The organism is Streptomyces sp. NPDC091272 (assembly GCF_044757485.1).
Taxonomy (GTDB): Bacteria; Actinomycetota; Actinomycetes; order Streptomycetales; family Streptomycetaceae; genus Streptomyces.
Genome location: NZ_JBIVVC010000001.1, coordinates 1,035,685 through 1,149,498, shown reverse-complemented (window position 1 = coordinate 1,149,498; position 113,814 = coordinate 1,035,685). Strand labels below are relative to the sequence as shown.

The 113,814-nt window shown below is 70.3% G+C and carries 103 protein-coding genes and 4 pseudogenes (2 of these 107 cut by a window edge); 47 read left to right on the top strand and 60 right to left on the bottom strand.

All coding sequences use genetic code 11. The features are described from left to right. Positions 1 to 960: the 3' portion of an NUDIX domain-containing protein gene (locus ACIQM4_RS04765; RefSeq protein ID WP_401585923.1), read on the top strand. Its footprint begins 516 nt before the window's first position; 960 of the gene's 1,476 nt are visible here — the last part of the coding sequence; its start codon lies off the left edge, out of view; the stop codon is at positions 958 to 960. Positions 961 to 1,083: 123 nt separating this feature from the next. On the opposite strand, the gene ACIQM4_RS04760 is transcribed toward ACIQM4_RS04765, so the two are convergent. From ACIQM4_RS04760 to ACIQM4_RS04710, 11 genes and pseudogenes are all read right to left on the bottom strand, one after another. Continuing rightward, entirely contained in the window at positions 1,084 to 1,584 is a 501-nt protein-coding gene (locus ACIQM4_RS04760) for a DUF2867 domain-containing protein (RefSeq protein WP_401585920.1), read from the bottom strand. A gap of 1,407 nt (positions 1,585 to 2,991) precedes the next feature. Next, positions 2,992 to 4,641: a flavin-containing monooxygenase gene (locus ACIQM4_RS04755; RefSeq protein WP_401585917.1), complete on the bottom strand. Its 1,650-nt coding sequence runs from the start codon at positions 4,639 to 4,641 to the stop codon at positions 2,992 to 2,994. Between the two features lie 75 nt (positions 4,642 to 4,716). Continuing rightward, positions 4,717 to 6,060 (bottom strand): MFS transporter, encoded by a 1,344-nt coding sequence (locus tag ACIQM4_RS04750; protein WP_401585915.1) that lies wholly within the window; start codon positions 6,058 to 6,060, stop codon positions 4,717 to 4,719. A gap of 5 nt (positions 6,061 to 6,065) precedes the next feature. Then, positions 6,066 to 6,605, bottom strand: a complete 540-nt coding sequence (locus tag ACIQM4_RS04745) for a hypothetical protein (RefSeq protein ID WP_401585912.1) — start codon at positions 6,603 to 6,605, stop codon at positions 6,066 to 6,068. A gap of 181 nt (positions 6,606 to 6,786) precedes the next feature. Next, positions 6,787 to 8,013: a hypothetical protein gene (locus ACIQM4_RS04740; protein WP_401585909.1), complete on the bottom strand. Its 1,227-nt coding sequence runs from the start codon at positions 8,011 to 8,013 to the stop codon at positions 6,787 to 6,789. A gap of 106 nt (positions 8,014 to 8,119) precedes the next feature. Beyond that, a complete protein-coding gene (locus tag ACIQM4_RS04735; RefSeq protein WP_401585906.1) occupies positions 8,120 to 8,272 on the bottom strand; it encodes a hypothetical protein in 153 nt (50 codons plus the stop codon). A gap of 517 nt (positions 8,273 to 8,789) precedes the next feature. Beyond that, positions 8,790 to 9,560, bottom strand: a complete 771-nt coding sequence (locus tag ACIQM4_RS04730; RefSeq protein ID WP_401585903.1) for a transposase family protein — start codon at positions 9,558 to 9,560, stop codon at positions 8,790 to 8,792. 40 nt (positions 9,561 to 9,600) lie between these two features. Further along, complete coding sequence (locus ACIQM4_RS04725) at positions 9,601 to 10,065, bottom strand: hypothetical protein (RefSeq protein ID WP_401586156.1); 465 nt, start codon at positions 10,063 to 10,065, stop codon at positions 9,601 to 9,603. A 102-nt stretch (positions 10,066 to 10,167) separates the two neighbouring features. After that, a pseudogene (locus ACIQM4_RS04720) lies at positions 10,168 to 10,335 on the bottom strand (winged helix-turn-helix domain-containing protein); the annotation flags it as partial. A gap of 317 nt (positions 10,336 to 10,652) precedes the next feature. Continuing rightward, positions 10,653 to 11,228: a class F sortase gene (locus ACIQM4_RS04715; RefSeq protein WP_401585901.1), complete on the bottom strand. Its 576-nt coding sequence runs from the start codon at positions 11,226 to 11,228 to the stop codon at positions 10,653 to 10,655. Positions 11,229 to 11,292: 64 nt separating this feature from the next. Beyond that, entirely contained in the window at positions 11,293 to 12,423 is a 1,131-nt protein-coding gene (locus ACIQM4_RS04710; RefSeq protein ID WP_401585895.1) for a hypothetical protein, read from the bottom strand. Positions 12,424 to 12,738: 315 nt separating this feature from the next. Here ACIQM4_RS04710 and ACIQM4_RS04705 point away from each other — a divergent pair, with 315 nt between their 5' ends. Next, entirely contained in the window at positions 12,739 to 13,353 is a 615-nt protein-coding gene (locus ACIQM4_RS04705; RefSeq protein ID WP_401585893.1) for a DUF6629 family protein, read from the top strand. Between the two features lie 256 nt (positions 13,354 to 13,609). Continuing rightward, positions 13,610 to 14,248, top strand: coding sequence for a LysE family translocator (locus ACIQM4_RS04700; RefSeq protein ID WP_401585891.1), 639 nt, complete (start codon positions 13,610 to 13,612; stop codon positions 14,246 to 14,248). 249 nt (positions 14,249 to 14,497) lie between these two features. Here ACIQM4_RS04700 and ACIQM4_RS04695 read toward each other — a convergent pair whose 3' ends face one another. Next, on the bottom strand, positions 14,498 to 14,767 hold the full coding sequence (locus ACIQM4_RS04695; RefSeq protein WP_401585887.1) for a hypothetical protein: 270 nt from the start codon (positions 14,765 to 14,767) through the stop codon (positions 14,498 to 14,500). 19 nt (positions 14,768 to 14,786) lie between these two features. Between ACIQM4_RS04695 and ACIQM4_RS04690 the strand changes: the two genes are divergently transcribed. Then, positions 14,787 to 15,341 (top strand): pentapeptide repeat-containing protein, encoded by a 555-nt coding sequence (locus ACIQM4_RS04690; RefSeq protein ID WP_401586149.1) that lies wholly within the window; start codon positions 14,787 to 14,789, stop codon positions 15,339 to 15,341. On the opposite strand, the gene ACIQM4_RS04685 is transcribed toward ACIQM4_RS04690, so the two are convergent. Further along, a complete protein-coding gene (locus ACIQM4_RS04685; RefSeq protein ID WP_401585884.1) occupies positions 15,301 to 15,942 on the bottom strand; it encodes a TMEM175 family protein in 642 nt (213 codons plus the stop codon). The genes ACIQM4_RS04690 and ACIQM4_RS04685 overlap by 41 nt on opposite strands. Before the next feature lie 341 nt (positions 15,943 to 16,283). Between ACIQM4_RS04685 and ACIQM4_RS04680 the strand changes: the two genes are divergently transcribed. Then, entirely contained in the window at positions 16,284 to 17,828 is a 1,545-nt protein-coding gene (locus tag ACIQM4_RS04680; protein ID WP_401586147.1) for a hypothetical protein, read from the top strand. A gap of 286 nt (positions 17,829 to 18,114) precedes the next feature. Here the strand turns inward: ACIQM4_RS04680 and ACIQM4_RS04675 are convergent, their stop codons facing one another. Both ACIQM4_RS04675 and ACIQM4_RS04670 read right to left on the bottom strand, forming a co-directional pair. Beyond that, complete coding sequence (locus tag ACIQM4_RS04675) at positions 18,115 to 19,296, bottom strand: ABC transporter permease (RefSeq protein ID WP_401585881.1); 1,182 nt, start codon at positions 19,294 to 19,296, stop codon at positions 18,115 to 18,117. 270 nt (positions 19,297 to 19,566) lie between these two features. Continuing rightward, positions 19,567 to 20,217, bottom strand: a complete 651-nt coding sequence (locus ACIQM4_RS04670; RefSeq protein ID WP_401585879.1) for a TetR/AcrR family transcriptional regulator — start codon at positions 20,215 to 20,217, stop codon at positions 19,567 to 19,569. A gap of 142 nt (positions 20,218 to 20,359) precedes the next feature. On the opposite strand from ACIQM4_RS04670, the gene ACIQM4_RS04665 reads away from it, so the two are divergent. From ACIQM4_RS04665 to ACIQM4_RS04640, 6 genes are all read left to right on the top strand, one after another. Next, the gene (locus ACIQM4_RS04665; protein WP_401585876.1) at positions 20,360 to 21,982 is read left to right on the top strand and encodes a flavin-containing monooxygenase; all 1,623 of its coding nucleotides are present in this window, start codon (positions 20,360 to 20,362) and stop codon (positions 21,980 to 21,982) included. After that, positions 21,979 to 22,890 (top strand): alpha/beta hydrolase, encoded by a 912-nt coding sequence (locus tag ACIQM4_RS04660; RefSeq protein ID WP_401585874.1) that lies wholly within the window; start codon positions 21,979 to 21,981, stop codon positions 22,888 to 22,890. The genes ACIQM4_RS04665 and ACIQM4_RS04660 overlap by 4 nt, the downstream gene beginning before the upstream one ends. Before the next feature lie 280 nt (positions 22,891 to 23,170). After that, positions 23,171 to 24,172: an amidohydrolase family protein gene (locus ACIQM4_RS04655; RefSeq protein ID WP_401585871.1), complete on the top strand. Its 1,002-nt coding sequence runs from the start codon at positions 23,171 to 23,173 to the stop codon at positions 24,170 to 24,172. 55 nt (positions 24,173 to 24,227) lie between these two features. Then, positions 24,228 to 24,860 (top strand): TetR/AcrR family transcriptional regulator, encoded by a 633-nt coding sequence (locus ACIQM4_RS04650; protein WP_401585869.1) that lies wholly within the window; start codon positions 24,228 to 24,230, stop codon positions 24,858 to 24,860. A gap of 433 nt (positions 24,861 to 25,293) precedes the next feature. Then, positions 25,294 to 25,566, top strand: a complete 273-nt coding sequence (locus ACIQM4_RS04645; protein ID WP_401585867.1) for a hypothetical protein — start codon at positions 25,294 to 25,296, stop codon at positions 25,564 to 25,566. A 188-nt stretch (positions 25,567 to 25,754) separates the two neighbouring features. Beyond that, on the top strand, positions 25,755 to 26,861 hold the full coding sequence (locus ACIQM4_RS04640) for a DUF5954 family protein (RefSeq protein WP_401585865.1): 1,107 nt from the start codon (positions 25,755 to 25,757) through the stop codon (positions 26,859 to 26,861). 613 nt (positions 26,862 to 27,474) lie between these two features. Here the strand turns inward: ACIQM4_RS04640 and ACIQM4_RS04635 are convergent. Further along, positions 27,475 to 28,050 (bottom strand): TetR/AcrR family transcriptional regulator, encoded by a 576-nt coding sequence (locus ACIQM4_RS04635; RefSeq protein ID WP_401585862.1) that lies wholly within the window; start codon positions 28,048 to 28,050, stop codon positions 27,475 to 27,477. 69 nt (positions 28,051 to 28,119) lie between these two features. Between ACIQM4_RS04635 and ACIQM4_RS04630 the strand changes: the two genes are divergently transcribed. After that, on the top strand, positions 28,120 to 29,013 hold the full coding sequence (locus ACIQM4_RS04630; RefSeq protein ID WP_401585859.1) for an NADP-dependent oxidoreductase: 894 nt from the start codon (positions 28,120 to 28,122) through the stop codon (positions 29,011 to 29,013). A 22-nt stretch (positions 29,014 to 29,035) separates the two neighbouring features. After that, positions 29,036 to 29,344, top strand: a pseudogene (locus tag ACIQM4_RS04625) (transposase); the annotation flags it as partial. A gap of 356 nt (positions 29,345 to 29,700) precedes the next feature. Here the strand turns inward: ACIQM4_RS04625 and ACIQM4_RS04620 are convergent. The 5 genes from ACIQM4_RS04620 to ACIQM4_RS04600 form a co-directional block, all read right to left on the bottom strand. Beyond that, on the bottom strand, positions 29,701 to 31,029 hold the full coding sequence (locus tag ACIQM4_RS04620; RefSeq protein WP_401585857.1) for an ABC transporter ATP-binding protein: 1,329 nt from the start codon (positions 31,027 to 31,029) through the stop codon (positions 29,701 to 29,703). A gap of 302 nt (positions 31,030 to 31,331) precedes the next feature. Further along, entirely contained in the window at positions 31,332 to 33,758 is a 2,427-nt protein-coding gene (locus tag ACIQM4_RS04615; protein WP_401585855.1) for a beta-glucosidase, read from the bottom strand. Positions 33,759 to 33,925: 167 nt separating this feature from the next. Further along, positions 33,926 to 35,020: a DUF1996 domain-containing protein gene (locus ACIQM4_RS04610; protein WP_401585853.1), complete on the bottom strand. Its 1,095-nt coding sequence runs from the start codon at positions 35,018 to 35,020 to the stop codon at positions 33,926 to 33,928. 180 nt (positions 35,021 to 35,200) lie between these two features. Further along, on the bottom strand, positions 35,201 to 37,330 hold the full coding sequence (locus ACIQM4_RS04605) for a discoidin domain-containing protein (protein ID WP_401585850.1): 2,130 nt from the start codon (positions 37,328 to 37,330) through the stop codon (positions 35,201 to 35,203). A gap of 263 nt (positions 37,331 to 37,593) precedes the next feature. Beyond that, positions 37,594 to 39,771: a discoidin domain-containing protein gene (locus tag ACIQM4_RS04600; protein ID WP_401586145.1), complete on the bottom strand. Its 2,178-nt coding sequence runs from the start codon at positions 39,769 to 39,771 to the stop codon at positions 37,594 to 37,596. 414 nt (positions 39,772 to 40,185) lie between these two features. On the opposite strand from ACIQM4_RS04600, the gene ACIQM4_RS04595 reads away from it, so the two are divergent. From ACIQM4_RS04595 to rfbA, 12 genes are all read left to right on the top strand, one after another. Continuing rightward, on the top strand, positions 40,186 to 41,376 hold the full coding sequence (locus tag ACIQM4_RS04595; protein WP_401585848.1) for a radical SAM protein: 1,191 nt from the start codon (positions 40,186 to 40,188) through the stop codon (positions 41,374 to 41,376). Positions 41,377 to 41,393: 17 nt separating this feature from the next. After that, positions 41,394 to 41,771, top strand: coding sequence for an acyl carrier protein (locus tag ACIQM4_RS04590; RefSeq protein ID WP_401585845.1), 378 nt, complete (start codon positions 41,394 to 41,396; stop codon positions 41,769 to 41,771). After that, the gene (locus ACIQM4_RS04585) at positions 41,689 to 43,047 is read left to right on the top strand and encodes a hypothetical protein (protein ID WP_401585842.1); all 1,359 of its coding nucleotides are present in this window, start codon (positions 41,689 to 41,691) and stop codon (positions 43,045 to 43,047) included. The genes ACIQM4_RS04590 and ACIQM4_RS04585 overlap by 83 nt, the downstream gene beginning before the upstream one ends. Then, positions 43,044 to 44,048, top strand: a complete 1,005-nt coding sequence (locus ACIQM4_RS04580) for a Gfo/Idh/MocA family protein (protein WP_401585839.1) — start codon at positions 43,044 to 43,046, stop codon at positions 44,046 to 44,048. The genes ACIQM4_RS04585 and ACIQM4_RS04580 overlap by 4 nt, the downstream gene beginning before the upstream one ends. Beyond that, positions 44,045 to 45,169 (top strand): hypothetical protein, encoded by a 1,125-nt coding sequence (locus ACIQM4_RS04575; protein WP_401585836.1) that lies wholly within the window; start codon positions 44,045 to 44,047, stop codon positions 45,167 to 45,169. The genes ACIQM4_RS04580 and ACIQM4_RS04575 overlap by 4 nt, the downstream gene beginning before the upstream one ends. Positions 45,170 to 45,296: 127 nt before the next feature. Then, a complete protein-coding gene (locus ACIQM4_RS04570) occupies positions 45,297 to 46,739 on the top strand; it encodes a condensation domain-containing protein (protein WP_401585834.1) in 1,443 nt (480 codons plus the stop codon). After that, entirely contained in the window at positions 46,736 to 47,674 is a 939-nt protein-coding gene (locus tag ACIQM4_RS04565; protein ID WP_401585830.1) for an ABC transporter ATP-binding protein, read from the top strand. The genes ACIQM4_RS04570 and ACIQM4_RS04565 overlap by 4 nt, the downstream gene beginning before the upstream one ends. A 9-nt stretch (positions 47,675 to 47,683) precedes the next feature. Further along, positions 47,684 to 48,454, top strand: a complete 771-nt coding sequence (locus tag ACIQM4_RS04560; RefSeq protein ID WP_401585827.1) for an ABC transporter permease — start codon at positions 47,684 to 47,686, stop codon at positions 48,452 to 48,454. A 42-nt stretch (positions 48,455 to 48,496) separates the two neighbouring features. Next, positions 48,497 to 49,321 (top strand): ABC transporter permease, encoded by an 825-nt coding sequence (locus tag ACIQM4_RS04555; protein WP_401585824.1) that lies wholly within the window; start codon positions 48,497 to 48,499, stop codon positions 49,319 to 49,321. A gap of 53 nt (positions 49,322 to 49,374) precedes the next feature. After that, entirely contained in the window at positions 49,375 to 50,559 is a 1,185-nt protein-coding gene (locus ACIQM4_RS04550; RefSeq protein WP_401585821.1) for an FAD-dependent oxidoreductase, read from the top strand. A gap of 16 nt (positions 50,560 to 50,575) precedes the next feature. Beyond that, positions 50,576 to 51,697: a phosphotransferase family protein gene (locus tag ACIQM4_RS04545; protein WP_401585818.1), complete on the top strand. Its 1,122-nt coding sequence runs from the start codon at positions 50,576 to 50,578 to the stop codon at positions 51,695 to 51,697. Beyond that, entirely contained in the window at positions 51,694 to 52,575 is an 882-nt protein-coding gene (gene rfbA / locus ACIQM4_RS04540; RefSeq protein WP_401585815.1) for a glucose-1-phosphate thymidylyltransferase RfbA, read from the top strand. The genes ACIQM4_RS04545 and rfbA overlap by 4 nt, the downstream gene beginning before the upstream one ends. A 12-nt stretch (positions 52,576 to 52,587) precedes the next feature. On the opposite strand, the gene ACIQM4_RS04535 is transcribed toward rfbA, so the two are convergent. The 9 genes from ACIQM4_RS04535 to ACIQM4_RS04495 form a co-directional block, all read right to left on the bottom strand. Then, positions 52,588 to 53,628: a LacI family DNA-binding transcriptional regulator gene (locus tag ACIQM4_RS04535; RefSeq protein ID WP_401585813.1), complete on the bottom strand. Its 1,041-nt coding sequence runs from the start codon at positions 53,626 to 53,628 to the stop codon at positions 52,588 to 52,590. An 85-nt stretch (positions 53,629 to 53,713) separates the two neighbouring features. Continuing rightward, positions 53,714 to 54,511 (bottom strand): inositol monophosphatase family protein, encoded by a 798-nt coding sequence (locus tag ACIQM4_RS04530; RefSeq protein ID WP_401585811.1) that lies wholly within the window; start codon positions 54,509 to 54,511, stop codon positions 53,714 to 53,716. Between the two features lie 104 nt (positions 54,512 to 54,615). Continuing rightward, positions 54,616 to 54,897, bottom strand: a complete 282-nt coding sequence (locus tag ACIQM4_RS04525) for a WhiB family transcriptional regulator (protein WP_401585809.1) — start codon at positions 54,895 to 54,897, stop codon at positions 54,616 to 54,618. 255 nt (positions 54,898 to 55,152) lie between these two features. Next, on the bottom strand, positions 55,153 to 56,148 hold the full coding sequence (locus tag ACIQM4_RS04520; RefSeq protein ID WP_401585806.1) for an ABC transporter substrate-binding protein: 996 nt from the start codon (positions 56,146 to 56,148) through the stop codon (positions 55,153 to 55,155). Positions 56,149 to 56,196: 48 nt separating this feature from the next. Then, the gene (locus ACIQM4_RS04515) at positions 56,197 to 56,970 is read right to left on the bottom strand and encodes an ABC transporter ATP-binding protein (RefSeq protein ID WP_401585803.1); all 774 of its coding nucleotides are present in this window, start codon (positions 56,968 to 56,970) and stop codon (positions 56,197 to 56,199) included. Between the two features lies 1 nt (position 56,971). Further along, on the bottom strand, positions 56,972 to 57,994 hold the full coding sequence (locus ACIQM4_RS04510; protein WP_401586143.1) for a FecCD family ABC transporter permease: 1,023 nt from the start codon (positions 57,992 to 57,994) through the stop codon (positions 56,972 to 56,974). A 71-nt stretch (positions 57,995 to 58,065) separates the two neighbouring features. Next, positions 58,066 to 59,328, bottom strand: coding sequence for an MFS transporter (locus tag ACIQM4_RS04505; RefSeq protein WP_401585801.1), 1,263 nt, complete (start codon positions 59,326 to 59,328; stop codon positions 58,066 to 58,068). Continuing rightward, on the bottom strand, positions 59,325 to 60,158 hold the full coding sequence (locus ACIQM4_RS04500; protein ID WP_401585799.1) for a Rossmann-like domain-containing protein: 834 nt from the start codon (positions 60,156 to 60,158) through the stop codon (positions 59,325 to 59,327). The genes ACIQM4_RS04505 and ACIQM4_RS04500 overlap by 4 nt, the downstream gene beginning before the upstream one ends. A 97-nt stretch (positions 60,159 to 60,255) precedes the next feature. Beyond that, a complete protein-coding gene (locus ACIQM4_RS04495) occupies positions 60,256 to 61,248 on the bottom strand; it encodes a pyridoxal-phosphate dependent enzyme (protein WP_401585797.1) in 993 nt (330 codons plus the stop codon). A gap of 284 nt (positions 61,249 to 61,532) precedes the next feature. Between ACIQM4_RS04495 and ACIQM4_RS04490 the strand changes: the two genes are divergently transcribed. Then, positions 61,533 to 62,495, top strand: coding sequence for a kinase (locus tag ACIQM4_RS04490; protein WP_401585794.1), 963 nt, complete (start codon positions 61,533 to 61,535; stop codon positions 62,493 to 62,495). A 192-nt stretch (positions 62,496 to 62,687) separates the two neighbouring features. Here ACIQM4_RS04490 and ACIQM4_RS04485 read toward each other — a convergent pair whose 3' ends face one another. The 3 genes from ACIQM4_RS04485 to ACIQM4_RS04475 all read right to left on the bottom strand — a co-directional run bounded on the left by ACIQM4_RS04485 (position 62,688) and on the right by ACIQM4_RS04475 (position 66,234). Then, positions 62,688 to 64,199: a cryptochrome/photolyase family protein gene (locus ACIQM4_RS04485; RefSeq protein ID WP_401585791.1), complete on the bottom strand. Its 1,512-nt coding sequence runs from the start codon at positions 64,197 to 64,199 to the stop codon at positions 62,688 to 62,690. 87 nt (positions 64,200 to 64,286) lie between these two features. After that, entirely contained in the window at positions 64,287 to 64,703 is a 417-nt protein-coding gene (locus ACIQM4_RS04480) for an SRPBCC family protein (protein ID WP_401585788.1), read from the bottom strand. Positions 64,704 to 65,208: 505 nt separating this feature from the next. Then, a complete protein-coding gene (locus tag ACIQM4_RS04475; RefSeq protein ID WP_401585785.1) occupies positions 65,209 to 66,234 on the bottom strand; it encodes an SDR family NAD(P)-dependent oxidoreductase in 1,026 nt (341 codons plus the stop codon). Between the two features lie 559 nt (positions 66,235 to 66,793). On the opposite strand from ACIQM4_RS04475, the gene ACIQM4_RS04470 reads away from it, so the two are divergent. After that, the gene (locus tag ACIQM4_RS04470) at positions 66,794 to 67,513 is read left to right on the top strand and encodes a heparin lyase I family protein (RefSeq protein WP_401585783.1); all 720 of its coding nucleotides are present in this window, start codon (positions 66,794 to 66,796) and stop codon (positions 67,511 to 67,513) included. Between the two features lie 88 nt (positions 67,514 to 67,601). Here the strand turns inward: ACIQM4_RS04470 and ACIQM4_RS04465 are convergent, their stop codons facing one another. Continuing rightward, positions 67,602 to 68,567 carry a zinc-binding dehydrogenase gene (locus tag ACIQM4_RS04465; protein ID WP_401585781.1) on the bottom strand — a complete coding sequence of 322 codons (966 nt, stop codon included), beginning with the start codon at positions 68,565 to 68,567 and terminating at the stop codon, positions 67,602 to 67,604. 601 nt (positions 68,568 to 69,168) lie between these two features. Here ACIQM4_RS04465 and ACIQM4_RS04460 point away from each other — a divergent pair. Next, positions 69,169 to 69,492: a hypothetical protein gene (locus tag ACIQM4_RS04460; protein WP_401585778.1), complete on the top strand. Its 324-nt coding sequence runs from the start codon at positions 69,169 to 69,171 to the stop codon at positions 69,490 to 69,492. Between the two features lie 485 nt (positions 69,493 to 69,977). Continuing rightward, the gene (locus tag ACIQM4_RS04455; protein WP_401585775.1) at positions 69,978 to 70,217 is read left to right on the top strand and encodes a transposase; all 240 of its coding nucleotides are present in this window, start codon (positions 69,978 to 69,980) and stop codon (positions 70,215 to 70,217) included. Between the two features lie 23 nt (positions 70,218 to 70,240). On the opposite strand, the gene ACIQM4_RS04450 is transcribed toward ACIQM4_RS04455, so the two are convergent. Then, the gene (locus ACIQM4_RS04450; RefSeq protein WP_401585772.1) at positions 70,241 to 70,846 is read right to left on the bottom strand and encodes a TetR/AcrR family transcriptional regulator; all 606 of its coding nucleotides are present in this window, start codon (positions 70,844 to 70,846) and stop codon (positions 70,241 to 70,243) included. Between the two features lie 177 nt (positions 70,847 to 71,023). Here ACIQM4_RS04450 and ACIQM4_RS04445 point away from each other — a divergent pair, with 177 nt between their 5' ends. Continuing rightward, positions 71,024 to 71,743 (top strand): SDR family NAD(P)-dependent oxidoreductase, encoded by a 720-nt coding sequence (locus ACIQM4_RS04445; RefSeq protein WP_401585769.1) that lies wholly within the window; start codon positions 71,024 to 71,026, stop codon positions 71,741 to 71,743. A gap of 471 nt (positions 71,744 to 72,214) precedes the next feature. On the opposite strand, the gene ACIQM4_RS04440 is transcribed toward ACIQM4_RS04445, so the two are convergent. The 3 genes from ACIQM4_RS04440 to ACIQM4_RS04430 form a co-directional block, all read right to left on the bottom strand. Continuing rightward, positions 72,215 to 72,451 carry a hypothetical protein gene (locus tag ACIQM4_RS04440; protein WP_401585767.1) on the bottom strand — a complete coding sequence of 79 codons (237 nt, stop codon included), beginning with the start codon at positions 72,449 to 72,451 and terminating at the stop codon, positions 72,215 to 72,217. Positions 72,452 to 72,462: 11 nt separating this feature from the next. Further along, on the bottom strand, positions 72,463 to 73,329 hold the full coding sequence (locus ACIQM4_RS04435; protein ID WP_401585765.1) for an oxaloacetate decarboxylase: 867 nt from the start codon (positions 73,327 to 73,329) through the stop codon (positions 72,463 to 72,465). A 205-nt stretch (positions 73,330 to 73,534) separates the two neighbouring features. Then, positions 73,535 to 74,158 (bottom strand): TetR/AcrR family transcriptional regulator, encoded by a 624-nt coding sequence (locus tag ACIQM4_RS04430; RefSeq protein WP_401585762.1) that lies wholly within the window; start codon positions 74,156 to 74,158, stop codon positions 73,535 to 73,537. Between the two features lie 127 nt (positions 74,159 to 74,285). Between ACIQM4_RS04430 and ACIQM4_RS04425 the strand changes: the two genes are divergently transcribed. Then, positions 74,286 to 75,212, top strand: a complete 927-nt coding sequence (locus tag ACIQM4_RS04425; RefSeq protein WP_401585761.1) for an aldo/keto reductase — start codon at positions 74,286 to 74,288, stop codon at positions 75,210 to 75,212. 39 nt (positions 75,213 to 75,251) lie between these two features. After that, positions 75,252 to 75,575 carry a DUF2316 family protein gene (locus tag ACIQM4_RS04420; RefSeq protein ID WP_401585758.1) on the top strand — a complete coding sequence of 108 codons (324 nt, stop codon included), beginning with the start codon at positions 75,252 to 75,254 and terminating at the stop codon, positions 75,573 to 75,575. Between the two features lie 71 nt (positions 75,576 to 75,646). Here ACIQM4_RS04420 and ACIQM4_RS04415 read toward each other — a convergent pair whose 3' ends face one another. Then, positions 75,647 to 76,552 carry an NADP-dependent oxidoreductase gene (locus ACIQM4_RS04415; protein ID WP_401586141.1) on the bottom strand — a complete coding sequence of 302 codons (906 nt, stop codon included), beginning with the start codon at positions 76,550 to 76,552 and terminating at the stop codon, positions 75,647 to 75,649. Between the two features lie 152 nt (positions 76,553 to 76,704). Between ACIQM4_RS04415 and ACIQM4_RS04410 the strand changes: the two genes are divergently transcribed. After that, entirely contained in the window at positions 76,705 to 77,085 is a 381-nt protein-coding gene (locus ACIQM4_RS04410) for a winged helix-turn-helix transcriptional regulator (RefSeq protein WP_401585756.1), read from the top strand. Between the two features lie 161 nt (positions 77,086 to 77,246). On the opposite strand, the gene ACIQM4_RS04405 is transcribed toward ACIQM4_RS04410, so the two are convergent. Continuing rightward, a complete protein-coding gene (locus tag ACIQM4_RS04405; RefSeq protein WP_401585753.1) occupies positions 77,247 to 78,251 on the bottom strand; it encodes a 4,5-dihydroxyphthalate decarboxylase in 1,005 nt (334 codons plus the stop codon). 107 nt (positions 78,252 to 78,358) lie between these two features. On the opposite strand from ACIQM4_RS04405, the gene ACIQM4_RS04400 reads away from it, so the two are divergent. Continuing rightward, positions 78,359 to 79,234 carry a LysR family transcriptional regulator gene (locus ACIQM4_RS04400; RefSeq protein ID WP_401585750.1) on the top strand — a complete coding sequence of 292 codons (876 nt, stop codon included), beginning with the start codon at positions 78,359 to 78,361 and terminating at the stop codon, positions 79,232 to 79,234. 60 nt (positions 79,235 to 79,294) lie between these two features. Here the strand turns inward: ACIQM4_RS04400 and ACIQM4_RS04395 are convergent, their stop codons facing one another. Further along, positions 79,295 to 79,921 carry a TetR/AcrR family transcriptional regulator gene (locus ACIQM4_RS04395; protein ID WP_401585747.1) on the bottom strand — a complete coding sequence of 209 codons (627 nt, stop codon included), beginning with the start codon at positions 79,919 to 79,921 and terminating at the stop codon, positions 79,295 to 79,297. A gap of 93 nt (positions 79,922 to 80,014) precedes the next feature. Here ACIQM4_RS04395 and ACIQM4_RS04390 point away from each other — a divergent pair, with 93 nt between their 5' ends. Next, entirely contained in the window at positions 80,015 to 80,887 is an 873-nt protein-coding gene (locus ACIQM4_RS04390; protein ID WP_401585745.1) for an SDR family NAD(P)-dependent oxidoreductase, read from the top strand. A 66-nt stretch (positions 80,888 to 80,953) separates the two neighbouring features. Here the strand turns inward: ACIQM4_RS04390 and ACIQM4_RS04385 are convergent, their stop codons facing one another. Together ACIQM4_RS04385 and ACIQM4_RS04380 are read right to left on the bottom strand one after the other, a co-directional pair. Further along, the gene (locus ACIQM4_RS04385; protein WP_401585742.1) at positions 80,954 to 81,931 is read right to left on the bottom strand and encodes a teichoic acid biosynthesis protein C; all 978 of its coding nucleotides are present in this window, start codon (positions 81,929 to 81,931) and stop codon (positions 80,954 to 80,956) included. Positions 81,932 to 82,115: 184 nt separating this feature from the next. After that, the gene (locus ACIQM4_RS04380) at positions 82,116 to 82,955 is read right to left on the bottom strand and encodes a glycosyltransferase family 2 protein (protein WP_401586138.1); all 840 of its coding nucleotides are present in this window, start codon (positions 82,953 to 82,955) and stop codon (positions 82,116 to 82,118) included. Between the two features lie 419 nt (positions 82,956 to 83,374). Between ACIQM4_RS04380 and ACIQM4_RS04375 the strand changes: the two genes are divergently transcribed. After that, a complete protein-coding gene (locus ACIQM4_RS04375) occupies positions 83,375 to 85,795 on the top strand; it encodes a ricin-type beta-trefoil lectin domain protein (RefSeq protein WP_401585740.1) in 2,421 nt (806 codons plus the stop codon). Between the two features lie 58 nt (positions 85,796 to 85,853). On the opposite strand, the gene ACIQM4_RS04370 is transcribed toward ACIQM4_RS04375, so the two are convergent. The 4 genes from ACIQM4_RS04370 to ACIQM4_RS04355 all read right to left on the bottom strand — a co-directional run bounded on the left by ACIQM4_RS04370 (position 85,854) and on the right by ACIQM4_RS04355 (position 90,438). After that, on the bottom strand, positions 85,854 to 87,494 hold the full coding sequence (locus ACIQM4_RS04370) for a pyruvate, phosphate dikinase (RefSeq protein ID WP_401585737.1): 1,641 nt from the start codon (positions 87,492 to 87,494) through the stop codon (positions 85,854 to 85,856). A 118-nt stretch (positions 87,495 to 87,612) separates the two neighbouring features. Next, entirely contained in the window at positions 87,613 to 88,245 is a 633-nt protein-coding gene (locus tag ACIQM4_RS04365) for a transcriptional regulator (RefSeq protein ID WP_401585734.1), read from the bottom strand. After that, the gene (locus ACIQM4_RS04360; RefSeq protein ID WP_401585732.1) at positions 88,242 to 89,423 is read right to left on the bottom strand and encodes a helix-turn-helix domain-containing protein; all 1,182 of its coding nucleotides are present in this window, start codon (positions 89,421 to 89,423) and stop codon (positions 88,242 to 88,244) included. Before ACIQM4_RS04360 ends, ACIQM4_RS04365 begins: the two co-directional genes overlap by 4 nt. A 139-nt stretch (positions 89,424 to 89,562) precedes the next feature. Next, positions 89,563 to 90,438: an SGNH/GDSL hydrolase family protein gene (locus tag ACIQM4_RS04355; protein WP_401585729.1), complete on the bottom strand. Its 876-nt coding sequence runs from the start codon at positions 90,436 to 90,438 to the stop codon at positions 89,563 to 89,565. Positions 90,439 to 90,669: 231 nt separating this feature from the next. On the opposite strand from ACIQM4_RS04355, the gene ACIQM4_RS04350 reads away from it, so the two are divergent. After that, on the top strand, positions 90,670 to 91,560 hold the full coding sequence (locus tag ACIQM4_RS04350) for a DUF998 domain-containing protein (RefSeq protein WP_401585727.1): 891 nt from the start codon (positions 90,670 to 90,672) through the stop codon (positions 91,558 to 91,560). After that, complete coding sequence (locus ACIQM4_RS04345) at positions 91,557 to 92,435, top strand: DMT family transporter (RefSeq protein ID WP_401585724.1); 879 nt, start codon at positions 91,557 to 91,559, stop codon at positions 92,433 to 92,435. Before ACIQM4_RS04350 ends, ACIQM4_RS04345 begins: the two co-directional genes overlap by 4 nt. 28 nt (positions 92,436 to 92,463) lie before the next feature. Here ACIQM4_RS04345 and ACIQM4_RS04340 read toward each other — a convergent pair whose 3' ends face one another. Next, positions 92,464 to 92,985, bottom strand: a complete 522-nt coding sequence (locus ACIQM4_RS04340; RefSeq protein ID WP_401585722.1) for a hypothetical protein — start codon at positions 92,983 to 92,985, stop codon at positions 92,464 to 92,466. Beyond that, positions 92,982 to 93,848, bottom strand: a complete 867-nt coding sequence (locus tag ACIQM4_RS04335; RefSeq protein WP_401585719.1) for an alpha/beta fold hydrolase — start codon at positions 93,846 to 93,848, stop codon at positions 92,982 to 92,984. Before ACIQM4_RS04335 ends, ACIQM4_RS04340 begins: the two co-directional genes overlap by 4 nt. Before the next feature lie 152 nt (positions 93,849 to 94,000). On the opposite strand from ACIQM4_RS04335, the gene ACIQM4_RS04330 reads away from it, so the two are divergent. The 4 genes and pseudogenes from ACIQM4_RS04330 to ACIQM4_RS04315 form a co-directional block, all read left to right on the top strand. After that, positions 94,001 to 94,735, top strand: a complete 735-nt coding sequence (locus tag ACIQM4_RS04330; RefSeq protein WP_401585717.1) for a peptidoglycan recognition protein — start codon at positions 94,001 to 94,003, stop codon at positions 94,733 to 94,735. A 113-nt stretch (positions 94,736 to 94,848) separates the two neighbouring features. After that, positions 94,849 to 95,304 carry a hemerythrin domain-containing protein gene (locus ACIQM4_RS04325; protein WP_401585714.1) on the top strand — a complete coding sequence of 152 codons (456 nt, stop codon included), beginning with the start codon at positions 94,849 to 94,851 and terminating at the stop codon, positions 95,302 to 95,304. 181 nt (positions 95,305 to 95,485) lie between these two features. Beyond that, positions 95,486 to 95,956 (top strand): PPOX class F420-dependent oxidoreductase, encoded by a 471-nt coding sequence (locus ACIQM4_RS04320; protein ID WP_401585712.1) that lies wholly within the window; start codon positions 95,486 to 95,488, stop codon positions 95,954 to 95,956. Between the two features lie 346 nt (positions 95,957 to 96,302). Continuing rightward, a pseudogene (locus tag ACIQM4_RS04315) lies at positions 96,303 to 97,268 on the top strand (chitinase); the annotation flags it as partial. 148 nt (positions 97,269 to 97,416) lie between these two features. On the opposite strand, the gene ACIQM4_RS04310 reads toward ACIQM4_RS04315, so the two are convergent. The 5 genes from ACIQM4_RS04310 to ACIQM4_RS04290 all read right to left on the bottom strand — a co-directional run bounded on the left by ACIQM4_RS04310 (position 97,417) and on the right by ACIQM4_RS04290 (position 102,230). Next, positions 97,417 to 97,638 (bottom strand): hypothetical protein, encoded by a 222-nt coding sequence (locus tag ACIQM4_RS04310; protein ID WP_401585709.1) that lies wholly within the window; start codon positions 97,636 to 97,638, stop codon positions 97,417 to 97,419. A gap of 142 nt (positions 97,639 to 97,780) precedes the next feature. Continuing rightward, a complete protein-coding gene (locus ACIQM4_RS04305) occupies positions 97,781 to 98,458 on the bottom strand; it encodes a class F sortase (RefSeq protein ID WP_401585707.1) in 678 nt (225 codons plus the stop codon). A gap of 93 nt (positions 98,459 to 98,551) precedes the next feature. After that, the gene (locus tag ACIQM4_RS04300) at positions 98,552 to 99,040 is read right to left on the bottom strand and encodes a hypothetical protein (RefSeq protein ID WP_401586136.1); all 489 of its coding nucleotides are present in this window, start codon (positions 99,038 to 99,040) and stop codon (positions 98,552 to 98,554) included. Between the two features lie 135 nt (positions 99,041 to 99,175). Continuing rightward, positions 99,176 to 101,326 carry an ATP-binding protein gene (locus ACIQM4_RS04295; RefSeq protein ID WP_401586133.1) on the bottom strand — a complete coding sequence of 717 codons (2,151 nt, stop codon included), beginning with the start codon at positions 101,324 to 101,326 and terminating at the stop codon, positions 99,176 to 99,178. A gap of 178 nt (positions 101,327 to 101,504) precedes the next feature. Further along, positions 101,505 to 102,230 (bottom strand): response regulator transcription factor, encoded by a 726-nt coding sequence (locus ACIQM4_RS04290; RefSeq protein WP_401585704.1) that lies wholly within the window; start codon positions 102,228 to 102,230, stop codon positions 101,505 to 101,507. Between the two features lie 172 nt (positions 102,231 to 102,402). Between ACIQM4_RS04290 and ACIQM4_RS04285 the strand changes: the two genes are divergently transcribed. The 5 genes and pseudogenes from ACIQM4_RS04285 (at position 102,403) to ACIQM4_RS04265 (ending at position 107,596) form a co-directional block, all read left to right on the top strand. Next, positions 102,403 to 103,209, top strand: coding sequence for a hypothetical protein (locus ACIQM4_RS04285; protein WP_401585702.1), 807 nt, complete (start codon positions 102,403 to 102,405; stop codon positions 103,207 to 103,209). Positions 103,210 to 103,448: 239 nt separating this feature from the next. Beyond that, on the top strand, positions 103,449 to 104,609 hold the full coding sequence (locus ACIQM4_RS04280) for a Ku protein (RefSeq protein WP_401585700.1): 1,161 nt from the start codon (positions 103,449 to 103,451) through the stop codon (positions 104,607 to 104,609). 163 nt (positions 104,610 to 104,772) lie between these two features. Continuing rightward, a complete protein-coding gene (locus ACIQM4_RS04275; RefSeq protein ID WP_401585697.1) occupies positions 104,773 to 106,413 on the top strand; it encodes a GMC oxidoreductase in 1,641 nt (546 codons plus the stop codon). 294 nt (positions 106,414 to 106,707) lie between these two features. Further along, a pseudogene (locus ACIQM4_RS04270) lies at positions 106,708 to 106,878 on the top strand (sugar O-acetyltransferase); the annotation flags it as partial. A gap of 61 nt (positions 106,879 to 106,939) precedes the next feature. Next, positions 106,940 to 107,596, top strand: coding sequence for a maleylpyruvate isomerase N-terminal domain-containing protein (locus ACIQM4_RS04265; RefSeq protein ID WP_401585694.1), 657 nt, complete (start codon positions 106,940 to 106,942; stop codon positions 107,594 to 107,596). Between the two features lie 71 nt (positions 107,597 to 107,667). Here ACIQM4_RS04265 and ACIQM4_RS04260 read toward each other — a convergent pair whose 3' ends face one another. The 6 genes from ACIQM4_RS04260 to ACIQM4_RS04235 form a co-directional block, all read right to left on the bottom strand. Next, positions 107,668 to 108,264 (bottom strand): FABP family protein, encoded by a 597-nt coding sequence (locus ACIQM4_RS04260; RefSeq protein ID WP_401585691.1) that lies wholly within the window; start codon positions 108,262 to 108,264, stop codon positions 107,668 to 107,670. 173 nt (positions 108,265 to 108,437) lie between these two features. Continuing rightward, on the bottom strand, positions 108,438 to 110,309 hold the full coding sequence (locus tag ACIQM4_RS04255; RefSeq protein ID WP_401585688.1) for a phytoene desaturase family protein: 1,872 nt from the start codon (positions 110,307 to 110,309) through the stop codon (positions 108,438 to 108,440). A gap of 130 nt (positions 110,310 to 110,439) precedes the next feature. After that, a complete protein-coding gene (fabG, locus tag ACIQM4_RS04250) occupies positions 110,440 to 111,183 on the bottom strand; it encodes a 3-oxoacyl-ACP reductase FabG (protein WP_401586131.1) in 744 nt (247 codons plus the stop codon). Positions 111,184 to 111,245: 62 nt separating this feature from the next. Next, on the bottom strand, positions 111,246 to 112,307 hold the full coding sequence (locus tag ACIQM4_RS04245) for a beta-ketoacyl synthase N-terminal-like domain-containing protein (RefSeq protein WP_401585686.1): 1,062 nt from the start codon (positions 112,305 to 112,307) through the stop codon (positions 111,246 to 111,248). Continuing rightward, complete coding sequence (locus ACIQM4_RS04240) at positions 112,304 to 113,623, bottom strand: beta-ketoacyl-[acyl-carrier-protein] synthase family protein (protein ID WP_401586128.1); 1,320 nt, start codon at positions 113,621 to 113,623, stop codon at positions 112,304 to 112,306. Before ACIQM4_RS04240 ends, ACIQM4_RS04245 begins: the two co-directional genes overlap by 4 nt. 98 nt (positions 113,624 to 113,721) lie before the next feature. After that, a protein-coding gene (locus ACIQM4_RS04235) for an acyl carrier protein (RefSeq protein WP_401585684.1) crosses the window boundary here: on the bottom strand, positions 113,722 to 113,814 show its 3' portion. Its footprint extends 156 nt past the window's final position; 93 of the gene's 249 nt are visible here — the last part of the coding sequence; its start codon lies off the right edge, out of view — the gene reads right to left on this strand; it ends in the stop codon at positions 113,722 to 113,724.

The following is a 113,814-nucleotide window of genomic DNA, read 5'->3' as shown; positions in this document are numbered from 1 at the left end:
CCTTCCCTCTCCCTGCGCGAGAAGCTCCTCAAGCTCACGCCGGAGGCCGATCCGGAGAGAGCCAACGCCTCCGCCCTGATCTACAACGACCGCGGTGAGTACCTGCTCCACCTGCGTGACTACTTCCCCGGCCGGATCTGGGAGCCGGGCATGTGGTCCCTGCTGGGCGGCGGCCGAGAGCGCCAGGACGCCACCCTGGAAGACACCGTGCGGCGCGAACTGGCCGAGGAGGCCGGCCTCGACCTCGTCGACCTGACCCCGTTCGGCACCGAGTACGCCTCCGACGATGCGGGCGCGAGCGTGCCCATCGTCATCTATGCCGGCCGCTGGAACGGCGATCCCCGCGAACTCCGCCTGACAGAGGGGGTGATGCTCGCCTGGTTCGCCCCCGAAGACCTCCACCGCCTGCGCATCACAGACACCACTGCCGACCTCGTACGGCGCCACGCCGCCAGCCTGCCGACGACGCAGAGCGGGCCCGGACCCGAGGAGGAGAGTCCGGCCTCACCGCACGACACGGTCCCCAACATCATCGGCGTCCACCTCTACCTGGAGCGGCCCGACGGAACCGTGCTGCTCGGACTGCGCCACCCCAACTCCGCATTCGCGCCGTCCACCTGGCACGTCCTGGCCGGCCACCTCGCACAGGAAAACGCCATCGCCTGCCTGATCAGGGAGGCACACGAGGAAGCCGGCTTGCACATCGAGCGCAAGGACGTCGAACTCATCCACGTCGTCCACCACATCGGCAAGCCCAGGAACCCGCCCCGCCTGGGCCTGTTCTTCCGCGCCCGCGCCTGGAGCGGCGAGCCGGAACTGCGGGAGCCGGACAAGTGCACCCAGTGGAAATTCTGGGACCCCACCGCCCTTCCCGACAATCTCGTCCCCTACACCCGACTGGCTATCGCGAAGATCCGGAGTGGGGAGCTGTACAGCGAGACGGGCTGGGGCGAGCAATGAGCACTATGGACACCTGTTCCGCCGCCGTGACCAGACACCGGAACAGAGCGTCGGCGCCGTCGGCGGTGCCACGCCGACAGATGCGGAAGTGGACCCGGCCGCAGGCTGCCTTGGGACGGCCAGTTACGAATGTGCCTCTGGGGGTGATCCTCCGCTGCTCGCTACCTCCGGTGCGCTGATCGCGCATTCGGTTCGGCGCGGTCGGCTGGACGCCGCCCGGCGGAGCATGTGAGGGGCGAAACTGCGGTGGATCGGACCTCCAAAGACCCACGCGAAGCGCCCCAGACGGTTCTCGAAACGCACGAGCGTGGTGAGAGCGGCCCGCTCGTTGTCTTCGTCGAGGGTGACGACGATGTGGAAGGTGACGCGTGCGCTTCTGCCTTCAAGGACACAGCGGTCCGCGGTGCTGTCCAGAACCGGGAGCCCGAATACGTTGTCAGGGGAAAGGTGTCGGCGAAGGCCGAGCGCGACGCGCCAGCCGATGGGGATGATGAAACGCATGGGCTGCGGGGCCTGCTCGGTGATCGCGCGCATCCATTGCGCGGGAGAGCGTCTGTCACCGGCTCGGATGCCAGTGATGAAGTCGTCCCGGTAATCATGATCTGTGAGGGGCGCTGGGGCCATGACCCGAGTCTCACACAGATGTCGATGAGACACGGTCGGACCGGCCGCGTTCAGGATGGCCTGCTCTGTACGGACCTGAGTCACGGACCGATGGTGGTGCCCCCAGCTGTGGTGGCTACTCTCGTCTCTTCATCGATCTTGACCAGCAGGGGGAGCAGACTGTGCGCGGCGTCGGCCGTAACGCCCGAGGGTGATCAGAACCGCTGGGTTGAGCTGCCAGGGCAGAAGCCGGCCGAGAACAGGATTGATCAGGCCGCGTACGAGGCGGTGGAGGGTAACGTGCCGGTGCTCGCGCGGGCTCCTTGTGCGTGACGACGAAGGAGTGGGCCCGTGCGGCCCTGTCCCATCCAGCCTTCTCGGGCGTTTCCCGCGCGCATCTCGGCATTTTGAGCGAGGAGTTGGCCGGTTCGTGGGCAGCGCAGTGTGAGTTTGCGCTGCACGTGCGGCGCGACGGGAACCGCAGGCAGCATCCAGGTGCGGGGCCCAAGCACGATCCGGTCTCCGCCGACCGGGTACTGGTCACCCCGGTCCACCTACGACATCAACGCTAAACGCCGAGGGACCGGGCGGCGGAGTCGGTTGGCGTCCGGTGTTGCCTGATGCAACGGAGAGCGGGCGGCACGGAGCACGCTGTTCCGGGCTGCTACTCAGGAGGGCCAGGTACTCGCGCTCAGGCGGAAGGCGGTCCCCGCTGCCTAGCATCCCGATCATGAGTTCCGATGAACAGATGGCAGGACCGGGTGAACAGGCGACGGCACGGACGCAGTCGCGGGGCACGGCGGCGCTCGCACTGGGTGTCCTCGCCGTCTTGATGATCTTCTTCCCCTTGCTCACCCCGTTCCCGGTGGGGGTGCGCCTTCTCCTCTGGTGCTCCACCGTCCCTCTGGGGATCTCCGCGGTCGTCGCAGGCGCCGTCGCTCTCGGCAGAATGCGGGGGGGAGCGCGCCGATCGCTTCCGGGCGCGGGCGGGGGTAGTGCTCGGCACCACGGCCGCCGTGATTCCGCTGGGCGTGAGCATCTGGGCGATCTGGGCGCTGAAGCAGGCCTACCCGTAGAAAGCGACGATCGGACCTTTCTGTCCCCGTGGCCAGCAATGCTCAGGACTTGTGGGTCTGCTTCTCCGGAAGACGCGCGAAGTACGTACCTTCCCGAGTGAGTGGTCCTCAAGTCACCGAGTGGGCCCGCGCTGCGAACGGGGGTCGGTAGGGCAGGCGGTCAATGCCTCGCTCACCCCTTCGGCACGGAGGCCACGGGGATCCGTTCGCACCCCAGCTTTCTGTGGCGCTCGTTCCACGAGACTGGGGGCGCCGGTAGGCGGATCGTGCTCTCGGAGTGAGCGGGGGTGGTCCCGGTCGCGTCACGTCGGCGGCTGTCCGCTCAGCGTCCTCCGGTCCGTCGCGCCCCGGGTCACGCCCCCGTCGTCGGGGTCAGGGTGAAGCCGCGGCAACCGTCCAGGGCGGCGGCGGCGCACAGGGCCCGGTAGCGGTCCAGGCCTCCGGTGTAGGCGAGGAACACCCGGGGCTTACCCGGCACGTTCGCCCCGGTGTACCAGGAGGCTACTGCCGGGTACAGCGTCAGGTCGGCGAGCTCGGCGACGTGGGCGCACCACTGTGCCTCGGCGTCCGCGGTCGCGTCGATCTCGGTCAGTCGGTGCTCCCGCAGATGCGCGATGCAGTCGGTGATCCACTCCACGTGCTGTTCGATCGCCACCACCGCGTTGCTGAGCACGGACGGGCTCAGCGGGCCGATCACGGTGAAGAGGTTGGGGAAGCCGGACGACAGGAGGCCAAGGTGGTTGCGAGGGCCGTGGGCCCACTTCTTCCGCAGTGTCGTGCCGCCTTTGCCGACGATGTCGATGGCGACCTGTGACCCCGTCATGGCGTCGAAGCCGGTGGCGAAGACGATCACATCGAAGGCGTGCTCCCGCTCCGAGGTCTCGATACCGCGCGGTGTGAGCCGCACGATCGGCGTCCTGGTGAGGTCCACCAGGCTGACATGGGGTTTGTTGTACGTGGCGTAGTAACCGGTGTCCAGGCAGGGGCGTTTGGTGCCGTAGGGGAGGCCGCGCGGAGAAAGCGTCTCGGCCGTGCCGGGGTCGTTGACGATCGAACGGATCTTGGCGCGGACGAACTCGGCGACGGTCTCGTTGGCGGCCGGGTCGACGAGGATGTCGTTGTACGTCCGCAGCAGGCCGCTGAGCAGGCCGGACTCCCAGGCTGCCGCGTAGGTGGCGGTGCGCTCGGCGTCGTCGCTCTCCAGGGCGGACCGGGTGGGCGGTTCGAAGACGGTGCCGCCCCTGGACTGTCGCTGCGCGACTCTGAACTGTGGGTAGCGCGCCTTGAGTTCGGCGTACTCCCCGCTGGGCAGCGCACTGTTGTGGGCGGGGTGCGCGTATACCGGGGTGCGTTGGAAGACGGTGAGGGCGGCTGCCTGTTCGGCGAGGATCGGAACGGCCTGGACACCTGAGCAGCCGGTGCCGATCACCGCGACCCGTCGGCCGGTGACGTCGACGCCTTCGTGCGGCCAGTCGGCGGTGTGCAGGGCCCGGCCCTCGAAGGCCGCGGCACCGGGAATGTCGAGGTCCTTGACGGCTGACATGCAGCCGGTGGCGAGGACCACGAACCGGGTGGTGAGCGTCTCCCCGGTGTCAGTGGTGACCTGCCAGAGATGGTCGCGCTCGTCGTACACCGCTCGGGTCACCCGCGTGCGGAGCGAGATGTCCGCGCGTAAGGCGAAGCGGTCCGCGACGTGGTGGAGGTAGCGCAGGATCTCCGGTTGCGTCGCGTACCGCTCGCTCCACTCCCACTCCTGGTCCAGTTCGGGAGAGAAGGAGTAGGAGTACGAGGTGCTTTCGATGTCGCAGCGTGCGCCGGGGTAGCGGTTGCGGTGCCACGTCCCGCCGATGTCGTCACAGGCCTCCAGGGCCCGTACCGTCAGGCCCAGTTCGCGCAGACGGTACAGCTGGTACAGGCCGGCGAAGCCTGCCCCGACCACCACCACGTCGAGGTTCGGGGTGGTACGCGGGGAGGGGTGCGGGAGCGGGCGAACGCTGGGCATGCCTGTTCTCCTGAAAGGTCGCTGGGCGCACGTCCTGGGTGCCGGGGTGTGTCGGCGCGCCGTCGAAGTGGTGTCTCAATTCACGGGGTTCACGGGGTTCACGGGATTCTCGGGTTTCTCGTGACTCACGGGATTCACGGGATTCACGGGATTCACGGGATTCTCGGGCGGGCGTGGGGCATTGGGTCGATGGTGGGCGGCGCGGGCCGTGAGCGGTATCACCGTGAGCGCGAGTACTCCCCCGCAGACGGCGAGCAGCGGGTAGCCGGCGCCTGCCACGACCAGCCCGGAGGCCAGGCCTCCGGTGGCGCCGGCGACGGACATCCCCACGTCGGCCAGTCCTTGCGCGGAGGCGCCGGCCTCGGCCGGTGCGGCCTGTGCCACCATCGCGGTGCCGCTGACGAGCGCCATGTTCCAGCCGATGCCGAGCAGCACCAGCGCGGTGGCGAGGGCGAAGATTCCGGCGGCCCCGGTGGGTGGTGCGAGGGCGGCCAACAGGCTGGCGGCGAGCAGTACACCGCCGGAGGAGGCGGCCACGGGCAGGCTCCCGAGCCGGTCGACGAGCAGCCCGGTCAGCGCAGAGGGCAGGAACATGGCCCCCACGTGCACGCCAATCACGACCCCGGCCGCCTGGGTGCTGTGTCCGTGCTGGGTGAGGTGCACCGGGGTCATCGTCATGACGGCGATCATGACGAGCTGTCCGCAAATCATCACGGCCGCTCCGGTGACGACGCCGGTTTCGAAGCGGCGGCCGCGCTGCCCTCCGGCCTGCGGCCCGGCGGCGTGCCGGCGGAGTTCCCGGGCGAGCAGGAGAGGGTCGGGGCGTAGCCAGAGGGCGATGACGAGTGCGGCGGCCGAGTAGGCCACGGCGGCCAGCAGGAAAGGGCCGGTGAGCCGGGGCAGGCCGAGCGCGGCGGCCAGGGTTCCGGTGGGGCCGACCAGGGCCGGCCCGGCCACCGCGCCGAACGTGGTGGCGAGGAGCACGGTCCCGGCGGCGCGACCGCGCTTCTCGGGCGACGCGAGGTCGGTTCCGGCGTACCGGGCGAGCAGGCCGGTGACCGTGCCGGCGCCGTACACGAAGAGAGCGACCAGGAGCAGGGGTACGGTACGGGCCCAGGCCGCGACGATCACGCCGATGCTGCCCAGGGCGGCGATCGAGTGCCCGAGGGCGAGTCCGGGACGGCGTCCCCACTGCTCGGAGATCCGGCCGATGAGCAGGACGCCGAGCGCGGCCCCCGCGGTGAACAGGGCCACAGGCAGTCCGGCCAGGCCGGTGGAGCCGAGGAGATCTTGTGCGAGCAGCGCGCCGACGGTGATGCCTGCCGCCATTCCGGCGCCGCCGAGTGCCTGCGAGGCGACGAGCACGGTCAGGACGCGGCGTTGCGTCTTCGGGCCGGCACGCTGGGGGGTACCGGGCACCGATGTCACGCGGACCCGTCGGAGGTTGCCGGGGCGGCAGGTTCCAGGGCGGAGATGTCGGCCAGGCTCATACCCATCTCCCGATGGAGGAAGCGCACGATGGTCCAGTGCGGGAGCGCGTCCGCGTCGAACGGGCCGAACGCGGCGGTGTAGAGCGGAATCCAGCGCAGGGCCTCCTCTGCGGCGACCCGGCGTCCCGTGTCGGCCCGGTCGCCGTCCTGGTAGTCGGTGTAGGCGATGCTGCGGTGGTGGATGAAGTGCCCGCCCGGCAGGCGTGTCTCGCACAGCTCGCGGTATTCGCGGGTCTGCAGGATGAGGAAGTGCCAGATCTCGTCGATCTCCTGTTCCACCGGCAGGAACAGCCCGCCGAGCCGGTCGGGATGCCGGGAGAGCAGGTACAGGTAGCGCAGGCACTCGCGCACCTGGTGCTCGACCTGGGCGCGTGGGTGTTCCGTCTTCGCGGCGAAGTGCCCGACGACCTCGCCGTGCAGCGCGTTGCCCAGGAGGTCTGTGGCGGTGGGGGCGGGAACTGCTGAAGTGGTCACGGGCGGGGTCCTGTTCGGGCTGGGGGGCGGGGCTGGCCGATCGGCAGTGAAAACGTAGGGGGCGCTGTCGCGGGGGTCATGCCGTCCGAAGCGGGAATCCGCGCCGTCCGGTACAGGGAGGGGGCCGCGCCGCCTCGGCCGGTACGACGCGGGTCGGGCCCCGGCCGGGCGTGCACGTGGGTCAGGAGGGGCGCGCCAGCCAGGCGTACTTGCCGGAGCGGCCGATCGGCAGGTCGGCCCGGTGCTCCATGGTGCAGGGATGTCCGGTGAGTGCACCGACACGCCCTTCGAGGTGCCGGGCCCGCGCCGCGTCCAGCGGGGCGCCGTCGAACGTCGTGTAGTGCAGGGCGGCGCGGCGGGACGTCTCGGACAGACGGAGCTGGGCGAGGAAGAGGCGGTCGGAGGCTTCGTTGACGATGGCGTCGAGGTCGGCCTGTGCGACAGGTCCGTCCGGGGCGTCGAGCAGTTCTTTCTCCCGGCCGCAGAAGGCCGCGATGCGCTCGGGGTCGGCGGAACCGTCGAGGGTGCGCACGCAGTCGCCTGATCGGTAGCGCACCAGCGGCATGAAGGGGTTGCGCAAGCTGGTGACGATGAGGCAGTGGATGCCGCTGCCGGCGGCGACGGGGAGTAGCTCGACGCTCATGTCGTCGAGGTGCGGCCGGTATCGCCCGGTGCGCGGGTCACTGGAGTAGAGGTAGCCCAGCTCGGTGCTGCCGAAGAGGTCCACGACGGGGCAGTCGAAGTGCCGGTGGAGCAGGGCGCGTACGTTCAGCGGGGTGTACTCGTAGGCGTGGACGATGCTGCCTGGCCTCGGGAACTCGTCCCACAGGCCCCAGGCATCCACCTTCTGTACGAGGTGGGCCAGGTGGTAGCCCGAGCAGTCCAGGTGGTAGGCGCCGGTGGGGTGGGCGTCGCTGACCGCGCGGATCTCGGCGAGCATGCGTCGCACCTCTGCCCGGCCCCAGTCGGCCGGGTCGAGGGTGCGGTTGAGATAGAGCGTACGGTCGTCGAGCCAGCGTTCTCCCGGGGTCGCGCCCGGCTTCTTGGCGTTGACGCGGGCGACGTGCTCGGTGGCGAGCACGGTGGTCAGGGAGATGCGCTTGGCGCCTGCTTCCCAGGTGCCGCGCAGGTCGGGGTGTTCGCTCCACAGTCGGTAGTAGGAGCGGAGCAGGAAGTACGGCGGCCGGATCAGCTGCATCCGGGCGTGGTTGGTGCCGGTCGAGAGGACGTACTCCGCCTCGCCCGCCTCCAGCGCCGCGGCGAGACCGGGGGTCATCCAGTTGTCCGGGAAGCCACGCGCGATCTCGGCCTTCTCCAGGATCGGGAAGTCGCCCCGGGCGACGGACGCGCGGTAGACCGGGATGTCGCGGACCCGGTCGACGACATGCGGGCTGGGCAGCGGACTCATGTGTGCTCCGTGGGGTGACGGTACGGGGCCGCCCGAAACGAACTCCGGCGGCCCCGTCATGGGTGGGCGTGAGCCATCCGGCGGCCCCGTCATGGGTGGGCGTGAGTCAGGAGATGCAGCCGCTCTTGCCGGCGACGCTGATGCACCCGGCCTTCGGGGTGGCGCTGATGCATCCGTCCTTGGCACCCTGCGCCGAGTTGGCGGCCACCCACTTCGACCAGTTGCTGTCCTGGGTCAGCTGCCTGATGAGCTTGTCCATGGCGAACCTCCACGAGTGTCTGGGGAATGCGGCACGGATGACTGATCGGTCCTTCGTCGATCCGCCGACCGAAGGTAAATGCTTGGTCAATTACCTGTCAATGGATGGTCAAGACGCCTGGCTCGAATTGGCTACTCGGTCCGCTCGGCCGGACGCGGTCAGGCCCAAGCAGCGCGCCTGGCACGGGAGTTAAGCCACGGGCAGGCCGTCGTGGAGGCGATGGAACTCCTTGGCCTGGATCGACCTGAGGAAACCCCGCCGGGCCCATACGTACCCAGCTCGCCATCAAGCACGAGGTGACTGTCCTGATCGCAGCCGTCAACGACCGGCTGCGAACAGCAGCCCACGCTCATCCTGGTGACCTTCACTGGCCTTCACTGGCCTTCACTGGCCTTCACTGGCCTTCAGCGTCGAGTGCCCGAGCGACGGCGACAAGGTCCTCTTTCGGAATACGTCCTAAAAGTTGTTGCACAAGGGTGGGTGCGGGCAGGCCGGTGGGCGGCTCTGGCCTGCGGATTCATCCGGCGAGGGCAAGGTTGTGCATGGTGGCGACGGCCTGGACGGCGTGGTGGAGGCCGGGTCCTTTCTGGCGGCAGTCGCGGAGGATCTTCCAGTTCTTCATCCGGGCGAAGGTGTGCTCGACCCGGGCCCGGACCTTGCGGTGTGCGGCGTTGTCCTCCTCCTGGCCGCGCAGCAGCGGGCGGTTGGCCCGTTTGCGGTGCGGGACCACCAGGCCGGTGCCCCAGTACGCGCCGTCCGCCAACACCGTGACGCCCGCACTTTTCGCGGGCAGGCCGGACTCGCGCCAGGCGTGGGCGTCGGCCTTGTTGCCCGGCACCGGGCGGGCGGTAGCAATCACCAGACGGGTATCGGCGTCGATGATGACCTGCACGTTCGCCGAGAACCGGTAGTTACGCGACGAGGCGCCCACGCCCCGGTCGCGGACCGGGATCAAGGTGCCGTCCACGATCCACAGCCGGTCGGTGTCGGCGAGTGGCCGCGGGGCCGACTCCAGCGCCAGCAGCGGGCGCAGCCGGTGAATGACCCGGCAGACGGTCGCCGGGCAGACCCCGAAGAGCGGAGCGAGCTGGCGCATCGTGAGGTTGGTCCGGTAATAGACGGCCACCAACAGCACCCGCTCGGCCAACGGCAGCGCCCACGGCCGGCCTCCGCCGGGACCGTTGCCACCACGTTCACGCACCACCTTCACCAGCTTCACGAACCGGTCCATCCGCAGCCCGGTGAAGGTCTCCACCCACAACGCCTCAGCCCGCAACACCCCACGCATACAAAGGAGATGCCCACCACAAGAGCTTGTGCAACAACTTTTAGGGGTGGGCGGAGGGTGACTCGTAGACCAGCGTGCTGCGGTTGAGGTCGCACCGCAGGTCTGTCGCTTCGAGGAGTCGGTCGTGCTGGTCACTCACCAACCGGCGGATCGACAACCATCCCTGCGGCGGCGGTACTTCCGCGTCCGGGATGGGCGTGGGCATCAGGTGCTCCCGCCGAGTGAGCGTCAGACCTGCGGACGCGAGCCATTCGTAGAGCGCGGTCAGGCCCGGTCGGCGTTCGGCTCCTCCTTGCACGAACTCCCGCGTCAGCTGGGGAAGCACGGTCAGGGCGTGCATGGAGAAGTACGAGACCGAATCCTGGATGACCGCTCCCGAACGATGGACGATCTGGCTGCGCAGGACCGGGGCGCGTTCGCCGATGTCGACGCCCAGATCGGCAGCCAGCTCCGGGGGCGGAACGGCAGCAGAGAGACGGCCCGTCCGGCTGGTGTCGGCCTCCAAGGGCACCGCACCCCCGGGGAAGGCGCGCAACCCGCCCTGCGTATCGGGTTGGACCGACGGCACCGGCATGGTGCTACGCCTCGCGTAGGAGCCACCTCGGTCGGTGAAGATCTGTCCGTTGGCCCGGAGGTGCTGCAGGGCGCAGCGGATGGTCTGACGATGGACGTGGTACCGCTCCGCCAGGATGCGTTCGGAAGGAAGCCGGCTTCCGGAGGCGAATTCCCCAGCGGCTATCTGCAGTCGGAGGTCCTCCGCTATACGCCGGTACACGGGTGGGGTCACTTGACGGTCCACGGTCCTGCGGCGTTCGCTCTCGTTCCCCGAGCGGTTCACTTGGATCCTCAATCACTCGATGTGCCGACCCTGTCGCGCAAGGTTAGACCTCTACTGGTCTAGACCTCAAGGGTGGTTTCGGACGAGGAAGCGGTCGCGGCCCGACCCAGTCGCCGCCCACCAGGAGTGGATGGGTGGCGATCCGCGTACTCGTCGACCAGTCCGGTGATGACGGAGGCCGGGACGCCCTTGTAGGGACGTCCCGGCCGGGTAGGCAGCCGTTCGGTACGGTTCCAGAACGCGCGGTGTCGCGGTCAGGCCTGGGACTTGCCCTTCAGGTGGGCGAAAACCACCACGTTCGAGTCCCAGTGCCGGTCCGGGGTGAGTGATCCGCCGCAGGTGATCAGTCGGAGCTCCGACTTGCCGGTCCCGTTGTAGACCTTGTCCGTCGGGAAGCCGTCCTTCTTGAACGTCTCCACCGAGTCGACGGAGAAGACCGCAGTGGTGCCGTCCTCGCGGTGGACCTTGATCTCCTCGTTCTTCCTGAGCTCCTTGACGTTGTGGAAGACAGCCTTCGGGGCTTCCGGCGTGTCCAGGTGCCCGACGATCGCAGCCGCGCCCTTCTCTCCCGGGGTGGGGCCCTCGCGGTACCAGCTGGCGTCCATGGGTCTGTTCATGGGCGGGGTCTCCATCACTCCTTCGGCGTCGAGACCCACCGTGTCGAGGGGGGCGTCCACGCCGAGGTCAGGGATGGAGATCCGGTCCGGGACCGACGGAGCGATGGCGGAGGCGGGGACGGTCTTCGTCCCGCTGCCGGACGCCGAGGTACCGGTTGTGGGCGAGGGGAAGGAGCAGCCGACCGCCGTCGTGGCCGCGAGTGCCGTGATCAACGCCAGCGCGGCCGTGCGGGGCGCACCCGGTCCACTCCTTCGGCGCGTCCGGTGCGTCCCCGGCTCAGCCATTGCTGCGGCGGCGACGCAGCACGACCGTGCCGGCCAGAGCTGCCGCGCCGATCGCGGCGCCACCGGCGATGAGCCCGGTGTCGACTCCACTGCCGGAGGCCGGGGCCATCCCGGTCTGGACCGAGCCCTTGGGAACCTTGAACTCCTGGGGGTGGAGCGGCTTCACGTGGGCGCGCTGGAGAGTGTGGTGGTCGCCGTTGTTGACGGCGTGGTGGTCGCCGTTGTTGACGGAGTGGCGGTCGCCGTTGTTGACGGAGTGGCGGTCGCCGTTGTTCGCGGTGTGGTGACCGCCGTTGTTGACGGCGTGGTGGTCGCCGTCGTTCGCGCTGTGGTGCTTGCCGTTGTTCGCCGCGTCACCTGCTGCGACTCCGAACTTCGCAGTGTCGATCTTGGTGTTGCCGACGTAGCCGCTGACCGCGTAGTAGCCGGTCTTGGTGTTTCCGGAAACTGTCGCCTGCCCGTGCCAGGTGCCCTCGTGCTGGGGATCGCGCTCCAGCTTGACCGTGCTGGTGAAGGCTGCGGACCTCACGGTGGCATTGCCCTTCAGGTTGCCACTCTTGATGGTGACGGCGACCTTGTCGCCCGGCTTGCCCCCGTCGGTCGACAGGGACATCGAGGCCTGCGAGGGGGCCGGTACCGGCGGGGTGGGCGACGGCCGGGTGTCCGTGTTCACCAAGAAGGAGGTGGCGCCCTGCGAGCCGGTGTCACCGAAGTCAGCAGTGACCGTGAGGTGTGCCGTACCGATGCCGAAGCCGGACTTCACCGTGCCGGAACCGAGGTAGGTGTTGTGGTCGCCGCCCTTGCCTGTCTGCGTCACGGTGATGCCGTTGAGCGCGTCCGAGCTCGCGGACACCTTCGCGCCAGCGGGTGCGGAGACCTTGAACTTGACGACCTCCCCGGCCGCGTACCCCGTCTTGTCCTTCGGCGCCGAGATCACGGAGACGACCGGGGCTTCCGCCTTGTCGGAGGGGTGCGAGTCCGACGGCGAGGTGGCCGGGGACGGGGTGTCCGAGACGGACACCGCCGGGGATGCCGGACCTTCCGAGGCGAACGCGGTGGCCGGCCCTGCCATCGCCAGAGTGGCGGCGACGGCTATGGCGGAGATGGTGAACGCCTTGCGCATGAGTGAGACCTCCTCGTCGAGCCGGGCATTTCGCCCTTTACGTACTTATTGAGGGCCCTACTCGTTGATCGGTTTCACACTGGCGCGGCGAACTCGCGTGGCCGCCGAAGGTCCCGAGCGGGCACGCGCCACCTGACCAGGGTTCTTGAGTGAGGCAAAAACAACCCTTTGCCTATTATTTTAGTGCTTTGGTCCTGGCGACCGGGCACTGACGGGGTGTTCCGCGTCCACACGGGTACACCTCCGGTCCAGGTCCAGGAGCGCATCGGAGCGCCCTGCGTGTGTCGTGGGCAGGGCACCCGTAGCGTCGCTGCCATGTGTTGGAGTGCGACGGCCGATCTCGTAGCGGGCACGGTCATCACCGCGGTGGGTGTTGCCGCGGTGGCTGTGGCGGCACGTCATCCCCGAGACGTTCCGCTGGCCGCGCTGCCCCTGCTCCTGGGCGCCCACCAGATCATCGAGGCCGTGGTCTGGCACCACGACGGCGGCACCGGACCCGCCACTCTCGCCTGGAGTGTCATCGCGCTCCCGCTGCTGGCGCTGTGGGTACCGGCAGCCGTGCTGTGCGCTGCTCCGCCGAGTGCGCGGCGCCGTTTGCTTGTCCCGCTGGCGGTGGGGGTCGCGACGGCGGCGGCGCTCGCCCACGCGCTGGCGACCCGAACGGTGACGGCGGAGATCCGGGGGCACACCGTGGGGTACGCCCTGGGGCTGCCACAGGCGGAGTTGCTCGTGGTCGGATACTTCCTCGCCACCCTCGGCTCGCTGCTCATCTCCGGTGACCGGTGGCTCGTCCTGTTCGGTGTGCTGGTTACCGTCGGGGCCGCGGTGTCCTTCGGGCTGTGGCGCCAGGAGTACATCTCGACGTGGTGCGCGTTCGCCGCGGTGTGCTCGGTTCTTCTGTTGCTCTGGGCCAGAAAAAAGCACCGTTGACGACCCCGACCGCCTCACCGCAGTCCTCTGGCTCCAGCCGCAGGAGACCTGGATCCAGGAGCATCATCAGCGACTTCAGCGACTTCAGCATGTTCGAGAAACCTGGCCGAGCGAAGTCGTGGAGACGGCCCCTGGGGCCTACGAGTGGAGTCCCAACCGCAAGCGTTGAAACGCGTCGTCCACCCGCGAACGCCTTCGCTTCTCAACCCGTGGAATTGAGTCGACGGGAGCACCTGCAGCGATCAGCATGACTGCCATGGTTGACACACCCTTGTACGTGGCCTTCGTGGCCGCCGCTTTCGTTCTGTGCGTCACTCCAGGACCGGACATGATGTTTGTTGTGGCCATGGGCGGGCGCGGTGGGCCGACCACAGGCGTGATGGCGGCTCTGGGGGTGGCGTTCGGGGCCATGGTGCACGCCGTTGCTGCCGCGCTCGGCCTCTCGGCACTCTTCACGTCGCTACCGACGCTCTATGACACGTTGCGCTGGGTCGGTGCGGCCTATCTGTTCTACCTTGCGATCACGGCGTTTCGTGACCGATCCGACCTCGGTGGCGACGCCGCCGCAGCGGCTGGAGGGCCGGGCCCAGGGCGGCTGCGGACCTTCCGGCAGGGGGCCATCACTAATATGCTCAACCCGAAGGTGATCTTGTTCAATGTCGCCTTTCTGCCGCAGTTCGTGAACCCCAGCCTCGGACACACCGGGTGGCAACTCGCGATTTTGGGACTCACGTTGGTGTTCGTGGGACTGACTGTCGATACCTCGATCGGTCTGCTCTCCGGCCGACTCGCGTCGCTACTGCGGAGCAGCCGCCGCGTGGCTCGCGGACTCAATGTCTTCAGCGGAACGGTCTTCGCCGGACTCGCCGTTCGGCTTGCCACTACGTCTGATTAAGGGCCGTCCCGTAAGGGATCTACAGGCAAATGAGGTTGGCCGTCGCACCGGACCGCTCGTTGACGCTGACCAGACAGGTGTTGGACGCGAGAGCGCTACAGAAGCGCGCCGTCGACCTGGAGGCACGCGTCTTCCGTCGTGCGCCCACCCTCCGGACAAGGCGGCCGGCTGCACGGTCACGGTGCACTGCTCATCCTGGTACGGCGGCCCGTGCGCGTTCCGGGAGTTCATGAGAACGGAGGCAGCAGGTCAAGGCTGCTTGAGATCGTCTCGCGCCGTCCATCCATTACGGTCCTGCCGCGAACCGCTGGAGCGTGCGCAGCGCGGGCCCTCGTCATTGGGGATGCCGGGAGACGCGAAGTGGAAGGGCACGCGTAGGTGCTCGGCCAGCGCCCGGCCGCCCTCGGCCGCGGCGATACCAGGAGGACGGCCGTCGGCGCGGTGGTAGACGGTCGCCAGGTGGCCGTCCCCGTCCGGGGCTTCCAGGACCGCGACCAGGAGCACGAACCAGTCGTGCACGGTATCGCCGTCCCAACCGCTGCACCAAACCTCTGGAGCGCCTCGGCCCCAGCGAACAGTACGTACGAATCGGCGGAATCCTCGCCCTGGAACAGATCGTCCAGGACGCACCCGAACAAGCCGCCACCGACGCCGCACGCGTCCTGGGCCACTTTCTACGCGAACGCACACCCCAGGGCCAAACCCACCGCCCCCCGGCCCGCGACCCTACGAGGGCGCGCCCTCCCTACCAGGCAAGGCACTCCCCAAGGAACCGGCCGCCGATGTCCAGGCGGCGCTGACCGCGCTGACGCGCGCGGAATCACGTACCCACGTCGACCCCCGCGAACAGCTCGACCTCCACAGGCCCCACCTCGCCGGTGCACAACTACACGGAGCCGACCTCACCAAGGCCAACCTGGGTGGGGCGACACTCACCGACGCCCTTCTGTCCGGGGTGGCATTCACCGGCCCTCCGCTCCGGCAGCCCCAACTTCTGTGCCCAGTTGTGCACCGTGGTCTCCGACGTCGGTACGGTGCCCGGCGGCGCATGCTCACCCGGGGCGGTCCTGGCGGTCGCCCCGCGCGCGGGTGATCAGCGCTCCGCCGTACGTGGCCGCCAGCGGGGCGACGAACCACATGACGAAGGCATACGGGAACCACCAGGCCACGCCCGCGCTGAGCAGGAACCACGAACCCACCGCCCAGGACCCGTTGGCGTGCGCCCGGATGTGTGCGGGGTCCGTGCCGACCAGGCCCGCTCCCGCGGCGATCTCCTTGATGACGGCCTCGCACACGAACAGGGCCGCCATCGTCACGGCGAACAGGTTCTGCGCCAGCGGGTTGCTGAGAGCGGCGCCCATCACCGCTGTCGGGAACGGGAGGAACGCGACCAGCATCAGAAAGGGCGCGTGCCACCCTGTGAAGGACTTCGACAGGACGACGACCTCGTCCATCAGTCGGTGGTGACGCCGCCACACCGACCACAGGAGGACGAACGCCAACGCGAACGCCACGTAGGAGCCACGCTGCTCCACCAGGAAGCGGCCCAGCTCTCGGGCCGAGGACCGCTCCGTCTCGTCCGGGCGTTCCAGCTCGACGGCCAGCAGCGTCATGGCGATCGCGAACAGCGCGTCCGTGAAGAAGACGAGCCGCTCCGGGGAGAGCCCCGGCTCAGGGCCTGCTTTGCCGTTCATCCGCGCTCCCAGGCTTCAGGACAGTGCAGGGGTGATGGTAGGCAGTCCGCGCGCCCCGGACGAGCAGACATGCGGACAAGGTCGTCCCACGGGGTCGGCCGTGCCCTCCGCACCATGGGCGCCCCCCGGACGCCCCCTGTGCTGCCGCCTGTTGCACCTTTGTGAACCCCCGTGAATGCGGAGCGCATTGCCATGGACCCTTCTGGCGACGGGCCCTAACCTCGGCCGTCGGCGTGCGAATACGTAGGGCCGGGAGGCGCGGCCGCACTCGTACGACCCGGATACGCACGACGAGGAGACTGATGTCCCGCAGACCGTTCAGCAGCACCTTGGTCCTCATCATGAGCGCCGCGGCGGTTCTCGTCGCCGGCTCGGTCTACGCGGACGAGATCCCCAAGGCGCCGGGCCACCGGCTGGTCAAGGAGTACGACGGCGCGCCCGCCGCGGCCTCGCCCGTGCCCGGGACACCGCCGGCACAGCACCCCTTCCTCGCCGCGAACGGGCGCAGCGGAATGCACGGCGACGCCTGGGGCAGCGGCACCTATCCGTGGGCCGGCCCGCTGGGAAACCGCCCCACGGTGAGCAGCGAGAAGATGGCCGCGCTCGGCGGCGAGTGTGCCACCGTCACCTTCGACAGGGCCGGGCGCATCGTCACCGTCTGCGGCACGTTCACCGGCTTCCTGGTCAAGCTCCTCGAACCGAGGTCCCTGGCCACGCTCGCGGAGTACAAGCTGCCGCAGCGCTCCTCGACCGTCGAGGCCATCACCTCCCTCGACTTCTCCAAGATCTTCAAGGACACCTCGGGCGGCGCCTACTCCTACCTCGACAACGAGGACCGCCTGGTGCTCGCGGACTCCCGCCAGCACATCCTGCGCCTCGCGCACGAGCAGGCCGCCGACGGCAGCTGGAGCTTCAGGGTCACCGACGACTGGGACCTCACCGCACAGGTCCCGCACGACTGTGCGAGCTGGACCAATCTGTTCCCGAGCGGGGTGTGCGACCCGGTCACCTCCGTGATGCCCGACTGGGCGGGCCGCATCTGGTGGGTGACCCGGCAGGGCCGCGTCGGAACCGTCGAGCCAGGAACCGGCGCGATCCGTTCGGTCCGGCTGACGGGAGAGGAGATCCAGAACTCCTTCTCGATCGCGGACGACGGCGTCTCGATCGTCACCGACCACGCCCTGTACAGCTTCCGCACGGAGGCCGACGGCACGCCGCGCGCCGTCTGGCGCCAGGTCTACGACCGCGGCACCGGCACCAAGCCCGGCTCGGTGAACCAGGGTTCGGGCACCACGCCCGACCTGTTCGGCAGCAACGGCAAGAAGTACGTCGCCATCACCGACAACGCCGACGACCGCATGAACGTCCTGGTCTACCGGCGGGAGGACGGCGTCCCCGACAGCCAGCGGCTCGTCTGCAAGGTCCCGGTCTTCACAGCGGGCGCTTCCACCACCGACAACTCCCTGATCAGCTGGGGCAACAGCCTCGTCGTCGAGAACAACTACGGTTACGAGAACATCACGTCGCTCACCTTCGGCCGTACCGTCGTGGGCGGGGTCAGCCGCGTCGACGTACGGGAGGACGGCAGTGGCTGCGACGTCGTCTGGGAGAGCGACATCCGCTCCCCGTCGACCGTGCCCAAGCTGTCGACAGCCAACGGACTCCTCTACTTCTACGAGAAGGACCGCAACAGTTTGGGCGTCGACGCCTGGTACCTGACCGCTGTCGACTTCCGTACCGGCGCGCGCAAGTGGAGGCAACTCACCGGTACGGGCATCGGTTACGACAACAACTGGGCACCGATCACCATCGGCCCCGACGGCACCGCGTACGCGGGTGTCTTCAACGGCCTGGTGGCGGTACGCGACAGCGCACAGGGGCGGTGACCGTACCTCGCCGGCCGCGTCTCCTGGCGACGCCGCCGGCGGGTCGTCAGGGGGCGGGGCGGCCGCGGTGACCGTGCAGAGTCGCCTGTCGTCAGGACGTGGGGCGGCCGGTGACCGTGCAGAGTCGCTTGGTGGCCCGGGTCAGCGCCACGTACAAGTCCCTCCCCCCACAGGCCGGCCCACTGCCCGGATTTGCGCTCTGTGATGTCCGGGTCGTCCCAGGTTACTTCCACGGCCGGGCCGCCAGTGATGAACTGCAGCACGATGAGGTGCAGTCCGTTGTGGCTCAAAGTGCGGTGGGCGCGCTGTCCACAGCGTGGCCGGTCCGGCTGCGCCACCGGGCGGCAGAGATGAGAACGCCGGCGAGCGCCAAGCACCCGGCGACTGCGGTCCAGGCCGCTGTTGCCCCCGCGGCCCCGGAAGCGTCGTAGTAGAGCAGGGAGCGGACCCCCGCCACCCAGTGATGCAGGGGCAGTCCGTGAGAGAGCACCCGGAAGGTGCCCGGGACCATTTCCATCGGGTACGGGCCGCCCGAAGTCGGGATGCCCAGGACGATGAAGCCGATCATGCCGAATGGGATCGCGAGGAGGCCGAGCAGCTCGGTGAGGGCGAGCATCAGCAGCCCGACGGCTGCTGAGATGCCGAACGCCAGGAGTGCCAGGTGCGTCACGTGCGGGGCCGGCAGGTCCAGGACGGCCACGGCGGTGATCAGGGTTCCGGCGGTGATGAGGGCGCTGGTGGCGAGCATGAGTGCTGCTTTGGTGCGCAGGGGGCTGCCCGCCCGTGCGCCGGACGCGGCCGTGAGCGGGGACCTGCCGACGGCGGCGCCCACCGCGGTGGCTCCCATGAGGCTCACCACGACGAGGACGAGAGGCACGTAGAACGCAGCGAGCCCCTTGGCCGACTGAGCGGGCAGCGCCCTGAACTCTCGCACTTCCGCGCGGACGGGATCCTGGAGCAGCAGTTTCTGCACGGGCGTCGCGTCGGGGCGCAGCAGGGAGGCTCCGAGTTGCCGGGAGGCGCCGCTCGCGGCCGTCGTCGCCGCTCCCTGGGCCGCGCCGACCGCCATGGGGCCGACGGCGGGCTGGGTGAGCACGGTGAGGACCGGCCGGGTGGCCGTTCCGGTGCCGTCGTTCGCACTGGCCGCCGCGTTCAGCGCCTGGACCCGGGCGCTGAAGTCGGCGGGGATTTCGACGGCTGCGTAGACCGTCCCGTCCTTCAGCAGCTCCCGCGCCTCTTCGGCGGAGTCCGTGGTGGTCCAGCGGACGGCTCCGTCGCCGTTCTCGCCGGTGATGCCGACACTCAGGCGGTGCCCCAGATCGCCCTTGTCCTGGTTCACGAGGGCGATCGGCAGGTCCTTGGTGTTGGCGCTCGGATCCAGGAACGCGCCCAGGTAGGAGGTGGTGAAGACGACGGCGAGGAGGCCGAGGGCGAGGGCGGTCGCCCAGGTTCTGGAGCGGCTGAACATGGGGATCTCTCTGGGGAGCAGGGGGCGTCCGTGCGGGAGGAGTTCACCGCACAGCTATCGCAAGTGGACTTGCAATAACGTAGACCCTCTGTTGGCGCATCGCAAGTCGACTTGCGTTACGGCTCGACCTGTCGGCGCCCCTGCCGTACGGCATCGCGGCACGGCAGCGCCGCCACCGCATCTCCGCACGGGCCCTCCCCCACGAGAAGCGGAACGCCCACCGGGCACGGCCGCCGTCCCGGCAGGCCCGGTGCCGCGACGGGGGCGGCGTCACGCCCGGGTGCGCTCCCCGCCCCGGGTCCCGAGTGGCCGCGCCCCGTCGAGCACCTGAGCCACCGCGGTCGCCGCCACCCGCTCGTCGACCGGCGCGCCGGTCAGGGTGCGGACGAAGAGGAGGGCGCCGATCATCTCCACGAGCAGGCGCGGGTCGGTGTCCGCGTCGAGTTCACCCCGCTCCACTCCGCGGTGCACGACCGCCTCGCCCCGGTCCAGGCGGCTCTCCCAGTAGGCGCGCAGCCCGGCGTCCTGCCAGTTGCCCGCCGCGGAGACGCCGAGCTGGAGGAGGGCCGCTCCCTGGGGGGTGAGCAGGTAGCGGGCCACCGCAGCGAACAGCTCGGTGAGGTCCTGGCGGACGTCGCCGGTGTCAGGGGTGGGGAGGGCTTCGACGGTATGTGTCGACAGGGCGTCGTGGATCAGCTGTTCGCGGGTTCCCCAGTGCCGGTAGACGGAGGTTTCGTGAACGCCCGCGGCCTTGGCCACGGCGTTCACCGAGACCGCGGCAAGGCCCTCCGAGGAGAGCAGGTCGAGGGTGGCGGTCAGCACCGCCTCCCGCAGGCGGCGGCCCCGCAGTTGCGCGGGCCTGGAAGTCCTCTGTGCGCCCTGTTCGCCCTTGGGGTCCTTGGCGCTGCCACCGGCTGTCATACGGGGAAGCGTAACGCCGTGTGACCGCCTCGGCGGACGCCGCCGGGGCCGGGGGCGGCAACCGTCCCTGCACGCCGCTCTGTTGACAAAGGCTCTCAGAGCATTTGATGATCTCATCATCTTTGATGAGAGCGAGGTTCTGATGAACTCGGACGACGCCGCAGCATCTCCGTCCACCGCCTCCACCGAGGCACCGCCATCGACTGCACCTCCACCACGCCACGTCGATGTCCTCATCGTGGGCGCAGGGCTGAGCGGAATCGGCGCCGCCTGCCACCTGACCCGGGCACTGCCGAAACTGACGTACGTCGTACTGGAGGGGCGGGAGGCCACGGGAGGCACCTGGGACCTGTTCCGCTACCCCGGCATCCGGTCGGACTCCGACATGCAGACCTTCGCCTACCGGTTCCGTCCCTGGCACGACCCGCGGGCCATCGTCGACGGGGCGTCGGTCCTCGCGTACCTGCGGGAGACGGCAGCCGAGTACGGCGTCGACCGCCGCATCCGGACGGGCCACCGGGTCACGGGCGCCGAGTGGTCGAGCAGCGCGGCCCGCTGGACCGTGCGGGTCCGCCGGACGGCCGCCACCGGGGAGGGGCCGCCGGAGTCCGAGGAGGTGACGTACACCTGCCGTTTCCTGCAGCTGTGCACCGGCTACTACCGGTACGAGCACGGCCACACCCCGGACTTCCCGGGTCGTGAGGAGTACACCGGGCGGGTCGTCCATCCCCAACACTGGCCCGCCGACCTGGATCATTCCGGCCGCCGCGTCGCCGTCATCGGCAGCGGCGCCACCGCGATGACGCTGGTGCCGGCACTGGCCCGTGACGCGGCGCACGTGACCATGGTGCAGCGTTCGCCCACCTACGTCGTTCCGCTCCCGGAGGTGGATCCGGTGGCACGTGTGCTGGCCAGGATCGCCGGTAAGAAGGCGGCCCAGCCGGTGGTCCGCTGGAAGAACATCCTGGTCGGCGTCGGCTCCTACCAGCTGGGGCAGCGGCTGCCCACGGTGGCGCGGGCACTGATCCGGACCGCGGTGAAACGCCGGCTGCCCGCCGGGTTCGACGTCGGCACCCACTTCAACCCCCGCTACAAACCGTGGGACCAGCGCCTGTGCGTGGTCCCGGACGGTGACCTGTTCCGGGCCCTGTCCGACAGACGCGCCGAGGTCGTCACCGACCACATCGACACCTTCATCCCGGACGGCCTGCGGCTCGCCTCCGGGCGGGAGGTCCGGGCCGACGTGGTGGTCACTGCGACCGGCCTGGACCTGCTGGCCTTCGGCGGTGTCCGCCTGTCGGTCGACGGCGCCGAGGTCCGGCTGCACGACACGGTGACCTACCGCGGTCTGATGCTGGACGGTGTGCCGAATCTGGCCTTCACCCTCGGTTACACCAACGCCTCCTGGACCCTCAAGGCGGACCTGACCGCCGCCTTCGTGTGCCGGCTCCTCGCCCACCTGGACGCCACCAGCCGGCAGGTCTGTGTCCCGGACGCCGCCGGGGCCGGCGAACGGCGCCCGCTGCTGGACTTCTCCGCGGGGTATGTCCGGCGCTCGGTGCATGCCTTCCCGCAGAGCGGCACCCGCGACCCTTGGCGGGTGGGGACCAACTACCCGAGCGATCTGCGGGCGTTCCGTCGTGCACGTCTCGACGACGGCACGCTGCGGTTCGGCGGACCTGTGTCCCCCACCGAGCGCGCGAACGCGTCCCGGGGCCCGGTCCACGGGAGGCCCGAGGGCGTCCCACAGGAGCCGACGCGATGAGCACGACGGTCGATGACCGTCCTGTGGTCCGCCGTGACCTCCTCGTCCTGTCCGGTGGGACGCGGTGCGCGGTGTGGCTGCACCGGCCCGCCGACACCGCGGGCCCGCTGCCCTGCGTCGTCCTGGCGCACGGCCTGGGCGCCGTCCGGGCCGCGCGGCTGGAGGCCTTCGCTCGGCGTTTCGCCGCCGCCGGGCTGTCCGCGCTCACCTTCGACTACCGGTACTTCGGTGACAGCGAGGGCCTGCCTCGGGCGCTGACGGACCTGCGGGCCCAGCGCGAGGACTGGTCGGCGGTCCTCGCGCTGGCCCGGTCCCTGCCCGAGGTCGACAACACCCGGATCGCCCTGTGGGGCACCTCGCTGAGCGGTGGCCACGTCGCCGTCGTCGCCGCGCACGACCCGGCGATCGCGGCGGTGATCTCCATGAACCCGTTCCTCGACGGCCGCACCGCCGGGCGCACCACACCGGCCGTCCTTAAGGTGCGGCTGATGGCCGCCGGCCTGCGGGACGAGGTTCGCGGGCGACTCGGGCGGGCACCGCTCCTCGTCCCGGCCGCCGGCGGTCCCGGTTCCGGGGCGCTCATGGCGGGCGCGGACGTCGAGGCCGCCCTGCGGGCCATGTCCCCCGACGGCAAGCTCCCCGCCACCGACGTCTCCGCCCGCATCCTGCTCCGCCTGCATCGATACCGTCCCGTGCGTCGCGCGTCGCACGTTGCCTGTCCCTGGCTCATCCAGCCCGGTACCCACGACACCGCCACCCCGCCGTGCCCCGCCCACCGGGCGGCGGCCCGGGCCCCTCGCGCCCAGCTCTCCCCCTACCCCGGCGGCCACTTCACGCCGTACACCGGAGAAGTCTTCGAACGGGTCGTCACGGAGCAGATCGCCTTCCTGACCCGGCATCTCACATAGCGCGGAGCCGAACTCAGCCCCGTCTCGCGCATGCACCGCCCGGGGCGGGGAGACCAGTTCTCCCGCGGCCGGCCGCAACCCCGGTGGCCGGGATGCCGGTCCCCGAAGGCACACCCAGCACCTCCCGCGGCCGGCCGCAACCCCGGTGGCCGGGATGCCGGTTGGCCGCCCCGACCGCACACCCGGCACCTCGCCCGGTCTGCCACCCCGACCGCACACCCAGCACCTCGCCCGGTCTGCCGCCCCGACCGCACACCCAGCAGCACTTCGGAGGAACCGCATGACCTCAGCCGAAACACCGGACACCGTCCCCCCGCTGGACTGCGCCGTGGACGTCCATGCCCACTTCCTCACCCCCCGGCTGCGGGCCGCCTACCGTGCCGCCGGCATCGATGGCCCCGACGGCATGCCCGGTGTGCCGTCGTGGACCCCCGAAGCGGCGCTGGCAACCATGGACCAGATCGGGACCGCCACCGCCCTGCTGTCGGTGTCCTCACCCGGCGTCCACCTGGGCGGCCAGGCCGGGCTGGCTGCCACCCGTGCGCTGGCCCGCGCGGTGAACGACGAGGGCGCCGCCCTCGTACGGGACCACCCCGCGCGCTTCGGCCTGCTGGCGTCACTTCCGCTGCCCGACGTACAGGCCGCCATCGAGGAGGCCGCGTACGCCCTGGACACCCTCGGCGCGGACGGCATCGCCCTGGCCACCCACTACGACGGCGTCTACCTCGGCGACCCCCGGTTCGAGCCCGTCCTGGCCGAGCTCGACCGCCGCCCGGCCGTCGTCGTCCTGCACCCCACCACACCGGTCTGCGGACAGCAGACCGCCCTCGGCCGCTCCCGCCCCATGGTCGAGTTCCTCTTCGACACCACCCGGACCATCGCCCAGCTCGCCCTCAACGGAGTCCTGGACCGCCATCCCGGCCTGCGGCTGATCGTCCCCCACGCGGGCGCCGCGCTCCCCGTCCTGGCCGACCGCATCGCCTGCTTCGCCGTCATGGACAACCCCGAGGCACCCGTCGACGTCCTCGCCGCCCTGCGGCGCCTGCACTACGACGTCGCCGGCTTCACCCTGCCGCGCGCCCTGCCCGCGCTGCTGTCCCTCGTACCGCCGGAACAGCTGCTCTACGGCAGCGACTACCCGTTCACGCCCGACTGGGTCGCCGAGGGCCTCGCCCGCGACCTGGCCACGACCGACGCGCTCACGCAAGAGCAACTGCGCGCGGTGGTGTCGGGAAACGCGGCCCTCCTCTTCCCCCGGCTCACGGCGGTGCACGGGACGTGACACCGGCCGCAGACCGGCCCGAAGTGCACGGTCACTGGTGAAATAAACTCCACCCATGCCGCAAGCCCCCTCCGCCACCCCCAACCGCCATGAGCGCCGCCGCGCCCGGTCCCGTCAGGCACTGGTCGGCGCGGCACGCGCCATCCTCGCCGAACGGGGCCACACCGAGGTGAGCATCCAGGAGATCGCCGACCGGGCCGACGTGGGCTTCGGCACCTTCTACAACTACTTCAGCACCAAGTCCGATCTGTTCGACGCCGCCGTGACGGACGCCCTGGAGGAACACGGACGCCTCTTGGACGGCGTCACCGCCGGCCTCGACGACCCTGCCGAGACCCTCGCCGTCAGCCTTCGCCTCAGCATCCGCCTGGCCCCCGTCCACCCCGAACTCACCCGCATCCTGTGCCTGCGGGGCCTGAGCCAGATCCACGTTCCCACCGGCCTCGGCCCGCGCGCCCTGCGCGATCTCCTCGAAGGCCGCAGCCGTGGCCGCTTCCACTTCGAGAATCCCCAGGTCGCACTCAGCGCGGTCGGCGGCGCCCTCCTCGGCCTCCTCCAGCTCAGCACCACCTGCCGCCTCGAACCGGACGCCGGCGATCAACTCGCCGAACTGGTACTGCGCATGCTGCGAGTGCCCGACACCGAAGCACACGAGGTGGCTCACCGGGCCCTCCCGGAACTCGGCTGACCGACGAGCGGGGCCGACTTCCGGGCCTCGGCTGGGGATGACGGTGCGGATGCCGCGTCGCCGCAGGTGTTCGCGGATGGCGCGGGAGGAGTAAGCCTGGTCGGCCAGGACCGCCCCCGGCCGGCTGCGGGGCCGCCCACGGCGGCGGGGGATCCGCACACGGACCATCACCTCCTCGAGGGCGGGTGCGTCGCCCGCCTGGCCCGCGGTGAGGTGGAAGGGTGGCGGTCGCCTGTGTGGAGGGGACCGCCAAACCTCTCTCGCGCCCGGGTCAGCGTGGGCTCCGAACCGGGCAAGGATCACTGCGGGCTCTGACACGGCAACGCGTCCGCGCCGACGCCCTGCTCCGGCCGCAGCGCGGTGGCCTCAACTGTGCGGGCAGCGCTGCCGATACCTCATACGCCGCCATATCCAGCTTCCGGAGGACCCGTTCGTGAAACGCCTCGCGCTCTGTGCAGCCGCCGTCCTGACACTCCTCGTGCCCTCACCCGCCCACGCGGCCGAGACGCCCGCGAAGTGTGGGAAATACCTCGGCACCTTCTACTGGCTCCGCGCCACAGACGGGTCCGGCTTCCTCAGCGGAGACGTCGAGGAGGACGCCTTGTACCACTGCCCGAAGGTGAATGGCAGTCCCGAGGTCAAGTACTACTGCTCCGACGGCCAGATGAACGATGACAAGATCGGTACCGATCTCTGTCCGCACTGACCCGGCCGCCCGCTCGACACAGGGCTCGCCGGACAAGGCCCCGGTGGGGACAGCAGGCCGGAGGGGCAGAACGGGGGTATGTCGTCGGTTCGTGACGCCTGTCATTCCGCGGCTTTCGGGCAACCCTCATCATGTGCTGTTCCGGGAAATCCGTCACCCGGCCGTGCCGCTGCCGACAGGATGGCGGCATGAGCCAAGAAAACGCGGAGCCGGTCGGGTCACCCGTGGCGGTGAGACTGCCGGTCGAACCGGTCGAGGCCGCGATCGAGGCCGACGCGCTCGACGCCGTCCAGCAGAACGGCATCCTGGGGGTGCGCGGCCCTGTCTTCGGGGTGGCAGTTCAGGAGGCGGCGGACGGCCGGTGCTGGCGCGTGGTGTCCGAGGTGACCGCCGGATGCCCCCAGCAGGCCCGTGACGCACTGAACTCGCTCCTGTGGATCAAGGCCAAGGACGACGCCCCGGACAAGGCGCAACGCCGGGCGCTGCTTGCGGCGGTTGCCCGCCTGGAGCGCGAGCGCGTCGATGAGCTCACCGTGCTCGGGGCCCGTTACCGCATTGTGCGGGCCGAGGAGTACGTCGCCCTGGACGCGAACGGTGACATCGAGATGCCGCGCCCCACCGACCCCGAACCCCTGCATCCCGACTGGACGCGCGGCGCCAAGGGGCCCCGACCCGACGAGGGACTGCTCCTGGATGCGGACGCCCCTCTCACACCTGCCCTGGCAGTCGAACGGCTCTCGCTGCGCGACCTGGCCTACAGGGGCACCGTCCGGTTCCCCGCCGCTGTCATCCACGACTCCCTGCAAGCTCTGGAGAGTCACCCCGATGTGCTGCTGCTGCCCGCGACGTTCGCCATCGTGGAACGCAACCACACCGACACGGCGTGGACGCCCGGTAGTTCCCTGCACGCCACCGCCCATGACGCCCGTAGAACGCTCGACTTCTCCCTGGTCTGGATGGAGCCCCGCCGGCGCGGCCTCCTGCCCCTGCACGGCGAGCACAAGAGCGACGCGCGCACCGTGGTCGCCGAAGGCACCCACCCCAAACTGCCCGAACTCACCGTGTACGCCGAGGCCGCGGACCGCCTGCGTGCCGGACGGCTCAACCAGATCGAGGTGAACGGGGCCGTGTCCCGGATCGGCCGCATCCGCCGGCTGCTGCGCTGGGGGCCCGACGGCCCGGAAGGCCCCCGCCCCTCCGACGTCAACAGCCAGGACCCCAGCCAAATCCGCCCGCACCTCGACGAGGACGGGGTCATCCACTACGACGACGAGGACACCGCCTCCCCGGAATGATGCCTGGGCAGTCGAGGCCTAGGCCTTGGGCGACGGCGTTGATGATGCGGGGGCATCGAGACCGTGCGGGCCGCGCGCGGATTGCCGCACGAATGCGCCAGCCCTCGTGCGGCAGACAGCCGCAGGCGGCCGCGGGTGGTCCGGTGAACGGCCGGGACACTGTCGCCTGCGCGAGCTGGCAGGCGGGCTTGGACCGGTACTCCGGTGAAACACGGCCCGCCAACCAGTCGCCACACGAGAACCTGGGCCGGAGGTCTCTGGAGGCCCGGACCTCTTCCCCGGCGAGCGGGCGCTCGTCACGAGGGTCCGCTCGGAACGCCCGGCCGTGCCCCGTGATTTCCGCAAGCTGTTCCGGCTGGTTCCGGGCCACTGGGGACTGTCGGACGCCAGTGCCCGTGCCCGGGGAGCGGGGGAGATATCTCAGTCTGTGCGAGCACGTGCGCTCTTGCGTGATCGCCACGGGCTGCCACTGCGACATCTGACCGCTGTCAGCCGTAACCCGGCCATAGCGGCTCCAGCCGCGGTGCACGCTCCCCTGGGCGTCTGCTTCATGCGGCGGACGTCGTGATTCACGCGGGTCGTGCCTCGGACCGCGGCGGCCGGCGTTCCCGGGTCAGGGGGCGGTTACTTCCCAGGCTGCCTCGATCATGCGGAACACCTCATCGACCGTGGCCCCGGGATCGTCCGCCCGGCAGGCCAGCGCGTAGGCGTCGATGGTGAACCGCGCGGTGGCCCGGCAGACCGTCGTGCTCCGGTGCGAGTTGGGCTCGGCGGCCAGCGCCTCTGCCAGCGTCTGCGCGTAACGCAGGCACAGCGACTCCTCGAAGGCCTGCAGGGCGGGCGATCCCTCGATCATGCGCCGGATCGGGGCGCTGTCAGCCGTCAGGCAGTGGCGCACGAGGGTCTGGACCTCGCGATGCAGCGCCGCGATGAGCGGCTCGTGCGGGGCCCGCTCGGTCACCACTCGGGTGAGGCGCTGCTCGAAGTCCTGGTCGCGCGCGAACACCAGGGCCTCTTTCGCGGTGAAGTGGGCGAAAACGGTGGTGACGGCCACGTCGGCCTCGGCCGCCACGTCACGGATGCCCACGGCGTCGTATCCGCGCTCCAGGAAGAGCCGCAGCGCGGTGTCGGCGATCTTCTGCCGAGTCGCGGCCTTCTTGCGTTCGCGACGCCCGGTCAGCTCACTCATGCGTTGACCCTATCAGCTATGGAACGCTACCAGTTATGAAAACCTAACCGTTGTTGTTAGTGTCGGCTCATGAGGAAAATCAGCTTCGCCGAGTTCGGCGGTCCCGAGGTCCTGCAACTGGTGGAAACCGAGGAGCCCCACGCGGGCTCCGGACAGATACGCATCGCCGTACGGGCGGCGGGCGTCAACCCCGTCGACTGGAGACTCCGAGAGGGACAGGTGCTGGGGGCGCATCCGGTCGAACTGCCTGCCGGGGTCGGACAGGACGCCTCCGGAGTGGTGGATGAAGTGGGTGAAGGTGTCGAAGGGGTCAAGGTCGGCGACCGCGTGTTCGGCGAAGGCACCGACACCTATGCCGAGTTCGCGGTGTTGTCGGCCTGGGCGCGAATGCCCGAGGGGCTGACCTTCGAGGAGGCGGCCGGGTACCCGTCGGTGGTGGAGACGGCGTTGCGCATCCTCCGCGAGGTCGGCGTGATGCCTGGGCAGACGCTTGTGGTCAGCGGCGCGTCCGGGGGCGTTGGTTCCGCGGTGCTGCAGATCGCCCGTGCACGCGGTATCACGGTGATCGGCACGGCCGGGGCCGCGAACCAGGACTACCTGCGTGGCATGGGCGCCCTCCCGACGACCTACCACGAGGGCTGGGTCGAACGGGTGCGGAGCTTGGGGCGGGTCGACGCGGCCCTGGACCTGGCCGGTTCGGGCGTGATCCGCGAACTCGTCGAGCTGACCGGGGACCCGAGCAAGGTCGTCTCCATCGCGGACCTCGATGCGCCGCAGCAGGGCGTACGGTTTTCCGGCGTGGCCGGGAGTGTGCCGGACGCGCTCGCCGAGGCCGTCGACCTCATTTCCCGTGGCAGGCTCCACATCCCGGTTGAGAAGTCGTACCCTCTCGCCGAGGCGGCGGCGGCTCACGCGGACAGCCGCGCCGGCCACACCCGGGGCCGCCGGGTCCTGATCGTCTGAGCCGCGGCCGGTCCGGTCCGGCCTCCTGGCCCGCGGCCGCTGGGACGCTGTCCGCCTCCGCGACGACCTGCAGTTCTGTGCGGCAGACCAACTCGGATCCTCGGACAGTGTGTTGATCATCGATGACACCGGCCTCATCAAGAAAGGCGCCACGTCAGCTGGGGTGCGGCGTCAATATTCCGGAACGGCGGGCCGTACCGAGAACTGCCAGACCGGAGTCTTCGCCGCCCACGCCACCACTCGCGGCCACACGCTGGTCGACCGCGAGCGCTACCTGCCCAAGTCCTGGAGCGAGGACCGCGACCGCTGCCGAACAGCTCAAGTCCCCGACGAGCACGACTCCACGACCTAGGGCTGATGCGCTCTCGGTCGGCGAGATGAGCTGATCGCCTGCGGTCTCGATGATCTCCCCCAGGAGGCCGGGGTTGTCCTCGATGACCACCGCCACATCGCGCGTCAGCGGGACGACACAGCGGCCCGCCTGGGTGACGGCGGCGCGGAAACAGGCTTTCCTTCGAGGAGAAGAGGAAGTACAGCCCGGGCCGGGAGATGTCCGCTGCCCGGGCCACCTCCTCCATCGAGGTCTTCCGGTAACCGGATCGCGCGAACGTGACCAGGGCGGAGTCCAGGACCATGGTCCGACGGCCGGTGTCCGCGACTGTCGACGGTGGGTGGCGCCTCGACCGCTCAGTCCAGGTCCACCAGGTTGTCCGGTGCTGGGCAGATTCGCCGGCCCTGATGGTCGAAGACGTACAGCTGGGCCAGGTCGACCAGCAGCGGCACCTGGGCGCCGATTCTGAATTGCCCCTGTGGGCTTGTCCGTACGACGAGGTCGCTGCGCACAGTGGTTCTGTGCTCTCGCGGGGTTGCCGCGGAGGGGCTTTGCGCGGGCATCGGGTGCCGGTCCGTCCAGCTCGCGGTGAGGGCCTTCACCCGTTCGAAGCCGCGCTTTCGCGGGGAGCGTCTGTGCGGGCCCGCGGCGTGGAGCCGTGTGCTCTCCAGGTCGGGCACGGCCGCCGGTCGTGAGCCGGTGTGCAGGTGCACCAGTACCTCGTGCCCCTGGTACTCGACGTGCTCCACGATCCCGGTCAGCACTGCCTCGCCCTCTCTTGCCTGGCTGGGGGTGGCGATCCGTACCGCTTCGCAGCGCAGCCCGGCGATCATCGGGCGTCCCTGCTGCACACGCAGGAGTTGGTGGTCGGCGCTCAGAGGTACGGGCAGTACGAGGGACTGCCGGCCGAGCTCCAGGGTCATTCGGGAGTCGACCGGGGCGTGCACGACGGCTTCCAGCAGGTTGATGCGCGGTGTCCCGACGAAGGCCGCCACGAAGACGTTCGCCGGGTGGGTGTACAACTCGCGGGGCGTGCTTACCTGTTGCAGAACCCCGTCCCGCATGACCGCCACCCGGTCGCCCAGCGACATCGCCTCGGACTGGTCGTGGGTCACGTAGACCGTCGTCACACCCATTTCCCTGGTCAACTGGGCAATTTCGGCCCGTAGATGCTCACGCAGCTTGGCATCGAGATTCGACAGCGGCTCGTCGAACAGGAAGACCGAAGGGTGCCGGGAGACGGCCCTGCCCATCGCCACCCGCTGCCGTTCCCCTCCTGAGAGCTGCCCGGGAAGACGGTCGAGCAGATCGTGGATGGCGAGCATCCGTGCGGTCACCTCCACCCGCGGGGCGTGGTCCGCCCCGGGATCCTGGAGCTTCAGCGGAAAGCCGATGTTCTCCCGTACCGTCATCGACGGATAGAGCGCGAAGTTCTGGAACACCATGGCGATGTCCCGCTGGTGCGGCGGGGTGTCGTTGGCGTAACTGCCGCCCAGTAGCAGTTCGCCTTCGCTTATCGCCTCCAGGCCGGCGATCATGCGCAGAACCGTCGATTTGCCACAGCCGGAAGGGCCCAGAAGAACCAGGAACTCCCCCGGCTCGACCGTCAGGGAGACGTGCTGGACCGCAAAGGAGTCACGGTCGTACTTCTTGCTCACACCTCGCAGCACAATGGCACGACTCATGGGTGTCCGCCCGGGATAGAGGGATGAGGGGGGTGCGAGCTGAAAGTAGCCCATCCGAGAGGTTCGCGGAATACAGAAGCGTTGCCATCTGCTATTTGGATTCCGTGCAACCGCGCGGCAGGACGTGCGGGACCCGGATGCGGCGTACGCGGTGAGTTCGCCGCGCATATTTCCACGCGGAAATATGCGCGCGGATTTCGGGTGTCACCGCCGGTGCCACCGCGCGAATCGTTTTTCTTCGTGGAATTACTCGTCAAGGGCCGCCGGTGACGCCGGGTGTCAGGGAGTTGTCGGGTGTGGTGTCAGGGCGTTGCCGTGAGCGTTCCCTCCCATTCCGTCGCTCCCGCCGACCGCCCCACCATGAGCCGGTAAGGTCCTGGTTCCGTACGCCAGGCACCCTCCCGGCAGGACCAGTGCCGCAGCGCGCGCGGCGTGACGACCACCTCCGCCGTCACCGTGCGGCCCGCTTCGGCGTGGACCGCCGCATAGCCGGCGAGCCACTGTGCCGGGCGCTCCACGGCTGAGTCCGGTCGGGCCAGGTAGACCTGGACGACCTCGCGCCCCGGCCGTTCGCCGGTGTTGCGCAGCGTCACCCTGACAGTGAACGGGACTCCGGTCCCGTTCTGAGCCGGGGCGTCCACGTGCACGTACTCCCAGGTGGTGTAGCCCATCCCGTGCCCGAACCAGTAGGCGGGCTCCCGTGCTTCGCGGAGCCAGGCGCGGTAGCCGATGTGCAGGCCCTCCGCGTAGTCGAGCCGGCCGTCGACGGGACGGGTGCGTGTGACGGGGGCGTCGGCGAGGGAGGCCGCCCAGGTCGTGGGGAGCCTGCCGCCCGGTTCGCTGCGCCCGAAGAGGACGTCGGCCAAGCCGGCGCCGGCCTCCTGGCCGGGGAACCAGGTGAGCAGCAGCGCGCCCACTTCCTCGCGCCAGGGCAGTTCGACCGGACCTCCGCTGTTGACCACCGCGACGGTGCGCGGGTTGGCGACGGCGACCGCGCGTACGAGGTCGTCCTGATGGCGGCCGAGGGACAGGTCGGCGCGGTCGTACCCTTCCGTCTCGCTGTGCTCCGTCGTGCCCACCACGACGATCACGGCGTCCGCGCCGCGGGCCACGGCCACGGCCTCGGCGAGGGCGTCCGCCGGTTCGCGCCTCGGCGGTGCGGCGGCGACCACGGTGGCGCGGCCCGTACCGGGGACCAGTTCACGGCGTGCCACCAGGAGGACGGGGTGCTTCTTCGCCAGGTGTGCCTGTGCGGTGTGCAGGGGCGGGGTGACGTGCACGATCGCCGGATCGTCGCTCTCGCAGGGGTAGGTTCCGTCGAGGACGGCACGCCCGTCCACGCTGAGTGTCATCCGGCCGAAGCCGCCCATGCCGAAGGTCCACGTCCCGGCGGTCTCGGGCCGGAGCAGCGTACTGATCTCGACGGTGTGTGCGCCCGGTACCTCGTCGGGTTCGAGCTGCCTGCCGGACAGGCGCCGTTCGGCGTACAGTTCCCGCCCCTCGGCGTCCAGGCAGCGCAGCAGCACCCCGGGCTCCCCCGACCGCGGGTCCGTGCACCTGCCGGTGTCCAGCGGCGGCGGGGGCACCTCCAGGGTGGGGCCGGGGGCGTACACCACCTGGCTTCGTCCGCGCAGTTGTGCACGGATGCCGTCGAGGGGTGTGACGACCGCCGAGGGGAACACGCCGGCACTGCCGCCGCCCTGCACGCGGGGGGCTGCGGCGTGCTCGCCGATGACCGCCACCGTCGACAGGGCGCCGTGGTCGAGGGGCAGGAGCCCTTCATTGCGCACCAGGACCGTCCCGGCGGCGACCGCACGGCGCAGCAGCCGCCGCACCTCCCCGGTCCGCATGTTCGGACGGCGAGGGCGGCGCTCCTCGATCGCGCCGACCCGGGCCGCGAGCCGGAGTATCCGGCGCACCTTGTCGTCGACGGCCGCGGCGGGGACACGGCCCTCTTCCACGGCCCGGACCAGGCCGTCCGCCCAGGGGCTCCGCGGGCCCGGCATCGCCAGGTCGAGGGCGGACCGTGCCGGTTCGTCGACGGTGCGTACGGCGGCCCAGTCGGAGACGGCGACGCCGTCGAAACCCCATTCGGTCCTGAGCGGCGCGGACAGCAGTGGGTGAGAGGTCATCGTCGTGCCGCCGACGCTGTTGTAGCCGGCCATGGTCAGCCAGACACCGGCTTCCACGGCCGCCTCGAAGGGCGCGAGGTAGACCTCGCGCAGGGCCTGTTCGCCGACACGGACGTCGGCGTGCAGTCTGTCGGTCTCGGAGTCGTTGGCGACGAAGTGCTTGGCCGTGGCGGCCACCCCGTGCTCCTGGATGCCACGGATCAGCGCGGCTCCGGTACGGCCGGTCAGCTCGGGGTCCTCCGAGAAACACTCGAAGTGGCGCCCTCCCAGCGGGCTGCGGTGCAGATTCAGGTTGGGCGCGAGCACGATGTCGACACCCTTGAGGACGGCCTCCGAGGCGAGCAGTCCGCCCAGCTCCGAGACGAGCTGTTCGTCCCAGGTCGCGCCGAGGGCCGAGGCCGAGGGGAGCAGGGCGGAGGTGCGGCGCTCGTCCCACGCCTCGCCCCGCACACCCGCCGGACCGTCGGAGCAGACCATCTCCCTGAGCCCGATCGCCTCCTCGGCGGCCGTCCGCCAGACGGTGGAGCCGGTGAGCAGACGGACCTTCTGCTCCAGGGTCAGCTTCTCGACCAACCGGTCCAGCATGTCTTCGTGCATCGCTGCTTCCTGCTTCTTTCCGGGAGAGCGCAGTCTCCCTGTTCCGGCCCGGCGCTCCGGCCCGACCGGCCTGGGACTGTGCGGAGGGAGCGGCGGGCAGATCCAGGGCCCGGCCGCCCCCTGGTTGAGCAGGGGACGGCCGGGCTCGTACGGAGCTTTCGGCCTGCCTAGGGCAGTCGGTAGTCCGCGTTCAGTACCGCGCCGCGTTGCGGCTTCGTTTCGTCGTAGCCGCGTGCGTCGCACTGGAGGCCGCCGACGACGCAGTGGTCGACGAGGGCCTTGAGGGTGCGCTCCTCCCAGGCGTTGAAGAAGTCGTAGTGGAAGGAGTAGCCGCGTCCGCTGGCCAGGCGGACCTGGCTCATGTCGCCGTTGACCGGCCATGCCATCTTGAACTCGATCATCGGCAGGGCGACCGGGTGGGAGGCCGGGCACATGTTGTCGTTGGTGCCGGGCTTGACGACCGTGTACGACATGTGGCTCTTGTGGTCGGGGGTGTCGAGGTACTTGCCGTCCCAGCAGCTGGGCGCCTGCATGCGCAGGTTGAGCTGCACGTCGGGGCGGCTGGGGCAGGACGCGGGGATGTCGGTGTTGAAGAAGCTGTCACCGCACTCCCAGCCCTCGACGAATCCCTTGTGGGCGCGGAACTCCTGGGCGCTCTGCATCGGGTTGCCCACGACGAACCGCAGCCCCTTGGGGAAGGGGCGCACGCTGGTGTAGTCGGTGACCCCCGACTTGTAGTAGATGGTCTGCGGCCCGACGGGGAGGATCTTCTGGTCGCCCTTGAACAGCGAGGGCATCCAGTACGCGGAGGCGTCGGCCGGCGCCTTGCAGGCGGTGGCCCCGCCGTAGAGGCTCGCCGTGGTGCTCGCGGCGTTGGTCGATTTGTTGCCCATGAACGTGTGGTCGTGGGACTTGCCGAACTGGCCCGGGTAGACGATCGGGTCGTCCGGAGCGGTGTGCGTGGCCGAGCAGTTGGCCTGGAACTCGTGGAAGTAGGCGGGCGGCGGTGTCCGGTCGGACGGCGTCACCCCCGTGACCGGCGGAACGGCCGGAATGTAACCGTCCCCGTCCGGATCGTCACCCGACGCCTTGGTGGACGCAGCCATGACGTGCCCGGTGTGGGTACTCGCGGCGGCGGTGGAGGTGGTCGGGGCGCTGCTGTCGCTGTTCGCTGCGGAGGCCACGGTACCTATGCCGAGGACGCTTGCGATGAGGGCCGTTCCGAGGAGGAGTGCGGGGAGTCGTTTGGGACTCGATCTCATGGGGATCTCCTGCCCATGTGGGGGTTCGCGTGCCCGTAACGGGCCACGCGACCGGTAGGGGCTTCTTCGGTCTGGTGCGGTGAGGGCTTCTTCGGTTCGGTGCGGTGGTGCAGGGGTGGCGGGGTCCTGCTGCGGTCCCCGCCACCCCCGTTCATGGGGCGTACATGGAGTTCGACGTCGTCAGCTGTAGATGCCGAGTTCGTGCAGGGAGTAGCCCCAGCCGGTACCGCGCTGGGTCAGGTTGAGCCGCACGTGGCGGGCGGTCTCGTTGAGGGTGATCGTGTCGATGTCACCGTTGCCCGTGGTGGTGGAGTGCACCGTGCGCCAGGTGGTGCCGTCGTTGGAGACCTGCACCTCGTACGCCTTGGCGAACGCCGGGTCCCAGACCAGCTGAAGGGTGCGGAGGGGCTTGGCCTCGCCGAGGTCGGTGCGGATCCACTGCGGGTCGGCCCAGTCGCTGGCCCAGCGGGTCTCCTGCTTGCCGTCGACCGCCATGGCCGGGGTGCAGGGGCAGTCACCGTAGGAGCCCTGCGCGGAGGACGCGGTGGTGGGCTTGTTGAGTGCCACGTTGGTGCCGGACACCGGCGGGGCGACGACCTTCACCGACTTGGTCTCGATGCCCGCGTTGCCCTTGCCGTCCTCGGCCTGGATGTACACCTTCCACACCCCGAGCTTCTCCGGGGCGGTGACGGCGAAGGTGTTGTTGCCGGTGGCGCGCCACTGCGCGTCGACCAGCCGCTTGTCACCGCTGGCGTAGTTCCCGCTCAGGAAGATCTTCGGGGTGACGGGGTCCCCGTCGGGGTCGCGGATGTCGGCGCGGACCGTGAACTCCCGCCCCGCCGGCGCCGCGGAGGCCGGGGAGACGGTCATGTTCGTGATCACCGGCGGGGTGTTGTTGCCCGCCGTGGAACCTGTGTACGCCTTCTTCACCGCGTAGTACGACAGCCGCTTCAGCCCGTCGGGCACCAGGTTGAACCACACCCCGCCGAAGTCGTGCTCCAGGCCGTAGTGGAACAAGGTCGCACCCAGCGCCACACCCTGATGACCGGTGATGCAGTTCCAGGCCTTGGTGTAGCCGTCCGCCTTCTGCACGTCGGTCGGCTCGTCCGGGACACCGTTCGCGTCGTCGGGCACCTCCCACTCACCCGCCGGACCACCCTCGGTGATGATGTACGGCTTGCTGTACCCACCGTCGATCCAGTCCTGACGCACCCCGCACACATCGCCGTAGGAGTTCATCGAGTACAGGTCCAGATCCGGGGCGTTGCGCTTGTAGTACGGCCACGCACCCGTCCACGCGTCCGTCGAGGTCACCGGGTGGTCCGGATCGATGGAATGGATCTTCTTCGCGACATCGTTGACGAAGCTCGTGTAGGCATTGCGCTGCGCCTCCAGCTCCGCACCGCTGTAACAGTTCTGCAGACCCAGCACCGACTCGTTGCCGACGTTCCACATCAACGTGGCAGGGTGACTCTTGTACGCATCCACCCACTTCGCGAACTCGTTCAGCGAATTCGTCTTGTACGTGGCGTCCGTGACGTAGTTGACACAGCCGCCCGAACCGGGGCCGCCGCCGGGCTGGAGCCAGAAACCGTTCACAATCTTCAGGCCCTGCGCCGCCGCAGTGTCCAGCAACGGCTTCGTGGAGCCGTCCGTGCCCCAGGTGCGGATCGTGTTCACACCCATCGACTTCACATCCGGCAGGTACTTCGGGGCATCCGCCACCGACGGACCCCAGGTCAGACCCTTGACCGTGTACGGCTGCCCGCCCACCGTCAGCTGCCAGTTGCCCTGCGAGCCGGCCACCTTCACCGCGCCGCCCGGCGGCGGATCCACCGTGCCACCCGTACTGCCGAAGACCTGGAACTCCCACAGCGAGTAGCCGTAGCCCCCGGCGCGGGCGTTGCCCTGCATCCGCACGTACCGGCCCGTGCCGGAGACCGCGATGTCGTCGGTACCGCCGTCACCACCGGTGACCGCCTTCAGGGTCCGCCAGTTGGTGCCGTCGTCGGAGGCTTGGATCTCGTAGTTCTTGCCGTACGCACCCTCCCAGCTGAGGACCACGCGGCTCAGGCTCTGGCTCGCGCCGAGGTCGACCTGGATCCACTCGGCGTCGGTCCACTTGCTGGCCCACCGGGTACCGGTGAGATTCCCGTCGACGGCGGCGGACGCGGCGAGCCCGTCACCCTCCTGGGAGGACGCGGTGGCCGCCTTCCCCTGGGAGAGGAGCGTTTCTGCGGCTTGGGCCTGCGGGGACAGGCTCAGGGTGAGCGACGACGCCAGCAGGGCGCCGAGCGTCACCAGGGACATTCCGTTGCGTCCACGGGAACGAGCGGGTGCAGCGGAACGAGTGGGTGCAATGGGGGGACTGGACACGTGTGCTCCTGGCTTTCTCGTGACGCCGGGCGCCGGGGGGCCGGATCCGCCCGGCCCGGTGTGCGTGCGGCGCTTGTGGAGGGAGATGTACGGAGTTGCCGTGCGTGCCCTTCCGGGCCGGACCGCGGGGAAGCGAACGTTTGGCCCGGAAGGGAATCGAGGTCCTCACCGTCGTACGGCGGTGAGGCTTGGACGTCTCAGGGGAAGGAGACGACGGTGGACGGCACGGTCGAGGTGCCCGAGGGGATGGTGGAAGCCCCGGTGTCGTTGATGACGTGGTTGTAGTGGCCCATGCCGCCGAGCGAGACCACGAGGAGGCTGTGGAACTTCACCCCCGGCTTGACGGGTGCCTTGAAACCGTGGTCCTGGACGATGGTCGGGTCCACGTTGTAGTTGCAGTAGCTGCCCAGGCCCCACGCCTCGTGGGTGTTCACCGAGTCGTCGACGCGGTAGGCGGCGTAGCCCTTGGTGGCGCCGTTCTGGATGGCGGCCTGGTTCGGCGCGTCGTAGGCCTTCTCGTTCTGGTAGAAGATGGTCCGGCCGCGCTCGCCGTACCACTCGACGTCGTACTTGTTGAAGTGCTCCACGAAGAGACCGGTGGCCAGCACGTCGTCACCGTTGACGCGGACGCCGTAGTCGGCCCGGTTGGTCTCCCATCCCCAGCCCTCGCCGTGGTCGGCGCGCCACACCCAGGTGTGGTCGATGATGGCGTCGTCGCTGTTCACGACCACACTGGTGGTGGCCTTGCCCGCGCCTGCGCCGCCGACGCGGATGTAGACGTCCTGCACGGTGGTGGGGTTGGCGGCGTGGTCGGCGGCGGAGTCCTGGCCTCCGATTTCCAGCAGAGTCGGGGAGTTGACCGGTCCCGCGTCGATCAGGAAGCCGGCCAGGCGGACCCCGTCGACGTCGGCGACCTTCATCGCGGTGACGCCGTTGTCCGGGATGATCGTGGCCAGGCCGAGGCCCAGCACGATGGTGTTGGCGCGGTTCACGTTGATGGTCTGGTCGACGTGGTAGACGCCGGGTGTGAACAGCAGGTTCAGGCCCTGTGCCAGCGCCTGGTTGATCGTGGCGGCGGTGGCGCCCGGCTTGACCACGTAGAACTGGCTCAGCGGTACGGAGGTGCCGGCCGGGGTGCCGTTCGCCCAGGTGGTGCCGCGGGCGTTGGTGCGCTTGGCAGGCGCGAAGACCTTGTACTCGTTGCCGTCGAGGTAGAGGTAGGGCTTCTCCCGGGAGATCGGCGTGGTGTCCAACGTGGTGTATCGCGGCTCGGGGAAGCCGGTGGCCGGAGCACCCTCGACACCCGAGAAGGTCTGGTTCCAGACCGAGTTGGACCAGCCGCCGATCGAGCTGTCACGGGTGTACCACTGCTGCTGCGAGTAGTTGCCGACCTGGCCGTCGATCTTGCTGTCGGCGATGTAGCCGCCGCTGGCCCAGCCGTAGCCGTTGGGCGCCAGGTTGAGACCGCCCTTGACGTGCATCCGGCGGAAGGAGGCGGCCTGCGAGACCGCCCACCGGTTGGTGCCGCTGACCGGGTTGACGGTCAGGCCCTCCACCCCGCGCCAGAAGTTCTGGGTCGCGTTGCCGTTGAACCAGCCCGCGTCGACCGTGACGTCACCGTTGATGGTGGTGTCACCCGGGCGCAGGCCGAGACCCGCGACCTGGGTGTAGAAGCCGACCTGGGCATTGAGGTTGTTGTACGTGCCGGGCTTGAAGAGGAAGGCGTGCCGCCCGGTGCCGAACTGCGCGGACTCCTGCTCCTTGAACACCTGGTCCAGCTTGGCCTGGATGTCCGGGGTGGAAGGGTCCATGACGTGCACGTTGGGGCCGAGGTCGCCGCCGCCGGGCAGGACCGGGCCGACCTCGCCACCGCCGTACACCTGGAACTCCCAGAGTGAGTAGCCGTATCCGGTGGCACGGGTCACGCCCTGCATGCGCACGTACCGGGCCGTGCCGGAGACGGCGACGGTCTCGTTGCCGCCCGCGCCGGCCGCGGTCGAGTACGCCGTCGTCCAGTTGGTGCCGTCCGTCGACAGTTCGATCCGGTAGGCCTTGGCGTAGGCGCCCTCCCAGCGCAGCACCACCTGGTTGACGGCCACGGTGCTGCCGAGGTCGACCTGCAGCCACTGCGCGTCGGACGCGGCGCTCGACCAACGCGTGCCGAGGTTTCCGTCCACCGCTTCGGCCGCCGGAGTCCCGTAGTGCTCCTGGCTGGAAGCCGTGACGGTCTTGCCCTGCGACAGGAGCACAGGGGCCGCCTGCGCCGTCGTGGCCGGTACCACTGCGAGGAGTGTGGCGGCCAGAGCGGTGACGACGGCGCCCGCGAGGCTGCGTCGTACGCGCCCTCGGGCCGGCGGTCTGGCCGCCAGGGACATGCCAAATGTAGACATCTGGGGGGATCTCCTTGAACATGGGACAGGCGCTGGGGAGAGCGCTCTCCCGAACCATGCTCACCCTCCCAAGCCCCGTCAATATCTCTGACAAGCCTTTTCTTTCTGCTTGACTTAAGTGGCGATGAGTGCTGCCCGGGAGGGAGCGACCTCGTTACCGGCGGAACTCCCCATCGAGCAGCACGTTTTCAGCCGCCTGCCGGCGACCGAGCCTGTGCCCGCGACTTCGTCCACCCCGCGCCTCCGCCTGTCGCCCCTGCCGCCATGACCATCCGCAGCCATCTCCTCAAGTACCCATGTAATCAAGAGGCCTTGACCTCATTTTGAGCCACGACGTACTGTCGTGCGCATTCGGGAGAGCGCTCTCCCGCGTACCGAGCGGTACTCAAAGGAGGGCATGTGGTCACGCAGGGATCCCGTCCGGCCAGTTCGAAGAAGTTCACCGCGAAAGAGTTCGAGGATCTGCGCCACACGATCCAGATCAAGTCACTGGCGAACCGCGGCGTCCAGGAGGACCCCGCGTACGCGACCCCGGTGCCGAGGGAGATGAGCGTCCAGCTCACGTACAAGTGCAACCTGCGCTGCCTGCACTGCTACCAGTGGAGCGAAGACGGGTTCTTCAGGGACTTCTCGCACCAGAAGGCGCAGACGGAGATCCGTCCCGACCTCTTCCGCTCCCTGCTGGAGTACACCGACGGGCCCAGGTCCAAGATCTTCCTCTGGGGCGGCGAGCCCTTGATGCATTCGCGGTTCGACGAGGTCGCCCGGCTCCTGGAGGAGCATCCGCGGACGGTCAACATGTGTACGAACGGCTTGCTGCTCAAGCGCAACATCGACTCGCTGTTGCGCATCGGGGACGGGCTCAACCTGCTGATCAGCCTCGACGGCATCGGCGACGCCCACGACGCCCTGCGCGGCCGTGGGACGTTCCGGCGCACGCTCGACAACCTGGAGTTCATGCTCGGCCTCCGGCGCTCCGGGGAGTTCCGCGGTGAGATCTCGCTCTCCTGCATGGTCAGCGACGACACCGCGCCACACATGTACGAGTTCATGGAGTGGGCGGAGGAACGCGGCGTCAACACCGTCTACTTCCAGTTCCCCTGGTACATCAGCCCAGACGTGGCCGATGCGATGGACACCCTGTACGCCGAGCAGTTCTCCTGGCTCGGGTTGCTGGAGCCCGGCGCGAAGGGCACCTGGCACTCCTACAGTTACCGGCTCTCGGACGAGATGATCACGGTTGCACAGGACTCGATGCGGCGCCTGGCGGACCGGGTGTGGAGCTCACGGGTCCGCTACCAGCCCCAGGTCCGGGTGGACGAGGCACCGGACTTCCTGCGCGGTGCGACCGACCCGGCCCAAAAACGCCACCGCTGTCTCGCCGTCTCCAACCGGATGGAGATCCACGCGGACGGCAAGGTGAGTTCCTGCAAGTTCTTCCCCGAGTTCGTCATCGGCGACCTGACCGCACAGCGGCCCGAAGACATCTGGCAGGGGGACGCCTTCCGCCGCGTCCGCTCGACGCTCCAGCAGACCAGCCTGATGCCGGTGTGCTCGAAATGCATCCTCCTTTACCTCAACGGTGTCTGACCGAAGGGCCGATGAAGATGAGTGCGCTGCAACCACAGCTCCTGGACGTACTGGTGAGCACCCTGCGGGACGAGGGGCTTCCGACGGCGGAGGTCACCGCTGACACCCACCTCTTCGATCAGGCCGGTGTCGATTCGCTCCTGCTGATCTCCTTCCTCCTCGCGGTCGAGGCCGAACTGCAAAGACCGATCGACTTCGAGGCACTCGACTTCCGCGATCTGACCACCGTGCGCAGTCTGGCGACGGTCCTGGAGAACGCGGCCGACACCGATGTCCGCCAGGCCGACGCCGATGTCCACACAGTCGATCCCGATGCCCGCTCCGCCGATGCCGATGTCCGCCCGGCCGACGCCGATGTCCGCCCGGCCGATGCCGATGCCCACTCCGTTGCCTGAGGTGTCCAAGGTCCTCTTCGGCAGCCAGGACGCGGAACGCGCGTGGGAGCCTGCCCCGGACGGCGTCTTCCCCCCGGTGGCGGTGCACCTGTCGGCCGCCGTGCTCGCCTCGGCGGACGAGCTGCTCGTACTGGAGGGGCGTTCCGGCGACGAGGTGCTGTGCAACCGCAGGCCCCCTGCCGCCCTGCTCCGCCGGCTGCGCGCGCTGGGTTGCGCCGCCGAGGTGACCGAGGTCCCCGGGGATCCGGACACCGCGGTGGAGCACCGTCTCGCGGCGGGCGCCCTGCCCCCCGGCCACGCCCGGGGGCGCGCACCTGCTCCGTACGCCGTGGTGCCCTTCACGGCCGAGGCGGCACGGGCGCTGGGGGCTGTCGGTGAGACGGTACCGGCCGCCGTCGCGGCACGGGTCAACGGCAAGGCGTGGTCGAACGACTTCTGCCGGACGCGTCACCTGGCGGGCGTGGCGGCTGCGGTCAGGACCGCCCCCGAGCTTGCGGCGGCCGCGTCGGCGATCGAGGGGCCCCTGGTGCTCAAGAGCCCTTACGGGGTGGCCGGACGCGGTGCGTCGGTCATCCGGGACAGACGTCAGCTGGCATCGTTCGCACGTCGGTTGTCGCAGCGTCGCGACCAGGACACGGCGGGCCTGCTGGTCCAGCCGTACTACCGGCGGGTGCTCGACTTCTCGGCCCACCTCGACGTGGGAAGGGACGGCCGTGTCGGTGTCGTCGGATTTCGCGGGATGACCAACCGGGGGCTGGCGTTCGCGTCGTCGGACACCCTCGCGCCGGAGGAGCGTCGACGGCTCGCGGACGACGGTAGGTACCGTGCCGTCCTCACGGACCTCGGCACGGCGCTTGCCGCGGCCGGCTACCACGGGCCGGTGAGTGTCGACGGACTCCTGACCGACGACGGACTGCTGGTGCCGGTGCTGGACGTCAACGCCCGTCATTCGATGGGACGTTACGGTCTGTCGCTGGAGCGGCTCTGTGCGGACCGGTGCCGGGTGGTGGGCCTGTACACGGCCGGCGTGCGGGTGGGGGTGCCGTACGAGCAGGCCTACGAGTTGATCAGTGACGCGCTCGCGCACCAAGGGCTACTCTGGGAAGGTACCGGCCCTGGTGCCACCTGCCTCACCGCGGGCACCCTCCAACAGCCCTCCGGAAGACTGTACTTCGCCGCCCACGCCGACAGCGCGCGGGAGGCCGGGGAGGTCGCCGCCGCGGTCCGGGGCGTCCTCGGCGCGGGCGCACCACCGTGGGCGGGGAGCGCCGGATGATGCGCATCGGGCTGATCGGAGCCACCGGGATCGCGGTGCGGGCGGTGCTGAAGCCTGCGCTGCGGCGTTCTGACACGGTGGTCGTGGCGATCGCCGCGACCGACGTGGCGCGCGCCCGCGGCATGGCCGCGGAACACGGAATTGCGCGGGTGCACCCGGATTACGCCGCGGTCCTGGCGGATCCGGAGGTGGACGCGGTCTATGTCTCGACCCATCCCGCGGCCCATGCAGCCCTGGTGCTGGCGGCCCTCAGGGCGGGCAAGCACGTACTTGTGGAGAAGCCCTTCTGTCTGGGAGCCCGGGAGGCGGAGCTGCTCTCGATGGCCCGCAGCCGGGCCGGTCTGGCGTTGACGGAGGCGGTGATGACCGCCCATCACCCGTGGCAGGACTCGCTGGCCGCACTCGCCTCCGGGAACGGGCTCGGCCCCCTGCGGGAGGTGCGGACGTTCGTGCGTTTCGCGCGCTCGGCACGGCCCGGGTACCGGGCGTGGCCCGAGCTGGGCGGTGGCGCCTTCCACGACGTGGCGCCGTACTGGCTGCAGATGCTGCAACGGACCCGCGGGCTTGACGCGTGCGCGACCGGGAGGTCCGCGTTCGGCGGTCCGGCGGACACCGACACGGCGTTCAGCGCGTGCCTGACCTACGGGGACGGGGTGCAGGCGACGCTCGACTGCGCCCTGGAGGGCCCGTACCGCGCCTCCCACGAGTTCGTGTACGCGAGCGGCTCGGTCCTGGTGCGGGATTTCCTGCTCCCCGCGGCGGGCCGGCTGCGGCTCAACCTCCTGGTCCGGCGGCAGGACTCGGCTCCTCTGGTCACGACCTTCGAACCGGTCGACCTGTACGCGCGACAACTCGCCGCGTTCGTACGGTGTGTCGGCTCCGGCGGCGCGGGCGACGGCCTGGCGGAAGCCGTCGAGCGCGCGCACCGGACCGAGGAGATGTACGTACAGGCGCTGAGGACGGCTCAGCGGCCCCTCGTGGCCGAGAGGGGCTCGCTGTGATCGCCGTTCTCACCTCGGGTGTGGCACTGGGCGTGCACGTCCCGGGTCTGCTGCTGCGGCAACGGCTCGCCGAGCACGGGGTGCCGGCCGCCGTGTACGTGCTGGAGGCGTACTGGGAGCAAGCCGACCGGGACCGGCTGGCGCGGTCGCGAGAGGTGTTCCAGCGTGACTTCCGCATCGCGCTCGCCACCCAGCGGTTGCGTCGCAGACACGACGAGCTGGTGCCGGCCGAGGCCAGGCAGCGGGTCTTCGCCGCGTGGCAGGCGGCCGGGGTGACCCGGTTCGTGGTGCTCTCCGGTTTCTGGCTCCCCGTCGTCGAGGCGTACGTTCGGGAGACCGGGCGCGAGGTGGCGGTCGACACCTGCCATCTGGACTCGGTGGACTCCCCTTCCTTCGCACCGTACGACCGTCGGGCGAGCGGGCATCGTGCCGTCCGGCTGATGGACCACGCGGCCGGTCGTCTGCCGTGGACGATTCCGGTCACCTCCCGGCCGCCGGTGCCCTGGGCGCAGCGCGGGGACCGGGTGCTGGTGCACGGCGGCGGGTGGAGTCTGGGCACCTACCGGCAGGCCGCCGGACGGCTGCGCGCGGCGGGCCACCGGGTCGATCTCGTCCTGGGCGGTGCGGACGCCGCTCCACCGGGCGGGGTCGGGCCGGACACCGGCCCGGTCGCCGGGGCAGGGCCGCAGGTCCGATGTTTCCGGATCGATCCCCGCTGGAACGCCTGGGACGACGCGGGCTTCCCGCCCCTGTGCCGGGTGGGAAGCGGCGCGGCGGACGGCCGGGACGGTGCCCGGTGGCTTTCGGGGGACGGCCTGACGCACCCCTCGTTCACGCTGACCCGCGAGGCTCGGGCGACGGTCAGCAAGCCCGGCGGGGGCTCCTTGCTGGACGGCTTGTGGGCCGCGACCCCCTCGGTGCTCCTGGAGCCCTTCGGTGCGCACGAGGAGCGGAACGCGGAGCTGTGGCTCCGTCTCGGTCTGGGGGTTCGCCTGGAGACCTGGCAGGACTCCGGACACTCCACCGAGCTGCTGCACGACCTGCACCGGCGGGCCCTGTGGATGCGCGACCGGATTCCGGACTACGCGCGGAGCCTTGCCTCGGGGCCGCCCGTTCCTTGACGTGATCCCCGGCCCCGGCGCGCTCTCACCCCGTCCCCATCCCCGTCTCGCTGCCCCTGCCCCCGCCAACTTCAACGCCCCCGCCAACTTCAACGCCCACGCCCACGCCCACGAGAAGAGACCTTCCATGGAACCTGACGTCCGGGAGATCCCGTTCGCCGCCCGGTCCGGTGGCACCGGCCCTCTCACCTGGTCCCAGCAGGACATGCTCGGCGTCATGCGGGCACTGCCCGGCCGGTACGTCCACTTCAACATGACCTTCTCCGTCCGGTTGCCGCCCGGTACGTCCCTCGACGAGGTCGCGACCGCCCTGCGGTTGTCGACCGAGCGGCACGAGGCGCTGCGGACCACCGTCTCCGGTATCGCCTCCGGGCCTGCCGAGCAGTTGGTGCACAGGTCGGGCACTCTGCGGCTACGTCTGCACCGGTTCGCCGGGACGCCCGACGCAGCCGCGTCTAAGGCGGTGTCCCGGCTCGGTCGCCGTACACCGGTCGGCTGTCCGGGCGACGAACCGTACCGAAGTGATCTCCTGCTGGCGGACGGCCGGCCGCACACTCTCGTCCTCACCTGCAACCACCTCATCCTCGACGGGTTCAGCGTGCCGGTTCTGTGCGACGAGGTCCTGCGCCGGCTCGACGGTGCGGACCTGCCGCCTGTACCGCAGTCCCCGCGGGAGCGGGCGCGGTTCGAGCAGGGGCCCGGCGGACTGGCCCAGAGCGCCCGCGGTCTGCGCGCTGCGGAACGCGCGCTGCGTGCGGCGCCGGACACACCACTGAGACGGACGGAGAATGCGGGGCAACCGCCGTTCTGGTGGGGGCGGATGCGCTCCCCCGCGTTGGCGGGAGCGCTGCGTCTGCTGGCCGAGCGCTACTCGGTACCGACCTCCGCGGTCCTGATCGGCATCGCGGGAACGTTGCTCGCCGAGGATCGGGAGGCGTTCGCCTTCTCGTTGATCACCTCCAACAGGTTCTCGCCGCAGCTCCGCCGCTCCCTGGGCTGCTACTTCCAGCCGGTGCCGGTCACCGTGCGTGCGGACCGCGCCAGTTTCGCCGAGACGTCCCGGCGCGTCGCCGCGGCGGCCGCGCAGGCCGGGCTGAACGGCCAGTTCGACCCGGCCGCGCTGGAGAAGCTGACCGACCTGGTCGAGTCCGGTACGGGACGTGTGCTGCGCCCGCTGCCCGTCCTCAACATCCAGAACTGCACGGTCGGCCCCGAGGGGCTTTCCGCGCGGGAGACCCGGCGCCTGTTGCCGCGGAGCACCTACGAGAGCACCGGTCTGACCGGTATGGAGGACGCCGGCCTCTATCTCAACGCGACGGCCCGCGACGGAACGCTGGAACTCGTCCTGCGCACGGACACCTCCAGGATGTCCCCGGCAGCAGGTGAGCTGTACCTGCGCGGGATCGAGCAGGGCGCGCTGACCTTGCTGGACAGCGACGGTCCCGTGCGGTTCGGTGCGGGCGGCGCCGCCCTTGCGCCGGTTGCGTTCGTCCCCGCTCCCGGCCTTCAGTTCTGCTCCTGCGCCACGCACGAGGTCGCGGAACCGGTGCGTGCGGAGGCCGCCTCATGAGCGGTGAACCCTCGTCGGACGTCCTGGTGCACGCCTCGCAACTGACCAAGCGCTACCGGGACCTCACCGCCGTCGACGGCGTGGACTTCTCGGTGCGGCGCGGCGAGACCTTCGGCTTCCTGGGGCCCAACGGTGCAGGCAAGTCCTCACTGATGCGCATGATCGGCTGCGTGTCCCCGGTCACCGGCGGCACCCTGCGGGTACTGGGAGCCGATCCAGCTCGGGACGGCTCACGCATCCGGGCGCGGCTCGGTGTCGTGCCGCAGGAGGACAACCTCGACGACGAGGTGACCGTACGGGAGAACCTGCTGATCTTCGGCCGGTACTTCGGTCTGCCGCGCCGGACGGCCAGGGAACGCGCCGCCGAGCTGCTGGAGTTCGCCCAGCTCGGCGACAAGGCGGCGGAGTCGGTGCAGGCGCTCTCCGGCGGGATGAAACGGCGTCTGACCATCGCCCGTTCCATGATCAACTCTCCTGAGATCCTCCTGCTTGACGAACCGACCACCGGGCTGGACCCCCAGGCGCGCCACGTGTTGTGGGAACGCCTCTACCAGCTGAAGCGGCAGGGCGTCACACAGCTCCTCACGACCCACTACATGGACGAGGCGGAACAGCTCTGCGACCGCCTGGTGGTGATGGACCACGGCAAGATCGTCGCAACGGGCTCACCGAGCGCCCTGATCTCCCGGTACACCACCCGCGAGGTGCTGGAGCTGCGCTTCGCGGCCGGCCGGGCCGAGGCCGAGCAACGTGTCGTAGGTCTGGCCGAGCGGGTCGAGCAGCTTCCCGACCGGGTACTCCTCTACACCGAGGACGGCGAGGCCACGCTGTCCAAGGTGCACGGCGTCGGACTGAGCCCGGTCGCCTCCCTGGTACGGCGGGCAACGCTGGAGGACGTCTTCCTCACCCTCACCGGCCGAACCCTGGTGGACTGAGGTGACCCGATGACCCTGGCCCTGCGCGAACTCTCCCACCTGCTGTTGAACTACCGCCGCACCTGGCGCGGTTCCGTCGTCTCCACCATCGCCGTCCCGGTCGTCTACCTGCTCGCGATGGCGTACGGCATGGACCCCTTGCTCGACGGGCACTGGGCTCCCTCCGCCGGTTCAGGCGGGTACCTGGAGTTCGTCGGACCCGGCCTGCTCGCCGCGACCGCCATGCAGGTCGGCGTCATCGAGGCGACATACCCGGTGTACGGCGGAGCCACCTGGCACCGGCACTACTACGCGGTCGCCAACACCCCGTTGCGGCCTGCCGACATCTTCCACGGGCAGTTGCTGTTCATCGCCGTGCGCCTGCTCATCAGTTCCGGGGCCTTCCTGCTGGCCCTGACGGCGTTCGGCGCGGGCCGCTCGCCGTGGGCCCCGGCGATCCTGCCCGTGGCGGTACTCGTCGGGCTTGCGTTCGCCGCTCCGGTGGCCGCGTACACGGTGACGTTGCGCAAGGACGCGCCGATCGGCCTGCTGACCCGCTTCGTGGTACTGCCGATGTTCCTCTTCTCCGGCACGTTCTACCCCGTCGACCAGCTGCCGGCACCGCTGGAAGCCCTGGTCGAGGCTTCCCCGCTGCACATGGGGGTCGAGCTGTGCCGCGACCTCGGCCAGGGTGTACCGGCCTGGGGCAGCGCCCTGCCGCGAGTCGGCTGCCTCCTCACCCTGGTCCTGGTGGGCGCGCTCGTCGGACGCAGGACGTTCCGGCAGCGCCTGCACCACTGATCCCCCCCTTTCCGCACCAGGCCCGAGCGCCGAGGAGACACAGTGAACACCTTGACGGAAGCGGCCGGTCCCGCCCGCACCACGCCACCGCGCGGCTTCACCGCCACCCGCCGTCCACTGGCGCTGGTGGAGCGGTACCTGGTGGTGAACCGGCACGCCTGGCTGGTGGTCGTGGCCGGGATCGTCGAGCCGGTGCTCTATCTGCTGTCGATGGGGCTCGGGCTGGGCGCCCTGGTCGGCCAGGTCGACATCCAGGGCGGCCGGGCGGTCGAGTACGCCGCCTTCGTGGCGCCCGGTCTGCTCGCGTCGTCCGCCATGACCGGCTCCCTGACCGACGTCACCAACACGTTCTTCTTCAAACTGAGGTTCGGCAAGTTCTACGACGCGCTGCTCACCACCCCGTTGACGCCGATGGACGTGGCGCTCGGCGAGGTCGTGTGGGCGCTGCTGCGCGGCGGCCTCTACGGGCTGGGGTTCATGGCGGTGATGACCGCCCTGGACCTGCCCAGCTCGCCGTGGTTCCTGGCGGCGTTCCCCGCGACGCTGCTGATCGGCTGGGCCTTCGCCGCCACCGGTCTCGCGGCCACCACGTTCTTCACCAGCTGGCAGCACCTGGAGTACGTCGTGCTGGTCACCCTGCCGATGTTCCTCTTCTCCACGACCTTCTACCCCCTGGACGTCTACCCCGCCCCGGTCGAGGCCGTCGTCGTCGCCACCCCGCTCTACCAGGCCGTCGAGCTGCTGCGCGGGCTCTCGTTGGGCGAGGTGGGGCCCGGCCTGCTCGGCAATGCCGCCTATCTGGCCGCGATGGGCGCCATCGGACTGTTCGTGGCCAACCGGCGGCTGGGCCGGCTGCTCTACCGCTGACCGGCGGGGCCGGCCCGGCCGGCGCAGGCACCGCAGAGAGAAACGAGACCACCGTGTTCGAACCGACCGCACTCATCATCGGCGCGGGCATCTCCGGCCCGGCCCTGGCCCTGTTCCTGCAGGACGCCGGTTACGCCGTCACCGTCACCGAGGCCCGCACACCCGAAAGCCCGGACGCCCGCTGGTACTTCAACCTCGGCCCTGGCGGCCGTACGGTCCTCGGCCTGCTCGGCGTCCTCCCGGAGGTCGACCGGATCGGTGTGCCCACGGACCGGATCGTCTTCCTGGACCACCGCGGACACGAACTGGGCCACAACCCCGCGGCGAGCACCCTGATCAGACGGGACCTCCTCTCGGCGCTCCTGCGGGAGACGGCGGCCCGCGCCGGGATCCGCTTCCGGTACGGCTCCCGGCTGCTCGGCGTCGATCCGTGCCCGGGCCCGGCGACGCCTCGCGCCCGGCCCGTCGCGCACTTCGCCGACGGCACCTCGACGGAGGCGGACCTCGTCGTCGGGTGCGACGGGATCCACTCGGCGGTCCGGCAGTCACTCCTGCCCGGCGGGCCGCGCCCGCGCTTCACCGAAGTGATCGACGGCGGTGGCACCGCCCGTCCCGCCGAGCCCCTGCCGTACGACGGGATCATGCGGCTGACCTTCGGCCGACGTGCCTTCTTCGGTTACCAGACCCTCCCCGACGGCACGGTCGCCTGGTTCCAGAACACCCGCACCCCCTGCCCCGGCACCCGGCAGGAGCCCGGCGGCATCCCGTTGGCGCGCTGGCGCCACCATCTCCTCCAGCTGCACGGCGAGGACCACTCCCCCATCCCCGGGATCATCACAGCCGCCTCCGGCCCGCTGCACCGCTGGCCCGTGCACGAGCTGCCCTCCCTGCCGGTGTGGAGCCACGGGCCGGTCGGCGTGATCGGGGACGCGGCACACGCCATGGCACCCCATGACGGGCAGGGCGCCTCGATGGCGCTGGAGGACGCCCTCGTACTGGCGGAGTGCCTGCGCGGCGGCGAAGACCCGGCGCGGGCGCTGCACCGGTTCCAGGTGCTGCGCCGTGAGCGGGTGGAGACGATCGCCCGGCAGTCGACGCGGACCGGACGGCAGAAGTTTCCCGCGACGGAACGGGCCAGGCAGGTCCGTGACCAACTGCTCCCGCACCTCCTGGCACAAGGCGTCCAGAGCGCGATGCGCGCCGACTCGTTCGTCCGGGCCGGCGGGGAACGACGATGACGGAAAGGGCCGCGCGATGAAGTTCGACCTGCACGAGGACGAGGTACGCGCGGCCGTCGCGCACTCCCTCGGCACCGACGCCCGCGTCACGCGGATCGAGGCACTGGAGGGCGGCACGTTCAACTCCGCCTACCGCATCACCCTGACGGGCACCGGCGAACGTACGGTCGTCCTGAAGGTGTCCCCTCCCCCGGGCACCCCGCTCATGACGTACGAGTACGGCATCATGCGCACGGAGGCGCAGTACTACACCCGGCTCGAAGCGGTTCCCGACGTGCCGGCGCCGCGGTTGATCGCCGCGGATTTCGACCGGGTCGTCATCGACAGCGACTACCTGCTGATGACCCATCTGGAGGGCACGCCCTGGAACGTGCTGCGCCCCGGCATCGACGCACGGGACCGGGCCAGGCTCCGTGCGGATCTCGGCGGCACGATCGGGCGGCTGCACTGCCTGCGGGGCGACGGCTTCGGCTACCCCCAACGCGGGACACCGGCCACCGGCGCCGGCTGGCGTACCGCCTTCGAGGGCATGGTGCGGGACGTGTGCGCGGACGCCCGCCGTTACCGGGTGGCCCTTCCGGTGGACACCGGCCACGTCCTCGGCCTGGTGTCCCGGTGGGGCGCTCTGCTCGACGAGGTGACCGTGCCCACCCTGGTCCACTTCGACCTGTGGGACGGCAACGTCCTGTTGACCGAGCGCAACGGCCGTCCGGAAATCAGCGGGCTCATCGACGGGGAGCGGGCCTTCTGGGGTGACCCCCTCGCCGACCTGGTGGCTCCCGCCCTGTTCGACGACATCGCCCGGGACCCCGCCTTCCTCGCCCGGTACCGCTCCCTCACCGGCGGACCGGACCGGTTGACCCGGGACGAACACCGGCGCATCGCGCTCTACCGGATCTATCTCGCCCTGATCGTCCTGATCGAGGCGACGCCCCGGGGGTACGTTCCGGCCGACCGCGCAGCGCTCGACGAACGTGCCAGGGCGGACCTGTTCACCGCCATGGCACTGCTCCGTCAGCGTCGCCGCGGCGGCGGGCTCCCCGCAGCCGGCCCGCCCCCGGGCGCCACGGCGGTCGACTCCCCCGGCGACGGACGGTCGGTCCCGCCCGTGAACCATGAAGGCGGCGCGAGCCTGTGAAGGGGATCCTGCTGGCAGGCGGCAGCGGCACGCGCCTGCACCCTCTCACCCACGCGGTGTCCAAACAACTGCTGCCCGTCTACGACAAGCCGATGGTGTACTACCCGCTGTCCGTGCTGATGCTCGCCGGCATCCGCGACATCCTGCTCATCTCCTCACCGCGGCATCTCGACATGTTCCAGGCCTTGTTGGGGGACGGTAGCCGGATCGGCCTCGCACTGTCCTACGCCGAGCAGCAGGACGACGGCGGCATCGCCGAGGCGTTCACGGTCGGCGCCGACCACATCGGGGACGACTCCGTGACCCTGATCCTCGGCGACAACGTCTTCCACGGGCCGGGCTTCTCCACGTTGCTGCACGAGCAGTTGCGGAACGTCGAAGGAGCGGTGCTGTTCGGGTACCGGGTGACCGACCCCGAACGGTACGGGGTGGCCGAGACCGACATCCACGGGCGACTCCTGTCGATCGAGGAGAAGCCCGCCTGCCCACGCTCCGACCTGGCGGTCACCGGCCTGTACGCCTACAGCAACGACGTGGTCGACATCGCCAAGAACCTCCGGCCCTCCGCGCGCGGGGAACTGGAGATCACCGACGTCAACCGGGTCTATCTGCACCAGGGGCGTGCCCGGCTGACCGTCCTGGGCCGCGGGTTCGCCTGGCTGGACACCGGCACGTACGACTCGTTGCTCCAGGCGTCGAGTTACGTGCAGCTGCTGGAGAAGAGGCAGGGCACCCGCATCGCGTGCCTGGAGGAGATCGCCTTCCGGATGGGCTTCATCAGCCGCGCCGAATGCCACGAACTCGGACTCGGGCTCGCGCAGACGTCGTACGGGAGGTATTTGATGGAGATTGCCGAAGGGCCGGTCAAGGCCACCTGAGACAGCGGTGGTTCACGCCGATTCCCGGACCACGAGTTCCGCGTCGAAGACGACCGACCTGGGCTGCGGCTGCCCGCCCTCGATCTGCTCCTGCAGGAGCCGCGCCATCGTGGCGGCCATCTCCTCCATCGGCTGGCGGACCGTGGTCAGCGGCGGCCGGCAGGTGAGCGCCGGGCCCGAGTCGTCGAACCCGATCACCGCCACGTCGTCCGGCACCCGTCTGCCGGCTTCGCGCAGGGTCCGGCACACACCTTGCGCCATCAGGTCGTTGGCCGCGAAGACCCCGTCAATGTCACCGTCCTCGGCGAGCAGACGGGCCATCGCCGCCGCGCCGCTGTCCTCGGTGAAGCCGCCCTCCGCCGTCAGGACGTGCGGTTGGCCGTGCCGGGCCATCGCGTCCTGGAAGCCGGTCAGCCGCTCCTGAGCGGTCGACAGGTCCAGCGGGCCCGTGACGGTGGCGACCCGACGGCAGCCGCGGGCCAGCAGCTTCTCGGCGGCCAGCCGCGCGCCCTCTTTGTGCGCCACGTCCACGTAGCTGACCGGCGCGGACAGCGCAGGACGGCCGAACAGCACGCACGGGATGCGCTCCGCGGCCAGCAGGGCCGGCAGCGGGTCCCCGGCGTGGGTGGAGAAGATCAGCGCACCGTCCGCCCTGCCCTGCCGTAGGTACGCGACCACGTCCTGGCGCGCGGCATCGGTCTCGGCGAACATCAGCACCGGGTACATCGAACGGGGGCGCAGGAAGCCGACGACACCGCTGACCACCCGGCCGAAGAACGGGTCGCCGAGCACCTGGGCGGCGAACCGGTTCTGGGCGCTCTCCGACTCGTCACCCGCCCCGGAGACCACCAGGGCGACGGTCTCCGTCCGTCGGGTCACCAGTGACCGCGCGGCACGGTTCGGCGCGTAGCCGGTCCGTTCGATCGCGCCGCGCACCGCGTCCTGGATCGTCGGGTCCACGTTGCGGATGCCGTTGACGACCCGGGACACAGTCGCGCGGGAGACGCCTGCCTCCCGCGCGACATCCTCAAGGGTGGGCGCCTGTCTGGTCATGCCGGTACCCTATCCGCGCTCCTTGCACGGTCCTCGCCCGCACCGGCCGTTGCCGGCGGCCACGCCCGCCTGTGCGGTCACAGCCCTAGCTCCGGCTGCGGATCATCCGCATCAGCTGCTCGTGGCTCTCGGCATCAGCGGCCACCACAAGCCCGCGGCCTCCCTGCCCGATGGGGAAGCCGTCGATTCCGGTGACCACGCAGCCGGCGGCCCGGCACACAGCGATACCGGCGGCAAAATGCACGCTCCCGGAGAGGTCACCACCATCGGTGACGTACGCGGCGCGCTTGCCGGCCGCGACCCAGGCCAACGCCAGCGTCGTGGACACCACCCGCGGCCGGAACCGTTCGACGAACTCGGGGTGGGCCAGCAGGTCCACGGCCCGGAACCCGGGCGCGCTCGGGAACGGCGGATCCAGGTTGACGTCCACCAGCTGGGTGGCCGGCGTGGGCGCCAGGGGCTCATCGACCCCGTCGAGCCGCACCCGAGCGGTCGCACCGTCGGTGAAGAAAACCTCCCCGCTGAACGGGTCGGCCACGGCCGCCGCCCCCTCCCGCAGCGCCACGTTGACAGCCACCAACATGTTGCCGACGGCGTAGTTCAGCGTGCCGCACAAGGGATCCACCAGCCAGCGGCGCACAGCGCCCGCCGCACCCTGCTGCCCGCTCTCCTCGCCGAGCACCGCGTCATCGGGCCGAGCAGCACGGATGACGACGAGGATCGTCTTCTCGGCCTCCACATCGGCGGCGGTGGCAAAGTCCCCGGCGCCCTTGTCGATGTGGACGAGCCGCCGGCCGTACATGTTGCGCACCACATCCGCGCCTGCACTCGCCCCAGCTATCGCGACCTCAGCATCGTCGGAACTCGCGTATGAGTTGATCACGCCGTGCAGAATATTGCGCCGGCAGCTGACCGTCGACCCAGCCGAAACCGACGCGCTCGCCTGAAACGGTGCCTTGTGCGGTGAGCCGGAGGAGTGCGCGCAGGTTATCTGCTCGCCCTGAGTCGCGCGGCCAGGGCCCGGCGTTCCCGTGCCGAGAGACCGCCCCAGATTCCTTCCGGGACCTTGTGGTCCATGGCCCATTGCCGACACCGCAGGCGAACCGCGCACTGTGCGCAGATTCGCTTGGCCCGTAGTTCTTCGGTGTCGGCGGTTTCGGATGCGCCGACGGGAAAGAACACCTCGGGGTCAGCGTCCACGCACAAAGCTTCCCGCTGCCATCTGCGATCTTCCGCAATGCGGCGCGGTACTTTGGGAATTCGGCTCATGGGACAACCCCCTTGATCCTGGCCCGGCACAACCTCGCGGGTGTTCCAGGCTCCGTGACGGTGCGCTTCGCCGGTCGGTCCGGCTGTCTCCAGCCTTGTGAAGCGCGGCGGGACGGGCAATGCGTCCAAGGTCCCTGACGGGAGGGACCATCGGCCCGTGCCTTTCCCACCGCCCGGTAAGTGGCGACGGCACGCGGCACGCGTGTCAGGGATGAGGCAGGACACCGGAGCACAGTGGTGATCGCAGATCGAAGGTCAGCGCTTCAGCTCCCGTAGGTACGTGCCGAACTTCTCCAGGCCGTCGACGTTGCGCGGCCCGCTGATGCCCTCGTTGTAGTTGAGGACGAAGAAGTTGTTCTTCTTCACGGCGGGCAGCTCCCTGGTGTGCGGGGACTTCTTCAGGAACTCGATCTTCTTCTTCGCCGGCTGGTCGCCGTAGTCGAAGATGATGACGACCTCGGGCTCGGCCCGGGTGACGGCCTCCCAGTTGACCTGCGTCCAGCGCTCGTCGAGCCCGTCGAAGATGTTTCTGCCGCCCGCCGTTCTGATGATGTCGTTCGGTGGGACCTGGCTGCCCGCCGTGAAGGGCTGGTCGGCGCCGGAGTCGTAGAGGAAGACCGGCACGGGGTCGCCACCAGGCGCCTTCTGCTTGACGGCCGCCACCCGCTTCTTCAGGTCGCTCACGACCCGGTCGGCCTTCTTCTCGACGCGGAAGATCTTCCCGAGCCGTTCCAGGTCGCTGTAGAGCGCGTTGAACGGTGTCTCCTTCTGCGGGTACTTCGGGTAGTTGAAGCAGCTCTCCGTGTGCATGAAGCTCTGGATGCCGAGCTTGTCGAGGATCTTCGGGGTGATGCCGCGCTGGTCGCTGAAGCCGGAGTTCCAGCCGGCGACGACGAGGTCCGACTTGGCCTGCACGACGATCTCCTTGTTGAGCAGGTCGTCGCTGAGCATCTTGACCTTCGCGTACTCCGACGCCCAGGGCGACCTGCTCACCGGCGGGTTGGCGGGCGGCATCACATACCCGTGAACGTGCTCGGTGAGACCGAGGCTGAACAGCTTGTCGGCGCTTCCGCCCTCGTACGCCACGGCGCGCCGGGGCACCTTGTACGGGACCGACTCGCCGCATCGCTTGACGGTGACCTCCTCGGACGCCTCGGTGCCGGCTTCCGCGTCGAGTTCAGCGCCGCAGCCGCTCAGCAGCAGTACGGCCGCGAGCGCGGACCCGAGAGCGAGGGGCCTGATGTGTGACATGGGGAGGGAGCCTTTCGGTGGTGTTCCCGCGGGGTGCGCGGGACCGGGTCAGATGGAGGGGTGGAGCGCGTAGAGGAGCTGGGGGCCGCCCGTGAGCGGATGCGGCACGACGGTCGCCTTCACCCCGAACACGTCGGCGACGAGGCTCTCGGTGAGGACGTCGGCAGGCGGTCCCGAGGCCACCAGGCACCCCTCGGACAGGACCCCGATCCGGTCGCAGGCGGCCGCGGCGAGGTTCAGGTCGTGCAGGACGACCAGCACGGTGAGGCCGGCGCCCCGCAGGTGCGAGAGCATCTCGATCTGGTGGCGCACGTCGAGGTGGTTGGTCGGCTCGTCCAGGACGAGCACCCGCGGCTCCTGGACGAGGGCGCGGGCGAGCAGGACGCGCTGGCGTTCCCCGCCGGACAGGGTCAGGACGCCGCGCCTGGCGAGGTCGAGGATGTCGAGCCGTTCCATCGCCCTCGCACACAACTCCCGTTCGCGTCCGCTGAGCGGCTGGTTGCCGCGCTGGTGCGGGGCACGGCCGAGCGCGACGACCTCCTCGACGGTGAAGTCGAGGCCCACGGCACCGTCCTGCGTCATGGCGGCGACGAGCTGCGCGTTGCGCCGCATCGACAGGTGGGCGATGTCGTCCCCGCCCACGCGGACGGTGCCGGAGGCCGGGCGCAGCGCGCGGTACACGCAGCGCAGCGCGGTCGACTTCCCGCTGCCGTTGGGGCCGACGAGGCCGACGACCTCGCCGCTGCCGACGTCGAGCGACAGTTCTCGTACGAGGCTCTTGCCGTCGATGTCGACGCCGAGCCCCTCGATCCGCAGATCCATCTCAACGTCCTCCGAACACATGGGCCTTGCGGCGCATCAGCGTGATGAACACCGGCACTCCGACGAGCGCGGTGATGACACCCAGCGGCAGCTCGCGCGGGGCGACCAACGTGCGGGACAGCAGATCGACCCAGACCATGAAGACCGCGCCGACGAGCGGGGCGACGGCGAGGACCCGGGCGTGCCCGGCGCCGACGACCATGCGCACCAGGTGCGGCATGACGAGCCCGACGAAGCTGATGGCGCCGCTGACCGCGACCACCACGCCGGTGATCAGCGAGACGAGCACGAGCAGGGTCCTGCGGTGCCGGTCGGGGCTCAGGCCGAGGCTCGCCGCCGTCTCGTCGCCGAGCGCGAGCACGTCCAGCGCCCTGCTGTGGCGGTACAGCACGAGGCCGCCGAGCAGCACGACGGTGGCGACGAGCGGCAGCACCCCCCAACTGGCCGTGCCGAAACCGCCCATGGTCCAGTACAGGACCGTGCTGGTCGCCTCGCTGTCCGGTGCGAAGTAGATGATCACGCTCATGACGGCCTGGAAGCCCAGCGACATGGCGACGCCGGTCAGGACGAGCCGCAGGGGGGAGAGCACCCCCCGGCTCGACGAGGCGGCGTACACGAGGAACGACGCGACGAGCGCGCCGAGGAACGCGCCGGCCGAGACGGCGTACACGCCGAGCGCGGCCAGCCCGCCGGTGACCGTCACGCCGACGGCACCCACCGACGCCCCCGAGGAGACGCCGAGGACGAAGGGGTCGGCGAGGGCGTTTCGCACCATCGCCTGGATGGCAACGCCAACGGCGCTCAGCCCGGCTCCCACGAGCGCGGCGAGCAGCACCCTCGGCGCCCGGATCTGCCAGATGATCTGGTAGGTCGTCGTCTCGTCGGCGCCGATCCGCCCGCCGGTGAACCCCGCCCAGAGATAGCGGGCGGTCTCGGCGGGCGTCACGAAGGCGGCGCCGAGCCCGATGGCGACGACCCCGGAGGCCGTCAGCACCAAGAGGAGCGCCGTACAGGTCAGGGCCAGCGCCGTGGGCGAGGCGAGCCGCTCACGCACGCCTGCCCGGGCCGGCGCGGGCGGCACCTCAGCGACGGCGCTCACGAGGCCTCCGCCCCGTCACCGCTTGCGGGGGCGCGCGGCACCCACAGGGCCGCGCCGAGCGCCGCGACGACCAGCGCCCCGAACACAGCGGCGGTCCCGGGATAGCCGGCGAGGCCGAGCCCCGCGCCACCCAGTGCCGCGCCGACGAACACGCCGAGGCTCTGGCCTGCGGCGTTGAGGCTCAGCGCCGCACCGCGCAGCGACGTCCCGCAGCGGCGGACGATGATGCTGACCACGCACGCGGCGACGATCGCATGGCTCGCCGCGTGCAGCGCGGTCAGGGTGAGGGCGAGCGGCAGCCAGTGCGTGAAGTAGAAGCCCACCACGCAGACGAGGGCGGCGACGAGCCCGAGGGCGAGCAGTCGCTCCGTGGTGACGCGCGGCGCACGGGAGTTGGTGACCTTGCCGGTGAGCAGGTTGGAGACGAAGAACCCGGCGCCGCTCAGTGTCCATACGAAGGCGAAGAGACCGGCGTCGAGGTCGAACCGCTGCTCGTAGAAGGCCGCGAGATAGGAGAGGTAACCCATGAAGACGGCGGTGCGCAGGAATCCGATCGACAGCAGCGGCACCATGCCGCGCACCGCAGCCAGTGCCCTGAACGAGGCGAGGTAGCCCAGGCGTTGACGGGCGGGCGTGCCCGCCGTGGCCGTCTGCTTCTCTCGGCGGGCCACGAGGACCACCGCGAGAAGCAGCGCCACGGCCGTCACGCCGAACAGGTCGCCCTGCCAGCCCCAGAACAGTGCGGGCAGCGCTATGACGGGCGCCGCCAGCATGGCGGTCATCGACTGGACGGCGGTGACCAGGGTCGCGGCGCGCCCGGCGGCCTTGCCGGTGCCGTAGCGGTCGGCGGCGGCGGCTGTCAGCGCCGGGTTCAGGACGGCCGTACTGGCGCCGACCAGCAGGCAGAACACCGCGAGCAGGACGAACTGGCCGCCGGCGCCGATGGCGGCCGAGAGGCCGAGCGCGGTGAGGGCGCCCGCCGCCGCCCACTCCTTGGGCACCCGGTCGATCAGCGGTGCCAGCGCGGTGCCCACCAGGAGGGCCGCGAGACCGCCGAGTCCGCGCAGGCCGCCCGTCACGGCGACGCCGCTGCCGGCCTCGCCGGCGATCGGAACGAGGTAGGTGCTGAAGACCGTGAACGGCAGCAGGCCGACCGCGGAGGCGAGCAGCACCGGCCACAGGGTGCGGGCCATGCGCAGATCGCCCGGCACCGCTTCCTCCGCGGGCCCGTCGGTGTCCTTGGTGGCGTCGACGCTCACGCGGCCGCTCCGTTCGCGAGAGGGGCGCGGTAGCGGTACATCGGGGTGGCGTCGGCGCTGAACTGGGAGAAGGTGAAGGGCTCCGCGTTCAGCCCGGTGACGCCGGCGCCGAGGAAGGCGCGGGCGACGGCGCTGCCGCTCTGGGCGTAGACGGTCAACGGCACCTGGTGTCCGGCACAGTGCTGGAGGATCAGGTCGAAGGTGCCGTTGCTGAGGGTCATGCCGGTGGCGACCACCGCGTCGGCCTCGGCGAGGACCTCGGTCATGTCGTCGGTGACGGGTTCGCCCCACGCGGTCGTCCGCAGGTTGAGGTCGCAGGGCAGACAGACGCCGCCCCGCTCCCGTATGGCCGCGACCAGCGGATTGACCACGCCGATCAGGGCGACCTTGGCGCCGGGCGCGATGTCGAGGAGCCCCGACACGGCCGCGTCGCGCGCCTCGGCGCGGACCTCCGGGGTGCCGGTGGGCAGCATGACGCGTTCGGCGTCGTGGGCGTCGCGGTGCGGGCGTACCCGTGCCAGGTAGGCGTCGAGCGCCGCGGTGCGCACCGGTGTCGACTCGTCGCGCAGCAGCTTGTCGAGGGAGAGGCCGGAGGCGTTCTCGCAGAACCGGGGGGCGAGTTCGCCCGCCTCGAAGGAGCAGGCACCGAAGGCGTCGCCGACGCGGAGCAGCAGGTAGTGGTTGTGGTACGTGACGTTGCCGCTCGCCAACCGGGTGGTGTGGTAGAGCCAGAACGCGCTGGTGACGGTCAGCTCGGCGGGGGCGGGGCCGTGGACGCCCGCGAGGACGGCATCGGTCAGTTCGGCGACGGTACGGGGTGAGGACGTCATGTGGGGTTCTTTCTGGGATCGCCGGATGGTTCGGGCGGGTTCACGAGGTGGTCTCAGGGGGAGGCGGGTGGCCAGGCGGTGGTGGCCCACGGTTGCCTCAGGGGGCGACGGGTGGCCAGGCGGTGGTGGCCCACGGTTGCCTCAGTTCGCCGAGCGAGGTGATCTCGTGCGGCTTCAAGGTGTCGATGTCCAGGGCCCGTTCGTGCCGGGCGTAGGCGTTGTCGACGTAACGGTGGCCGGTGTCGGCGGCGATGAAGACGTAGTGGCGGGAGGCGTCCCTACGCCGTTCCCACAGCGCGCTCAGGTAGGCGGCGCCTGCCGAGAGCCCGGCGAAGACGCCGCCGGCGCGCAGCAGGGAGACCGCCCCGGACACGGCGTGGTCGAAGTTCACCCAGTGCACGCGGTCGTAGAGCTCGTGCCGTACGTTCCGGAACGTGATGGCGCTGCCGATCCCGGCGATGATCATGTCGGGGTCCGAGACGTGCTCGGAGCCGAAGGTGACGCTGCCGAAGGGCTGGACGCCGATGAGCGTCACGTCCCGCCCGGCCTCGCGCAGATAGGTGGCGAGGGCGCCGGTCGAGGCGCCCGAGCCCACGCCGCCGACCAGCGCGAGGGGGCCCGCCGGAAGGTCCTCGTCGATCGACCCGGCGACCTCGCGGTAGCCGTGGTAGTGGATCTCGTCGTGGTACTGCCTCATCCAGTGGTACGAGGGGTTCGCGGCCAGGATCTCGGCGATGCGGCGCACCCGCAACTCCTGGTCCAGGCGCAGGTTCTGGGAGGGTGCGACCTGCTCCAGCGTGGCGCCGAGTATCTCCAGCTGCACCCGCGTCGTTCGGTCCACGGTCGTGGAGCCGACGATGTGGCACTGCATGCCGTAGCGATGGCAGGCGAGCGCCAGGGCCTGGGCGTAGATGCCGCTGGAGCTGTCGATGAGCGTGTCGCCGGGTGCGACGGCGCCGGTGTCGAGGAGGTGGCGGACGGCTCCGAGAGCCGAGTAGATCTTCATGGTCTCGAACCGCAGGCAGGCCAGATCCGGTTCGAGGGATATGAGATCCGGTTTCTTCACCGCTTCGGCGATGTGTGCGTGCATGGCGGGACCCCCCGGTAGGGACGTGAGAGCAGGAGAGGCCGGGGCGGTGAGGCCCCGGGACGCCGAGAGCATCACACTAGATGAAAATGATTGTCAAGAGCGAGTAGGGTCGCCACACTGGTCCATGGGGCGGGGCGCCGTGTGTGCCCCGCCGTGTCGAGAGGAGTCGCGTGAAGCTGTCCCAGGAGGCCGGTGCGAAGGTTTGCCCGCCGCGGAAGGTATCGCCGGGGGCGGGCCCGGGAACGGTGGGAAGTGCCGGGGACGCCGGAACAGGGACGGGAACGGTGCGAAATGCCAGGGACGCCGGAACGGGAACGGGCGTGGGCGCCGCGTTCGGCACCTTCGGGGAGCTGCTCCAGGGCGTGCTGCCGGAGAAGGACGGGGACTTCCTCGTGACCCTGCCCGTCGCCCGCTGGACCATGGCCACCTTCCGGCAGGAATCCGCGTCCGGAGAGCTGGAGGTCTGGCCGCCGCACAAGTCGAAGGCGCTCCGACTGGCGCGCATGATCGAGGAGTTGGCCCCAGAACGGGCCCGTTCCGCGCGCGGCGGAACGCTGACCGTCAGCAGTGTGATCCCTGAGGGCAAGGGACTCGCCAGTTCCTCCGCCGATCTCGTCGCCACCGCCCGCGCGGTCGGCCGGGCCCTCGGCATCGCCATGCCGCCCGCCCACATCGAACGCCTACTGGCCCGCATCGAACCGACCGACGGAGTGCTCTACCCCGGGATCGTCGCCTTCCACCACCGCAGCGTGCGGCTCCGGGCGGTCCTCGGGTCGCTGCCCGCCATGGCCGTGGTCGGCGTCGACGAGGGCGGCTCGGTCGACACGGTGGACTTCAACCGCATCCCCAAGCCGTTCACCGCCGCCGACCGGCGCGCCTACGCCGATCTCCTCGCCCGGCTCACCGACGCCGTACGCGGCCGCAACCTCGTGGAGGTCGGCCGGGTCGCGACCCGGAGCGCCCAGATGAACCAACACCTCTGCCACAAAGGGCTCTTTGACCCGATGCTTGTCGTCTGCCGTGAGGTCGGAGGCCTGGGGGTGGCAGTCGGGCACAGCGGTACGACCCTGGGTGTCCTGCTCGATGCCACCGACCGCGCGTACACGCGCCGCGTGACGGAAGCGGCACAGGCGTGTTCGGAACTGGCGGGCGCGGTGACGGTCTACCGGACGCTGAGCTTCGGCACCGGGGTGGGTGGGCAACAGGCCTGCTCGACGGCGCCGGCAGCGGGCGAGAGGGCGCTGTGACCGGGCGGGCGCTCGGAGGTGGTGGGCCAGCGCGGTGCGGCTGGTGGCACTACGGAGGCGCAGCACTGCGGCTGGTGGCACTACGGAGGCGCACGTCTGCGAGGTGGCCGCGGACGGGTGAGGCAGCTGACGACGTTTCCGCGGAGGTCTCGCCGTCCCGGAGCTGACGCGCGTGGTCATCACCGGTGACTGTCAGTCGCGGCGGTCGCGCTCCTGCTCCAGCAGGGCCTCCAGGTCTCGGAGCCGGTCCAGACCTCGTACGGCCTGGCTCATCCGGGCGTTCCGTTCGAACCGGTCCCGGTGACGGTGCAGCAGGTTCCAGTATCCGGCGGTGAAGGGGCAGGCGTCCTCGCCGACCCGTACGGACGGCTTGTACCGGCAGGACCCGCAGAAGTCGCTCATGCGGTTGATGTACGCCCCGCCGGAGGTGTAGGGCTTGGTGGTCATGCGGCCCCCGTCGGCGTACTGCGACATGCCCACCACGTTGGGGACCATGACCCAGTCGTAACCGTCGACGAAGCTGCGGTGGAACCAGTCGGTGACGGCCCGGGGCTCCCACCCTCGCTGGAGCGCGAAACTGCCCAGAATCATGAGGCGGGGGATGTGGTGTGTCCAGCCGGTCGACCGGACCTGGTCCAAGGTGTGGGTGAGGCAGTTGGCCTCGGTTCCCTGCGAGGACAGTTGGTTGAACCAACCGGGCAACGGCTCGTGGTGGCGAAGAGTGTTGCTCGCGCGGTACTGCTCCCCGAAGTACCAGTAGACGTGCCAGACGAACTCCCGCCAACCCGCGATCTGCCGTACGAACCCCTCGGCGCTGTTGAGCGGTGCGTCGCCCGATCGCCATCTCGCTTCTGCCCGCTCGACGCATTCGGCGGGGTGCAACAGGCCGAGGTTGAGGGAGCTGGAGAGCAGACTGTGGCTCATCGTCGCGTCCGCGGAGAGAATCGCGTCCTCATGTGCGCCGAACGTGGCGAGCCGGTGCTCCACGAAGCGCCGAAGCGCGGCGAGTGCCTCCCGGCGGGTGGCCGGGAACCCGCGTGGTGCGTCCTCGCCGACGAACTCCACGTCCCCGTCCCTGGCCCACCGGTCGAGGTCGGCCCGTACCTCGGCGTCGATGTCGCTCTCGCGGGGACGGTAGGGCGCCGGTACGCCCAGGTCCTCGGCCCCGCGGGGCGGCGGCTGCCGGTTGTCGTGGTCGAGGTTCCATCTGCCGCCGGCGGGGCCGTCACCGTCCATCAGCAGGTCGTGTGTCTGACGCACCCATCGGTAGAAGTCCTCCTGACGGAGGTGCTTCGTACCGTGGCCGTCCGCCCAGATCCTGAACTCGTCGTGCGTCACGAGGAAGCCGCGCGCCGGCAGGACTCGCACCGAGGGCAGGCCACGCACGAATGCATGGGCGGCGTGGGACGTGGGGTGGTGCACGGTTACCCGGGTGTCTCCCACGGCTTCGCGCAGGCCCTGTCGGTACGTTTCCGCCCTGACGTAGCGCACGCGCCCGCCGAGCTCAGCGGCCCGGTGGCGCATCGCCGACAGCACCAGATGTGCCTTGGCACGGTGGAACCGCCGTCGCCGGAAGACGCTCTTGGACTCGATCATCAGCAGCGGGGCGTCCTGGTGAGGGCCACCGCGCGCCGCATCGACGAAGTGCGGGCCGAGCTGGTCCCCGAACAGCAAGTGCGGGGTACCGGATCCTTCCTCGGCCATACCGAACGCTCCCTCTGCGACCTGTTGCCCGGCAGTGTGTCGACGACATGGCGATGTCCGTCACGACAACGAACGGACCGCGGCCCGCTACCCGGCCTGGGCTGCCTCGACGGCGGACTTGATGCCTTCCAGTGCCTCGGTGAGGCCGTGGTCGACCTGGCTGCCTTCCACCCGCTCGGTGTGCAGCTCGACGGAGAGCCGGGAGTGGTCCTGGTCGTCTCCCGCGGCGACGTGGAGCCGGCCGCGGTAGTCGTGGGGGCCCGGGGCGCCCCACTCCAGCGACTTTCCTTCCTCCACCACGCGGATCCACGCCTCGCTCTCGACGTCCCTCTCGGGCTTGCCGGGCGGTTCGATGTGCGCGGTGACCGTGACCCGATCGCCGTCGTGCGGCTTCGCGGAGGTCAGCCGCGGCATGTAGGCGGGAAGATTCTGGACATCGGCGAGGTAGCTGAACAGCGTGCTCGGAGATACGGCCACGCTGATCGAAGTGTCGTAGTCACCCATGGGCATCCCGATCCCCCGTCCCGTACGCCACGAAACAGGGGCACCCTCACCGCGATGTGGCCGGAGGCGGTCGCCCAACGCGACGTCCGCACCCCGGTCACCGGTTTCGCGACCCGGCCGATCGGGGCGGCCGGCCGACGAGGTCGACCCGTCTGGCGGAACTGTCCGCCACGGCAAGCGTGCGCGAGTACGCCTGCCGTCTGGCAAACGTCCGTGAGTACGCCGGCTGTCTGCGCGAGCGTCCGTGAGTACGCCTGCCGTCTGTGCGAGCGTCCGTGAGTACGCCTGCCGCCTGTGCGAGCGTGCCTGCCGTCATCCGTCCGGAGCGTACGGCTCGCCCACCGGGTGTTCTGGCGCCCCGTCACCTGCCAGGCCTGCAGGCCGGCGCCAGCCGAGGTCATCTCCGCTGCTCTGCACCTTTTCCCCGTCGTCGGTCGCCGGTCTCTGGGACAAGGACGAGGTCTGCGGGAGCGCGGGCATACCCCTCGCCGGTCTCCGGTCGGGGTCAGGGTGAGGTGCGGGTGTTCCGCTCCGCTGCGGTGCGGTGCCGTTCGTTGTAGGCGCGGGCCGCTCGGTCGTTGAGTACACCGACCAGAGCCCGGATCCGCCGTCCTACGGTGCGCGGGGCCGACGCCTCGACGTCGATGCCGGGGCGCAGCTCCGGCTCCCCCTCCGCCGCGGGCAACAGGCGGGCCACCCCGTGGCTCAGCCGGGCGGTGAGCGCCGGCGCGAGTCCGTGGGCCTTGTCCGCCGCCTTGGCCGCCGGGGTGAGCACCAGACGCACCTTGCGCTTCTCCACCGCCGACACGATGCGGTGTGCGGCACGGCGGGCGTCCATCGAAAGCAACGGGGTGCCCGCCAACGTCGAGAACCAGGCGAACTCGCGCTCACGGTCCCCGCCGAAGACGGCGTGCAGGTGGGAACCGGTGCGCATCAGGCCCGGATGGATCGCGGTCACCGACACACCACCGCGCGCCGCTTCCACGTACAGACCCTCGGCAAGGGCGGTCACCGCGGACTTGGCGCAGGAGTACGGCAGCAGGTGCGGGACGGCCAGCAGGCCGCCGACCGAGCCGATGAGTGCCAACCGGCCGCCTGCTCTGCTCTCCCGCAGGTAGGGCAGGGCTTCCAGCGCCGTGTGCAGCGCGCCGCGGAAGATGGTGGCCATCGCGTCCTCGAACCCGTCGGCTCCGACCGCCTCCGCGGGGGCGACCTGGATGATCCCGGCGTTGGCGATGACCAGGTCGACGCCGCCGCACGCCGTCTGCGTCCGCCGGAACAGCTCCGCGACGGCATTCCGGTCCCGGACGTCGCACACCTCGGTGCGGACTGTGGCGGCCGGGCGGCGGGTGCGCAACAGTGCCACGGCCCGTTCCAGCTCTTCCCCGTCACGGGCCGCGATCGTCACCGTGCAGGCGCGGGCCAGGAGTTCGTCGGCAAGAACCAGGCCCAGGCCCCGGGACCCCCCGGTGACGACGGCGGAGAGCCCGGTCAGGGAGGAAGGCGGGACGGAGGACGAAGAGGGCGGCATGGTTCTCCTTCGGATCGCGGCAGTCGGCGGGCCTACGCTGCCCGGCAGGTCGCAGGGCGGAGGGCGCCCGGCGGCTGAGACGCTCGGCCGTACCCGGAGAAGCACTTCCCCACGCAGTGCCCCTGCCCGCCGCACACGTGTCCATGACCCCCGAACGGACGCACCGGCTCGTCGGACAGGGGGAACGGACCGCTGCACGGCGGGCAGGAGCGCTGCCATCTGTACAGCAGGCCTTGGGAGCACCGAATCGCGGTTACCTGATCAGGTGCGGCGGCCCGCCCGATGCCCCGACGACCATCAGCCCGCAGCTTTGGTCGGTGAACTCTTCCTGGATAGCGTCGACGTCCGCCGTCTCGCACGCGGTTTGCCCGTGCGTCATGCCTGCCCGGAAGACCTCCCCGGACGGGGAGCCGTTTACCTGCGGTCCGGTGCGGTCCTGTGCGGTCCGACGCGCGATCGAACGACCAATTCAGACGCATCCATTGAGGGTGGGCGCCCGAACTGCTAGAAAGCGCTTACTCATCCGCAGAAGCCCCCCACCCGGAGAGAGTAGGATCCCATGCTCCGCACCCCACTGCGCGCAGCGATCTGTACCGTCGGCGCCACCCTCACCGCACTCCTGTGGTCCGTATCCCCCGCACAGGCGGCCGTCCTCTGGGACGCGGACGCGTCCCAGGGCACGGACGTCTTCGTCACCACACTCTGCGACGCGCCCGCCAGTGTCTCCGTCGACAACTGGAACGACGGCCACGGTGACTTCTTCACGTTCAACAAGCCGATCGGTGCGGCACGTTGTGAGGCGCACAGCGTCCGCACCTCAGCCGGTGAGTACGCCTTCCAGGACAACAAGACCTACTGGTTCGGCTGGGATTCCATGACGAAGACCGGAGACGCGCAGACCGTCTTCCAGTGGAAGTCCAACGGGACGAATGACCAGAACGCCCAGAACTACCCGGTCATCATGAAGGTCGAGGGCGGACTGCTCAAGGCCTGGTACGTGGCTCAGGGCGAGGAGTGGACATCGATCGGAACCGCCCCCTGGACGGCTGGAACCTGGCACTCGCTGCAACTGGGCATCACCACGAACTCGGCCGGACAGGGAACTCTCTCCGCCTTCCTGGACGGCCGCGAGTTCGCCTCCCGCACCGGCGCCCGCACCTGGGACGACCTCGGCAACAAACCACGCTGGGGCACCTACTGGGGCACCGACACCAGCACCGCCTCGATCAACTGGATCGCGGGGCTGAAGATGGGCACCACCAAGGCGGACGTCGACTGATCTTCTGCGGGGATCGGGAACCAGGTCGCACCGTAAGCCAGTTGGTCCAGGTCGACTCGCGACATCCTCGTCCGCGACATCCCCGTCGCTACGTCGCGTCGCCGGGGGCGGTCGTGAGCAGGGTCTTCCCTACCACGGAACGGGACTCGATCGAGGCGTGTGCCGCTGCTGCTTCCTCCAGCGGAAGGTGCTGGGCGATGAGCGGGCGGATACGGCCCGCAGCCGCCTCGGTGAAAGCGAGGTGGAGCAATTCCTTCGCCCGGTCCGGTGCGAACTGGACCTGCTCGATACCGGTGCGACGGATGCCGCGGCGCTTCAGGTCCTCGTCGTCGTACGGGGCGAAACCGCCGCTCGCGGCGCCGAAGGCGGCCACTCGGGCGTTGTCGGCGGCGGCCTGAAGCGCGGTCGCCCCGAGGCCGCCACCGACGCCCTCGAAGATCACGTCTGCTTCGATGCCGTCGGTCCAGTTCGGTTGCGAGTAGTCGATGACGGTGTCGGCGCCCAACGCCCGTACGACATCCAGCTTCTGCCCGCCCCGGGCTGCACCGATGACGTAGGCACCGGCAGCCTTGGCCAACTGTACGAGCAGACTGCTGGCGCCGCCCGCCGCAGGCAGGATGAGGACCGAGTCGCCGCGCTGCACCTGGGCGTTGACGAACAGGCCCATCGCGGTGGGCCCGTCGTGCAACAGGGCCGCTGCTACGTGCGGGGACAAACCCTCGGGGAGCGGGGTCAGCCCTTCGGCCGGGACCAGGAGCTGCTCGGCGTAACTGCCGGTGCCACTGTGCACGCCGACGGCACGGCCCTGCCAGGACTCGTCGACCCCGGGGCCGGTCGCCCGCACGATGCCGGTGGCAGCACCGCCGGGAACGTACGGCGGGACCTTGCCCCAGAGCTCCCTGCCGAAGCCGGTTCTGATCTGCGTCTCGACGAAGATCGTATCGACGGCCACGACGTTGATGACGACCTCCCCCGGCCCCGGAACGGGATCCGGCACCTCGACGGTCTCCAGCACGTCGGGCCCGCCGAACCTGGCCACCTGTACTACGCGCATGCTGCTCATCTCCCGCTGTCTCGGTGTGTTGCTGCCAGACTGCGAGGTGAAGTGCGGTTGAGGTCAAGCGCGAAGGCCGGCGTCACGTGTTCCGTCCTGTTCGACCTCGAACGCATCCCCGCCGGGCAGCTGCGGGCATTCATCCACGGTAAAGGCGACTTGGTAAGTCCTCGAAATCGCTGCCCCCGAGCACCAGACGTGTTCTGCGCCGGTGGGTCGCCGCATGCGCACCACATGAGCTGTGCCCATCTGACGGCTGTGTGCGGGGTGCTGCGTCCTGGGTCCTCCGCCGGGGATGGGTCGCGACCAACCAACATGAAGCAGCTTGAACACACATGAGCCACCCGGCACGCGGAGAAGCGCAACAACCACCGCGCTGACCGCCATAGGTTTTTTCCTGGCAAGCCACCCCTTCGAGTCATCTCTTCATCGCTCTGTGGCTTGCGTGCACCGACCGTGCCAGTGTGGATGCGCACTTCACGTTTTGGACCGACGCCCTTCCTGCGGACCTGAAGCAGTCACGTCCCGAGGATGGATCGCACGGGCGCCGCGCTCCATGGGACACAAGAGATCCGCACGATGAAGGGACCAAAAAGTGAAGGTGTCACGCGTCTCTCAAGGTCTGAGAATCGGCCTCGCCGCACTCGTACTCGGCCTGGCCGTGCCGGCAAGTGCTACGGCCGCGACCCCTGTCGCGAAGGCCCACACGCCCGCCACCGTGATGGCGGACAAGTGCGGGAACCACAACCACTACGTCGCCGGAAAACTGTGGCGCTACTGGGGAAGTTGCATCAACATCAAGGAACGCATCAAGGTCGACACCATCTTCGCGCCGGACCACACGCTGTGCGTGGACGCCGGTTCGGACACGGCCCTCGGCTCGTCAACCTCCGTTCGGAAAGCGTCCCGCGTCGGAGATTGCTGAGTCTCGTCGAACGCGGATCGGTCATTTCGTCGACGTAGCAGCGCAGTTGGCGGAACGTCCGGCGCAACTGGCAGCGCAGCAGACGTACTTGAGGCCCGCAGGCAGGACACTGGTCGTGTCCTGCCTGCGGGCCTCTCCCTGGAGCCGCCCGGACTTCCGAACCGTCAGTCAGCGGGCCCGCGTCGGTCGTGGGTGCGGCTGTTCAGCTCGCGCGCGCGTCGGGTCGACCAGCCGCCCGAGGAGCCGAGGGGTGGGGTTCTTGGCGCGCCCGGCCTACGGCGGTCGCCACGCTCGACGAGCGCACCAGCCGCCGCACGACCGTCGTGGCGCTACCCGACGGAATCAAGGCCGGGCAGGTTACCGTGCACCTCACCAAGATCCCCTCACCCAGGTCCCCCTCGGCATCCTGCCCGACTGCGGCGGACACATACCTGGGCCCACGGCGGGCGGTCGCCGGACGTCAGGCCATCACCGCCGAGACCAGGATGGCGATCCACCTCTGCAAGCCGCGTAACCCGTGGCAGCGCGGGACCAATGAAAACGCCGACCGACTGGCACGGCAGTACCTCCCCAAGGGCGCGGACCTCCGCATGTTCCGCCAGGCCGACCTGGACGCCATCGCCCGTGAGCTCAACCACCGGCAACGCTGGACCCACGGCTACCGCACCCCGGCAGCGGTCTGTGCCGACCTTCTGAACAGCGGTGATGCGGCGCAGACCGCTTGAGCTCGCCAACGTTTGTAAGAACGTTAGCCGCGCACCGCAGCCAGCCCTTGGTCGTACAGGTCAAGAATCTCGCCCTGCCCGTCGCCTTCAAGCCACTCCACAGTGGCCGCATCGAAGCACGCGAACGCCGTCGCGACGATGGCGCGGGTCTGCCCCCTGCCCGTCCCCGAGGGCGCCAACCTTGCTTCGAGCAGCGGCAGCAGTTCCTCCTGGCAGCGCACGCGCTTGCCGAGATAGGCGGCGCGCAGCGAGCCGGTGTGGTGCACCAGGCGGAGACGCTCCAGCGCCTCCTCGCGGCTCGAATGGAGGGAGAGCGCGGCCTTGAACGAGGCGCGCAACGCGTTCCAGGCGCTGACATCGGCGGGCTGGTTGCGGACAGTTTCCGTCAGGAGGGTGACGAACCGCTCCTCGCTGCCGGCGACAAGGTCTTCCTTGGTGCCGAAGTAGCGGAAAAGGGTGCGCTGGGAGACGCCGGCCTCGCGGGCGATCTGCGCGATGGTCGTCTCGTCGTATCCCTGTTGCGTGAACAGGCGCAACGCGGTCAGGAGGATCTCCTGGGCCGCCAGCTGCCGCGTGCGGTCCCACAGTGTGGACGTAGCAGCCCTTTTGCCTTCTGTTTCCTGCGTCATGCCGCCAGCTTAGCGCAGCCTGCCATTCTGGCACTTGCAAGAGGTTTGGCAGTCACTGCCAACTGGGCGTACGCTGCCCATTAAGCGGCCGGGCGCCTGCACGACGCCTCGCCTCGCAGTTCCTACCTATGGCGCCAGGGCTGAAGTCGCCCAGCGCAATCAGCAAGGAGAACTACCGTGGCGGCAAAGACAGCACTCATCACCGGCGGAACCAGCGGGATCGGCAGGGCCACCGCAGAACTGCTCCACTCGCGCGGCTACCGCGTCATGGTCACCGGCCTCGGCGACCTCGACAACGCCGGCCTTCCGGCAGACGTCACCGCAGTCGAGGCCAACATCGGCTCGCTGACCGACCTCGACCGGGCCCTGGGCCAGGCGCGCGAGCACCTGGGCTCCCTCGGCCTGCTCTACCTCAACGCGGGTCTGCCCCGTCCCGGCCTCTCGATCGAGTCCACCGACGAGGCCACCTACGACGCTCTGTTCAACATCAACGTCAAGGGCAACTTCTTCGCCCTCCAAAAGGCGCTCCCCCTGCTCGACGAAGGCGCGTCCGTGGTGTTCACTGTCGGCGCCGCCGAGGGACTCGGCGCTGCCATGACCGCCGCCAAGGGAGCCCTGCTGCCCCTCGTGCGCTCCCTGGCCATCGAGCTCGCCCCCCGCCGGATCCGGGTCAACGCGGTAAGCCCAGGCGTGGTCAACACCCCCGCGTACAGCAAGATGGGCATCCCCGCGGACACGATCGCCTCCTGGGGCGAAGGGGTCCCCCTCGGCCGCGTCGGAACCCCCGCGGACGTCGCCGAGGCCGTCGCCTTCCTCGCATCCGATGCAGCCAGCTACATAACGGGCGACAACCTGCTCGTCTCCGGCGGCGTCGGCGTCCACGCCCGCGCCATGTAGGCGACGACGGCGGCCACAAGCCGAGCCGATCGGCGCGGTCGTAAGCCTCTGACGCTCTGCCGGGTCTTCAGACCTGGCCTGCTGTCCCGCCCACTGGCTGGACAGGAGGCGCCACGGGTACGCGAGGGGGGCCGGGCGTCGTGACCGTCGCGGCCACACGCGGTTCGAGGTGGGAGTTCATGCCCACCTCGAACCGGCCGTAGACGTTTACGTGGGTCCAGAACAGCGGTAACGGGGCCGGCAGGTGTCGGCGAGCCACTTCTGCCACTTCTCCTCGCTCGGGATGTCCTGAAGGAGCAGGGGGTTGACGCGCAATACCAGAGCGACCTCCTCGCCGTGGTGGGGCCCCTTCCCCGACACGCGGCTCTGTCCGTGACATCCGCACGAACCGTTCCCCGCGCGCTACGCGAGCCTGCGCGCAGAGCAGTGCGCCAACAGCGCCGCCGGCTGCTCAGCCGGCCATTCGTGCCACTACCCCTGGTCCCCGGTGGCCGCGCGGGTGCGGACCAGCGCCTCGACGACGTCGACCGCGCTTCCGTCGTGGTCACTGCCTGCGGTTCCCTTGCCGTTCTGGAGGTTGGCGGTCCGGTCGACCTCCAGAACGGAATCGGCATGCGAGTTGTCCAGCACCGTGATCAGGCTGTCAGCTGCGCATGCGGGTTGTGCGCAGCCCAGGAGTCCGAACACGAGAAAGGTTGCCGCTGCCATCGGCCTGGTGTTCACCTTGCGGCGCCCTGGGGGGCGGCGGCCGGGTGGTGACGCGTGATGTTCCTGGCCAGCAGGTCCGTCGACTCCTTCACGCCGATCATGTTCGCCTCCGCGGCCGGCAGACGGCCGTCGGCCAGGCGGAGTTCGGCCAGCGCCGTGTCCATGGCCTTGTGGGCCGCGAAGAGACAGGGCGTGCTGTAGATGGCGACATCCACGTCCAGGTCGGTGAGTTCGGTGAGGGAAAGGCGCGGGGACTTGCCTCCGGCGATCTGGTTGAACAGCAGTGGTTTGCTGCCGACGACGCCTCGGATGCGCTCGATCCACTCCACGCTGCGGACCCCGTCGACCAGAACGACATCCGCGTCCGTGGCGGCGAGCGCCTCGGCCCGGTGCAGGATGTCGTCCTCCTCGGTCGCGTCCGTGCGGGCGACGACCAGGAGGTCGTTGCGAGTGGCGAGGACCAGTTGCAGTTTCTCCAGGTACTCCTCCAGTGGGAGCACCAGCTTTCCGTCCGCGTGACCGCAGCGCCGGGGGCGCTTCTGGTCCTCCAGGATCACCCCGGAGGCGCCGGCCCGCTCCAGGCTCTGCACCATGTGGCACGCGACTTCGGGGTCGACATAGCCGTCATCGATGTCGACCAGGAGGTGGTGCGCGGGGAAAGCGCCCCGCAGACGCTGGACGAAGGCAAGCATGTCGGGCCAGGCGATGAACCCGATGTCGGGCAGACCGTAGTGCGAGGCGGCAAAGCCGAATCCGGAGACGAACATCCCGTCGTAGTGTTCTGCCGCGATGGACGCCGAGTACATGTCGTAGACCCCGATCAGAGGCGTCGTGCCTGGCGCCGCGATCTGTTCCCGGAGTCTGTTGCCGTACGTCATGTTCTCTCTCTTTCTTCGAAGTTCGTTCCACACCGGCGTAGGGCCGTCGCACGACACGACGACCCTTTGCGCAAAACAAATGCTTTCGAAGCCAATCCATGGATTGCACCTTGCGTGGGCTTTACTCACCCGAACGGCGCAAACTGTTCAGCGCAGAAACGTCACTATTCAATGGCCCACAACGCACCGAACCCCCGACGGCGGATCAGGTCCGTGGTCGGTCTTCCGTACCCGGCCGCAAAGCGTCCACCACGAGATCCAGCAGCCGTCCCGTCAGCTCCGGGCTGTTGCCGGCAGTCGTGGACAGGAACACCCCGAGGAGCATCATCGTGACCTCGTCCGCCTCGACGTCCGCCCGCAGTGAGCCGGCCTGCGCCCCGGCGTCGAGGATCTCCGCGATTGCTGTGGAAAGCCTCTCGCGGGTGGCCGGTGTCGCGATGGTGCCCGAGGCCCAGCCTGCGCGGAGGGTGTCGGAGATCCCGCGTTTGGCCGCGAAGAACACCGCGTAGCGGTCCATCCACGCACGCAGCGCCGCCGCGGGCGCGAGCTCGGAGAGCAGTGCGGGGGCGCTGGTGACGACAGCGTCGAGTTCGGCGGCGTAGATGGCCTCGACGAGCGCCTCGCGGGTGGGGAAGTGGCGGTAGAGCGTGCCGATCCCGACGCCCGCCTCCCGGGCGATGGCATCGAGAGGGGCCTTCCCCTCGGTCGCAGTGAACGCGTCGCGGGCGACTTCGAGCAGCCGCTCGCGGTTACGCCGGGCATCCGCGCGTGCCGGGCGTCCGGCCGCTTTCGCTGGCCCGTCCGAGGCAGGTGAGTCTGACGCAGTCAAAGCGGAGGGCCTCCGGTTAGTGTTACGGTCGTTGGTAACGGAGTCTCTCCGTTTATCTGCATCGTCTCATGAGAGCGAGAGCGCCATGGCGTCCACCGACCCCCACGTGACGTCCACCGACCCACACGTGACGTCCACCGACCGGCTCACCGCTGCCGGAGCGGCGCGAGCCGGCGGCCCCGGTGCACTCGCGGGCCGCACCGTCTCCCGCATCGGCTACGGCGCCATACAGCTACGGCGCCTGGACCGTGCAGACGCGATCGCGCTGCTGCGCCGCGCCGTCGAGCTCGGTGTCGATCACGTCGACACCGCCCACTTCTACGGCAACGGCTTCGTCAACGAGGTCCTCGCCGCCGCCCTCCGCCCCGAGGACGGCGTCCTGATCGCCACCAAGGTCGGCGCGGAACCCGCTCCGGGTGGCACCGTCCCGCTTCGCCTCGCCCAGCGGCCCGAACAGCTGCGGGCCGGCGTCGAGGAGAACCTCAGGAGCCTCGGACTCCAACAGCTCCCCCTCGTCAACCTGCGCCGCGCCGACCACGGCCCCGGCCTGCGCCCCGACGGCGACCAGATCGTCGACCTCGACGACCAGCTCGCCGTCATGGCCGACCTGCGGGACGAGGGAAAGATCGGCGCCATCGGTCTCAGCAGCGTGCCGCTCGACCAGCTGCGCCACGCCCTCCCCCTGGGCATCGCCTGCGTACAGAACGCCTACAGTCTGGTGGCGCGCGAGGACGAGGACATGGTGCGGCTCTGTCTCGCCGAGGACATCGCCTGGGTGCCGTACTTCCCGCTCGGCGGCGCCTACGCGGGTCTGCCGAAGGTCACCGACGAACCGGCCGTCGCCCTCGCCGCACAGACCCTGGGCGTCACCCCCGCGCAGGTCGGCCTGGCCTGGCTGCTCCGCCACACCCCGAACACGCTCCTCATCCCCGGCACCGCCGACCCCGAGCACCTGCGGGCCAACACGGACGCGGGCGCGGTCACCTTCGACGAGGCGACGCTCGCCGCCCTCGACGCCGTGCCCTCGCGCTCGGGCGACATCGAGATCGGATGAGGGCCGACTCTCCCCTACCGGCACACAGACAGGTCAGCCATGTCACTGAACGACGCCGAACGGCACCGCACTTGCGAGGAATTCGCCCAGAACCTCGCGCTGGCACGACTCACGCCCCATGAGGCCGCCGCCGACCTGGGCTTCGCGCCCGAGCGTCTGCGGCGCACGCTCGACGCCGCTTCCACGTCGGACCCCGTCGACGTGTGGCAGCTGCGCGACTATCTCCGGCAGGCTGTCGTGGACTCGGGAGGCACCCCCGTCCGCCACACGGTGCTGACCGAGCGCTCACGCCTCAAGGCCCGCATGTGGTTCTCCCTGCGCAGGGCGCCACGACACGACTTCACGGCGCCCGGCCGGCCCTGAGGGGTGTCTTTGCTTGCCGGCCCGCCGAGGCCCCCCGCCGGGCGGACCGGCGCAGCCGCGCCGTGCCCCCCTCAGATGCAGATCACGATCTTTCCGCGGGTGCGTCCCCGCTCGGCGTGCGCGTGGGCGTCGGCGATCCGCTCCAACGGGTAGGACTTTTCGACACGGGGCGTGTAGCGGCCCTGCCGCCCCAGTTCCGCGGCCGCGGACAGGAGGGCGGAGTCGTTCTCCGCGTTGACCACATGCGTGCCCAGGCGCTGCCCGCCCGCGTGGTCGGCGACCGTCGCGACGCGTTTCGGGTCGCCCGTGATCGCGACGAGGTCGTCGAGGGACCCGGAGGCCGCGGTATCGAGCGCGATGTCGACGCCCTGCGGAGCGAGCGCGGAGAGGCGCCCCGCGAGGCCGGGGCCGTAGGTGGTGGGAGCGGCACCGAGAGAGGTGAGGAACTCGTGGTTTCGTTCGCCGGCCGTCCCGATCACGGTGGCACCTTGTGCCACAGCCATCTCGACTGCCGCACTGCCCACGCCTCCGGCGGCGCCCTCAATGAGGAGGGTGCGCCCCGCCAGGGGGCCGAGCGCGTTCAGGCCACGCATCGCGGTCACGGATGCGAGACCGGCGCCTGCGGCCTGCTCGTCGTTCCACGTGTCGGGGGCGTGGGCCCAGGCCGAGAGAATGAACAGCTCCGCGGTTGCGCCGGTCACACCGCCCAGCCCGAAGACGCGGTCGCCGATGCTCACCCCGTGCACTCCGTCCCCGATTTCGTCGACCACGCCGACGGCGTCGCGCCCGGGGATGGCGGGTAGCTCCAGGGGAATCAGCTGGCGCAGGCTGCCGGCGCGCAGCTTCCAGTCGATGGGATTGACACCGGCCGCCGCGACGCGGACACGGATCTCGCCGGATCCGGGATGGGGGTCGGGGGCCTGCTCGATCACCAGGCTCTCCGCTCCGCCGTATTCATGGAAGCGGGCTGCACGCATCATGTCCTGCCTTACCTGTATGGGTCGATAGCGGTGTTCAGTTGACGCCCGCTGCCCCTCGTCGGAATACCTCCCGTCGAGTCGACGCTCCAGAAGATATCCAGCAGGTCGGTTACCAGCTGGATACCAAAACCCGGGACGGGAGACCCTCGATGACGCAACGGCCGCCGCTGCCACCCGACATGTTCGACGAGCTGTGCCCGTCCTCGCTGCTGCCTTTTCGCTTCGGTGACAAGTGGGCCTCCCTGGTTCTCCACTGCCTGGACGACGGACCGCGCAGATACTCCGAACTCCGCGTACCCCTGAGCCGCGTCACCCCGAAGGCACTCACCCAGTCGCTCCGGGGCCTGGAGCGGAGCGGGTTCGTGTCACGCACCGTGCACGCCGACCCGAAACTGCGGGTCGAGTACGCGCTGACACCCCTGGGCCGCAGCACGCTGGAGCCGCTGGCCGCCACGTGCCAATGGGCAACCGACCACTGGGACGAGTTGCTCGACGCCCACGAGAGCACCCACTCCGCCAGCGCGAGCTGACGGCCGGGCAGGCGTGGCCGGTCTGACGTCGCCTGCTGTGTTCACGTGCCCAGCAGGTCGTTCGGGTGTCGAGCAGGTCGTTCAGGCGACGAGCAGGACGTTCAGGCGACGAGCAGGACGTTCAGGCGACGAGCAGGACGTTGAGGCGTTGAACAGGTCGTTCAAGTGTCGAGCAGGTCGGGGGAGATGATCTCCTCGACCGTCCAGCGGCGCGCCGACAGCCCCTGCTCGTGGTGGTAGCGCAGGAAAGTGTCGAGCGTGGTGAGGTTCGCGGACACGCCGTAGGGCCACCAGTCGTCGCCGAACAGCCTGTCGTTCTCCTCCATGAGTGCGTTGGCCCAGGGCAGCATGACCGGCGCCTGATAGAGGCGACGGGACTTGCGGTAGCGCTCCGCGCCCGCCTCCTTGGCGTTGTCGAAGGCGGTGTAGACGGCTCGCCCGAGGCCGGGGTTGGCGTCCAGCAGCTCCTTTCTGGCCACGACCAGGTGGCTCATCGGGAAGTTCCCGGTACGGCGGTAGTAGTCCCGTTCGACCGGTACGTAGTCCGGGAACAGCCGGGAGACGTTCGGGGAGCCGTCCAGGAACGGCTGCGGGACGTTCGAGGTGAACAGCGCGTCGATCTCGCCACGGTCGAGCATGTCGGAGAGGGTGCGTCCCGGGGGTGCGAAGGAGACCTCGACGTTGTCCGGGTGCGGGTGCGTGGTGAACTCGAACCCGGCCGGTAGCGGTGTTTCGAGTCCGCCGACCACCCACCGGCTGCGTTCGGGCCGGAACCCGTGTTCGTCGGCGAGGATGCCCTTGATCCAGACGCCGGGGTCCTGGCCGTAGACACCGAACTCGCCGATCGTCTTGCCGGCGAGGTCCGCGGGGCCGGTGATACCGCTGCCGGTGTTGACGAACACGGCCGAATGCCGGAACAGCCGCACCGGGAAGGCCGGGATTCCCACCAGCGGGAGCCCCTGGTCGAGCGCCCGCAGGAAGAACGTCAGCCCCAACTCCGACACGTCCACGTCCTTGCCGCTCAGGATCCGCTCGAAGATCTCCGTCAGGACCGGCGCGGTCGACATCGTCGTGCTGCCCACCCCGTCGACCGTCACCGACCCGTCGAACAGCGCCTTCGTGTGGTCGTAGGGGAAGCTTCCGATACGCAGGTGCACCTTGCTCATGTGCCGCTCCATCCGTCGCTGGTTGCACTTCCGATCGTCGCGCCGGGCACGGGCGGGCCGCCAACACCCATACGGTTGCGCCGATACCGGATCGGTATGGTGGGGCGGTGGACCTGCGCGTCTTGACATACTTCGTCGCCGTCGCCGAGGAACGGCACATCGGGCGGGCAGCCGACCGGCTGGGGATGACGCAGCCTCCGCTGAGCAGGGCGATGCACCGGCTCGAAACAGACCTCGGTGCCACCCTGCTCGACCGCACCGCCGGCGGGGTCGAACTGACCGAGGTCGGCCGGATCCTCCACGAGGAGGCCCTGGTGCTGCTGGAGCACGCCGACCGGCTTGAGGCGCGCGTACGCTCGGCCGCCGGGCGCACCACCCTGACCGTCGGGTCGCTGGCCGACACCGCCGAACTCGTGGGCGGCCGGATCGCCGCCGCGTTCAGGCAACGCCACCCCAATGTGTCCGTGCGCGTGCACGAGGCGGACCTCGGCGACCCCAGCGCCGGGCTGCGGGCCGGGCTGGTGGATGTCGCGCTGACCCGGCTGCCGTTCGAGGACTCCGGGCTGCGCAGCCAGGTTCTGCACACCGAACCGGTGGGACTGGTCGTCCGCGAGGACGATCCGCTCGTCGGACAGGCGCCGGTACGACTGGCCGACCTGCCCGGTCGGCGATGGGTGCGACTGCCCCCGGGCACCGACCGCGTGTGGAGCGCGTACTGGACGGGGCCCGCGACTACGGGCGCCTACGAGGCCCCGGTACGCACGATTCAGGAGGCCCTGCAGGCGGTCCTGTGGAACGGCATGTCGGCGCTCGCCCCGCTGGACCAGCTGATGCCCGCCGGACTCGTCACCGTCCCTGTCGCCGACCGCCCGCCGAGCAGGCTGGTCCTGGCCTGGCCTGGAGGCGGTCCGCCCCCGTTGGTCCGCTCGTTCGTACGCATCGCGGCCGCGACCTACCACCACCAGGACAAGCGAGCCGAGTGAGGGAGCCGCCTGCACCGACGTGGTCGACGGTCACGATGACGTGCCGGTTCGCGAAGACGGCTACGGGCGGGCTCCGCGAAGGAATTGCCTCACCGCGGTACTGATGAGTCCGTCGAGCCGCCCCGCGTCGATCATTGCGTTGTTCACCATGGCGGTGATGCCCTGCACGGTGGCGTAGAGGATGATTCCGACCTCTTCGGGGTCACTCCCATCCAACGCGCCCAGGGCCTGGCCCTCTTCGATCAGGTCGGTCATCTGCTGGAACGCGCCGGCAGCGGCCTGGGTGACCAGGGGCGATCCCGGGTGGTGCTTGCTGGAGTTCATCAGCTCGCACAGGGCGGCGTTCTCGGTGGCGAAGCGGGCGTAGGCCGTCACGGCGTCCCGGACGCGGGCGGGGAAATCACGCCTTCCGTCATCCTCGGCGCGTACGCCGTCATCCTCGCTCAGCGCGGCGCGCAGATCGGCACCCAGGCGTACGAACCCGGCTTCCGCCAGGGCGTCGAGCAAGGCCCGGCGATCCGCGAAGTGCCGTCGTGGGGCGGCGTGGCTGACACCGATCTCCCTGGCCAGGTCGCGGAGCGAGAGCTGGTCGGCCCCGTGGGCCCGAAGTCCTCGCTCGGCCGCCGCGAGGAGCTCGGTACGGAGATTTCCGTGATGGTAGGGCCGCGGATCGGCGGAGGCGGGCATACGGGCAAGCATACCTACGCCATGTTGTCATTGACTACAGTGTAGCCACTGACTACATTCGAAGCCTGGGCCCAGCGACCGAAAGGACCGACCATGCCTGTTTCGCACAAGAATGACCTCGTCGTCGTTTCCGGGGCCTCGACGGGCATCGGCGCCGCGACGGCACACGAGCTCGCCGCGAGGGGGTACCACGTCCTCGCCGGTGTCCGTACGGACCGTGAGGCCGACGCCGCCCGGGCGGCAGGCGTGGAACCGGTCATCTTGGACATCACCGTCCCCGAGCACATCAAGGGCCTCGCGGAGCGGATCTCCGACGACCCCGGGCGGCGCCGGCTGCGCGCCCTGATCAACAACGCCGGCATCGAGATCAACGCACCCGTCGAGGTACTACCGCTCGACCTGTGGCGCCAGCAGTTCGAAGTCAACCTCTTCGGGCACATCGCCGTCATCCAGGAGCTCCTGCCGCACCTGCGCAGGAGTCGGGGCACAATCGTCAACATCAGCTCGGTGGGCGGGGTTGCCGCACTCCCGATCTTCGGCGCCTACGCGGGGACGAAGTTCGCCCTGGAAGCCGCGAGCGACTCCCTGCGCCGAGAGGTCAAGGCGCAGGGCGTCCAGGTGGTGGTGGTCCAGCCCGGCGGCGTCAGGACCGACATGGCCGCCCACAGCGGAGACATCTCCCTCGAACTCGCCGACCGGATGAGCCCCGAGCACCAGCGCCTCTACGGCGACCTGATCAAGTCGACCGTCGCCTCGAACGCCGCCTTCCTCAAGCGCGCCCTGCCCGCGGAGAAGGCCGCGGCCAGGATCGCCCACGTGGCGACGACCGCCAGACCGCGGACGCGATACACGCTCGGGACGGACGCCGCGTTCACCGTCCCCCTCGCGCGCCTCCTTCCGGACCGCCTGATGGACCGGGTCCTGTCGGCGAGCCACCGCTCGCGACAGGGTCCTTCCACCCACTGACTCCCCCGCGCGCAGCGACGTTACGGCGAGTCCTGACCTACCTGGCCTGTCTCCGGGCGGGCCGGCTCAGACCAGCGCCTTCTTGTAGAAGATGCTGGAACGCCGGTCGCCCTCGACGCCGGTGGCGAATCCGATGAAGAGACGGGCCTCTCCCGCGTCGGTGCGGTAGATGGCGAGACCTTCCGGCTCGCGGAAGTGGAGGGTCGAGCCCGCCTTGCTGAGAACGGGGCCCTGCTTCACGGCGCCCGTGTTGATGTCGACGCTGGTGACGTAGGTGTTGCCGTCACCGACGGGGGTGCCGTTACCGGGGTAGGCGTTGCCCGTCAGGTGGTACATGTACGAACCGTAGAGGGCGTAGCCCTGCGCCGTACCCGCGATCGCCGGCTGCGCGAAGTCGGCCAGTGGCGTGCCGAAGCTGCGCGTCTCGAAAGCGGTGAGGGGGTACACGGCGATGCGCTTGCCTGCGCTGGTGTGGTAGCGCACGATCATGCGCCGGTACACGGGGTCGACGGAGCAGGTGTACTCGGTGGCTCCGGAGATCGGCCGGTAGGCGGCGGAGGCAGCCGGTGAACCAAGTGTGGTGTTGGCGGTGTAGCGGATGGGGGCGAGGGCGGCGCCGTACCCGTTGGAGTTCGCGGCGCACTCGATCCACAGCTCGGTTCCTGACCCGCTCGGCAGCGCGGCGAATGCGACGCCGTGACCGAAGCCGTTGAGGTGCATGTACGAGAGGTAGTTCCCGTCGAAGTCCATCTTGTTGATGCACAGATCACCGGCGGACTCGGGGCTTCCGTCCCGCTTGGTCGCGATGAACAGGAACTTGTTCACCCAGTCGAAGGCGAAGCTCTGCTGAACGCGGGGGCCGTGCGTGTTGGCCGACCGGAACAGGTCGTACGAGGGCTGGGTGAGGTCGAACCGCTTCGTCGCGGCCACGGCGGCGGAGGCGGTCCGGGCACCGGCCCCGAGGCCGAGCACGGCGAGCGACGCGCCGGCACCGGCGCGTATGAGGCCACGGCGGGAGAGCGGGAAGCCAGGGACGCTGTTCATGGGGGGCTCCTGGGACATGGGCGGAGGGCAGGGCACGTGATGATATCCGTCGTGGGCAGGGGGTCACGTGCCGGTGCGGAGGGACCTGTGGCTGCGCAACACCGTTGGCCGCGGCGCGAAATGGAGTCGCCCGGGGTGCCCGACGGGCGTGTCCGAGGTGCGGTCCGCAACTGGCCCCGCGTTGTCAGATGACCGGCGGGCGTCCCAGTCGGCACATCCGCCACACCGTGGCCCAGCGCATCGGGCTGCGCACCCCGCACGGCCGGCGTACGCCCTCCACGAACCCGCCCGCCCAGGCGCGCAGTCCGGCCGCTGAGGGGGTGCGGACGAGCGTCAGCAGCACCCACGCTCCCAGGTACACCGTCACCAGAGGGGCGGGCAGCCGGCGCCTGGCCAGCCAGACACGGTTACGGGCCGTCATCCGGTAGTAGACCTCGTGCCGGGCCGGGGACGTCTTCGGGTGCTGGAGCAGCAAGCCCGGTTCGTAGCGGATCTGCCAGTCGGCGTCCAGGGCCCGCCAGGCGAGGTCGGTCTCCTCGTGGGTGAAGAAGAACTCCTCGGGCCACCCGCCGATCTGCTCCAGCATCCGCATCGACAGGGCGTGTCCGCCGCCCAGGAAGGCCGTCACCGGCCCGCCGCGCATCGGGTCCTGCGACCGGAGCCGCGGAATGTGCCTTCGCTGGGTCTCGCCGTGCTCGTCGGCGATCCTGAAGGACGCGATGCCCAGCCCCGGTTCGGCGGTGTACAGGTCGGCGATGCGGCCGAGGACGGACGTGTCGACGAGGAGGCCGTCGTCGTCCAGGTCGACGAGGACGTCGACGTCGCCGAACGCGCGCAACTGCCGCCAGGCCACGTTCCGGCCGCCGGAGACCCCGAGGTTCTCCGGGAGCTCCACCCCGGTCACCCCTTCGGGCAGTGCGGGCAGCGGCGTCCCGTTGCCGACCACCACGATCCGGACGGCTCTCTCGTCCTGGGCGGCCACCGAGGCGAGCAGGGCCCGCAGTTCAACGGGACGGCTGCCCATGGTCAGTACCGCCACACCCACTCGCGCCCGCACCGTCACGGCGCCCCTCCACCACGTCAAGCCACACCTGCCGGAAAGCCGTGATGGTAGCCCGTCGCCGAGGCGGCCGTTCGCCGGGACGGGCTGCCGTGCCCGTCATTGTCCGGGCCCTTCCGGCCACCGGTGTACCGGCCTGCCGCAGCGGACTTCGGCGATTGCCCGGCCAACTTTGTGCGCTCCGGTGACGAAGCATGGACGCCGTCAGGCGAAGTCCCTACTGTGTCCGGCACGACAGCAGTGCGGCGGTAGGTGCCTCGTGCGTCACCTTCCGTATCTGCGCACCTCTCCGTATCCGGGGCGACGGCGCGTCCCGGCGGCGGTGGATTCTCCACTTCACCCCATTTGCGATCCCCGGCCACCGGGGACCGACAGGAGGTCACGTGTATCCACGGCTGTTCTCGCACCGGCTCGGCAGACGCCTTGCCGCGCTCACCGTCTCGTTACTGGCACTCGGTCTCGCCAGCCCCGTGACCGCGGGTGCGTACTCCCCCGCCGTCGCGGACGCCCCCAGGGCCGCGCCTCTCCCGCCGCAGGAACCGGGCGTCACGCTGCGAGTCTTCGACGTACAGATGTCGCTCAAGGAGATCTGCACCCTCAAACCCGGCCAGACCCCGAACATCGACAAGAAGATGTCCGTCATCGACTGGTCGACCGACGCCGACTTCGGGCTGGCGTCCCAGTTCGTCACCCAGGTCTCCGGCAACCTCAGCGTCGCCACGGCGGGCAGTCACACCTTCCGGCTGGCCAGCGACGACGGTTCCCGGCTGTACATCGACGACAAGCTGGTCATCGACCACGACGGGTTGCACGGCTCCGAAGGACCGAAGGACGCCACGGTCTCGCTGACGGCCGGTTACCACGCCCTGCGCATCGAGCACTTCGAGGCGGCCGGCGGCCAGCAGATCACGCTTTCCTGGCAGCCGCCGGGCGCCTCCGGGTTCAGCGTCGTACCGAACTCGGTCCTGAGCACCGACGCCGGCGTCGTACGTGTCACCTCGCCGGGTCGCAAGGAGTGCGAAGGCGTCTTCGACACTCCCGGCGACGGGCTGCCCCTGACCGGGGTGCACCCCAACTACACCTTGACGAACCTGCGCCCCGCCGGTTTCGAACCGCAGGTCTCCGCGATGGACTGGCTGCCCGACGGCCGTCTCGCCGTGACCACCTGGGGCGGTACGGACAACAGCACGGGTGAGGTCTACCTGCTGAACAACGTCACCGGCGCCACCGGGCCCGACAAGGTGACGTACAAGAAGATCGCCGGCGGCCTGAAGGAGCCGATGGGCGTCAAGTACGTGGACGGCAAGCTCTACGTCTCGCAGAAGCACGAGCTGACAGAGCTGAACGACACCAACGGCGACGAGGTCATCGACCAGTACAAGCGGATCGCCACCTGGCCGTTCGGCAGCAACTTCCACGAGTTCGCCTTCGGCCTGCTGCACAAGGACGGGTTCTTCTACCTGAACCTGTCGGTGTCGATCAACTACGGCGGCGCCACCACGGACCCGCAGCCGGCGGCGAGCCGCGGCACGACCATCAAGGTGAACAAGGCGACCGGAGCTGTCAGTTACGTCGCCGGAGGCCTGCGCACCCCCAACGGCATCGGGTGGGGACCGGACGGCGACATGTTCGTCACCGACAACCAGGGCGGCTGGCTGCCCTCCTCGAAGCTGGTACACATCAAGCAGGACCGCTTCTTCAACCACTACACCAACCCGGACGGGCCCTTCGACTCCCGGCCGGTGACCAAACCCGTGCTGTGGCTCCCGCAGAACGAGATAGCCAACTCCCCCAGTACGCCGCTGCAGTTGCAGGACGGACCGTTCGCCGGCCAGATGCTCTTCGGAGACGTGACGTACGGCGGCATCCAGCGCGCCTTCCTGGAGAAGGTCGGTGGCGAGTACCAGGGGGCGGTCTTCCGTCTCACGCAGGGGCTGGAGGCCGGCGTCACCCGGATCAGTGTCGGCCCGGACGGCGCCCTCTACGCCGGGGGACTGGGCGCGGGCGGCAACTGGGGCCAGGAGGGCAAGCTCAGTTACGGCCTTCAGAAGCTGACGCCGAACGGCACCGACGCCTTCGACATCCGCGCCATGCGTGCCGTACAAGGCGGTTTCGAGCTTGAGTACACCCAACCGCTGTCGACGGAGACCGCGGCCGGCCTGGCCGCACGGTACAAGGTCAAGCAGTGGCGCTACGTGCCGACCGCGGCGTACGGCGGCCCCAAGGTCGACGAGGAGACCCTCACGGCGCAGTCTGCCAGCCTCTCCGCCGACCGCAAGAAGGTCACCCTGTCGATCGCCGGGCTCAAGGCGGACCGGGTGGTCCACGTCCGCTCCGGCCGCCCCTTCGGTTCCGCCGACGGCCAGCAGCTGTGGAGCACCGAGGCGTGGTACACGCTGAACCAGCTGCCCGGCGTGAGCGCGCGGACGGGTGAGGTGAAGGGCGTCAACGGCAAGTGCCTGGACGTCGACAACGGTGGTACCGCCGACGGTACGAAGATCCAGCTCTGGACCTGCAACGCATCCGGTGCCCAGAAGTGGACGCTGCCGGGGGACGGCACCGTGCGCGCGCTGGACAAGTGCCTGGACATCGACAACTCCGGTACCGCCGACGGCACGAAGATCCAGCTGTGGAACTGCAACGGCACCGCGGCCCAGACCTGGCAGCCGCAGGCCGACGGCACGGTCCGCAACCCGAAGTCGGGCAAGTGCCTCGACGCGTCCGGCGGCAACTGGAGCGACGGCACGGCGGTCCACCTGTGGACCTGCCACACCGGCGCCAACCAGAAGTGGGCCCTGCCGTAGGGGGTGCCGGGTAGCGGGCGGCCGGCGGCGGGCGGCTTACTCGTCGCCGGCCGGTCCGTCAGGGGCCGGCCGGTCCGCGGAGACCGAGCAGGACTGTCCGTGCCGCGGCCAGGCGTTGGCCTTCGTCGCCGGCCGCGACGCCGCCCGCGATCTCGTCGGCCCATTCGAGCAACCGCTGCAACTGCGGGTCGGAGGCCGACGGGACGACGGGAGGAGCACCGACGGCGACCACTCCTTCGGCGCCGTCGAGGGTGACGAGAGTGCCTTCGAGCAGCGTGCGCTCCCCCACCCGCACCCCCGTGCCCTCGTTGACGACCAGCTGCGTGGCTCCCACCACGGCGGGTTTCCCCATCGCCCGTGCCACGACGGCCGCATGGCTCGTCGGCCCGCCACGGGCGGTGACCACGCCGGCGGCGGCAGCCAGTCCGTGCATGTCGAGCGGAGACGTCTCGGGGCGCGTCAGGACGACCGGCCCGTACGCGGCCAGCCGTACCGCGCTGTCGGCCGTGGTCGCCAGCCCGCCGACCGCGACACCGGGGCTGGCTCCCGTCCCGCGCGTCAGGATGTCCACCGTGTCGTTCACCGCGATCCGGGGCGCACGCACGCGTGGCAGGTGTGCGGGAAGAAGGCGCAGGACCGCCTCGTCGCGGCCGATCGCGCCCGCATCGGCGAGATCGACCGCGACCCCGACCGCGGCACGTCCGGCGAACCGGCCCTCGCGCACCTGGAGCACCCAAAACTCTCCGCTCTCGTAGGTGAATTCCACGTAGCACGCGTCGCGGTAGTGCTGCTCCAACCGGGCCAGAGCAGCCAGCAGCCCTGCCCACACGGCCGGTTCGCGGTCGGCCAGTTCGCGCAACGGCTCGGCCAGGGACCTGCCCGAAACAAGGTCCTCGCCCTGGGAAGCGAACATGACCTCGCCAAAGGGCACTTGCGCGCCCGTGTTCGGATCGCGGCTGAACGCCACGCCGGTGCCGCTGCGGCGGTCCCGGTTCCCGTACACCATCGCCTGGACGGTCACGGCGGTTCCCAGGTCGCCGGGGATGCCGTGCAGCTCCCGGTAGGTCTTCGCGCGCGGTGTGTTCCACGACGAGAACACGGCTGCGATCGCGAGTTCCAACTGCTGGGCCGTGTCCTCGGGTACGGCGCTGCCGGTGCGTTCCCGGACGAGCTGCTCGACCTCGCGGATCGCCTCGGCGAGGTGGTTCGGGTCCGGGTACGGCTCTGCGAGCGCGCGGTCGACGGTCGCGAGGTGCTGCCTGCCGATGCCGATGACGTCCGAGGCGAACCCGGCGAGGAAGCGCAGCCGGGAGTCGAGCGCGAAGCGCCGGTCGCCGGACTCGCGGGCCAGCGCGTGGGTGGCCCCGTTGGTGAGTCCGAGATTGAGGACGGTACTCATCATGCCGGGCATCGACGCGCTCGCGCCGGAGCGGACGGACACCGCCAGCGGCCGCTCGGTCCCGCCGAGCGTGCGGCACGTGGTTGCCTCAAGTACGGCTACGGCAGCGGCCAGTTCGGAGCGGAGCCCGTCCGGGAAGCGACCGTCCCGCAGGAAGGCGCGGCAGGCCGGCGTACCGATGACGAAGCCCGGCGGTACGGGCAGTCCCAGACGCCGGAGTGTGACGAGGCCGTGCCCCTTGCTGCCCAGGACTTCCGCCGATTCCTCGGTCTCCGCCGACAGCGGATGAATCCACGTCATGCCTTTGCCACCCGTTCGTCCCCTCTTGTCTTGTTACCTGGTTCCGTCTTTCGACAGGTGTCGAGAGACGGCGGCGGGCCGGCTCGTCGCTTGTCTTGCGTCCGGAGCTGCGGCGGGTTCAGTGGCGCGGGATGCCGAGTGTGGCGAGCAGGTCCTCGTGGAGCTGGAACCACACGCTGTGGTACGAGAAGACGCTGTCCGCCACGTACTCCAACTCCCCTGCCTCGGCGCGTGCGAGGGCTTGGGCCAGCCGTTCCCGGTAGCGCCGGAACCGGAGCAACAGTGCGGACAGTTCCGCACAGACGGGCTCGGCACGCTCGTGGAGGTCGGCGATCCGGCTCAGGACCCGTGCGTCGTAGGCGGGGTCGGAGTGGTCGTTCATCGTCATGACGCCGTCGACCGCGCGCAGTTGCCATGCCGAGCAGAGGTCGAGCAGTTCGGGGTTGAGTACGAGGAACCTGTCGAGCGCCGCGCTCACGCCGGGCCTGGCGTCCGCTGCTTCGAGTTCGCCGGAGATCCGCTGCGCGTCGGCGGCCCGGCCGGCCTCGGTGAGGCCCCAACCGCCGAAGGCGCCGGCGGAGTAGGTGACCAGACCCTCCACCGCGAGGTCGATCAGCTGGGACTCCACGTCGGACTCCGGGAGACCGGTCGTCGCTGCGGCTGTCGTGAGGGTCGAGTAGCCGGCGCAGCGAAGGGAGTGGAGCACCAGGAGATCGGTGCCGGTCGGGTGGGGCGGGGCATTCCGGCTCATGGTGCGGTCACCCCGTCGGGTGCGGTGCGGGAGGTGGGGGAGGTCTGACGGCCGGCGCCGGCAGCGGCGTGCGCGGCGCCCCGGCCGGTTGCTCGCGCGACGAGCATGCCTTGCCGTACCCGTACCGCGTGTTCGGTGGAGTCGTCCGCCTGCGGCACGCCGAGGGCGGATGCCAGCAGGCCGCGGTCGTCCAGGACGAGCCGGAACGACGGCCACGCCTCCGGTTCGAACACGCGCCGCAGACAGCGGGCGAAGTCCTCGATCCGCAGCCTTACGAGGCGCCCGGTCTCCGCCGGGCCGGCCGTCGCGACCGCGACGGTGACGCGGTCGCTTGGACGCGCGGCACGGACCGCCTCCTCGGCGGCCTCCAACCGGTGGCTGCCGAGCAGCACGAGCACGCCGTCCTCCTCGCATCCGACCGGGTCACCCGTGATCAGGTCCCGCAGCCCCCGCGGCGGTGCCCAGGGGTCCCGGCAGTCCTGTGCGGCGGCGATGTACGGGAGGTGCGGCGGGTTCCAGGTGTCGTCGAGAGGGAGCCCACCCAGATGCGCGCACGCCTGCACGACGTCGAAGGGGTCACCGATGGCGAGTGCCGGGTCCGCGGACGCGCCGGGCCCGTCCAGCAGTCTCAGGACCAGCTCCGCCCGCCGTACCTGCCGGGTACCGGTTCGCGCCTGCGCGTGCGGCCCGGTGGTGGTGCTCGACTCCATCGCCAGCGCCAGCAACAAGGCCTGCAGACGGGTCACCTGTCCGAAGGAGGCGCGGAGCGACTCCTCGTCGAGTACCTCGATGAGGGAACGGAGCTGCGCCCGGCCGAGCGCGGGTGTCTCGTGCGACAGGGGCAGCCCGTCCAGCCAGCTGCGGGCGAACGCGCCGAGCGACTCGGCCAAGGAGGACGAGGAGGAGGCGGATGTGGAGGGGTGGGGGGAACGGAGCGGGGCCGTCCGCGCGGACCGCTCGGGGTCGCCCTTTTCGACCGCGTCGACCAGTACCGCCAGGTAGAGGGCGCGTTTGCCGGCGAAGTTAGAGTAGACCGCGCCGCGGGTCAGTTCGGCCCGTTCGGCGATCCCGTCGATCTTCGCGGCGGCGTATCCGCGTGCGATGAACTCCGCGCGCGCCGCGGCCAGTACGGCCGCGCGTGTCTGCTCCTGTTGCTGCGCCCTGGACAGCCGAGCCATCCGTCACCCCTCTCGCTGTCTCCCCGAGAGCGTAGGATACTCCGACCATCGGGATGTTCCCAACATCCGAGTTTCGGGACGTCGGGCCGGGGGGCGCGGGCGCAGCAAGCGGTGCCTGGTGAAAGGGACTGAGCCGGTGTCAGTGGCGGCCCGACCGCGCCAGTTGCTTGAGAAGGGCGTCGGCCATCGCCTTCTCGCCTGTGGCGTTCGGGTGGAACGGTGCGCTCGGGGACGCGGGTACCAGTGGTTCGACCCAGCGGTTGGCGGGCGGTTGGCAGGCGTCGTGGCCGATGGACGGCTTGTAGGTGTCCACGTAGGTGGCGCGCGTGAGCGTGGCGACGACGCGGAGCATGGCGTTGAGACGTTTGGCGGTGGCCCGGTTGTACGCGACGTCGCCGGCCGCGGTGGGCAGGGAGGGCCAACAGCCGGTGCCTGTGTCCGGGGTGATGGCGGGGTAGCCGAGCACGTACACCTTCGCCTGCGGGGCCCGCTGGTGGACCGCCTTGATGACCTTGTGCACCTTCGGGGCCGCTGCGGCGATCCGTCGCGCGAGGACGTCGGTGCCGCCGCTGGTGTAGTGCGCCGTGCAGGGGGCGCCGGTCGGGTCGGTGGCACCGAGTCTGGCGCAGGTGCTGATGATCTCGCCGAAGCCGATGTCGTTGCCGCCGATCTGGAGCGTGACCAGGGTGGTGCGTCTGGTCAGCGCGTCGAGCTGGGGCGCGTTGGTGCCCTGTGCGCGCCACATCTCGGCCGTGGTCGCGCCCCCGCAGCTCACGTCCTGGAAGGAGGCCACGCCGAGCGTGCGGGCGGTCAGGGAGGGGTAGTTGCTGTTCGACCGGGCACAGTTGGCATCTACCTGCACCGGGACGCCCGGTGCCGAGGTGTACGAGTCGCCCAGCGCGACGTACCGCTCGGCGCGGGTCGCTCCGGCCGGCGCCGTGGCCCCGCCGACCAGGACCGCGGCCGCGCCCAGAGTTGCGAGTACGGACCGTGCTCTTCGACGTGACGTCGCCACAATTCTCCCTACCGACCAGTAGTTCCGTGGACCAGAAAGGCAGAATCCGCGTCGGACCGACGCCTGTCAACGGCGCGGTGCGAATGCTGGGCGCGTGCACAACAGACGGGGTGCGGGGCCGGCCGCCCGCAACGCGCCCGGGGCCGGGACTCGTACCTGCGGGCCCCCACGCCGCTTTCGGTGAAAACTACTGACCGGCAAGCCCGCCCTCGAAGCGCGGAAGGACTGAGTATGGCCAGCGACAAACCGACCGCTCCACGGGACACACAGCACTCGGGGCGCCGAAGGCGTCTGGTGGTGTGCAGCCTCGTCGCAGGCGCGCTGTTGTACAACGCCTGGATCCTCGAGTCCGCCGTCCCCACCGCGCTGGACCCGCGGCACTCCTACGTCAGCGAGTTGTACGCCGCCGACCAGAGCTTCCGGCCCTTGTTCGCCGCCCTGGACCTGAGTGGCGCGGTGCTCATCGTGATGGGGGCCGTGGCCTGGCGGTGGCCCGGCGGCGGAGTCGGCCGGTGGGCGCTGGCCGGGTTCGGCGCGTGCTCCGTCGCCGACGTGCTCTTCCCGCTGGACTGCGCCCCCTCGCTGGTGCCCGGGTGCAGTCCGGTCCATCCGGTGCACACGGTGACCAGCGCACTGGTGCACTTCTTCCTTTTCGCGTCGATGGCGTCGCTGACGTGGTGTGCCGGGCGGGCCCGGGGGCCGGGCCGACGGGGAGCCGTCGGCCGCTGGGGGCTACCACTGATGGGCGCCGCCCTGCTGTCGTCCGTGGCCACCGTGGGCCCGCTGCTGGGACATCCTGGCTGGCACGGCCTGCCGCAGCGGCTGCATGTGGTGCTGGTCGGCGTGTGGCTGCTGCTGTTGGCGTACGACGTACGGGCGGGCGGAGATCGTTCGGCGGCAACGCCGCCCGGGGACGCGGGTGGTGCGCAGGACAGCACCGGCGCTTCGGCGCCGCGCCGGGTGCGGGCTGCCGTTCTCGGGCTGTTCGAACCCGGCCGTGCGAGGCCCGGGGGCGGCGGCGCGCGGTTTGCACGCGACGGTGCGAGGCCCGGACCCGGCCGTGCGAGACCCGCAGGCGGCGGATCCGACGGTGAAGTGCCTTCTTCGGGCCCGGCCCGGTGAGCTTCGCGGACGCGGGAGGTACGGCACTGGGCGCGGCCTTCGCCGTCCTGACGGCGACGGCGAACGCCGCGGGTACGGTGCTCCAGCGGGTGGCGGCGGGCTCGGTGCCCGAGGACGACGCGTTCAGCGTCCGGCTGCTGCGTCATCTGCTGCGCAATCGAGCGTGGTTCGCGGGCATCGCCGTCATCGTCCTCGCGGCCGTCTTTCAGGCTGCCGCGCTGACCTGGGGCTCGCTCACCCTCGTACAGCCGATCCTCGTGGCCGAGCTGCCCCTGGCGCTCCTCCTCGCCCATGTCTTCACGCGTACTCCCATGCCGGCGGGTGGCTGGACGGCGTGTCTGCTCACTTCCTGCGGGCTCGCCCTGGCGCTGGGCGCTGCCGCGCCGTCGCAGGGTCACAGGGCGGTCGACGACGTCCGGTGGGCCGTGGTCCTCTCCGTCACCGCAGCCGCGGTGGTCCTGTGTGCGGGGTGGGCGGTCAAACGACCGCACGGCTCGGCGCGGGCCGTGCTGTTCGGGACGGGGAGCGCGATCGCCTACGGGTTGACGGCGGCGTTGATGAAGGGCGCCATGGAACACCTCGAAGCGGGCGGGGTCCGGGAACTCGTCGTCACCTGGCAGACGTACGGCTGTGTGGCGGCGGGCGCGGCGGCTCTCTTCCTGCTCACCAACGCCATGGGGTCGGGGCCACTGTACGTCTCGCAGCCCGCGCTCACCCTCGGCGAAGCGGCCGCAAGCCTCGTGCTCGGCGCGGTGCTCTACGGGGACCGGGTCCGTACCGGGTGGTGGCTGCTGCCCGAGGCCGTCGGCGTACTGCTGACGGTCCACGGCGTCCTCCTGCTCACGCGGGCCCGGCCGGGGGACGCGGACCGGTAGCCCCGGGGGCCACGCTGTGGGCCATGCTTCACTCCTTGGCGTGGTCGGAGTGCCGGTGCGGGTCCCGTCGGCCGCGGGTGGCGGTGAGGATGCTCCCCGCGACGGCGATCACCGCCAGGGCCAGGGCGATACTGATGCCGCCCTCGGTGTCCCAGTACACGTCCTCCAGGCTGATCAGCAGCGCCGCTTCGTCGACGATCAGCGCGAGACCGACCCCGTAGGCAAGCCCCGTCCAGGTTCGGGTCCTTGCCGAGCGGTGCACCAGGCCGACCGCGCCCACCACGGCGAGCAGCAGGATCCCCCATACGTAGTGGTGGATGTGCACCCCGCCGGCCTGGACGTCGCCCACTCCTGCCATGTCGATGTGAATGAGCCAGGTCAGCAGCCGCATGCCGCCGAACGTGAGGGTGAATCCCCACCAGGCCAGGACGAGCCCCCGTCGTTCCGGTGAGATGCCGGGCAGCAGGCGCTGCCAGCCGGTCCGGTGCGGCGCGGAACCGGGTGCGGCACGGTCGGCGTCGGGGACGCGGGATTCGTCGTGCGGTGTCACGGGCCTTCTCCTTCTCTCTCTCCTGCCTCTGCCCCAACCCCTGCCCCGGCTTCCGCTCCTGTCCCGGCCCCTGTCCCGGTCTCTTCTTCTGTCTCTACCTCTACCTCTGCCTCTGCCTCTGCCTCTGCGACGAAATTGCGGATCAGCGTCGCGACGGCGTCCGGTGCGCTGTAGTGGGCGGCGTGCGCGGCGCCCGGTACCTCCGCCGTGCGGCCGTCGCGAACCAGCCCTGCCACCCGACGGACCCAGTCGGTGGAGGCGATGGTGTCGCCGGAGCCCCGCACGACGAGCGTGGGGGCGTCGACCCGCTTCAGATGCGCTGCGAACGGTCCGGCCGCGTCGTCCAAGGCATGGCGGAAGGACTTGATGAAGCGCGCGGGACCCGTGATCAGGTAGTCGGCGGCGGCGAGAGCCAGCAGCGACAGTGGTTCCCGCGGCGCGTCGGCGAGGAGCGTGCCGCAGTGCCGCCGGGCCGGGACGTGCGGTTCGAGCGCCGGACCGATCAGCACGACCTTCCGTACCGCGTGCGGATGACGGGCGGCGAAGGCCGCGACGACCTGGCAGCCGACCGAGTTCGCCACCAGTACGCTCGGCCCGACGCCGGTGGCTCGGTGCCAGCGCGCGAGGGCGTCGGCGAGTTCCCCGACGTCAGGGGTGCGGCGTACGACCGCCCGCGAGCGGCCGTTCCCCGGCAGGTCCGGTACCAGCACCGTTGTGCCGTCCGCGGCGAGCCGCCGGGCGAGCGGCGCGAAGTACCTTCCGGAGAGTCCGAGGCCGTGTACGAGCACCACGGCCGGACCGCCCCTTCGAGGGGGCGGCCCCCACCCCCGGGTGAACAGGCCGAAGTGCGTCATGTCCTCCATCGGACCATCCTGCGACCACAACGTAAAACTCGCAGGCCTGACGGGCGGTTGCCGCCCCGGCCGCAGCACTCGGAGCGGGTGAGCTGTCACCGCCGTCACCCCTTTGCTCACCGTCACCTGCGAAATGGCTGGTCAGACGGCAGGGTGACCATATGTGGCTTCGCCGAACAGCCGTGTGCGCCATCACTGTGCCGCTGGCTTTCCTGGTATTCCGAGACTCGCCGGTACGGCTCTCCGCTACGGAGCGCGCCGCCGTGCAGCCCGCGCCCAAGGCCGGGGCACAACGGCCGGCGATCGTCAGCCGCGCGCAGTGGCATGCGAACGAGGCGTTGGTGAAGGACGTCGTGGCGTCCACGGGGACGGTGCGGACCGTCTTCATCCATCACACCGGGCACCCCAACGGGTACTCCTGCGCCGACAGCCCCGGCCTGCTCCGGGCGATGGAGGAGTCACACATCCGCGACCAGGGCTGGGACGACATCGGCTACAACTTCGTCGTCGACCGCTGCGGAACCGTGTACGAGGGCCGGGCAGGCAGTATCGGACGCTCGGTGCTCGGGGCGCACACCACCGGCTTCAACGCCCACAGCGTCGGCATCGCGGCCCTCGGCACCTTCGACCCCGGGGTGCCGGGGCCCAAGGCACTCATCGAGGGCATCGCGAAGGTGGGCGCGTGGAAACTGGACCGGGCCGTGAACCCCCGGGGCTTCGTACGGATGGTCTCGTCCAACGACGACAGCCTGTACCGGCGCGGTAAGGCCGTCTACCTCCACACCGTGGCAGGTCACCGCGACACCTATCAGACGCACTGTCCCGGCGAGGCGCTCTACGCACAACTCCCCGCCATTCGGACGGAGATGGCCAGACTGCGGGCCTTGAAACGCTAGCGGCGCCCGTCCCTCACCCGTGTGGGTACGGAGGCACACGTGTGGGTACGGACGGCCTTTCCGGACGCGTCGGGTGCGGCCGGCGCGGGGCTGCGACGGTAGAAACGGGAGCCATGTGCCACTACTGCGGTTGCCGCGAGATCCCGCTCATCAGAGATTTCATCGCCGAGCACGAACGCGTCACCGACGCCGCCGGGGCCGCGTTGCGCGCCCTGGACGGCGGTGACCTCGTCCGCGCTCGTGAACTCCTGGCGCTGATGGCGCGGGAGCTAGAGTCGCACTGGCGGGGTGAGGAGGACGGGCTGTTCGCGGTGATGCGCACGGACCCGGAGTACGCCGGGTACATCGATTCCCTGGTCCGTGAACACCGCGAACTCGCCGCGCTGCTGCCCGCCCTCGATCTGGCGGACGCCCAGGACGTACGGACCTTCCGCAGCACCGTCGATGAACTGCACGAGCACATCGCGAAGGAGGAGGACGGCCTCTTCCCCGCGTCCCTCACCGCGCTCTCCGGAGACGACTGGGACCGTTCGATGGCCGCGTGGAAGGCGGCTCACGCGGGCCCTTGACCACTCGCGTGGGGAACCCCTACCGAGGTACGGATTGGCGCTCGCAGCCGTCGCCTGTGCCGGAGCCGACGCGCGGTCAGAAGTTTGCGCATGACAACGGAAAGCCGCCGTGAGAATCTCACCAACGGGCCCGCCCACAACCAGGACCGCGGCCCGACCGATTGCGTGAAAGGGTCTCTGCGTGCCTCGGAAGATTGCCACCAACACTCAGGTCGATCTTGACGGTCTCCTGGAATTCGTCCGTCCCCGCCACCGCGCGCTGCTGCTGACGCGCCGGACGGACGGCTCCCCACAAGCCTCGCCGTTGACCTGTGGCGTGGACAGCGAGGGCAGGGTCGTGATGTCCACCTACCCCGATCGTGCGAAGACCCGCAATGCCCGCCGGGACCAAAGGGTCAGCGTGGTCGTCCTCTCCGACGACTGGAACGGCCCGTGGGTACAGATCGACGGCGACGCCGAAGTGCTGGACGTACCTGACTCGGTGGAGCCGCTGGTGGAGTACTTCCGCGGCATCTCCGGCGAACATCCGGACTGGAGCGAGTACCGGGAGGCGATGCTCAAGCAGGCCAAGTCGCTGATCCGCGTGACCCCGCGGCGGTGGGGGCCGGTCGCCACCGGCGGCTTCCCCGCCCACCTGGCCACTGACGGCTGAGGCAGAGACGCATCGCGCAGACGCGCGCGCCGCCGTACCGCCGTTCATTGGCCTTGGGCGCGGGGGCGCGCGGGCCCTGGTGCAGGCGCGCGCACGCGGTCCGTCATTAAGTCGCCCCGATGCGAACCTCAAGCGAACCCTAAGATCATCGACCCCTGCCCCATTTGAGCTCTTTGCTGGTTTTGCGGGACCTAGCGTGTTGGCCTGTCACCCCACGACACCCCCCACCCAGCAATACGAGAGCAGGCACACGATGAGCAAGACCACGCACCGGCGCACCACGAGCGGCAGGGCCAAGGCTGTGGGCGCCGTGGTCACCACGGCGTTGATCGGCGGAGCCGCGTTCACGCTCACCGGCACCGCGCAGGCCACCTTCGCCTCCGATCCCGACGCCGCGGCGGCCACCTCGACCGGCACTGCCGCCAAGGCGTTCGCCCCGTTCGTCGACACCTCGCTCGCCCCCGCCCAGGACCTCGTGGACACGGCGGACCGTACCGGGGTGAAGGAGTTCAACCTCGCGTTCATCACCTCGGGCGGCGCCTGCGAGCCCCTGTGGGGCGGGGTCACCGGCCTGGACTCGGACAAGGTCGCCGCGCAGATACCGGCGCTGCGTGCCAAGGGCGGCGACGTCCGGGTGTCCTTCGGCGGCGCGGCCGGCAGCGAACTGGCGCTGAACTGTTCCTCCGCCGACGAGCTCGCCAAGGCCTACGCCAAGGTGATCGACGCGTACGACCTCACCAAGGTCGACTTCGACATCGAGGGCGGCGCGCTGCCCGACTCCGCGGCCAACACCCGCCGGGCCCAGGCGATCGCGCAACTGCAGAAGTCGCACCCGGACCTGGACGTCTCCGTGACGCTGCCGGTGATGCCCGAGGGCCTCACGCAGCCCGGCGTGGACCTGCTGACGAACGCACAGGAAAACGGCGCGAAGATCGACACGGTCAACGTGATGGCCATGGACTACGGCCCCTCCTACAGCGGGGACATGGGTACGTACGCGACCCAGGCGGCGACCGCCACCCAGGCACAGGTGAAGCAGGTGTTCCAGCTGTCCGACGCGGCGGCGTGGAAGGCCGTGGCGGTGACTCCGATGATCGGCGTGAACGACGTCGCGACAGAGATCTTCACCGTGCAGGACGCGACGCAGCTCGTGGACTTCGCCGCCGCGAAGGGCCTGGGTGGTCTGTCCATGTGGTCCAGTACGCGCGACAAGGCGTGCGAGGGCGGGCCGCAGGACGCGGCCTCCCCGGTGTGCTCGTCGATCGCGCAGGAGCCGCTGGCCTTCACCAAGGCCTTCTCCGCGTTCAAGTAAGGCCCCCTCCCGGCGCGGGAGGGCGCGGGACGGGCGAAGGCGGGGCGGGCGGGGCCGGGCGTCGCGGGGCCGGAAACACTCTCCCCGGCCCCGCGGACGCTCAGTCGTCCCGCCCGACTCTCAGACTCCCAGTGGTCCTGCCGGACGATCAGTCGTCCTGCCCGGTCGTCCTCGGTTCTTCGTCGTCTGCGGCGCGCCGCTGCGCGGACTTGCCCTCTTCGTCGGCCAGGTCGGCCGGGTCCGCGGGTTCGCTGTCCTTGGCGACCGGAGGGGTCGGGACCGGAATCGTCTGCGGTTCGTCGGAACCCGGGCGGACACTCGGCTGGGATCCGGCCGCGTGCGGCGTGTGCGTGTCATCTGGCTTCGTCATACACCCCATGTTCCCGCCGTTCCCGGTGGAATGCACCGCGGGCGGAGCAATGTGGATCTCCGTCCGGAGGGCCTGCCGCACGTGTGCCTGTCTGTCGCGGACGCGCACGTGCTGGGGGTCTGTCGACGGTTCGCGCCGGACGTCACCCCCTGATCGCGTACACGATGAGGTTGTCCACCGGGTGGCCCTGCGCGTCGAAGGCTCCATCACAGGTGATCAGCCTCAGTACCCGGCCCTTCGTGCGGCCGTAGACCCGCTCGGTGGGGAACTCCGTCTTGCCGACCGTCTCACGGCCGGTGACCTTGAAGTGGACGACAGATCCGCGTTCGTCGCGGACGGCGATGTCCGCACCCTTGGCGATCTTCTTCAGGTCGTGGAACACGGCCCGGCCGTTGCGGGTCTCGTTGTGGCCGATCAGCACGGCGGGGCCGCGTGCACCGGGCACCGGGCCGCCGGTGTACCAACCGGTCGTCATGCCCTTCTCGGCGGGCGGGACTTCCACGGTGCCGTCCGCGTTGAGCCCCAGCCGCATGACCTCGCTACGCACTCCGATGGACGGGATGGAGAGCTGTACGGGTGCTCCCGGCTCTCCCTCGACGGGTGATGCGGAGTGTCCCCCGACGGGTGACGCGGACGGGGACGCGGTGTCGGAGTGGGGTGCGGCTGCCGCCGGGCGGTTCGTGGGCGAGGCTTCGGACGTGGCGGAGCAGCCAGTCACGGCGATCAGCGCGGCCAGACCCCAGCAGGCGAGCACCGGTGGTCGGGGGCGGCGGCGCGGACGAGGGGGCGGTGAGTGGTGGGGGCGGGGCGTACGGGTCACGGATGGGCTCCTGGGAGGACGAAGGCCGGCGGCCGGTGAGGTGGGGCGGCCCGTGCGGGACGCGTTGCTCACCGGCCGCCGGCCCGGAGTGGGTCAGCCGTCGACGCGCGAGGCGGTTCGGCGGCGGAGCACCACGGTGGTGGCTCCCGCGAGGAGAAGCGCGGCCCCGGCTGCGGAGCCGAAGGCCACGTTCGTACGGTCATCCGCTGCGGCGGTGGGCTGTTCACCCGCGGCGACCCCGCCGCGCGGTGCGGCGGACGGCCGCTCGTCGGCCGGGGCCGGGGCCGGGCGGTCGCCCGCCGCGACGCCACCGCGCGGAGCCTGCACCGCGGCGTCGGCGGCGTTGCGGTCAGGGACCGGGGTGGCCTCGGCTCCGTCGGCCGGGGCCGGGGCGGCCCGGTCAGGTACGGGAGTGGCCTTGCCTCCGTCGGCCGGGGCCGGGATCGGGGCCTCTGACGCCTGGTCGGCGGCCGGGGCCGGGGTCGGGGCGGTGTCGGCGAAGGCCGAGGTGGCAGGAAGGTAGATCGCTGCCGCGGTGACAGCGGCGAGTACGGCATGGCGCAGCGGGGTCCGGTGGGACAGCAACGACATCGATGGGGCTCCGTTCCGGTTCGGCCTCGACAACGGCGCGGGTACGGACGCGTACCGTGCCGCGAGGCGTGCCGACAGGCTGCCGCGAAGTTATGAGGAAGCTGTCAGGACGCTGTGGCCTTCGGATCAGGCCTGTTCGGATCTTCGGCGCCCCTCGCCCGGCGTGTCTGGATCCTGGGCGGCCCTCGCCGGCATATTCGGGTCCTTGGCGGCCCTCGGCGTGTTCGGGCCCTCGGCGGCCCTCGGCGTGTTCGGGTCCTCGGCGGTCCTCGGCGTGTTCGGATCCTTGGCGGCCCACGGCGGCGTGTTCGGGTCATCGGTCGTCTGCGGCCGGTTCGAGTTCTCGGCCGGGCTCGCGGGCGCGACGGGCAGCCGCAGGGTGAACACCGAGCCCTTGCCCGGTGTGCTTGTCGCGGACGCCGTACCGCCGTGCGCCTCGATGAGTTTGCGTACGATCGCCAGCCCGAGCCCGCTGCCTCCGGTACGTCGGCTGCGGGACTTCTCGGCGCGCCAGAAGCGGTCGAAGACGTGTGGAAGATCCTCGGGCGGTATCCCGGCCCCGGTGTCGGTGACGTCCACCTGTACCTCGTCCCCGGCCGCCCGGAGTCGGGCGCGCAGGGTGACGCGTCCGCCCCTGGGGGTGTGCCGGACCGCGTTGGAGACCAGGTTGCCGACCGCCTGGCGCACCCGTACCGGGTCGGCCGACAGCTCGGGGAGGGCGGGCCGCTCCTGCGAGGGCGGGCACACTTCCAGGGCGACCCCGGACCGCTCCGCGTGCGCCTGGTGCGCGGCGGCGACCTGGCCGAGCAGTTCGGCGATCCGTACCGGCTCGCGGTGCAGTCGCAGCACTCCGGCATCGGCCTGGGCGAGGTCCTGGAGGTCGTCGATGATGTGCTGAAGCTGCATGGCTTCCTCGTGCAGCGAGGCGATGAACGCCGGATCCGGCTCTGCCACCCCGTCCTGGGCGGCTTCGAGCCAGCCGCGGATGTTGCTCAGCGGGGTGCGCAGTTCGTGTGCGACGTCGCTGACCATGGCCTTGCGCTGGGCCTCAAGGCGGGCACGGTGGGCGGACATGTCGTTGAAGGTGGCGGCCAGCCGGCCGATCTCGTTGTCCGCGGCGACCCGTACCGGTGCCGTGTCGGCGCCGTCGCGCATGCGCTGGGCGGCGCCTGTCAGCGCGTGCAGCGGCCGTACGAGCCGTACGCCGGCCAGCACCGAGGCGCCGACGGTGAGGGCCAGGACGAGGGCGGCGACGCCCGCGATCTTGGCGGTGTTCGCCGGGGAGAGGTCGAAGCCGGGCACGGTGGCGGTTCCGGTGTCGCCTATGAACAGCAGCGCGGGCGAGGCGACGTAGGAACCGAGCTGCTCCCGGCGGGCGGTGCCGACGCAGGACGCGACGGCCCGGTCGCCCTCGGCGTCACGCGGGGACACCGAGGGCGCTGATGCCGCGCTGCGGTCGGGGGCAGGCTGGGGGGTGAGTGCCTCCGCCGGCGCCGGTTCACCCGGGACGGGCGCTGCCCGGTCCTGCTCCGTGTGCTGACCCCAGGAGAGGTCGGACCTGAGCCGGACGGCCGCACGGCCCTGTCGCTTGAGACACGCGTCCGCGAGCTGGTTGAGGGTGGTGAGCGCCTTCTGCTCGGTCGCCGTGGGGACGTCCAGGGCCTCGGTCGGGCAACGGGACTCCTCCAGCCGGCCGGGGTCGTTGCCGACCATCCGGACCGTGGGCCTGCCGCTCGGGCCCGCCACCGCGTCGGAGGCGATCCCGGACGCGCTGAGGCAGGACACCACCCGGTCGGCGAGCTGCCGCAGTTCCTTGAGCTCCGAAGCCGGCAGCCGGAACGGGCCGACGGCCCGCGGGTCTATCCGGTCCGCGGCGTCGGCCGGAGCACCGGCACTTCCCGAACTCTGCGCCACCAGCGCGCTGTCCACGGCGAGCGGGTCGACGACAGCCGACGCCTGCGCGGGGAGGGCGGTCGCCGCGGGCTCGGAGGCCGAGTCGGCCAGCGGCAGCCGGCCCTCGGTCGTCAGCGCGATCCGACGACCGGACTGCTGGGCCAGGTCCCGTACGGTCCGCTCGACGCCGTCCCAGGTGGGGTGGGCCGCCGCGTAGCCGAGCAGGCTGTGGTAGATCCGGGCGTCGGCGGCCAGGTTCTGGCCCTGCTCCTGCCGGATGGCGCCCGAAGTCGTCTGTACGGCGAGCCAGGCGGTGGCGGCCACCGAACAGGCCGCCACCAGCGCCGACACCGCCAGCAGCCGCCCCAGCAGGCTCTTGCGCAACGGGAGACGGATGTGCTTCGCGGCGGCTCCGTCGCGGTCGTGCGCGGGACTGTCGTCGTGGCGGACGCGCGCGGCACTGTCGTCGTGGCGGACGCGCGCGGCACTGTCGGCGCCGTTGCGCGCGGCACTGTTGCGGCGGGGCCCCGCCGCGTCGCTGTGGCGTTCTCGGTGGCGGCTCTTACGAGGACGCACGCGTCACCGCCTTCGCCGGGTCCGTCAGCTTGTAGCCGATGCCGAAGACGGTGAGCAGCCGGACGGGCCGGCGCGGGGCGGGTTCGATCTTCTTACGGAGGTTCATGACGTGCACGTCGACGGTGCGGACGCTGATGTACCGGTCGAAGCCGTGCAGTTCGGCGAGCAGTTGCGCGCGCGAGAAGACCCGCTCCGGTTCGGCGGCCAGGGCGCCGAGCACCCGGAACTCACCCGGTGTGCACTCCACCGCGCGGCCGTCCACCGTCACCTGGTGCCGGACGGTGTCGATCACGAGCCCGCCCACGGTGAGCACGCTGTCCGGGGCGGGTTCGTCGCCCGCGTGGCGGCGGGTGCGGCGCAGCAGGGTACGGACCCTGGCCATGAGTTCCCGGGGGCTGTAGGGCTTGGTGACGTAGTCGTCCGCGCCGAGGTCGAGGCCCAGCAGCAGGTCGTCCTCGGTCGAGCGGGCGGTCAGCATCAGGACCGGTACCTCGCGCTGTTCGGCACGCAGGATGCGTACGACGTCCAGTCCGTCGGCCCGCGGCATCATCACGTCGAGGACGAGCAGGTCGGGCTCCCCCTGCCGGACCGCTTCGAGCGTGGCGAGACCGTCGCCGACGGCTGTGACGCGATGGCCCTCGCGTTCCAGGTAGCGGCGCAGGAGCTCGGCCTGCTTCTCGTCGTCCTCGGCGATGATCACATGAGCACACACGGGGCCGAGCGTATAGGAGAGGGTTACGCGCTCCCCCGGCACCGGCGAGGGTTACGTACTCCCCTGACAACCGCATAACCACTGTTACCTTGCTGCGGCATTTCTTACGGATAGCCCATTTAGCTTCGATTTGTACCCGATCGACTGCTTCGTTTTGGAAGGTCGTAGAGACATGTCGAACTCTCGCCGCATCCGTCTGACGCTCGCCTCCGCCGTCCTGGGCCTCGGCGCGGTCACTGCCGCGGCTTCCACCGCCGCTGCCGCCACCCCCGCGGATGACGCCCAGCCTGCCGGCACCACCGCCACCGCGCCCGCGACGACCGACACGCAGGACGCGCAGAGCGCTCAGGACACGCAGAGCGCGCAGGACACGCAGAGCGCGCAGAGCGCACAGGGCACGCAGGACATACCCCTCAGCGACGGCAGTGTCGCCCACGTCACCGACCTCGGCGACGGCCACTACCAGGCCTGGGTCACGCACGACGGCACCCGTATCGCCTCGCTCGGCCCCGACCACGGTTCTGCCCGCGTCAACGGCAACACCTTCGAGCTGAACCAGGCCAACGGCTTCGTAGGCGTCAAGGAGGCCTCCGGCTGGCACAGCGAGTCCGACATCGCCAGGCCGGACACCAGCCACCGGCAGAACACGCACCGGCACGCCTCGACACACCGGCACGTCTCGGCGCACAAGCACACCTCCGTGCACAAGCACGCGGTGACGCACAAGCAGGTGGCCAAGCACAAGGACACGGCGAAGCAGCAGGCCGTCGGGTCGACCCGGGACATCGCTCTGCGCAACGGCGCCGTCGCCCACGTCACCCGTATCTCCAGCCACCAGTGGCAGGCCTGGATCACCGTCAAGGGCGTACGGATCGCCTCCCTCGACAACGCGCACCGCACCGGCCACGTGCACGGCTGGACCTACCGGCTGAACACCCACACCGGCGCCGTCACCGTCCAGAAGGCCGCACACCGGTAGCCGAGACCCGGTTGCCCGGGACGCCGCGCGGGCGGTCCCGGTGAAGTGCTGCGGCTGCGCGCCGTGGCGGTCCGTCCGGTAGATCCGGGGGCCGCCACGGCGCGTCGCCGTTTCAGCAGCTCGGCCCGGAGGGGGCCTCTCGCCCGCCGTCCCGGATGCGGCAGGCCTTCCGCCGGTGTGCCATGGGGGAGACAGCAGCAGGTGTCCCCCGGGTGGCGAGAGAACGAGGTGACGCAGACATGGCGCGTCCTGTGTGGAGCGGAACGCTGACCTTCGGACTCGTGTCCCTGCCCGTCCAGATGTACACCGCGACGGACAGCCATACCGTCCGCTTCCACCAGCTCCAGCGCGGCACGTCCGACCGCGTACGCAACAAGCGGGTGAACGAACGCACCGGGGAGGAAGTGCCCCTCGACGAGGTGGTGAAGGCCTTCGACGCCGGGGACGAGTACGTGCTGGTGGAACCGGACGAGCTGGACGACATCGCCCCCGGACGCTCCAAGACGCTGGAGATCACGGGCTTCGTCGACCTGGAGGACGTCGACCCGATCTTCTTCGACAAGACGTACTACCTCGGCCCGAAGGGCAAGGAGTACGCCAAGGTCTACGCGCTGCTCGAGAAGGCCCTCGGCGAGGCGGGCAGGGCCGGGATCGCCACGTTCGTGATGCGCAACCACCAGTACCTGGTCGCGGTGAAGGCCGAGGCCGGCCTCCTGACCCTGCACACCCTCCACTGGGCCGACGAGATCCGCGATCCGCGCGAGGAGATCGACGACCTCCCCCGTAGGACGAAGATCACCGATCGCGAGCTGAAGACGGCACGTCAACTGGTGGACGCACTCCACATCGAGTGGAAACCCGAGGAACACCACGACACCTACCAGGAGCAGGTGGCCGCCCTCATCAAGGCCAAACAGTCGGGCGAATCCGTGGAGAAGGCGGAGCCTCCGGCGGATTCCACCAACGTCGTCAACCTGATGGACGCGCTGCGGGCGAGCGTCGACCGGGCGAAGAAGTCCTCGGGCCGGGGCGCAGAGGACCGCGGGAGCACGGGTGGAGGCCGCGGGGGTACGAAGGGCAAGAAGCGTGCCGCGGCCGACGCGTCACCGCCGACCCGACTCAGCGATGCCGCCGCGAAGCGCCGCGCCACCGGCACCAGCAAGGGCAAGGGCAAGGGCAAGGGCGCCATCAAGGCCACCGGCAGCGGGTCCGGCTCCGGCACCGGCACCGGCACCGGCACCGGCACCGGGAGCGTCAAGGGCCGCTCGCTCGACGCCCTGAACAAGACCGATCTCTACCGGCGGGCCACCGAGGCGGCGATCCCGGGCCGCTCCTCGATGAACCGGAAGGAGCTCCTCGACGCCCTGCGCGCGACCCGGCAGCACAAAGCCACGTCCTGAGGACGACCGGGGCCGACCGGGGCCGCCAGGCTCCGCCGGGTTCACGATCCACATGCCGCATCCGGTACAAGATCGGACAGAAGTTACTTGTCCGTATGTAGTGACTTCACAAGTCGGTAACAGTAGAACTCGTTCTCACTCAACCGAGAGTGAGGAAGATCACATGTCCCCAACTCGCAAGCAGGACAACAGACCTGATGGTTTGTCACGTCGTCGGCTGCTGGTAGGAACGGGTTCTATTCTGGGTGCAGCCGCGTTGGCCGGGCAGTCCACCGCGGCACACGCGCGCCCAATGGGCGCCGCGGACATCCCGGACGGGGCGAACGTTCCGGCCCTGGTCGTCGGCACCGGTTACGGCGGCGCCGTGGCAGCCCTTCGGCTGGCTCAGGCCGGCGTCAACGTGCACATGGTCGAGATGGGTCAGGACTGGGTCACCCCTGGCTCAGACGGCAAGATCCACCCGAAGGTCACCAGCCCCGACTACCGCTCGTTCTGGCTGCGCACCAGGACGAAGGCGCCGGTCAGCAACTTCCTCGGCTTCCCGATCGACAAGGACGTACCGAAGTACACGGGCATCCTGGACGCCGAGGGCTTCGCCGGTATCAGCGTGTACCAGGGCCGGGGGGTGGGCGGCGGCTCGCTCGTCAACGGCGGGATGGCCGTCACGCCCCGACGCCAGAACTTCTCCGCCGTGCTGCCGTCGGTGAACGCGGACGAGATGTACAACACGTACTACCCGCGCGCCAACTCCGGCCTCGGGGTCGGCCTGATCGACCCCGCCTGGTTCGAGCGGACCTCGTACTACCAGTACTCCCGCGTGGGCCGTAAGCACGCCCAGCGCTCCGGTTTCGCCTGGACGTTCGTCCCCGACGTCTACGACTGGAACTACATGGTCGCCGAGGACAACGGCAGCGTCCCCAAGTCGGCGCTCGGCCAGGAGATCCTCTACGGCAACAACTACGGCAAGAAGACCCTCGGCAAGACCTACCTGGCGCAGGCGAGGGCCACCGGCAGGGTCACCGTCTCGCCCCTGCACGAGGTCACTTCGGTCACCCCCGCCGCGGGCGGCGGTTATCTGGTCACCATCAAGCAGCTCAACACCTCGGGCGCCACCGTGACCACCAAGAGCGTCAAGGCGGCGAAGGTCTTCTTCGCCGCGGGCAGCGTCGGCACCAGCAAGCTCCTGGTGAAGCTGAAAGCCACCGGTGCGCTCCCGAAGCTCAACGGCGAGGTCGGCAAGGGGTGGGGCGACAACGGCAACGTCATGTGCGGACGCGCCAACCACCTGTGGGACCCAACCGGTGACGTCCAGTCGACCATCCCCTGCTCCGGCATCGACAACTGGGACGCCGGCGGCGCCTTCGCCGAGGTCGCTCCGCTGCCGACCGGCATCGAGACCTTCGCCTCCTTCTACCTCTCGATCACCAAGAACCCGCACCGCGCCGCGTTCACGTACAACGCCGGCACCGGAAACGTCGACCTGTCCTGGCAGACGAGCTGGAAACAGGACTCGATCAACATGGCGAAGACCATCTTCGACAAGATCAACAAGAAGGAGGGGACGATCTACCGGTCCGACCTCTTCGGCTCCAACAAGGTCTGGGGCGACCACCTCACCTACCACCCGCTGGGAGGCGCGGTCCTCGACAAGGCCACCGACAACTACGGCCGTCTGCACGGACACCCGGGCCTGTACGTCATCGACGGCGCGCTCATCCCCGGCAACACCACGGTGAACCCGTTCGTCACCATCACCGCCCTCGCCGAGCGCAACATCGAGAGGATCATCGCCACCGACCTGTGACACCGCCCTCCCACAGCATTCCGCACCGCGGCGTCCGTCTCCGTCAGCCTCCCGCACGGACCGAACAGGGGCGGCCGTCGCGACAGCTCAGGCCCCGTCGGGCCCGGCCCCGCGAACGGCCGCCCTGCAACCAGGGTGCGGGCAAGCAGGAGCGGCCAACACGGGTGCGGGCGTCGGGGCGCGAGCGACAAGGTGCGGGCGTCTGGGTGCGAGCAACCAGAAGTTGGCCGCCGCTGCCGTGTCCATTGTTTGATTCCCGCGTACTCACGTCGATTGCATGGCTCCGGTCAATTACAGGGCGTCATCCGGCTGGGCGACGGTGTCCTGATCTGCCCGAGGACCGATCTCGTCACGATCGGGCGCGGCGCGGTGGTCGGCGCCGGGGCCGTCGTCACGAAGGACGTTCCCCCCAACACCCTGGTGACCGGGCCGGCCGCGTCCGCACGCAAACAGTGGAACGACTGAGCAGCACGGCGGACTCGCCCGCTTCTTCTCCTGCGCGTCCGCCCCGCACTACCGTGCTTGCGTGGATCTCTTCTCTCGCTCCTGGAACGCACTGCTCACCGCGGTGGCCGAGCTGACGGACAAGGACTTCGCGCAGCCTTCCGGCTGTGCCGGGTGGCTGGTGCGGGATCTGGTGTGCCATCTGGTCATCGACGCCCAGGACGTCCTCATCACCCTCGCCTCCCCCGCCGGGTCGGAACCGACCCGCGACGCGATCAGTTACTGGGAGGTCGCAGACACGCCGCCGACCGGTGAGGACCCGCTCGACGCGTTGACCGTCAGGCTGGCTGCCGCGTACGGGGAGCCGTGGCTGCTCAAATTCCATCTCGACGACATCGGTTCCGCCGCCGGGCGCGCCGCCGGGCTCGCCGACCCGGAACTGCGGGTGGGCACGCGTGACATCGTCCTGACCGCGGGCGACTTCCTCGATGCGTACGTCCTGGAATGGACTCTGCACCACCTCGATCTGGCCGCACACCTGCCGGAGGTCGCGCCGCCCCCGGCCGAGGGACTCGCCCGGACCCGCGACATGCTGGAGCGGATCGCGGGGGTCGTGTTCCCCGCGTCGTTCTCCGACACGGACGCACTCCTGGTCGGTACGGGACGACGCTCCCCGACCGAGGCGCAGAGGGCCGCGCTCGGGGAACTGGTCACGAGGATCCCCATCACCGTGGGCTGATCGCCGGAGGCTCGACAGCCGTGGGCCGGCAGATGTGCCGCGAAGGGCGCAGCGGGGTCACGCCGGACGGTTCAGGAGCGGCGGTGCAGTGTCGCCGACAGGTGGTGCTGCAGCGGCTGCCCGACGGCAGCGAGGTCGTGGGTGAAGGTGAGTGCGCCGTCGTCCGCCAGTGCGTAGCGGCGGCGGGTGGCGTCGACCTTCTTGGCCGTGGGTGTGAGCGCGACCTCGTCGGTGGTGAGGTCGACCGTGGTGGGGGCCTGGGTCACGGCGCCGACCGCGATCTCCGCGACGCCGGTGGGCTGGGTGATCAGGGCTTCCACCCGGCCGTCAGCCTGCAGCCGCCACCAGCCGCTCTCGCGGGCGGACGGACGCAGGGGGGTGCCGTCGGGGGCGAGGAGATAGGCACGGGCGTCGTAGTGCAGGAAGGGGCGGCCGTCGTGGGAGAAGGTGACCTCTTGTGCGTACGTGAAGTCCTCGTCGAGCGTGGGATATTGCCCCGCCCCCTGCCCGTACCAGGTCCCGAGCAGGGCGAGCACCGGGGTGAGGAGCGGGTGCGGCGCCGGCGTGCCCTCCGGGTGCTGGGACTCCGGGTACGGGTACGGGCGCGCGGGTGACCCCGCGGAGGGGGTCGGCTGTGCGGTCGGGAACTGCGGTGAGGTGTTGGGCACGGGGATGCTCCGCTCCTGGGTGGATTCGCGTCTGAGGGAAGGGTAGGGCGGGAGTGCGCGAGTGCCGGCGGCGGGCGCTGGGCGGCGGAGTGCGAGGTCCGTGACGGGGTGGATGGCCGGCCGATGGCCGCCGGGAGGGTGGATGGTCGGCCGATGTCCCCCGGGGAGGGTGATCAGCCGATGCGCGCCAGGCCGCGGGCTGTTCGTCGGGCGAGACCTCTGGAGGTGCGGAGTGCGTCGAAGTCCGGTGTGCGTGGAGGCAGTTGGGAGGCATCGGCCAGGACCGTACCGGTGCAGACCTCCGACAGCAGCGGACGGTTGAGGATGCGGCCCGCGGCGGAGACCCCGCTGAGGGCTGCGCCGAGAATGCCCGCGCCGAAGCTGGAGTTGGCGCCGACCGCGTACAAGCCGCGTACCGAGGTACGGATGTTGGGTCTGCGCCCGTGGCCACCCCAGTCGTCGAGGCCGTACGGAGTGCCCGAACCGCCCTGCACATAACGGTTGTTGGTGTGGGCGGTCGCGGTCTCCAGGTGGGTGAGGTGAGGGCGGACAGGGCCGAGGGCGGCTTCGGCGATGTCGACCAGGCGCTCACGGAGACGGGACTTGACCGCCTCGTAGGCGGGATCGCGACGGTAGCGGCCGGGCGGTCCGTCGAGCGGTGGCACCAGCGTCATGACCTGGAAGTTGCTGTGGCCCGGCGGGCACACGGTGTGGCTGTCGGGGTCCTTGAGGGAGCCGAAGGACAGGAAGGCGAAGGTGGCCTCGGACCCGTCGCCCTTGAGCGCCTGGGCGTAAGCGGCCTCGATGTTGGTGTGGGACCACCACCAGATGTTGCTGTCGGGGAGTTCCAGCGGGCGGTCCAGAGCGATGTAGGCGGTGGCGACGGCGGCGCGCATGGTGGCGTTGCGGGTGCGTTCCAATACCGCGGTGGAGAAGCCGCGGCCGCCGCAGAGGTCCAGCACGGTACGGCGGTAGTCCGCGTTGGAGACGACGAGCGGGGCGCGAACCGTCTCGCCGTCGGCGAGCCGTACGCCTACGGCGCGGCGGTCGTCGGTGACGAGGATCCGGTCCACCCGGCAGCGGGTGCGGACCTCGCCGCCGTGTGCCTCGATGGCCTCGACGAGGGTGGCGATCATCGTCTGCCCTGAGCCGACGGGGGCGTACGCACCGCGCAGGTAGTGGTCGAGCATGGCCGCGTGGGTGGGGACGAGGGTGGTGGAGGGCGGGGTTCCGTAGTTGCCCGACTGGGCTGCGACCAGGGTCCGGGCAGCGGGCCCGAGCGCGCAGTGCGCAAAGAGGTCGCCGAGGGTCCGGCCGCCCCACGACAGGAGCGCCGCCGTCAGGGGCGCGCGCTCGGCGCCCGGCGCGGTGGTCACGCCGCGGCGCAGGTCGGCCGCGATGTCGCGCAGGGCGTGGACACAGCGGGTGAGACCGACCCGTTCCGCGGGGAGGGCCGCGCAGAGCCGCTTCAGGTACGCGTCCCAGCCGACCGGGACGTCGACGGTGGTACCGGGCAGCATGAGGCGGTCGAAACCGTCCGCGTTCAGGGCACGGAAGGCGACCCGGTCGGAGCCGATGCCGAGTCCGGAGAGGATCGCCGGGAGCAGACCACCGGGTCCGCAGTCGCCGACGTAGTGCATGCCGACGTCGAATTCGTACGCGCGGCGACGACGGAAGACCTGCGCGTTGCCGCCGGTGACGTCGTGCTGCTCGGCGAGGAGGACACGCAGGCCGGACACGGCGAGGTAGCCGGCGCACACGAGCCCGCCGACCCCACCGCCGACGATCACCGCGTCGAACGGGCCAGGGGTGTCGCGCGAGGCGGGAGCAGCAGTCGCGCCGCGCGGGGCAGGGGCGCGCGGGGCGTCGGCCCCGTGGGTACGGGAGGCGGCGAATGCGCCGTTCGCCGGCAGGGAGCCTCGGACGCGCGGGGTGCTCGCGGAGGGGCGGTCGTTCGGCGGCTCGCCCGCCGGGGGCGTGGCGTTCGGAGCCTCCCCCGCCCGGGGTGTGCCGTTCGACGCCTCGCCCGCGTCCGTACGGGGCACGACCTTCCGCGAGGCTGGATCGGGAGCCGGAGCAGACGCGGTCGCCGGAACCGGCTCAGGAGCAGGCGCGGGAACAGGCGTGAGCGCGAGGACAGGATCAGGCGGTGGCGCGCACGCAGTCGCGGCCTGGTCAGAGGGCAATGCCACCGTGTACCTCCAGCACGCTTCCGGTGATGTACGAGGCGCGGTCCGACACCACGAACGCCACGAGGTCGGCCACCTCCTGCGCCGTGCCGAACCTCCGCAGCGGCACCGAGGCAAGCAGCCCTTCTCGTTCCTTGGTGGGGAGGGCCTCGGTCATATCGGTGTCGATGAGGCCCGGGGCGATCACATTGGCGCGGATGCCGTGTGCGCCGACCTCCTTGGCCAGGGACTTCGTGAAGCCGATGATCCCGGCCTTGGCCGCGCTGTAGTTGGTCTGGCCGGAATTGCCGTGGATCCCCGCCACGGAGGACAGCGTGACCACGCAGCCTCTGCGGCGCTTGAGCATGGGGAACACGGCCGCGCGGCAGGTGTGGAAGACGCCGTCCAGGTTGGTGTCCATGACCTGGCGCCATTCGTCGTCGGCCATCAGGACCAGGGGCCGGTCGCGAGTGACGCCTGCGTTGGCGACCACCGCGGCGACAGGGCCGAGTTCGTCCTCGGTGCGGGCCGCCCATGCCTTGGCCTCGGCGGCCCGGGACACGTCGGCGCGGATGGCGAGCGTACGGACGCCCAGTTCGTTGGCCTCCTTCTCGACGCGACGGGCGGCCGCCTCGTCCGAGCGGTAGCAGAAGCCGATGTCCCAGCCGTCCTGCGCCAGCCGCCGCACGACGGCCGCGCCGATGCCCCGCGAGCCGCCACTGACCAACGCGACCCCGGGGGGCGGGGGCAGAGGGGAGGGACGGGGGTGGGCCGAGGTGGTGTGGGCCGTGGAGTGCGTGGTCGGGGTGCTGGTCACTCGGGTACCCCCATGCGCAGGACGGCGGCGGCCACCAGACCCTGTCCGTCGACCGAGGTGATCACCGCGTGCGCACCGGGCGCGCGGTCCGCGCAGCCGACCGCGGCGGCGAGTTGCAGGGCCGCGAACGCCGCTCCGGTGTCGCCGACCAGGTGGCCCAGTGCGGGCAGTTCCTCGCGAGTCTGACGTGGGAAGACCGCGTCCAGCGCCTCGCCCTCCGCTGCGTCGAGCCCGGTCCCCACGGCGGCCCAGACGTCGGCGGCGGCGAGCTCTGCCCGGTGCAGGGCCTCCACGACGGTGGTGCGTACGGTCTCGGCCGCGTCGGTTCCGGTCGCACCCTGGCGGGTGTGCACGGACAGTACCGAGGCGAGCGGGGGCGTGGTGGAGGGTGCGGCGGCATCGGTCAGGCGCAGGACGGCCGCTCCCTCGCCGAGCAGCGCGGGCTCGTCGTCACGACTGCGGGCCTCCAGCCAGGCGCGGGCGGTCGAGTACTCCTCCGCTCCCCCGCACAGCACGGTACGGGCGCGGCCCGCGCGCAGCAGGCGGCGGGCGTAGAGCAGACCGAGCAGGGCGGCGGCCCGCCCGCCGGCGAGGGTGGTGTTGGGGCCCTGGATGCGGTGCCGGATGGCGCACTGGGCGGCGGCGCAGTTCATCACGCTGTTGGGGATGACGCCGGGGTCGACGTCGTACGGGCGCTCGCCGTCGAGGGCGGATCGGGTGAAGTCCGTCATGGACTGCACGCTTCCGTTGGTGGTGCCCAGGACGAGAGCGGTCTCGGGCCCGGGTTCCGCGTCGGCGTCGAGGACGGCGCCGACCGCGGTGACGGCGAGGGCGGTGACCCGGTTCATGTCCCGGGTTCCCTTCCTGCCGAGGACGGCTCGTGGCTCGAAGTCCGGTACCGGACAATGCAATTGTCCGTCCGGCTCGGACACGCGCGCGGCGGTGGGGCGGCGGTCACGTACGCCCGCCGTGAGGTCGGCCGCATGGTGCCCGTAGGGGGTGAGCGCCGACCAGGCGGTGATGTGCAGCATGGTGTTGTCGTCCCTCGCGAAGGTCATGACAGGGGGGCGGACGCGCAGTCGGGGCAGGATCGGTCGAGGTTGTGGCCGTGGCCGTGGCTTTGGCCGTGGCTGAGGCTCCGGCCGGGGACGTGGCCGTCCTCCTGATGCTCGTTGTAGCGGCCCAGGACCACGGCCGCGTTGTTGCCGCCGAAGGCCAGTCCGTTGTTCTGGACGATCCGCAGGTCCGCCTCGACCGCGTGGTTGGGCACGCAGTCCACGGCGCACTCGGGGTCGGTGGTGCGGTGGTTGATGGTCGGCGGGATGAAGCCGTGGGTGATCGCCAGGGAGCAGGCGACGGCGCCGAGCGCGCTCGCGGCGCCCATGGTGTGGCCGAGCATCGACTTCAGGGAGACCGTGCGGGGCGGGGTGTTCCCGTAGACCTGTCGGACGGCGCGGCTCTCGGTGACGTCGTTGGCCCTGGTGCCGGTGCCGTGGGCGGAGATCAGGTCGACCTCGTCCGGCTTCACCCCCGCGTCGTCCAGGGCGAGTTGCAGACAGCGGGCGACACTGTCCTCCTTGGGGGCGACGGGGTGGAAGGCGTCGCAGTTGAGCCCGTAGCCGAGCACTTCGGAGTAGATGCGCGCGCCGCGGGCCCGGGCGGAGTCCAGGCTCTCCAGCAGGAGCATTCCGGAGCCCTCGCCGGTGAGGATGCCCTGCCGGCCGGCGTCGAAGGGGCGGCAGCAGTCGGGGGCGATGGTGCCCAGCCGGTAGAACGCGGTGAACGTCTTGCGGCAGAACGCGTCCGCTCCCCCGCACAGGGCGAAGTCCGCGTCGCCGTGCCGGATGGCGTCGAGGCCGTTGCCGATGGCGTAGTTGCCCGCGGAACAGGCAGTCCCGATGGTGAGGACCTCCGCGTCGGTCAGGTGCAGTTCGCGGGCCGCGGCGATCCCGAGACGGGCTGCGGGGATGCGGCGGGCGGCCCGGCCGGTGACCGCGGCAGGGCCGCCGTGCAGATGGGCCTCGGTGATGAGGTCCAGGTCGTGCGACTCGCCGTCGGTGGTGCCGACCGAGATCTGGCAGCGTACGGCGCGCAGGTCGTCGTCGGTGAGCCCGGCGTCCTCGACCGCCATGCGGGCGGCGGCTGCGGAGAACTGGGCGGCCCGCCCGTACGCGGCGGGATCGAGCCGGCGGAGCATGCGGTCCGGGTCGAAGCCGGGGACCTGGCAGCCGTTGGCATGGGCGAATCCGGTGGTGTCGAACGCGGTGATGGGGCTGACCCCGCTGCGTCCGGCGCGCAGTCCCGCGGTGAACCGGTCGGTGCCGGTGCCGATGCTGGAGAGGACACCGAGCCCGGTGACGACGACGCGCCGCACCTCGGGCCGGCTGCCGGGGAAGGCGTCGGGCCGGTAGCTGCTGAGGGGGCGGGGGCGGATCCGGGCATCGTGAGGAGAGCGGGAGGCCACGGTCGCGGTTACCAGCCCGCCGTCTCGGCCAGGACCTTGCGCACGCCGTGCAGGTGCGCCATCCGCGGCATCTCACTCTGGTCGATGGTGACCCTGAACTC

Coding starts and splice junctions, on each gene's coding strand:
- ACIQM4_RS04760 (WP_401585920.1), bottom strand. CDS start 1,584: ATGGCCCCAGCGCCCCTCACAGATCATGATTACCGGGACGACTTCATC.
- ACIQM4_RS04755 (WP_401585917.1), bottom strand. CDS start 4,641: ATGCCCAGCGTTCGCCCGCTCCCGCACCCCTCCCCGCGTACCACCCCG.
- ACIQM4_RS04740 (WP_401585909.1), bottom strand. CDS start 8,013: ATGAGTCCGCTGCCCAGCCCGCATGTCGTCGACCGGGTCCGCGACATC.
- ACIQM4_RS04735 (WP_401585906.1), bottom strand. CDS start 8,272: ATGGACAAGCTCATCAGGCAGCTGACCCAGGACAGCAACTGGTCGAAG.
- ACIQM4_RS04730 (WP_401585903.1), bottom strand. CDS start 9,560: ATGCGTGGGGTGTTGCGGGCTGAGGCGTTGTGGGTGGAGACCTTCACC.
- ACIQM4_RS04710 (WP_401585895.1), bottom strand. CDS start 12,423: ATGCGCAAGGCGTTCACCATCTCCGCCATAGCCGTCGCCGCCACTCTG.
- ACIQM4_RS04705 (WP_401585893.1), top strand. CDS start 12,739: ATGTGTTGGAGTGCGACGGCCGATCTCGTAGCGGGCACGGTCATCACC.
- ACIQM4_RS04700 (WP_401585891.1), top strand. CDS start 13,610: ATGGTTGACACACCCTTGTACGTGGCCTTCGTGGCCGCCGCTTTCGTT.
- ACIQM4_RS04685 (WP_401585884.1), bottom strand. CDS start 15,942: ATGAACGGCAAAGCAGGCCCTGAGCCGGGGCTCTCCCCGGAGCGGCTC.
- ACIQM4_RS04680 (WP_401586147.1), top strand. CDS start 16,284: ATGAGCGCCGCGGCGGTTCTCGTCGCCGGCTCGGTCTACGCGGACGAG.
- ACIQM4_RS04675 (WP_401585881.1), bottom strand. CDS start 19,296: ATGTTCAGCCGCTCCAGAACCTGGGCGACCGCCCTCGCCCTCGGCCTC.
- ACIQM4_RS04670 (WP_401585879.1), bottom strand. CDS start 20,217: ATGACAGCCGGTGGCAGCGCCAAGGACCCCAAGGGCGAACAGGGCGCA.
- ACIQM4_RS04665 (WP_401585876.1), top strand. CDS start 20,360: ATGAACTCGGACGACGCCGCAGCATCTCCGTCCACCGCCTCCACCGAG.
- ACIQM4_RS04660 (WP_401585874.1), top strand. CDS start 21,979: ATGAGCACGACGGTCGATGACCGTCCTGTGGTCCGCCGTGACCTCCTC.
- ACIQM4_RS04655 (WP_401585871.1), top strand. CDS start 23,171: ATGACCTCAGCCGAAACACCGGACACCGTCCCCCCGCTGGACTGCGCC.
- ACIQM4_RS04650 (WP_401585869.1), top strand. CDS start 24,228: ATGCCGCAAGCCCCCTCCGCCACCCCCAACCGCCATGAGCGCCGCCGC.
- ACIQM4_RS04640 (WP_401585865.1), top strand. CDS start 25,755: ATGAGCCAAGAAAACGCGGAGCCGGTCGGGTCACCCGTGGCGGTGAGA.
- ACIQM4_RS04635 (WP_401585862.1), bottom strand. CDS start 28,050: ATGAGTGAGCTGACCGGGCGTCGCGAACGCAAGAAGGCCGCGACTCGG.
- ACIQM4_RS04630 (WP_401585859.1), top strand. CDS start 28,120: ATGAGGAAAATCAGCTTCGCCGAGTTCGGCGGTCCCGAGGTCCTGCAA.
- ACIQM4_RS04620 (WP_401585857.1), bottom strand. CDS start 31,029: ATGAGTCGTGCCATTGTGCTGCGAGGTGTGAGCAAGAAGTACGACCGT.
- ACIQM4_RS04615 (WP_401585855.1), bottom strand. CDS start 33,758: ATGCACGAAGACATGCTGGACCGGTTGGTCGAGAAGCTGACCCTGGAG.
- ACIQM4_RS04610 (WP_401585853.1), bottom strand. CDS start 35,020: ATGAGATCGAGTCCCAAACGACTCCCCGCACTCCTCCTCGGAACGGCC.
- ACIQM4_RS04605 (WP_401585850.1), bottom strand. CDS start 37,330: ATGTCCCTGGTGACGCTCGGCGCCCTGCTGGCGTCGTCGCTCACCCTG.
- ACIQM4_RS04600 (WP_401586145.1), bottom strand. CDS start 39,771: ATGTCCCTGGCGGCCAGACCGCCGGCCCGAGGGCGCGTACGACGCAGC.
- ACIQM4_RS04590 (WP_401585845.1), top strand. CDS start 41,394: ATGAGTGCGCTGCAACCACAGCTCCTGGACGTACTGGTGAGCACCCTG.
- ACIQM4_RS04585 (WP_401585842.1), top strand. CDS start 41,689: ATGCCCGCTCCGCCGATGCCGATGTCCGCCCGGCCGACGCCGATGTCC.
- ACIQM4_RS04580 (WP_401585839.1), top strand. CDS start 43,044: ATGATGCGCATCGGGCTGATCGGAGCCACCGGGATCGCGGTGCGGGCG.
- ACIQM4_RS04570 (WP_401585834.1), top strand. CDS start 45,297: ATGGAACCTGACGTCCGGGAGATCCCGTTCGCCGCCCGGTCCGGTGGC.
- ACIQM4_RS04565 (WP_401585830.1), top strand. CDS start 46,736: ATGAGCGGTGAACCCTCGTCGGACGTCCTGGTGCACGCCTCGCAACTG.
- ACIQM4_RS04560 (WP_401585827.1), top strand. CDS start 47,684: ATGACCCTGGCCCTGCGCGAACTCTCCCACCTGCTGTTGAACTACCGC.
- ACIQM4_RS04545 (WP_401585818.1), top strand. CDS start 50,576: ATGAAGTTCGACCTGCACGAGGACGAGGTACGCGCGGCCGTCGCGCAC.
- ACIQM4_RS04535 (WP_401585813.1), bottom strand. CDS start 53,628: ATGACCAGACAGGCGCCCACCCTTGAGGATGTCGCGCGGGAGGCAGGC.
- ACIQM4_RS04525 (WP_401585809.1), bottom strand. CDS start 54,897: ATGAGCCGAATTCCCAAAGTACCGCGCCGCATTGCGGAAGATCGCAGA.
- ACIQM4_RS04520 (WP_401585806.1), bottom strand. CDS start 56,148: ATGTCACACATCAGGCCCCTCGCTCTCGGGTCCGCGCTCGCGGCCGTA.
- ACIQM4_RS04515 (WP_401585803.1), bottom strand. CDS start 56,970: ATGGATCTGCGGATCGAGGGGCTCGGCGTCGACATCGACGGCAAGAGC.
- ACIQM4_RS04500 (WP_401585799.1), bottom strand. CDS start 60,158: ATGACGTCCTCACCCCGTACCGTCGCCGAACTGACCGATGCCGTCCTC.
- ACIQM4_RS04495 (WP_401585797.1), bottom strand. CDS start 61,248: ATGCACGCACACATCGCCGAAGCGGTGAAGAAACCGGATCTCATATCC.
- ACIQM4_RS04485 (WP_401585791.1), bottom strand. CDS start 64,199: ATGGCCGAGGAAGGATCCGGTACCCCGCACTTGCTGTTCGGGGACCAG.
- ACIQM4_RS04480 (WP_401585788.1), bottom strand. CDS start 64,703: ATGGGTGACTACGACACTTCGATCAGCGTGGCCGTATCTCCGAGCACG.
- ACIQM4_RS04475 (WP_401585785.1), bottom strand. CDS start 66,234: ATGCCGCCCTCTTCGTCCTCCGTCCCGCCTTCCTCCCTGACCGGGCTC.
- ACIQM4_RS04470 (WP_401585783.1), top strand. CDS start 66,794: ATGCTCCGCACCCCACTGCGCGCAGCGATCTGTACCGTCGGCGCCACC.
- ACIQM4_RS04465 (WP_401585781.1), bottom strand. CDS start 68,567: ATGCGCGTAGTACAGGTGGCCAGGTTCGGCGGGCCCGACGTGCTGGAG.
- ACIQM4_RS04455 (WP_401585775.1), top strand. CDS start 69,978: ATGGCGATCCACCTCTGCAAGCCGCGTAACCCGTGGCAGCGCGGGACC.
- ACIQM4_RS04450 (WP_401585772.1), bottom strand. CDS start 70,846: ATGACGCAGGAAACAGAAGGCAAAAGGGCTGCTACGTCCACACTGTGG.
- ACIQM4_RS04440 (WP_401585767.1), bottom strand. CDS start 72,451: ATGGCAGCGGCAACCTTTCTCGTGTTCGGACTCCTGGGCTGCGCACAA.
- ACIQM4_RS04435 (WP_401585765.1), bottom strand. CDS start 73,329: ATGACGTACGGCAACAGACTCCGGGAACAGATCGCGGCGCCAGGCACG.
- ACIQM4_RS04420 (WP_401585758.1), top strand. CDS start 75,252: ATGTCACTGAACGACGCCGAACGGCACCGCACTTGCGAGGAATTCGCC.
- ACIQM4_RS04415 (WP_401586141.1), bottom strand. CDS start 76,552: ATGCGTGCAGCCCGCTTCCATGAATACGGCGGAGCGGAGAGCCTGGTG.
- ACIQM4_RS04410 (WP_401585756.1), top strand. CDS start 76,705: ATGACGCAACGGCCGCCGCTGCCACCCGACATGTTCGACGAGCTGTGC.
- ACIQM4_RS04405 (WP_401585753.1), bottom strand. CDS start 78,251: ATGAGCAAGGTGCACCTGCGTATCGGAAGCTTCCCCTACGACCACACG.
- ACIQM4_RS04395 (WP_401585747.1), bottom strand. CDS start 79,921: ATGCCCGCCTCCGCCGATCCGCGGCCCTACCATCACGGAAATCTCCGT.
- ACIQM4_RS04390 (WP_401585745.1), top strand. CDS start 80,015: ATGCCTGTTTCGCACAAGAATGACCTCGTCGTCGTTTCCGGGGCCTCG.
- ACIQM4_RS04385 (WP_401585742.1), bottom strand. CDS start 81,931: ATGAACAGCGTCCCTGGCTTCCCGCTCTCCCGCCGTGGCCTCATACGC.
- ACIQM4_RS04380 (WP_401586138.1), bottom strand. CDS start 82,955: ATGGGCAGCCGTCCCGTTGAACTGCGGGCCCTGCTCGCCTCGGTGGCC.
- ACIQM4_RS04370 (WP_401585737.1), bottom strand. CDS start 87,494: ATGACGTGGATTCATCCGCTGTCGGCGGAGACCGAGGAATCGGCGGAA.
- ACIQM4_RS04365 (WP_401585734.1), bottom strand. CDS start 88,245: ATGAGCCGGAATGCCCCGCCCCACCCGACCGGCACCGATCTCCTGGTG.
- ACIQM4_RS04360 (WP_401585732.1), bottom strand. CDS start 89,423: ATGGCTCGGCTGTCCAGGGCGCAGCAACAGGAGCAGACACGCGCGGCC.
- ACIQM4_RS04350 (WP_401585727.1), top strand. CDS start 90,670: ATGGCCAGCGACAAACCGACCGCTCCACGGGACACACAGCACTCGGGG.
- ACIQM4_RS04335 (WP_401585719.1), bottom strand. CDS start 93,848: ATGGAGGACATGACGCACTTCGGCCTGTTCACCCGGGGGTGGGGGCCG.
- ACIQM4_RS04330 (WP_401585717.1), top strand. CDS start 94,001: ATGTGGCTTCGCCGAACAGCCGTGTGCGCCATCACTGTGCCGCTGGCT.
- ACIQM4_RS04325 (WP_401585714.1), top strand. CDS start 94,849: ATGTGCCACTACTGCGGTTGCCGCGAGATCCCGCTCATCAGAGATTTC.
- ACIQM4_RS04310 (WP_401585709.1), bottom strand. CDS start 97,638: ATGACGAAGCCAGATGACACGCACACGCCGCACGCGGCCGGATCCCAG.
- ACIQM4_RS04285 (WP_401585702.1), top strand. CDS start 102,403: ATGTCGAACTCTCGCCGCATCCGTCTGACGCTCGCCTCCGCCGTCCTG.
- ACIQM4_RS04280 (WP_401585700.1), top strand. CDS start 103,449: ATGGCGCGTCCTGTGTGGAGCGGAACGCTGACCTTCGGACTCGTGTCC.
- ACIQM4_RS04275 (WP_401585697.1), top strand. CDS start 104,773: ATGTCCCCAACTCGCAAGCAGGACAACAGACCTGATGGTTTGTCACGT.
- ACIQM4_RS04245 (WP_401585686.1), bottom strand. CDS start 112,307: ATGACCTTCGCGAGGGACGACAACACCATGCTGCACATCACCGCCTGG.